100 protein-coding genes, 1 tRNA gene, 2 pseudogenes and 1 riboswitch (2 of these 104 only partly in view) are annotated in these 115343 nt (G+C 70.6%); of the genes and pseudogenes, 64 read left to right on the forward strand and 39 right to left on the reverse strand.

The features are described from left to right. Nucleotides 1-913, reverse strand: partial view of a serine/threonine-protein kinase gene (locus JOD54_RS08390; protein ID WP_204449978.1) — the 5' portion only. It extends 812 nt beyond the left edge of the window; only the first 913 of its 1725 coding nucleotides appear in the window; the start codon lies at nucleotides 911-913; its stop codon lies beyond the left edge, outside the window. Continuing rightward, nucleotides 910-1752 (reverse strand): hypothetical protein, encoded by an 843-nt coding sequence (locus JOD54_RS08395; protein WP_239573316.1) that lies wholly within the window; start codon nucleotides 1750-1752, stop codon nucleotides 910-912. Before JOD54_RS08395 ends, JOD54_RS08390 begins: the two co-directional genes overlap by 4 nt. A 159-nt stretch (nucleotides 1753-1911) precedes the next feature. Here JOD54_RS08395 and JOD54_RS34005 point away from each other — a divergent pair, with 159 nt between their 5' ends. Then, nucleotides 1912-2817 (forward strand): hypothetical protein, encoded by a 906-nt coding sequence (locus tag JOD54_RS34005; protein ID WP_239573317.1) that lies wholly within the window; start codon nucleotides 1912-1914, stop codon nucleotides 2815-2817. Here the strand turns inward: JOD54_RS34005 and JOD54_RS08405 are convergent. Next, the gene (locus JOD54_RS08405) at nucleotides 2800-3786 is read right to left on the reverse strand and encodes an LLM class F420-dependent oxidoreductase (RefSeq protein ID WP_204449979.1); all 987 of its coding nucleotides are present in this window, start codon (nucleotides 3784-3786) and stop codon (nucleotides 2800-2802) included. The genes JOD54_RS34005 and JOD54_RS08405 overlap by 18 nt on opposite strands. Before the next feature lie 24 nt (nucleotides 3787-3810). Between JOD54_RS08405 and JOD54_RS08410 the strand changes: the two genes are divergently transcribed. Beyond that, nucleotides 3811-4371, forward strand: a complete 561-nt coding sequence (locus JOD54_RS08410) for a gamma carbonic anhydrase family protein (protein WP_204449980.1) — start codon at nucleotides 3811-3813, stop codon at nucleotides 4369-4371. A gap of 174 nt (nucleotides 4372-4545) precedes the next feature. Beyond that, nucleotides 4546-5547 carry a LysR family transcriptional regulator gene (locus JOD54_RS08415; protein WP_204449981.1) on the forward strand — a complete coding sequence of 334 codons (1002 nt, stop codon included), beginning with the start codon at nucleotides 4546-4548 and terminating at the stop codon, nucleotides 5545-5547. Here the strand turns inward: JOD54_RS08415 and JOD54_RS08420 are convergent. Beyond that, nucleotides 5534-5995, reverse strand: a complete 462-nt coding sequence (locus JOD54_RS08420) for a DUF4442 domain-containing protein (RefSeq protein ID WP_204449982.1) — start codon at nucleotides 5993-5995, stop codon at nucleotides 5534-5536. The two genes, JOD54_RS08415 and JOD54_RS08420, sit on opposite strands and share 14 nt — an antisense overlap. Nucleotides 5996-6045: 50 nt before the next feature. Further along, a riboswitch (ZMP/ZTP riboswitch) is annotated at nucleotides 6046-6134 on the forward strand. A 32-nt stretch (nucleotides 6135-6166) separates the two neighbouring features. On the opposite strand from JOD54_RS08420, the gene glyA reads away from it, so the two are divergent. The 3 genes from glyA (at nucleotide 6167) to JOD54_RS08435 (ending at nucleotide 9765) form a co-directional block, all read left to right on the forward strand. Continuing rightward, nucleotides 6167-7420 (forward strand): serine hydroxymethyltransferase, encoded by a 1254-nt coding sequence (gene glyA, locus JOD54_RS08425; protein ID WP_204449983.1) that lies wholly within the window; start codon nucleotides 6167-6169, stop codon nucleotides 7418-7420. A gap of 162 nt (nucleotides 7421-7582) precedes the next feature. Further along, nucleotides 7583-8116, forward strand: coding sequence for a MarR family winged helix-turn-helix transcriptional regulator (locus tag JOD54_RS08430; protein WP_307859891.1), 534 nt, complete (start codon nucleotides 7583-7585; stop codon nucleotides 8114-8116). Next, nucleotides 8116-9765, forward strand: coding sequence for an MDR family MFS transporter (locus JOD54_RS08435; RefSeq protein WP_204449984.1), 1650 nt, complete (start codon nucleotides 8116-8118; stop codon nucleotides 9763-9765). The genes JOD54_RS08430 and JOD54_RS08435 overlap by 1 nt, the downstream gene beginning before the upstream one ends. Nucleotides 9766-9816: 51 nt before the next feature. Here JOD54_RS08435 and JOD54_RS08440 read toward each other — a convergent pair whose 3' ends face one another. Next, the gene (locus JOD54_RS08440) at nucleotides 9817-10668 is read right to left on the reverse strand and encodes an intradiol ring-cleavage dioxygenase (protein ID WP_239573318.1); all 852 of its coding nucleotides are present in this window, start codon (nucleotides 10666-10668) and stop codon (nucleotides 9817-9819) included. 84 nt (nucleotides 10669-10752) lie between these two features. Between JOD54_RS08440 and JOD54_RS08445 the strand changes: the two genes are divergently transcribed. Next, entirely contained in the window at nucleotides 10753-11421 is a 669-nt protein-coding gene (locus tag JOD54_RS08445) for an SMI1/KNR4 family protein (RefSeq protein ID WP_204449985.1), read from the forward strand. 133 nt (nucleotides 11422-11554) lie between these two features. Here JOD54_RS08445 and JOD54_RS08450 read toward each other — a convergent pair whose 3' ends face one another. Beyond that, a complete protein-coding gene (locus JOD54_RS08450; protein WP_204449986.1) occupies nucleotides 11555-12052 on the reverse strand; it encodes an inorganic diphosphatase in 498 nt (165 codons plus the stop codon). Nucleotides 12053-12460: 408 nt separating this feature from the next. Between JOD54_RS08450 and dacB the strand changes: the two genes are divergently transcribed. From dacB to JOD54_RS08535, 17 genes and pseudogenes are all read left to right on the forward strand, one after another. Beyond that, entirely contained in the window at nucleotides 12461-14323 is a 1863-nt protein-coding gene (gene dacB / locus JOD54_RS08455; protein WP_204449987.1) for a D-alanyl-D-alanine carboxypeptidase/D-alanyl-D-alanine endopeptidase, read from the forward strand. Between the two features lie 30 nt (nucleotides 14324-14353). Then, nucleotides 14354-15424, forward strand: coding sequence for an Rv3626c family coenzyme F420 biosynthesis-associated protein (locus JOD54_RS08460; protein ID WP_204449988.1), 1071 nt, complete (start codon nucleotides 14354-14356; stop codon nucleotides 15422-15424). Then, complete coding sequence (tilS, locus tag JOD54_RS08465; protein WP_204449989.1) at nucleotides 15421-16383, forward strand: tRNA lysidine(34) synthetase TilS; 963 nt, start codon at nucleotides 15421-15423, stop codon at nucleotides 16381-16383. The genes JOD54_RS08460 and tilS overlap by 4 nt, the downstream gene beginning before the upstream one ends. A gap of 10 nt (nucleotides 16384-16393) precedes the next feature. Beyond that, nucleotides 16394-16942 (forward strand): hypoxanthine phosphoribosyltransferase, encoded by a 549-nt coding sequence (hpt, locus tag JOD54_RS08470; RefSeq protein WP_204449990.1) that lies wholly within the window; start codon nucleotides 16394-16396, stop codon nucleotides 16940-16942. Between the two features lie 222 nt (nucleotides 16943-17164). Continuing rightward, a complete protein-coding gene (ftsH, locus tag JOD54_RS08475; RefSeq protein WP_204449991.1) occupies nucleotides 17165-19552 on the forward strand; it encodes an ATP-dependent zinc metalloprotease FtsH in 2388 nt (795 codons plus the stop codon). A gap of 43 nt (nucleotides 19553-19595) precedes the next feature. Further along, nucleotides 19596-19910: pseudogene (locus JOD54_RS08480) on the forward strand (GTP cyclohydrolase I); the annotation flags it as partial. A gap of 456 nt (nucleotides 19911-20366) precedes the next feature. After that, nucleotides 20367-20714, forward strand: a pseudogene (folE, locus tag JOD54_RS08485) (GTP cyclohydrolase I); the annotation flags it as partial. After that, a complete protein-coding gene (folP, locus tag JOD54_RS08490; RefSeq protein ID WP_307859893.1) occupies nucleotides 20711-21544 on the forward strand; it encodes a dihydropteroate synthase in 834 nt (277 codons plus the stop codon). The pseudogene folE and the gene folP, both read left to right, overlap by 4 nt. Continuing rightward, nucleotides 21541-21906 carry a dihydroneopterin aldolase gene (folB, locus tag JOD54_RS08495; RefSeq protein WP_204449992.1) on the forward strand — a complete coding sequence of 122 codons (366 nt, stop codon included), beginning with the start codon at nucleotides 21541-21543 and terminating at the stop codon, nucleotides 21904-21906. Before folP ends, folB begins: the two co-directional genes overlap by 4 nt. Continuing rightward, entirely contained in the window at nucleotides 21903-22388 is a 486-nt protein-coding gene (gene folK, locus JOD54_RS08500) for a 2-amino-4-hydroxy-6-hydroxymethyldihydropteridine diphosphokinase (RefSeq protein WP_204449993.1), read from the forward strand. Before folB ends, folK begins: the two co-directional genes overlap by 4 nt. Then, the gene (locus tag JOD54_RS08505; protein WP_204449994.1) at nucleotides 22385-22843 is read left to right on the forward strand and encodes a DUF3180 domain-containing protein; all 459 of its coding nucleotides are present in this window, start codon (nucleotides 22385-22387) and stop codon (nucleotides 22841-22843) included. Before folK ends, JOD54_RS08505 begins: the two co-directional genes overlap by 4 nt. 55 nt (nucleotides 22844-22898) lie before the next feature. Then, nucleotides 22899-25130, forward strand: coding sequence for a DUF6779 domain-containing protein (locus JOD54_RS08510; RefSeq protein WP_204449995.1), 2232 nt, complete (start codon nucleotides 22899-22901; stop codon nucleotides 25128-25130). A 43-nt stretch (nucleotides 25131-25173) separates the two neighbouring features. After that, a complete protein-coding gene (locus tag JOD54_RS08515) occupies nucleotides 25174-26328 on the forward strand; it encodes a PrsW family intramembrane metalloprotease (RefSeq protein WP_307859894.1) in 1155 nt (384 codons plus the stop codon). A 144-nt stretch (nucleotides 26329-26472) separates the two neighbouring features. Continuing rightward, nucleotides 26473-27363 carry a Rossmann-like and DUF2520 domain-containing protein gene (locus JOD54_RS08520; protein WP_204449996.1) on the forward strand — a complete coding sequence of 297 codons (891 nt, stop codon included), beginning with the start codon at nucleotides 26473-26475 and terminating at the stop codon, nucleotides 27361-27363. Further along, a complete protein-coding gene (gene panC / locus JOD54_RS08525; protein ID WP_204449997.1) occupies nucleotides 27360-28247 on the forward strand; it encodes a pantoate--beta-alanine ligase in 888 nt (295 codons plus the stop codon). Before JOD54_RS08520 ends, panC begins: the two co-directional genes overlap by 4 nt. A gap of 12 nt (nucleotides 28248-28259) precedes the next feature. After that, on the forward strand, nucleotides 28260-28730 hold the full coding sequence (panD, locus tag JOD54_RS08530; protein ID WP_204449998.1) for an aspartate 1-decarboxylase: 471 nt from the start codon (nucleotides 28260-28262) through the stop codon (nucleotides 28728-28730). A 4-nt stretch (nucleotides 28731-28734) separates the two neighbouring features. Next, the gene (locus tag JOD54_RS08535) at nucleotides 28735-29511 is read left to right on the forward strand and encodes a type III pantothenate kinase (RefSeq protein WP_204449999.1); all 777 of its coding nucleotides are present in this window, start codon (nucleotides 28735-28737) and stop codon (nucleotides 29509-29511) included. A 481-nt stretch (nucleotides 29512-29992) separates the two neighbouring features. Here JOD54_RS08535 and JOD54_RS08540 read toward each other — a convergent pair whose 3' ends face one another. Then, on the reverse strand, nucleotides 29993-30718 hold the full coding sequence (locus tag JOD54_RS08540; RefSeq protein WP_204450000.1) for a class I SAM-dependent methyltransferase: 726 nt from the start codon (nucleotides 30716-30718) through the stop codon (nucleotides 29993-29995). A gap of 127 nt (nucleotides 30719-30845) precedes the next feature. Here JOD54_RS08540 and lysS point away from each other — a divergent pair, with 127 nt between their 5' ends. Both lysS and JOD54_RS08550 read left to right on the forward strand, forming a co-directional pair. After that, complete coding sequence (gene lysS, locus JOD54_RS08545) at nucleotides 30846-32300, forward strand: lysine--tRNA ligase (RefSeq protein ID WP_239574153.1); 1455 nt, start codon at nucleotides 30846-30848, stop codon at nucleotides 32298-32300. Nucleotides 32301-32484: 184 nt separating this feature from the next. Continuing rightward, nucleotides 32485-32817, forward strand: coding sequence for a histone-like nucleoid-structuring protein Lsr2 (locus tag JOD54_RS08550; RefSeq protein ID WP_204450002.1), 333 nt, complete (start codon nucleotides 32485-32487; stop codon nucleotides 32815-32817). Nucleotides 32818-32984: 167 nt separating this feature from the next. Here JOD54_RS08550 and JOD54_RS08555 read toward each other — a convergent pair whose 3' ends face one another. Next, nucleotides 32985-33815 carry a (2Fe-2S)-binding protein gene (locus tag JOD54_RS08555; RefSeq protein WP_204450003.1) on the reverse strand — a complete coding sequence of 277 codons (831 nt, stop codon included), beginning with the start codon at nucleotides 33813-33815 and terminating at the stop codon, nucleotides 32985-32987. Between the two features lie 371 nt (nucleotides 33816-34186). Between JOD54_RS08555 and JOD54_RS08560 the strand changes: the two genes are divergently transcribed. The 3 genes from JOD54_RS08560 (at nucleotide 34187) to JOD54_RS08570 (ending at nucleotide 42271) form a co-directional block, all read left to right on the forward strand. Beyond that, entirely contained in the window at nucleotides 34187-36736 is a 2550-nt protein-coding gene (locus JOD54_RS08560) for an ATP-dependent Clp protease ATP-binding subunit (RefSeq protein WP_204450004.1), read from the forward strand. 323 nt (nucleotides 36737-37059) lie between these two features. Then, complete coding sequence (locus JOD54_RS08565; RefSeq protein WP_372440396.1) at nucleotides 37060-38268, forward strand: IS4 family transposase; 1209 nt, start codon at nucleotides 37060-37062, stop codon at nucleotides 38266-38268. Between the two features lie 919 nt (nucleotides 38269-39187). Beyond that, nucleotides 39188-42271, forward strand: a complete 3084-nt coding sequence (locus tag JOD54_RS08570; RefSeq protein ID WP_239574154.1) for an AfsR/SARP family transcriptional regulator — start codon at nucleotides 39188-39190, stop codon at nucleotides 42269-42271. Here JOD54_RS08570 and JOD54_RS08575 read toward each other — a convergent pair. Then, nucleotides 42260-43276 carry an endonuclease/exonuclease/phosphatase family protein gene (locus JOD54_RS08575; protein WP_204450007.1) on the reverse strand — a complete coding sequence of 339 codons (1017 nt, stop codon included), beginning with the start codon at nucleotides 43274-43276 and terminating at the stop codon, nucleotides 42260-42262. The two genes, JOD54_RS08570 and JOD54_RS08575, sit on opposite strands and share 12 nt — an antisense overlap. Before the next feature lie 115 nt (nucleotides 43277-43391). Between JOD54_RS08575 and JOD54_RS08580 the strand changes: the two genes are divergently transcribed. Both JOD54_RS08580 and JOD54_RS08585 read left to right on the forward strand, forming a co-directional pair. After that, a complete protein-coding gene (locus JOD54_RS08580) occupies nucleotides 43392-44360 on the forward strand; it encodes an ATP-binding cassette domain-containing protein (protein ID WP_204450008.1) in 969 nt (322 codons plus the stop codon). Further along, nucleotides 44357-45154 (forward strand): ABC transporter permease, encoded by a 798-nt coding sequence (locus JOD54_RS08585; RefSeq protein WP_204450009.1) that lies wholly within the window; start codon nucleotides 44357-44359, stop codon nucleotides 45152-45154. Before JOD54_RS08580 ends, JOD54_RS08585 begins: the two co-directional genes overlap by 4 nt. Nucleotides 45155-45193: 39 nt before the next feature. Here JOD54_RS08585 and JOD54_RS08590 read toward each other — a convergent pair whose 3' ends face one another. From JOD54_RS08590 to JOD54_RS08600, 3 genes are read right to left on the reverse strand one after another with little or no spacing between them, the layout of a single operon-like run. Next, nucleotides 45194-45991: an SIR2 family NAD-dependent protein deacylase gene (locus JOD54_RS08590; protein ID WP_307859895.1), complete on the reverse strand. Its 798-nt coding sequence runs from the start codon at nucleotides 45989-45991 to the stop codon at nucleotides 45194-45196. After that, nucleotides 45988-46293: an antibiotic biosynthesis monooxygenase family protein gene (locus JOD54_RS08595; RefSeq protein ID WP_204450010.1), complete on the reverse strand. Its 306-nt coding sequence runs from the start codon at nucleotides 46291-46293 to the stop codon at nucleotides 45988-45990. Before JOD54_RS08595 ends, JOD54_RS08590 begins: the two co-directional genes overlap by 4 nt. Nucleotides 46294-46302: 9 nt before the next feature. Next, a complete protein-coding gene (locus JOD54_RS08600) occupies nucleotides 46303-47727 on the reverse strand; it encodes a M1 family metallopeptidase (RefSeq protein WP_307859896.1) in 1425 nt (474 codons plus the stop codon). Between the two features lie 82 nt (nucleotides 47728-47809). On the opposite strand from JOD54_RS08600, the gene JOD54_RS08605 reads away from it, so the two are divergent. Further along, nucleotides 47810-48580 (forward strand): alpha/beta fold hydrolase, encoded by a 771-nt coding sequence (locus JOD54_RS08605; RefSeq protein ID WP_204450011.1) that lies wholly within the window; start codon nucleotides 47810-47812, stop codon nucleotides 48578-48580. Here JOD54_RS08605 and JOD54_RS08610 read toward each other — a convergent pair. The 3 genes from JOD54_RS08610 to JOD54_RS08620 all read right to left on the reverse strand — a co-directional run bounded on the left by JOD54_RS08610 (nucleotide 48563) and on the right by JOD54_RS08620 (nucleotide 50624). Beyond that, nucleotides 48563-49069 (reverse strand): 2'-5' RNA ligase family protein, encoded by a 507-nt coding sequence (locus JOD54_RS08610; RefSeq protein ID WP_204450012.1) that lies wholly within the window; start codon nucleotides 49067-49069, stop codon nucleotides 48563-48565. The two genes, JOD54_RS08605 and JOD54_RS08610, sit on opposite strands and share 18 nt — an antisense overlap. Nucleotides 49070-49090: 21 nt before the next feature. Next, on the reverse strand, nucleotides 49091-49960 hold the full coding sequence (locus JOD54_RS08615) for an HhH-GPD family protein (RefSeq protein WP_204450013.1): 870 nt from the start codon (nucleotides 49958-49960) through the stop codon (nucleotides 49091-49093). Between the two features lie 172 nt (nucleotides 49961-50132). After that, nucleotides 50133-50624, reverse strand: coding sequence for a beta-class carbonic anhydrase (locus JOD54_RS08620; RefSeq protein WP_204450014.1), 492 nt, complete (start codon nucleotides 50622-50624; stop codon nucleotides 50133-50135). A 173-nt stretch (nucleotides 50625-50797) separates the two neighbouring features. On the opposite strand from JOD54_RS08620, the gene JOD54_RS08625 reads away from it, so the two are divergent. Continuing rightward, nucleotides 50798-51463 (forward strand): hypothetical protein, encoded by a 666-nt coding sequence (locus JOD54_RS08625; protein ID WP_204450015.1) that lies wholly within the window; start codon nucleotides 50798-50800, stop codon nucleotides 51461-51463. A gap of 629 nt (nucleotides 51464-52092) precedes the next feature. Here the strand turns inward: JOD54_RS08625 and JOD54_RS08630 are convergent. Further along, nucleotides 52093-53193 (reverse strand): LacI family DNA-binding transcriptional regulator, encoded by a 1101-nt coding sequence (locus tag JOD54_RS08630; protein WP_204450016.1) that lies wholly within the window; start codon nucleotides 53191-53193, stop codon nucleotides 52093-52095. Between the two features lie 193 nt (nucleotides 53194-53386). Between JOD54_RS08630 and JOD54_RS08635 the strand changes: the two genes are divergently transcribed. From JOD54_RS08635 to JOD54_RS08645, 3 genes are read left to right on the forward strand one after another with little or no spacing between them, the layout of a single operon-like run. Next, complete coding sequence (locus JOD54_RS08635) at nucleotides 53387-54373, forward strand: metal ABC transporter solute-binding protein, Zn/Mn family (RefSeq protein WP_204450017.1); 987 nt, start codon at nucleotides 53387-53389, stop codon at nucleotides 54371-54373. Beyond that, nucleotides 54370-55203: a metal ABC transporter ATP-binding protein gene (locus JOD54_RS08640; RefSeq protein WP_204450018.1), complete on the forward strand. Its 834-nt coding sequence runs from the start codon at nucleotides 54370-54372 to the stop codon at nucleotides 55201-55203. The genes JOD54_RS08635 and JOD54_RS08640 overlap by 4 nt, the downstream gene beginning before the upstream one ends. Further along, nucleotides 55204-56049 carry a metal ABC transporter permease gene (locus JOD54_RS08645; protein ID WP_204450019.1) on the forward strand — a complete coding sequence of 282 codons (846 nt, stop codon included), beginning with the start codon at nucleotides 55204-55206 and terminating at the stop codon, nucleotides 56047-56049. A gap of 417 nt (nucleotides 56050-56466) precedes the next feature. Here the strand turns inward: JOD54_RS08645 and JOD54_RS08650 are convergent, their stop codons facing one another. From JOD54_RS08650 to JOD54_RS08690, 9 genes are all read right to left on the reverse strand, one after another. Next, a complete protein-coding gene (locus JOD54_RS08650) occupies nucleotides 56467-57696 on the reverse strand; it encodes a DUF445 domain-containing protein (RefSeq protein WP_204450020.1) in 1230 nt (409 codons plus the stop codon). A gap of 50 nt (nucleotides 57697-57746) precedes the next feature. Then, nucleotides 57747-58919: a DUF445 family protein gene (locus tag JOD54_RS08655; protein WP_239574163.1), complete on the reverse strand. Its 1173-nt coding sequence runs from the start codon at nucleotides 58917-58919 to the stop codon at nucleotides 57747-57749. A gap of 209 nt (nucleotides 58920-59128) precedes the next feature. Continuing rightward, entirely contained in the window at nucleotides 59129-60082 is a 954-nt protein-coding gene (gene rlmB / locus JOD54_RS08660) for a 23S rRNA (guanosine(2251)-2'-O)-methyltransferase RlmB (RefSeq protein ID WP_204450022.1), read from the reverse strand. Nucleotide 60083: 1 nt separating this feature from the next. After that, on the reverse strand, nucleotides 60084-61469 hold the full coding sequence (cysS, locus tag JOD54_RS08665) for a cysteine--tRNA ligase (RefSeq protein ID WP_204450023.1): 1386 nt from the start codon (nucleotides 61467-61469) through the stop codon (nucleotides 60084-60086). Between the two features lie 125 nt (nucleotides 61470-61594). Continuing rightward, nucleotides 61595-62287 carry an HAD family hydrolase gene (locus JOD54_RS08670; RefSeq protein ID WP_307859899.1) on the reverse strand — a complete coding sequence of 231 codons (693 nt, stop codon included), beginning with the start codon at nucleotides 62285-62287 and terminating at the stop codon, nucleotides 61595-61597. Between the two features lie 20 nt (nucleotides 62288-62307). Continuing rightward, nucleotides 62308-62700, reverse strand: a complete 393-nt coding sequence (locus tag JOD54_RS08675; RefSeq protein ID WP_204450025.1) for a PPOX class F420-dependent oxidoreductase — start codon at nucleotides 62698-62700, stop codon at nucleotides 62308-62310. Between the two features lie 412 nt (nucleotides 62701-63112). Beyond that, nucleotides 63113-63577 carry a 2-C-methyl-D-erythritol 2,4-cyclodiphosphate synthase gene (gene ispF, locus JOD54_RS08680; protein ID WP_204450026.1) on the reverse strand — a complete coding sequence of 155 codons (465 nt, stop codon included), beginning with the start codon at nucleotides 63575-63577 and terminating at the stop codon, nucleotides 63113-63115. Next, on the reverse strand, nucleotides 63574-64302 hold the full coding sequence (gene ispD / locus JOD54_RS08685) for a 2-C-methyl-D-erythritol 4-phosphate cytidylyltransferase (RefSeq protein ID WP_204450027.1): 729 nt from the start codon (nucleotides 64300-64302) through the stop codon (nucleotides 63574-63576). The genes ispF and ispD overlap by 4 nt, the downstream gene beginning before the upstream one ends. Before the next feature lie 62 nt (nucleotides 64303-64364). After that, a complete protein-coding gene (locus JOD54_RS08690) occupies nucleotides 64365-64856 on the reverse strand; it encodes a CarD family transcriptional regulator (protein ID WP_018682461.1) in 492 nt (163 codons plus the stop codon). Nucleotides 64857-65186: 330 nt separating this feature from the next. Between JOD54_RS08690 and JOD54_RS08695 the strand changes: the two genes are divergently transcribed. Both JOD54_RS08695 and radA read left to right on the forward strand, forming a co-directional pair. Continuing rightward, complete coding sequence (locus JOD54_RS08695; RefSeq protein ID WP_204450028.1) at nucleotides 65187-65903, forward strand: copper chaperone PCu(A)C domain-containing protein; 717 nt, start codon at nucleotides 65187-65189, stop codon at nucleotides 65901-65903. A 31-nt stretch (nucleotides 65904-65934) separates the two neighbouring features. Beyond that, nucleotides 65935-67293 (forward strand): DNA repair protein RadA, encoded by a 1359-nt coding sequence (gene radA, locus JOD54_RS08700; protein WP_204450029.1) that lies wholly within the window; start codon nucleotides 65935-65937, stop codon nucleotides 67291-67293. 1142 nt (nucleotides 67294-68435) lie between these two features. On the opposite strand, the gene JOD54_RS08710 is transcribed toward radA, so the two are convergent. The 6 genes from JOD54_RS08710 to JOD54_RS08735 form a co-directional block, all read right to left on the reverse strand. Beyond that, nucleotides 68436-69026, reverse strand: a complete 591-nt coding sequence (locus tag JOD54_RS08710) for a hypothetical protein (RefSeq protein ID WP_204450031.1) — start codon at nucleotides 69024-69026, stop codon at nucleotides 68436-68438. Further along, nucleotides 69013-70623: a VWA domain-containing protein gene (locus JOD54_RS08715; RefSeq protein WP_204450032.1), complete on the reverse strand. Its 1611-nt coding sequence runs from the start codon at nucleotides 70621-70623 to the stop codon at nucleotides 69013-69015. Before JOD54_RS08715 ends, JOD54_RS08710 begins: the two co-directional genes overlap by 14 nt. Continuing rightward, on the reverse strand, nucleotides 70620-71771 hold the full coding sequence (locus JOD54_RS08720; protein ID WP_204450033.1) for a toxic anion resistance protein: 1152 nt from the start codon (nucleotides 71769-71771) through the stop codon (nucleotides 70620-70622). The genes JOD54_RS08715 and JOD54_RS08720 overlap by 4 nt, the downstream gene beginning before the upstream one ends. Then, nucleotides 71768-72859: a hypothetical protein gene (locus tag JOD54_RS08725; protein WP_204450034.1), complete on the reverse strand. Its 1092-nt coding sequence runs from the start codon at nucleotides 72857-72859 to the stop codon at nucleotides 71768-71770. Before JOD54_RS08725 ends, JOD54_RS08720 begins: the two co-directional genes overlap by 4 nt. An 89-nt stretch (nucleotides 72860-72948) precedes the next feature. Beyond that, complete coding sequence (locus tag JOD54_RS08730; protein ID WP_204450035.1) at nucleotides 72949-73656, reverse strand: ESX secretion-associated protein EspG; 708 nt, start codon at nucleotides 73654-73656, stop codon at nucleotides 72949-72951. 30 nt (nucleotides 73657-73686) lie between these two features. Continuing rightward, nucleotides 73687-73875: a hypothetical protein gene (locus JOD54_RS08735; RefSeq protein WP_204450036.1), complete on the reverse strand. Its 189-nt coding sequence runs from the start codon at nucleotides 73873-73875 to the stop codon at nucleotides 73687-73689. A 543-nt stretch (nucleotides 73876-74418) separates the two neighbouring features. Between JOD54_RS08735 and JOD54_RS08740 the strand changes: the two genes are divergently transcribed. Beyond that, nucleotides 74419-74586: a hypothetical protein gene (locus JOD54_RS08740; protein WP_204450037.1), complete on the forward strand. Its 168-nt coding sequence runs from the start codon at nucleotides 74419-74421 to the stop codon at nucleotides 74584-74586. A gap of 84 nt (nucleotides 74587-74670) precedes the next feature. Next, entirely contained in the window at nucleotides 74671-74859 is a 189-nt protein-coding gene (locus JOD54_RS08745; protein ID WP_204450038.1) for a hypothetical protein, read from the forward strand. A 114-nt stretch (nucleotides 74860-74973) separates the two neighbouring features. Here the strand turns inward: JOD54_RS08745 and JOD54_RS08750 are convergent, their stop codons facing one another. From JOD54_RS08750 to JOD54_RS08770, 5 genes are all read right to left on the reverse strand, one after another. After that, nucleotides 74974-75552, reverse strand: coding sequence for a DUF3558 domain-containing protein (locus tag JOD54_RS08750; RefSeq protein ID WP_204450039.1), 579 nt, complete (start codon nucleotides 75550-75552; stop codon nucleotides 74974-74976). A gap of 1 nt (nucleotide 75553) precedes the next feature. After that, a complete protein-coding gene (locus tag JOD54_RS08755) occupies nucleotides 75554-75979 on the reverse strand; it encodes a PE domain-containing protein (protein ID WP_204450040.1) in 426 nt (141 codons plus the stop codon). A gap of 189 nt (nucleotides 75980-76168) precedes the next feature. Beyond that, nucleotides 76169-78697, reverse strand: coding sequence for a trehalose-phosphatase (gene otsB / locus JOD54_RS08760; protein WP_204450041.1), 2529 nt, complete (start codon nucleotides 78695-78697; stop codon nucleotides 76169-76171). 36 nt (nucleotides 78698-78733) lie between these two features. Further along, complete coding sequence (locus JOD54_RS08765; RefSeq protein WP_204450042.1) at nucleotides 78734-80164, reverse strand: alpha,alpha-trehalose-phosphate synthase (UDP-forming); 1431 nt, start codon at nucleotides 80162-80164, stop codon at nucleotides 78734-78736. 116 nt (nucleotides 80165-80280) lie between these two features. Next, complete coding sequence (locus JOD54_RS08770) at nucleotides 80281-81708, reverse strand: threonine/serine exporter family protein (protein ID WP_204450043.1); 1428 nt, start codon at nucleotides 81706-81708, stop codon at nucleotides 80281-80283. A gap of 113 nt (nucleotides 81709-81821) precedes the next feature. On the opposite strand from JOD54_RS08770, the gene JOD54_RS08775 reads away from it, so the two are divergent. The 20 genes from JOD54_RS08775 (at nucleotide 81822) to JOD54_RS08870 (ending at nucleotide 108892) form a co-directional block, all read left to right on the forward strand. Continuing rightward, nucleotides 81822-81897, forward strand: a tRNA-Thr gene (locus JOD54_RS08775). A gap of 87 nt (nucleotides 81898-81984) precedes the next feature. Further along, nucleotides 81985-83400 (forward strand): tetratricopeptide repeat protein, encoded by a 1416-nt coding sequence (locus JOD54_RS08780; protein WP_204450044.1) that lies wholly within the window; start codon nucleotides 81985-81987, stop codon nucleotides 83398-83400. Further along, nucleotides 83397-83927 carry a hypothetical protein gene (locus tag JOD54_RS08785; protein ID WP_204450045.1) on the forward strand — a complete coding sequence of 177 codons (531 nt, stop codon included), beginning with the start codon at nucleotides 83397-83399 and terminating at the stop codon, nucleotides 83925-83927. The genes JOD54_RS08780 and JOD54_RS08785 overlap by 4 nt, the downstream gene beginning before the upstream one ends. Before the next feature lie 135 nt (nucleotides 83928-84062). Further along, nucleotides 84063-84752 (forward strand): PP2C family protein-serine/threonine phosphatase, encoded by a 690-nt coding sequence (locus JOD54_RS08790; RefSeq protein WP_307859900.1) that lies wholly within the window; start codon nucleotides 84063-84065, stop codon nucleotides 84750-84752. A 262-nt stretch (nucleotides 84753-85014) separates the two neighbouring features. Then, nucleotides 85015-91212: an Ig-like domain-containing protein gene (locus tag JOD54_RS08795; protein WP_307859901.1), complete on the forward strand. Its 6198-nt coding sequence runs from the start codon at nucleotides 85015-85017 to the stop codon at nucleotides 91210-91212. A 37-nt stretch (nucleotides 91213-91249) separates the two neighbouring features. Then, on the forward strand, nucleotides 91250-92215 hold the full coding sequence (locus JOD54_RS08800) for an AAA family ATPase (RefSeq protein ID WP_204450047.1): 966 nt from the start codon (nucleotides 91250-91252) through the stop codon (nucleotides 92213-92215). 3 nt (nucleotides 92216-92218) lie between these two features. Next, nucleotides 92219-93403 carry a DUF58 domain-containing protein gene (locus tag JOD54_RS08805; RefSeq protein ID WP_204450048.1) on the forward strand — a complete coding sequence of 395 codons (1185 nt, stop codon included), beginning with the start codon at nucleotides 92219-92221 and terminating at the stop codon, nucleotides 93401-93403. After that, nucleotides 93400-95679, forward strand: a complete 2280-nt coding sequence (locus JOD54_RS08810) for a transglutaminase-like domain-containing protein (protein ID WP_204450049.1) — start codon at nucleotides 93400-93402, stop codon at nucleotides 95677-95679. Before JOD54_RS08805 ends, JOD54_RS08810 begins: the two co-directional genes overlap by 4 nt. A gap of 138 nt (nucleotides 95680-95817) precedes the next feature. Then, on the forward strand, nucleotides 95818-96366 hold the full coding sequence (locus JOD54_RS08815; RefSeq protein WP_204450050.1) for a hypothetical protein: 549 nt from the start codon (nucleotides 95818-95820) through the stop codon (nucleotides 96364-96366). Nucleotides 96367-96393: 27 nt separating this feature from the next. Then, the gene (locus JOD54_RS08820; protein ID WP_204450051.1) at nucleotides 96394-97341 is read left to right on the forward strand and encodes a methionyl-tRNA formyltransferase; all 948 of its coding nucleotides are present in this window, start codon (nucleotides 96394-96396) and stop codon (nucleotides 97339-97341) included. A 25-nt stretch (nucleotides 97342-97366) separates the two neighbouring features. Then, complete coding sequence (locus JOD54_RS08825) at nucleotides 97367-98179, forward strand: hypothetical protein (RefSeq protein ID WP_204450052.1); 813 nt, start codon at nucleotides 97367-97369, stop codon at nucleotides 98177-98179. A 48-nt stretch (nucleotides 98180-98227) separates the two neighbouring features. Then, complete coding sequence (locus JOD54_RS08830; protein ID WP_204450053.1) at nucleotides 98228-99565, forward strand: lysine N(6)-hydroxylase/L-ornithine N(5)-oxygenase family protein; 1338 nt, start codon at nucleotides 98228-98230, stop codon at nucleotides 99563-99565. Between the two features lie 37 nt (nucleotides 99566-99602). Beyond that, nucleotides 99603-100385 carry a PIG-L family deacetylase gene (locus JOD54_RS08835; protein WP_204450054.1) on the forward strand — a complete coding sequence of 261 codons (783 nt, stop codon included), beginning with the start codon at nucleotides 99603-99605 and terminating at the stop codon, nucleotides 100383-100385. A 368-nt stretch (nucleotides 100386-100753) separates the two neighbouring features. Beyond that, complete coding sequence (locus tag JOD54_RS08840; protein WP_204450055.1) at nucleotides 100754-101356, forward strand: hypothetical protein; 603 nt, start codon at nucleotides 100754-100756, stop codon at nucleotides 101354-101356. Nucleotides 101357-101396: 40 nt separating this feature from the next. Next, a complete protein-coding gene (gene mgrA / locus JOD54_RS08845; RefSeq protein ID WP_204450056.1) occupies nucleotides 101397-102440 on the forward strand; it encodes an L-glyceraldehyde 3-phosphate reductase in 1044 nt (347 codons plus the stop codon). Nucleotides 102441-102580: 140 nt separating this feature from the next. After that, entirely contained in the window at nucleotides 102581-103093 is a 513-nt protein-coding gene (ectA, locus tag JOD54_RS08850) for a diaminobutyrate acetyltransferase (RefSeq protein WP_204450057.1), read from the forward strand. A gap of 28 nt (nucleotides 103094-103121) precedes the next feature. Next, complete coding sequence (gene ectB, locus JOD54_RS08855) at nucleotides 103122-104384, forward strand: diaminobutyrate--2-oxoglutarate transaminase (RefSeq protein WP_204450058.1); 1263 nt, start codon at nucleotides 103122-103124, stop codon at nucleotides 104382-104384. Beyond that, nucleotides 104381-104776 carry an ectoine synthase gene (locus tag JOD54_RS08860; RefSeq protein WP_204450059.1) on the forward strand — a complete coding sequence of 132 codons (396 nt, stop codon included), beginning with the start codon at nucleotides 104381-104383 and terminating at the stop codon, nucleotides 104774-104776. The genes ectB and JOD54_RS08860 overlap by 4 nt, the downstream gene beginning before the upstream one ends. Next, the gene (gene thpD / locus JOD54_RS08865; RefSeq protein ID WP_204450060.1) at nucleotides 104776-105675 is read left to right on the forward strand and encodes an ectoine hydroxylase; all 900 of its coding nucleotides are present in this window, start codon (nucleotides 104776-104778) and stop codon (nucleotides 105673-105675) included. The genes JOD54_RS08860 and thpD overlap by 1 nt, the downstream gene beginning before the upstream one ends. A 418-nt stretch (nucleotides 105676-106093) precedes the next feature. Beyond that, the gene (locus tag JOD54_RS08870; RefSeq protein ID WP_204450061.1) at nucleotides 106094-108892 is read left to right on the forward strand and encodes an AfsR/SARP family transcriptional regulator; all 2799 of its coding nucleotides are present in this window, start codon (nucleotides 106094-106096) and stop codon (nucleotides 108890-108892) included. A gap of 974 nt (nucleotides 108893-109866) precedes the next feature. Here the strand turns inward: JOD54_RS08870 and JOD54_RS08875 are convergent. Continuing rightward, a complete protein-coding gene (locus tag JOD54_RS08875; RefSeq protein WP_204450062.1) occupies nucleotides 109867-110655 on the reverse strand; it encodes an SGNH/GDSL hydrolase family protein in 789 nt (262 codons plus the stop codon). Between the two features lie 183 nt (nucleotides 110656-110838). Here JOD54_RS08875 and JOD54_RS08880 point away from each other — a divergent pair, with 183 nt between their 5' ends. Next, nucleotides 110839-111477, forward strand: coding sequence for a DUF3159 domain-containing protein (locus tag JOD54_RS08880; RefSeq protein WP_204450063.1), 639 nt, complete (start codon nucleotides 110839-110841; stop codon nucleotides 111475-111477). Here JOD54_RS08880 and JOD54_RS08885 read toward each other — a convergent pair. Beyond that, nucleotides 111474-112370 (reverse strand): N-acetylglucosamine kinase, encoded by an 897-nt coding sequence (locus tag JOD54_RS08885; protein WP_204450064.1) that lies wholly within the window; start codon nucleotides 112368-112370, stop codon nucleotides 111474-111476. The genes JOD54_RS08880 and JOD54_RS08885 overlap by 4 nt on opposite strands. After that, entirely contained in the window at nucleotides 112367-112894 is a 528-nt protein-coding gene (locus JOD54_RS08890) for a winged helix-turn-helix transcriptional regulator (RefSeq protein WP_204450065.1), read from the reverse strand. Before JOD54_RS08890 ends, JOD54_RS08885 begins: the two co-directional genes overlap by 4 nt. A gap of 54 nt (nucleotides 112895-112948) precedes the next feature. On the opposite strand from JOD54_RS08890, the gene JOD54_RS08895 reads away from it, so the two are divergent. The 3 genes from JOD54_RS08895 to JOD54_RS08905 all read left to right on the forward strand — a co-directional run. Further along, nucleotides 112949-113239, forward strand: a complete 291-nt coding sequence (locus JOD54_RS08895) for a hypothetical protein (RefSeq protein ID WP_204450066.1) — start codon at nucleotides 112949-112951, stop codon at nucleotides 113237-113239. A gap of 337 nt (nucleotides 113240-113576) precedes the next feature. Next, entirely contained in the window at nucleotides 113577-114332 is a 756-nt protein-coding gene (locus tag JOD54_RS08900) for a GntR family transcriptional regulator (RefSeq protein WP_092779426.1), read from the forward strand. Between the two features lie 3 nt (nucleotides 114333-114335). Continuing rightward, nucleotides 114336-115343, forward strand: the 5' portion of a protein-coding gene (locus tag JOD54_RS08905; RefSeq protein WP_307859902.1) for an MFS transporter. It continues 447 nt past the right edge of the window; 1008 of the gene's 1455 nt are visible here — the first part of the coding sequence; it begins with the start codon at nucleotides 114336-114338; its stop codon lies off the right edge, out of view.

The raw sequence follows: 115343 nt of genomic DNA on the forward strand, positions 1-115343 counted from the left end.
GGCGGCTCAGTTGTTGGGAGATCGCGCCGGATATCCGCGGGGCCAGGTGGACGGGCACCGAGGAGCGCTCAAGCCATCCCGCGCCATAGACGGCGGTCGCCGCGGAGCTCAGGTCGGTCGCGAATGTTTCCGCGTCGCGGTAGCGGTGTTGCGGATCCCGCGCGAGGCTGCGCATGACCACTGTGGACAGCGGTGCCGGAACCCGCGGAATCGGCGCGGGGTCGCTGAAGATGCGTTGGCGCATCATGCTCACTGCGCCTCGGCTGCGGTCATAAGGCAGTTCGCCGCAGAGCAGTTCGTACAGCACTGTGCCCGCCGAGTAGATGTCCGCGGCTGGCGTAAGAGAGTTGCCCATCGCTTGCTCGGGCGCGATGTAGGCGGGGGTACCGAGCACCTCGCCCGCGTGCGTCACCAGCGTCGCGCCCTCGCTCACGACCTGCGCGATGCCGAAGTCGGCGACCTTCATCACCCCCGCCGTGGTGAACAGCAGGTTCTTCGGCTTCACGTCCAGGTGCAGCACCCCGGCCTTGTGCGCCGCGTGCAGCCCGCCCAGCATCGCCAGAGTGATCGCGCAGGACTGCTCGCCGGTGAGCCCCGGACCGCGGAACCGGTCGTACACGGTTCCGCCGTCCAGCCGCTCCATCACCAGCAGGTTGTCCGACCCGGTCTGCACGTAGTCGTAGACCGGCACGATGTGCGGGTGGTCCAGGCTGGCCAGCACCCGCGCCTCGCGGTCGAACCTGGCGTTGACCGACGGGTCGGTGACCAGGTCCGAGGGCAGCACCTTGATCGCCACCGCGCGACCGAGGGAGCGGTGCACGCCTGCGAACACCACGCCCATGCCACCGGAGCCGATCTTGCCGCCGACCTCGTACTGCGGGAGCGCCGTGGTCAGGCCCGCAGGTGTGCTCATCCAGGCCACCTCTTGGTGTTTTGCTGTGTGTAGTGCTCGGTGACGCTCTGGGTCACCGCACCGGGGTCGACGGGCGCGGGCAGCGCCACCGTCAGGTCCCCGGCCAGCGCGGGGGCCACCGGGTGCGGGGTCAGGAAACCGAGGACCATGGCGATGGCCGACGCGCCGAACACGATCGGGATCTCGATCAGCGGGTCCGGCGGCACCAGCCGCAGCACCGACAGCGAGACCACCGCGACGATCCCGGTTCCGATGCCCGCGGGCAGGAAGCGCAGCGCGCGCTTGATCCGGTTGGGCGAGAGCTTGTGCCGCGCCAAGGCGATCAGCACGGTCGCCCAGATGGCCGAGGTGAGCAGCAGCATCATCAGGCCGAACACGCCGTACACCGACCACACGGTGCCGCGCACGTCCGCCACGGTTTCGGCGCTGCCCAACACTTCGCGCTCTTCGGACAGGAGGTCGACCGTGGTGGGCAGCAGACCGATCGCCTGCCCGTCCAGGTCGCGCACGTCCAGCGGGAACGTGCGGGTGACGCGGCTGCCCGGTGGGACTTCGAAGGGCAGCGTGGTGTCGTAGGCGAAGAACGTCAGCGCCAGCGCGACCCCGGAGAGCCGCACCAGGCGGACCTTCTGCGTGGTCTTACCGCGGTTAACGGCCGTTACCGAAACCTCGGCGGCTTTGGCGGGATCCAGTCGCACCGTACGGTCGGTGATGTCCTGACCGTCCAGAGTGACCGTCACCGACAACGGGCTGCCGGAATCCTGTGCCGCGGCGGGTGTCGCACCCATCAGCAGCAGTACCGTCACGAGGGCAACCGCGGCGGCGATGAGACGTCCCATGGGAAGACTCCCGGTTGAGGCAGGGCTGATCGGGGCGGAATGCTACAGCGGTCCGGTATCGGACCGGGGCGTTCCACGGGATCAGGGACACGGACAGGGGTACGAGCTGTGCGCAGTGTTGGACGCTTAGCGAGCATCGCCGTTGCTACAGCGACGTTGTTGGTCGCTCTGGCACCGCTCTCACCGGCCTCGGCGCAGACCCCGTCACTGTCCCTGGGCATCAGCCCGACCTCCGGGCCCGCGGGGAGTTCTTTCACGATCACGTGGAAGCTGTCCTACGCCGGGATGTGCCGCAGCATCTCCTTCACCAGCAGCCTCACCACCATCCCCGCCGTGAGCACGGGTGGGAACATCTCTGGCTCGTTCTCGGTGACCGCGCCGAAGACGGCCAAGCCCGCGACCTACCCGATCAACGGTGTGTGCGCCGGTGACTACGGCGCGGTCACCCGCTTCACCGTGACGACGCCGTCCACGACGACGACCACGCCGCCCACCACGAAGCCGACGACCACGACGACCGTCCCGCCCGTGACCACCACGGTCCCGCCGGTCACCACCACGACCCGTCCGACGGTCACCACAACCACGACCAGGCCGACAACAACCACCACCACGCCTGGTGTGACGACAACCGACACGACCACGACCGACACCACGACGACCACTTCGGACACCACGACCACGCCGCCGACCACCACGACGACCACCCCGATCGTGGACGAGAAGCCGGTCGACGGCGGGCTCAAGCTCGACCGCAAGAGCGTCCGCCCCGGCGAGGACCTCTCGGCCAAGGGGACCGGCTGCGCGCCCAACCAGACCGTCATCCTGACCTCCGGTGGCGAGAAGGTCGGCACGGCGGTGTCCGACACCTCGGGTGAGTTCTCCGCGCGGGTCGAGTTCCCGAAGATCGTGCCCGGCAGGCACATCGTCACCGCGCATTGCGCAATTGAACTGACCGGCGCGGTGGACCAGGTGGTCACCAGCGGGAAGGGCGGCACCTCCGGAACGCTGGTGGTCCTGGTCTTCTTCGTCCTGGCCGGTGCCGCGCTAATCCGGGTCGCGTAGGGCTGCCGCGATCGGCGGCGTCACCGTCATCCTGGTGGCGACGTCGCCGTAGCGGCGCTTGATCTCCGCGGCTGCGGTGGCTGGGTCTCCGACGACAGCGAAGGTGTTAAGAACCTCGTCGGTGATAAGAGCGTCCATCTCGCTCCATTGGCCACGCTTGGACAAGGCGTTCAGGTCGTCCTGCAGTTCACCCCACCCGTGGAGCTCTAAGACCCCACGGTAGGCGGGAGTAGAGCCGTAGAAGGCAATCTGCTTGCGCACTTCGGCGATGGAACCTGCGAGCTCTTCGTCGGTGGAGCCGCTCGCCACGAACATGGGGCCGCTGATGTCGAAGCCCTCCAACGTCTTCCCGACCTTCGCCCGACCCCGCTCCAACGCCGGTAGCGTCACCTCGCGCAGGTAGCGCTCGGTGGAGAACCCGTGGCACAGCATGCCGTCGGCGACCTCCCCGGCGGCCTCGGTCATCCGTTCACCCACTGCGGCGAGGTAGACCTTGGGGTTGCCGTGCGGGTTGGGGCCGGGGTTGAAGAACGGCGTCATCAGCGTGTGCGTGTAGAACTCGCCCAGGAAGCGCAACCGCTCGCCGGTCTCGAACGCCGACCAGATCGCGCGGACCGCGAGCACGAACTCCCGCATCCGGGCGGCGGGCGCCGACCACGGCATGCCGAACCGCTTGGTGATGTGCGGCTTGATCTGCGACCCGAGCCCGAGCACGAACCGGCCGCCGGAGAGCAGCTGCAGGTCGTTGGCCTGCACCGCCACCGTCATCGGGTTGCGCGCGAAGGCCACCGCGATCCCGGTGACCAGCTCCACCCGCGAGGTCCGCCCGGCCGCGACGGCGTGCGCGAGGAACGGGTCGATCTGCGTCTCGGCGACCCAGGCGCCGTCGTACCCGGCCAGCTCGGCTGCGGCGACCGCGTCGGCGGCCTCGGTCACGGTCGCGGCGTAGCCGCCGGAGTCGAGCCTCATGCGGTCCGAGATTACTGTGGGGCGATGCCGCTGTACTCGTTCGAGGGCAAGCGCCCCAAGATCGACCCGTCGGCGTGGATCGCCCCGACGGCCACCCTGATCGGCGACGTGACCGTCGAGGCGGACGCCTCGGTCTGGTACGGGGTGGTCATCCGCGCGGACTTCGGGCCGGTCGTGATCCGGGCCGGGGCCAACGTGCAGGACAACTCGGTCATCCACGTCAACGCCGACGGGTGCGAGGTGGGCGCCAACGCCACCGTGGGGCACCTGTGCGTGGTGCACGACTGCGTCATCGGCGCACAGGCGCTCATCGGCAACGGGGCCACCATCCAGGACGGCGCCGTCATCGGCGAACGCGCCTTAGTCGCGGCGGGGGCCATGGTGGGGCCGGGGACGCGGATCCCGCCCGAGGTGGTCGCGATGGGGGTGCCCGCCAAGCGCCAGGTGCCGCTGGAGGGGACCCCGAAGGTCTGGGTCGACCACAACGCGACCGTCTACCAGCACCTCGCCCGCAGGCACGCGGCCGGGATCCGGGAGATCGACACCGGGCCGGGCGCGGGAGAACACCCGCTGAACAGCGGGTGAACACCGGTGCCCGGCACGCCATGGGTGGGCGGTACCGGGCACCGGGAGTCTGCGGGATCCGGGGGTTGTGCCCCCGGACCGGCGTGCCGTCAGTGGGCACGCGGCAAACCGGTACCAGAAATATGCCGCGTCGCTCTAGCTTGATCTCATCCGAACGGGGTATCAAACTCAGTTATGGCCGAACTCGAGCTCCGTCACCTCCGCGCGATCTGCGCCATCGCGGAGGAGGGCAGCGTGTCCAAAGCGGCCATCCGCCTCGGCGTGACCCAGCCCGCGCTCACCGCGCAGCTGCGCTCCATCGAGCGGTTGGTCGGCGGCGAGCTGTTCCGCCGCAGCTCCAACGGCAGCATCCCGACCGAGCTGGGCCGCAGCGTGGTCCGCTCGGCGCGGGTGGTGCTGGAGGACATGTCGGCGCTGCTGGCCACCGCGCGCACGCACACGCAGAACCCGGCCGAGGCGCCGCTGGTGGTCGCCTCCAGCCCGATGCTGTTCACCAGCGCGCTCATCGGTGAGCTGCGGGCCTGGATCAAGTGCTCGGAGCTGCGCACCGAGATCGACTCGTCCGGGCCAGCGCTGCTGGACCTGATCTCCTCCAAGCAGGCCGACATCGCCGTGTTCGAGCGGTTCGAGGGCATGGAGAACCGGACCCTGCGCGACGTCGAGGTCCGCACGATCGTCGAGGAACCGCAGTTCGTGGCGCTGAGCTCGGACAGCCCGCTGGCCGCGCAGGAGGAGGTCGACCTGATCGACCTCGCCGACCTGGACTGGGTGGTGCCCCCGCCCGACCAGGACACCATGCGGCTGGGCTTCCGCGAGGCCTGCGAGAAGGTCGGCTTCACCCCGCGGATCACCCACCACGTCACCGAGGGCCGTACCGCCATGGCCCTGGCCGCCGCGGGCGCGGTGTGCCTGGCGCAGCCCGCCTCGCTGAGCGGCCCCGGGTTCGTGATCCGGCCGCTGCGGGGGGCGGTCTTGCGGCTGCCCGTGGTGCTGGTGGTCCGGATGGACGGCCTGCTCGGCAACCGCCGCCACGAGGTCTTTGCCTGCGTCGCGCACGCCTATAGGTCGATCGTGGATCGGAACCCGACCTACGCGCAGTGGTGGGCCGACCACCCGGAGGCGCACATGGACGTGGACGCCGCGTTGGCCCTGCCGAGGCCGACTAGGCCGACCTGACCTTCGGCTTGAGCGTCCAGACCACCGTCATCTCGGCGGTGGTGGTGCCCTCGGCGTTGCGGATGGTGCACTCGACGGCGAACTCGGGTCGGGTGCCCGCGTCCAGTTCGGCGATCACCTCGGCGGCGGGCCTGCCCAGCACCGCCTCGGCGGTCAGCGGACCAAGCGCGAGCTTGCGGTAGTGGATCTCCGAGCGCACCACCAGCGGGGTCGCCCGGCCCATCTCGGCGGCGAACGCGGCGAGGCCGACCGCGCCGGAGGCCGTCTCGGCCAGGCCGAACATCACCGCGGCGTGCGGCCCGCCGACGTGGTTGCGCTGGTCGGCCACGTCCGGCAGCGAGCAGACGACGCGGTCGGCGGCGACCTCGACGAACTCCACACCAGCCGTGCTCACCCAGGGGACGGTCTGCTTCATCGCGTCGGCGACCCAGTCGAGGTCTGTGCTCATGGCAACGACATTACCCGTCAGTAACTTGATGCGGCAACGGGTAGGGTCGCACCCAGAGTCGTGACTGGCGTGTACGGGTGGAAGAGACCACTGGGGAGCGGCTGGAGCGGGTGCGACACCGAACGCCTGGGTGTCACCGGTCTAGTCGCCGCACGCTCTGGGAGGAACACGATGCACCAGCCAGGCATCCCGCACCTGACCGCCGCTGACGCCGAGGTCGCGGCTCTGGTCGAGGGCGAGGCCCGCCGCCAGTACGAGAAGATCCGGTTGATCGCCTCGGAGAACTACGTCTCCACCGCCGTCCTAGAGGCCACCGGCACCGTGCTCACCAACAAGTACTCCGAGGGGTACGCGGGCAAGCGCTACTACGAGGGCCAGCAGTTCGTCGACCCGATCGAGACCTTGGCCGTCGAGCGCGCCAAGGCCGTCTTCGGTGTCGACCACGCCAACGTGCAGCCCTACTCCGGCTCCCCGGCCAACCTCGCCATCTACCTGGCGCTGGTGGAGCCGGGCGACACGGTCATGGGCATGGCCCTGCCCGCGGGCGGCCACCTGACCCACGGCTGGGGTGTGTCGGCGACCGGCAAGTGGTTCCGCGCCGTCCAGTACGGGGTCCGCAAGGACACCGGTCGGGTCGACCTGGACGAGGTCCGCGAGCTGGCGCTGGCCGAGCGGCCGAAGGTCATCTTCTGCGGCGGCACCGCCATCCCGCGCACCATCGACTTCCCCGGGTTCGCCGAGATCGCCAAGGAGGTCGGCGCGGTGCTGGTCGCCGACATCGCGCACATCGCGGGCCTGGTGGCCGGGGGTGCGCACCCGTCGCCGGTCGGGCACGCGGAGATCATCTCGACGACCACGCACAAGACGCTGCGCGGCCCGCGCGGCGCCATGCTCATGTCCGACGCCCGGCACGCCAAGGCGCTGGACAAGGCCGTGTTCCCCGGGCTGCAGGGCGGTCCGCACAACCACACCACCGCCGCCATCGCGGTTGCCCTCGGCGAGGCCGCCAAGCCGGGGTTCCGCGACTACGCCGCCAACATCGTGGCCAACGCCAAGGCGCTCGCCGAGGCGCTGGTCGAGCGCGGGTTCGACCTGGTCTCCGGCGGCACCGACAACCACCTGATCTTGATCGACCTGACGAGCAAGGGCGTCGGCGGCAAGCCCGCCGCCAAGGTGCTCGACCGGGCGGGCATCGAGCTCAACTACAACTCGGTGCCCTTCGACACCCGCAAACCGTTTGACCCCTCGGGCGTGCGGCTGGGAACCTCGGCCATCACCACCCGTGGTCTCGGCGTCGAGCACATGCCCCAGTTGGCGCAGTGGATCGACCGGGCGATCGCGGCCGGTGACGACGCCGAGGTGGCCGCCGTGGCCGCCGAGGTGCGCGAACTGCTCACCGCGTTCCCGATGCCCGGGTGGGCCTGACCTGCGACAACGCCGCTAGAACGCCCCGGTGCCGCTGGTCGGACCGGGGCGTTCGGCGTGTGAGCGGGGTCGCAGGTAAAGGGGTTGCGATCGATCACCCGAAAAGCGCATGCTTGCATCGACCAACTACTTGGATGATGCAAGCAACTCGGGAGGTGTCGCGTGACCGAGACCGTCGCCGACGAGTCGGCCACCGGCACCGGGCTCACCGCGCAGGAGATCGAGCAGGGGCAACGGCTGGCCACCGTCCTGTTCGCGCTCGGCAAGCAGCAGGCCGCCATCGCGGCGCGGATGAGCAAGCTGGGGGTAGACCGCTCGGCTTTCGTCCTGCTGAAGAACCTCATCGCCCTCGGACCGAGCCGCTCGAGCGCGCTCGCCGAGGCGGTCCACTCCGACCCGTCCACGGTCAGCCGCCAGGTCGCGGCGCTGGTCAAGGACGGCCTCGTCGAGCGGCGCGCCGACCCGGAGGACGGACGGGCGAGCCTGCTCGCCGTCACCCCGGACGGCCTGGCGCTGCTCAAGCGCCAGCGGCAGCGGATGGCGCTGTCGCTGGCCAGCATGGTCAGCCACTGGGACCCACAAGACCTCGACACGTTCGTGCGGCTGTTCGAGCGATTCCTCGCCGACCACGCGAACTACCTGCCCACGTTCATCACCGAATGCGCCGACCACGCGCGTTCCGAAGGGGGAAAGTAATGTCAGCTCCGGTTTCGGATGCCGCACCTGGGCAGCTGAGCCACCGGCAGATCCTGACCGTGCTCTCCGGGCTCATGCTGGGCATGCTGCTCGCCGCGCTCGACCAGACGATCATGGCCTCGGCGATGAAGACCATCGCCGACCAGCTCAACGGCCAGACCATCCAGGCGTGGGCCACCACCGCCTACCTGATCACCGCCACCATCTCCACCCCGCTCTACGGCAAGCTCTCCGACATCTTCGGGCGCAAGCCGATGTACCTGACCGCCATCTCGTTCTTCCTGGTCGGTTCGGTGCTCTCCGGCATCGCCAACTCGATGTACGAGCTCGCCGCGTTCCGCGCGGTGCAGGGCCTCGGCGCCGGTGGTCTCATGTCGCTGGCGCTGGCGATCATCGCCGACATGGTGCCCCCGCGCGAGCGCAGCAAGTACCAGGGCTACTTCATGGGCGTCTGGGGTCTGTCCAGTGTGGCCGGTCCCGTGGTCGGCGGCGCCTTCGCCGGTCTGGACACCTTCGCGGGCATCGAGGGCTGGCGCTGGGTGTTCCTGCTCAACGTGCCGATCGGCATCGTCGCGCTGATCGTGGTCGCCCGCTTCCTCAACGTCCCGCACCGCAAGGTCGCCCAGCGGGTCGACTACTGGGGCGCGATCGCGCTCACCGTCGGCCTGGTGCCGCTGCTGATCGTGGCCGAGCAGGGCCGCGAGTGGGGCTGGGACTCCGGCCGCTCCGTGCTGATGTACGTGATCGGCGTCGTCGGCATCGCCGCGTTCGTCTACGTCGAGAAGCGCATGGGTGACGCGGCGCTGCTGCCGCTGCGGCTGTTCCGCCGCAGGACCTTCGCGCTGACCAACGTGGTCAACTTCGTCATGGGTGTCGGCATGTTCGGCACCATGATGTCGCTGCCGCTGTACCTGCAGATCGTCAAGGGCGCGTCGCCGACCGAGTCGGGTCTGATGACGCTGCCGATGACCTTCGGCATCCTGGTGGCGGCGATGGGCTCCGGCCAGATCATCGCCAAGACCGGCCGGTACCGGAAGTTCCCGATCATCGGCCTCGGCGCGACCGCGGTGTCGCTGTTCCTGTTCTCCCAGGTCGGCGTGGACACGCCGATGTGGCAGGTGATGCTGGTGATGGTGCTGACCGGCGCTGGCCTCGGCCTGTGCATGCAGACCCTGATCCTGGCCATCCAGAACGACGTGCCGGTCAAGGACATGGGCGTGGCGACCTCGTCGGCGACGTTCTTCCGCTCCATCGGCGGCACCGTCGGCACAGCGGTGTTCCTGTCCATCCTGTTCAGCGTGGTCGGCGACCGCATCGGCGACGCGTTCGGCGCGGTGCGCGGCGACGCGGCCTTCACCGCGGCGCTGGCGTCGAACCCGCAGTTCGCGCAGAGCCTGTCCGGCGGCGGCGGGATCGACCTGAACAACACGGCGTTCCTCAACACCCTGGACCCGGTGCTCGCCAGGCCGATCCTGTCCGGGTTCGCCAGCTCGCTCGACACTGTGTTCCTGGTCGGTGCCTTCGTGACCCTGGTCGCGTTCGGCCTGATCTGGTTCCTCAAGGAGACCCCGCTGCTCAACAAGTCGGGTATCCAGCGCGCTGCGGACGAAGAGGCCGCCGCGGCCGCTCCGGCCGCTGCCATGCACTAGTTCTAGTTCCGCTGAGCGGCCCCGTACTCGACGCGAGTGCGGGGCCGCTTGTCATACCCGGACGGTTAGTGTTGCGGCGTAACCATTGGAGACGTCGCCGGTCACTGCGGCGAGCTGGGTCTCGTAGCCGTCGCTGAAGACGTTGTCGCGCTCCAGTGACGTCTGTGCGAGGTTGCGGACGCTCTGCGTGTAGCCCTCGGTGCCATAGACCGTGGTGCAGATGTCCTTGGGTAGGGCCAACTGTGTTGTCTTAAGTGGATCGCCCGCCTTGGTCGCTTCGGCCAGGCTCGGGTAGATCTCGAAGTGGATGTGCGGCCACCTGCCGGAGTAGGCAGCCGGGAAGATGCTCGTGAACTTCACCTTCCCTTGTGCGTCAGCCTCTTGGACGCCACGGAGGTAGTTCTCGTTGGTGAGTTCCTTGGCGTACATCGAATAGCTGCCGTTGATGTCGCAGTGCCACAGGTAGACCGCAGCACCCGGCATGGCGGCGCAGGACTTCGCGAAGTCGACGATCGTCAGCTCTACCGTCAGCGGGACGCCCTTGGCGGTCGTGGTGGAGTTGCCGAAGCTCGATCGGATGTCACTGCGCACGATCCCGCTCTCGGTGAGCACGTTCGGCCCGTTGGTGCCATCGGCCGGGTAGGGGCCGCCGGTTTCCTGGGGGGTTTCCGCGCCGCAGTCCGCCGCTGCCGCTGCGGCCGCCTGCGACTTCGCGGTGGTTGTTGTGGTGGACGTTGTGCTGGAGGCGGCCGCGGTGTGCTGTGAGTGGTCGGTCCCGCAGCCCGCGAGCGCGGCCAACCCGACGCCGCCCATCAGCGCCAGCACCCGCCGCCTGCCCAGGGTGGCCAGGTCGAAGGCGAGTCCCCGGTCGTGGTCTTCGATGTGGTGGTCCATGTCGCCCATGGTTCGACTGTTACCCAGGAACGGGCTGTGCACCGGCTGTGTAGGTCTCTGTCATCCTGGCGGGGGACAACCAGGGGGTGATCGGTGCGAGTGGTGGTGGCGATCTTCGCCATTGGCGGGGTGCTCATCGGAGCCGCCCTGGTCCTCGGCATCGCGATCGAGCCGGACCAGGCTGGCGCGCCGACCTCGGCGAGCAGCCCGGCCGGGGTCAGGTGCAGGCCGCCGGAGGGCCCGCTCACGCTGGTCGAACCGACCCCGGAGGTGGTCGACCGGGTCAACGCCGCCTGGGAGCGGGTGGACGGCTGGCTGGCCGACAACGCCGTGGCCACCGCCGCGGCCTGGAACACCCCGGCGACCCGCAGCGAGCTGGTGGGGCTGCAGCGCGACCTCGGGTCCGAGCTCCCCGCCGAGCTGATCATCTCGCTCACCCGGCACGACGGCGTCGGCGCGGACGGCTTCACGTTCCCGCCCGCCTACCAGCCCTTATCCGTGCGGGAGATCCGCACCACAACGGCGGACTTGTGCGCGGACCCCGGTTGGCGCGAAGGTGACGTTCCGTTCGCCAAGGGCGAGTCCGGCGCTGTCCTCTACCTGCACGAAGGCAACGTCTATAGGTTCCCCGCGATGCAGCTGCACGCCACGGACCTGACCGAGCTCCTCAACCGCACCGCATCCCGCCTAGAAGGCGACAGCCCCGCCGACTACCGCCCGGACATCGACGCCCTTGGCCGCCTGCGCTGGGTCCGCGAATAGCGAACACCCCCGGCCACGAGAAGTGCGCGGGGGTGCTCTAGGTCATCAGTGCCGCTCCACCGCGGACCTCGCCGCCCAAAGCCGGGAACGATGCCGGGTGGGGAAGCGGGGGTGGGTGGTGGGAGGAATAGGCTCAGTGGAACGTGAGGCCGGACTCCTTTAGGCGCTCGTAGGAGCGCTTGATCTCGGCCTCGGCCTCGGTGCGGCCGACCCAGCTCGCGCCTTCGACGCTCTTGCCGGGCTCCAGGTCCTTGTAGACCTCGAAGAAGTGCTGGATCTCCAGCCGGTGGTACTCGGCCAGGTGGTGGATGTCGCGCAGGTGCTCGGTGCGCGGGTCGTGCGACGGGACGCACAGGACCTTGTCGTCGCCGCCCTTCTCGTCGGTCATGCGGAACATGCCGATGGCGCGGGCGCGGATCAGGCAGCCGGGGAAGGTGGGCTCCTGCACCAGCACGAGCGCGTCGAGCGGGTCACCGTCCTCGCCCAGGGTGTTGTCCACGAAGCCGTAGTCCGCCGGGTACTGGGTGGCGGTGAAGAGGGTGCGGTCGAGCCGGATGCGACCAGTCTCGTGGTCCATCTCGTACTTGTTGCGATTTCCCTTGGGGATCTCGATCGTGACGTCGAACTCCACTGACGTGTCCTCGCTCCTGCTCGCTTCCTCTGCTACCTCACTAGTGTGGACCACGGTGTCGCCCCGGCCCGAACCGATCCGGGTGTGACGTTCACCGTGAGCGCAGGGGGAGGACGCGGGGTGCCGCAGGCGGGACCAGAGCACGGCGGGGATCGGGATCCGGCCCGGCGGCAACCTGGTGATCAGGCAAAACGTCTACCTGACGTGGCAGACGACAACCCAGGGTGGCCGGGGGCCGATGACGCCGCGTGGCCGAGTGTGGACGACGACGGCCCCGCGGCGCGGCCGCCGGGGCCCGGCGCCGGACCCGTGTTACGTGACGAGACCCACGTCCCCGACACGCCCGGGACCGGCTCTCCACGTTCGGGTGAACCGACAGGGGCGGCGCCGGACGAGCTGTCCGGGGACGTGACGGTGCACGTCGGTGCGCGCGGCAAGCTCGCCGAGGGGCCGACGCAGGTGAACTTCCCGCCGCTGGCGGCCAAGGGCGGCGACACGACCCAGCCGACCCGCAAACCCGGTGGTGAGACCACCGCCGCGTTCCCGACCGGGCCCGTCCAGCCGCCGCGGCCCGGTGGTCAGCGCCAGCAGGCGGGCCGCCCACCCCAGGGTCGACCTGGGGGGCCGCCGCACGCCCAGCCGCCGGGTAGGCCGCTTCCCGACGGGCCGCCGCGCGGGCCTGGTGGTCAGCCGCCGTTCGCGAGGCAGCAGCCTCCGCCGGGCAGGCCTGGTCCTGGCGGGCGGCCTATAGGCCCGAACGGTCAACAGGGCCCGGTGCAGGTCGAGAGCACACAGGTCATCAAGGTCGCTGACGTCACCAGAGAGCCGACTCCCGTTCAGCTCCCTGAGCAGGCACCTGAGCCGGAGCAGCCGCGCAAGCGACCCCGCGTCGGCATGTTGGTGGCGATGGCGATCGTCGTGCTGCTCGTGCTGGGTGCGGCAGCGACCATCCAGTTCGTCCCCGGTGTGCGGGAGAAGCTGGGCATCAAGGCCGCGGAACCCGAGGTCGTCATCGCGCCTCCGCCCGCCGCTGTGCAGTTCGCGCCGACGCTCAAGGGGCCCGGGGCAGACATCCCGGCGCCCACCGCGGCGGGCGTCCGCGCTGCTCTTGCGGGCCCGGCGAGCGATCCCGTCCTCGGCACGCTCACCGGCACCGTCGTCGACCCCGCCAGCGGCGAGGTCCTCTTCGCGCAGAACGCCGAGACCACGCTGGTGCCCGCGTCCACCGCGAAGCTGCTCACCAGCGCCGCCGCACTGCTGGCCCTGCCGCACGCGGCCCAGCTGTCGACCAAGGTCGTCGCGGGTGACACCCCCGGCACGGTCGTGATCATCGGCGGCGGCGACCCCACCCTGTCGTCCTTCGCGGCGGGCAAGAACACCGTCTACCCCGGCGCGGCCCACCTCGACGACCTCGTCGCCCAGGTCAAGGCCAAGGGCCCGGTGACGACCGTGCTGCTCGACCTCGACCGCTACACCGGCGACAGCATCGCCAAGGGCTGGATCCCCGCCGACGTCGCGGGCGGCTACATCGCGCCGATGGTGCCCGCCATGCTCGACGGGGGCAGGGCCGACCCGACCAAGGCGGTCTCGGCCCGCTCGGCGAACCCGGCGCGCACGCTGGCCGAGGAGTTCGCCAAGCGCATCGGCGCGACCGTCCCGGCCAAGGCGACCACCCAGGCCAAGCCGGACGCCAAGGTGCTCGGCGAGGTCCGCTCCGCGCCGGTCGTCGAGCTGGTCGACAACACCCTGCAGCGCTCGGACAACGTGCTGGCCGAGGCGCTGGCCCGCGAGGTCGCCAAGGCCACCGGGCAGGAGGTCTCCTTCGCGGGCGGCTCGGCGGGCACCATCAAGACCTTGAAGGACAACGGCTTCGACACCAGCACGGTGACCCTCGACGACGGCAGTGGACTGTCCACAATGAACCAGGTGAGCGCCGCGCTGCTCGCCGACGTGCTCAAGGTGGCCGCGGGTCCCGACGGCGCCGACCCGCGCACGGCCAAGCTGCGGCCGCTGCTGGGCGCGCTGCCCGTCGCCGGTGGCAGCGGCACCCTCGCGGGCCGCTACCAGGGCCCGGCCGCCTCGCCCGGCAAGGGTTGGGTCCGCGCCAAGACCGGCACGCTGTCGAGTGTGAACTCCCTCGCCGGGGTCGTCCTCGACACCGACGGCCGGTTGCTGGTGTTCGCCCTGATGTCCAACGGTTCGGTGCCCGGCGCGGCCCAGCCCGCGCTCGACGCGGTGGCCGCGGCCCTGCGCCAATGCGGCTGTAGGTGAGATCACCCGGGCTCCGGTAGCGTCGGGAGGGTGAACACGACCGGCGCGGACGTGGTGGGGTCGACCGGCGGGGCGCCTCCGGTCGACTGGGACCTGGCGGTCTCGACCGCCCGGCGGCTCGTCCGCCCCGGCCCGGTCGTGACCAGGGAGGTCGCCGGGCACACGGTTGAGCGGCTGCGGGAGGTCACCGCGGACGCCGAGGCGCACGTGCGGCGGTTGACCGGGCTCGGCATGGGTCTGCCGCTGCTCCCCGGGGACGTCGTGGACCGGGAGCAGTGGGTCCAGGCGGCCGCGGACAGCATCGCCGCGCTCACCACCAACGCCCTGCCCAGCAGGCCCAGCCGCGTTGTTGGCGGCGTCTTGGCGGGGACGGCGGGTGTGCAGGCCGGGATGGTCTTGGCCTACCTGAGCAGTCGCGTCCTCGGTCAGTACGACCCGTTCGGCGGTGACGGGGGCAGGCTGCTCCTAGTGGCGCCGAACATCGTGGCCGCGCACCAGGCGTTGGACGTGCCGCCCGAGGACTTCCGCATGTGGGTGTGCCTCCACGAATGCACCCACCGGCTGCAGTTCACCGCAGTGCCGTGGCTGCGCTCCTACTTCCAGGAGCAGGTGGCCGACTTCCTGAGCGGCCTGGACGAGAACGCCAACAGCGCTGTGGCGAGGCTGCCAGAACTGTTGCGACGGGCCAGGACAAAGCCGGACCCCACAACCTCTGGTGGTCCTCTGGGGTTGATGGAGGCGTTGCAAGCTCCGGAGCAGCGCGCGGTTTTCGACCGTCTTATCGCCATCTCGACCCTCTTGGAGGGCCACGCCGATCACGTCATGGACGCTGTTGGTCCGATGGTCGTCCCCACGGTCGCCATGATCCGAGAGCGGTTCACCGTTCGCAGACGAGGCGGCGGGCTCCTCGATCGCGTGCTGCGCAACCTCTTGGGCGTAGACGCGAAGATGAAGCAGTACGCCGTGGGCGCCAAGTTCACCTCACACGTGATCGGTGAGGTGGGCATGGACAGGTTCAACACCATCTGGACTTCCCCGGACACGCTGCCGTTGAGGAGCGAACTGAGCGACCCGCCCGCCTGGATCCGCCGCGTCACGTGACCGAGAAGCCCCACCCCGCGGTGGCCGACGTCCGGCGCGCCGTGCGTGACCTGCTCCACGACGTACAGCCAGACGGCAGGATCGCCGTCGCTGTGTCGGGTGGCGCCGACTCCTTGGCACTCGCTGCGGCTGCCGCTCATGTAGGCCGCAAGTCCGGCCTTAAGGTGACCGGCTTGATCGTCGACCACCGTCTACAGCCAGGGTCGGCCGAAACCTCCGCCCGCGCCGCTGAGCAACTCGCCGCCCTAGGCCTCGACGACGTCCGCGTCCTGCCAGTCACCGTCGACGGCAAAGGCGGACTGGAAGCCGCTGCCCGCCGAGCCCGCTACGCGGCACTACGCGCAGCGGCCGACTCCTGGGTCCTGCTCGGCCACACCCGCGACGACCAGGCCGAGACCGTGCTGCTCGGCCTAGGCCGCGGTTCCGGCCCGCGCTCCATCGCGGGCATGCGGCCGCTGGACCACCCCTGGGGCCGCCCTCTCCTCACCATCCCCAGGGCTACTACGCAGGCGGCGTGCCAGGCCCTCGGCATCACCCCGTGGCAAGACCCGCACAACGCCGACCCCCGCTTCACCCGAGTCCGTCTAAGGCACGAGGTCTTGCCGCTGCTGGATGACGTCCTCCAAGGCGGGGTCGCCGCCGCGCTCGCCCGCACCGCCGCGCAGTTGCGTGACGACCTCGCCGCGCTCGACGACCTCGCCGTCGAAGCCCACGACCGCGCCAGCACCGGCGACGAGCTGCACGTGGCTGAACTCACCCCGCTACCCCCCGCCCTGCGCCGCCGAGTGCTGCGGACCTGGCTGACCCGGGTCGGGGTGCCCGAACTCACCGACGCCCACCTGCGCGCCACCGACGGCCTCCTGTCCGACTGGCACGGTCAGCGCGGGATCGCCCTGCCGGGCGGGTTGGTGGCACGACGTGCACATGGCAGGCTCACGTGCACAAGGCTGAACTCCTGAGAGGGGCACCGTGTACGACGGCGACATCTCCTCGGTGTTGATCACCGAGCAGCAGCTGGACGAGAAGATCGCCGAGCTGGCCAAGCAGGTCGGGCACGACTACCCGGAGAACGGCTCGGACCTGGTGCTGGTCGGGGTGCTCAAGGGCGCGGTCATGTTCATGACCGACCTGGCCAGGGCGCTGCCGGTCCCGGTGCAGCTGGAGTTCATGGCGGTCAGCTCCTACGGCTCGGCCACCTCGTCCTCCGGGGTCGTGCGCATCCTCAAGGACCTCGACCGCGACATCGCGGGCCGCGACGTGCTCATCGTCGAGGACATCATCGACTCGGGGCTCACCCTGTCCTGGCTGCTCAAGAACCTCGCCTCGCGCGGGCCCCGCTCGCTGGAGGTCTGCACGCTGCTGCGCAAGCCGGACGCGGTGAAGGTCGACGTGCCGGTGCGCTACGTCGGCTTCGAGATCCCCAACGAGTTCGTGGTCGGCTACGGCCTCGACTTCGCCGAGCGCTACCGCGACCTGCCCTACATCGGGACGCTCGACCCGCGCGTCTACACCTCCTGACCCACCGGTCCGCGCTGGACCGATCAGGTGGGTGTGGGAACCAAGCCCGTCGCGGGCACGTTGTCCCTGTTGCGCGCTCCGCCGGCACTTCGCCCGGTGAGGGTGCCAACGCGGACGGTACTCTGGTCGAACCGGAGAGTGCCCCGTCCGGCTGGGTAATGGGTCGTCATTGCCCTCAGTGCACGTCAGGGAGGGTGGAGGCCGCCTCGCGGCCGTAAGTGAATGGACCGCAAGCGCCTGCTTCGCAACCCGCTGCTGTGGATCCTGGCGGTGTTGCTGATCTACTTCGCCTTCAGCATGCTGTTCGACGACACGCGTGGCTACACCTCGGTGCCCACGTCGAAAGCCATCGCGCAGATCGAGGCGGGCAACGTCAAGACCGCCGAGCTCGGTGACAAGGAACAGCAGCTCAAGCTGACCCTCAACGCGCCGATCGACCAGGACGGCAAGCAGGTCACCCAGATCCTGGCGCAGTACCCCGACGGGGCGACCGCCGACATCTACAAGGCCCTGATCGCCAAGACCGGCACCGAGTTCAAGACGACCGTCACCCAGGACTCGTTCCTGACCCAGATCCTGATCTTCCTCATCCCGCTGGTGCTGCTGTTGCTGCTGCTGATGTGGATGATGAACAACGTCCAGGGCGGCGGGAACCGGGTGCTCAACTTCGGCAAGTCCAAGGCCAAGCAGTTGCCCAAGGACATGCCCAAGACCACCTTCGCCGACGTCGCCGGTGCCGACGAGGCCGTCGAGGAACTGCACGAGATCAAGGACTTCCTGCAGAACCCGGCCCGCTACCAGGCGCTCGGCGCGAAGATCCCCAAGGGCGTGCTGCTCTACGGCCCGCCAGGAACCGGCAAGACCCTGCTGGCCAGGGCAGTCGCCGGTGAGGCGGGGGTGCCGTTCTACTCGATCTCCGGGTCGGACTTCGTCGAGATGTTCGTCGGCGTCGGCGCCTCCCGGGTCCGCGACCTGTTCGAGCAGGCCAAGCAGAACGCCCCGTGCATCATCTTCGTCGACGAGATCGACGCGGTCGGCCGCCAGCGTGGCGCGGGCCTCGGCGGCGGCCACGACGAGCGCGAGCAGACCCTCAACCAGCTGCTGGTCGAGATGGACGGCTTCGACGCCCGCGGCGGCATCATCCTGATCGCGGCCACCAACCGGCCCGACATCCTGGACCCGGCGCTGCTGCGCCCCGGCCGGTTCGACCGGCAGATCCCGGTGTCGGCACCCGACCTGACCGGCCGCAAGAAGATCCTGCAGGTCCACTCCAAGGGCAAGCCGATGGCCCAGGACGCCGACCTCGACAGCCTGGCCAAGCGCACCGTCGGCATGTCCGGCGCCGACCTGGCCAACGTGCTCAACGAGGCGGCCCTGCTCACCGCGCGGCAGAACGGCGCGCTGATCACCGCCGCCGCGCTGGAGGAGTCGGTCGACCGGGTGATCGGCGGGCCCGCCCGCAAGAGCCGGATCATCTCCGACAAGGAGAAGAAGATCACGGCCTACCACGAGGGCGGCCACGCGCTCGCCGCGTGGGCGATGCCCGACCTGGAGCCGGTCTACAAGCTCACGATCCTGCCCCGCGGCCGCACCGGCGGGCACGCGCTGGTCGTCCCCGAGGACGACAAGCAGCTGATGACCCGCTCGGAGATGATCGCCAGGCTGGTGTTCGCCCTCGGCGGCCGCTCGGCCGAGGAGCTGGTCTTCCACGAGCCGACCACCGGCGCCTCCAGCGACATCGACCAGGCCACCAAGATCGCCAAGGCGATGGTCACCGAGTACGGCATGAGCGCCCGCCTCGGCGCGGTCCGCTACGGCCAGGACCAGGGCGACCCGTTCCTCGGCCGGTCGATGGGCCACGGCGCCGACTACTCGCTCGAGGTCGCGCACGAGATCGACGAGGAGGTGCGCAAGCTCATCGAGGCCGCGCACACCGAGGCGTGGGACGTGCTCAACACCTACCGCGACGTGCTCGACGACCTGGTCGTGGAGCTGCTGGAGAAGGAAACGCTCACCCGCAAGGACCTGGAGCGGATCTTCTCCAAGGTGGAGAAGCGGCCGAGGATCACCGCGTTCAACGACTTCGGCGAGCGCACCCCCTCGGACAAGCCGCCGATCAAGACCCGCCGCGAGCAGGCCATCGAGCGCGGTGAGACCTGGCCGGAGGAGGCCCCGCGCGAGCCGGTACCGACCCCGGTCGGCGCCATCCCCGGCGCGGGCGACCTGCCGGGCGGCCCGCCCAGGACCAACCCCGAGCTGCCCCCGGGCAACGGCGTCGGTCCTAACGGGACACCGCCGCCGTACGGGTCGCCGCCGCCCTACGGCAGCACGCCCTACGGCACCCCCCAGCAGCCGCCGCCCTACGGCCAGCAGACCGGCAGGCACGCGGGCCCGCCGCACTACGGCGCCCCGCCCGGGTGGACCCCGGCCACCGGCCCCACCCGGCCGTCCGGTCCGCACCAGTCGTGGCAGCCGTCGTGGGGTGAGCGCCGCAACGACGCCCAGCAGCACGGTGACCGCCAGCAGTACGGTGAGCACCAGCACGGTGACCGCCAGGCTGATCCCACTGACCGGGATCAGGACTCCGGTGGGCGCTCCAACGGTTCCTGATGCGATGGTGGCGGCGTTGTGCCGCGACGATCCGGAGGTACCGATGACCACGAGCCGTGACCGGGTCGGGACGTTCAGCACCCGCGACGTCCCGACCCCGGCGTTCGACCAGGATCGGGCCGAGAAGGCCATCCGCGAGCTGCTGCTCGCCTGCGGCGAGGACCCCGACCGGGAGGGCCTGCTGGAGACCCCGGCCAGGGTCGCCCGCGCCTACTCGGAGCTGTTCGCCGGTCTCTACACCGAGCCGGACGCGGTGCTGGACAAGACTTTCGACGAGAGCCACGACGAACTCGTGCTGGTCACCGACATCCCGATGTACTCGACCTGCGTGCCGCACGGGCAGCCGGTCGACGCCGTCGGCGGACCGGTGGCCGCGCAGGACGTCCGGGTCGGGGATCCACTGTGGACCCTGGTGGGCAGCCGCCGGGTGGAGACGAACGTGATCGGTGTCACCGCCAAGCGCTCGGCGGACCTGGTGGAGGTCAGCACGACCGCCGGTGTGTTCACCGTCACCGCCGACCACCCGCTGGCCACCCCGCGCGGCTGGGCCGAGGCCAAGGACGTCGCCGGGTCCCATGTGGAGTGGACCGGGATCGCCGCCCCCGCCCGCGAGCTCGTCACCGCCGGTGCCCCGGCCGCGGACGCGCAGTGGTTGCTGCGCCACGGCTTCGCCCGCGACCACGCGACCGCGCTCGGCCAGTCCGAGTGGGTCGGGGTGCGGTCGGTGCGCGCGGTGGCCGCCGAGGCGACCGTCTACAGCTTCACCTGCGACCCGCACCCGACGTTCCTCATCGGCGGGCACCTCACGCACAACTGCGAGCACCACCTGGTGCCCTTCCACGGCCACGCGCACGTCGGCTACATCCCCAACGAGCGGGGCAGCGTCACCGGGCTGTCCAAACTGGCCAGGCTGGTCGACCTGTACGCCAAGCGCCCGCAGGTGCAGGAGCGGCTCACCTCGCAGGTCGCCGACGCGCTGGTGCGCAAGCTGCAGCCGCGCGGGGCGATCGTGGTCATCGAGGCCGAGCACCTGTGCATGGCCATGCGCGGCATCCGCAAGCCGGGCGCGCGGACCACCACCTCGGCGCTGCGCGGCCTGCTCAAGACCTCGCCGTCGACCAGGGCGGAGGCCATCCAGTTGATCAACGGGCGGAGCCGGTGACCCTGCTGCCCGCTCCCGGCCGGTGCGCGGTCATGGGCGTGCTCAACGTGACCCCCGACTCGTTCTCCGACGGCGGTCGCTACCTGCACGTCGACGACGCCATCGGGCACGGGGTGCGGATCTGGCGCAGCGGCGCCGACCTGGTCGACGTGGGCGGTGAGTCGACGCGGCCGGGGGCGCTTCGGGTCGACGCGGACACCGAGATCGACCGGGTGGTGCCGGTGATCAGGGAGCTCGCCGCGGCCGGGGTGCGGGTCAGCGTGGACACCACCAGGGCGAAGGTGGCCGAGGCCGCCGTCGCCGCCGGGGCCGTGGTGATCAACGACGTCTCCGGCGGCCTCGCCGACCCGGACATGGCCAGGGTCGCCGCCGACACCGGGGTGCCGTGGATCCTCATGCACTGGCGCGGGCACAGCCGCGACATGGACGCGCTCGCCGAGTACACCGACGTGGTCGCCGAGGTCCGGGCCGAGCTGCTGGCCAGGGTGGACGCCGCGCTGACCGCGGGCGTCGCCGAGGCGGCCATCGCGATCGATCCCGGCATCGGGTTCGCCAAGAGCAGCGACCACAACTGGGCGCTGCTGCGCGATCTCGGCGCCCTGCTCGACCTGGGGTTCCCCGTGCTGCTGGGGGTCTCGCGCAAGCGGTTCCTCGGCAAGCTGCTCGCCGACCAGGACGGCACCCCGCGGCCGCCGCGCGGTCGGGAGGACGCCACCGCCGCGGTCACCGCCATCGCCGCGACCGCGGGCGTCTGGGGTGTCCGGGTGCACGACGTGCGGCGCTCGTTGGACGCGGTGGCCGTGGCCGCGGCGATGACAGGAGCCAGATGACCGACCGGATCACCCTCACCGGCCTGCGCGTGCGCGGCCACCACGGCGTGTTCGACCACGAGAAGCGCGACGGGCAGGACTTCGTCGTCGACATCACCCTGTGGCTGGACCTGCGCGAGGCCGCCGCCACCGACGACCTGCGGCACACCGTGCACTACGGCGAGCTGGCCGAGCGGGCCGCCGCCGTGGTCGCCGGGCCGCCGCGGGACCTCATCGAGACCGTCGCCGCGGAGATCGCCGACGGGGAGATGACCGACGACCGCGTGCTCGCCGTCGAGGTCACGGTGCACAAGCCCGCCGCGCCGATCCCGCTGAGCTTCGCCGACGTCGCGGTCACCGTGCGCCGGTCCCGCCGCCGGTGAGCCGGGCCGTTCTCTCGCTCGGGTCCAACCTGGGGGACCGGCTGGCCAACCTGCGGATCGCGGTGGACGGGCTCGCCGGGGTTCTCGTGGCCGTCTCGCCGGTCTACGAGACCGCCGCGTGGGGGGTGACCGACCAGCCCGACTTCCTCAACGCCGTGTGCGTGGTGGACGACCCGGGCACGGATGCGTGGGGATGGCTGCGTCGTGGTCAGGCGCTGGAGAACGTCGCTGGGCGGGTCCGTGAGCTGCGGTGGGGTCCTCGGACGCTGGACGTCGATGTAGTGGTGGTCGATGGCGTAGTGAGCTCAGACCCGGAGCTGCTCTTGCCGCACCCGGGCACCCACGAACGCGCAACGGTGTTGATCCCCTGGCTCGACATAGACCCGAACGCGGTCGTACCCGGTCGAGGTAGAGCGGACGCACTGCTGGCCGCCTTGGACACTGACGGTGTGCGTAGGCGCGACGACCTGGAGCTGCGATGAGGTTCACCAAGGCCCGCGATCTCGTGCCTGCTGGCCTATTAGGCGCGGTTGTCGTCTACCTCGCGTTGCGCCTCCTCTATGGCGAGCTGCCACCGCTGCCCCGATTGGCCGGTATCACCCTGTTGGTGCTGGCTGTCGTAGAAGCCCTGTTCGGGTTCGGTTTGCGCGGTCGGATCAAGACCGGGAAGCCCATCCAGGCGCTGACCGCCGCCCGCGCGGTCGCCCTGGCGAAGGCGTCCTCCCTGCTCGGGGCGATCATGCTCGGCGCCTGGCTGGGCGTGCTGGCCTACGTCGTGCCCGAAAGCGCCCAGGTCGACGCGGCCCGCCACGACGTGGCCAGCGCGGCCGTCGGGCTGGTCTGCGCGGCGGCCCTGATCGGCGGCGCGCTCTGGCTGGAGTTCTGCTGCCGGACACCGGACGATCCCGATGACCAGCGTCGCCGCCCGATCGGGTGAATCTCGACCCGGCCATTTGATCTCGCTGAGGTAACGGACAGGTACGGTAGGCACCATGACGGGCCGGACCGACCCCCCAACGCAGGGTTCCAGCGCAGCGCGCGCCCTGCTGTTCGCCGCTTTAGGCCTGGCCCTGGCCTCGACCGCGGTGCTGGTCCTCAGCGACTCGCTGCGGTGGATGCGGCTGGGCGTGGTCGCCGCGCTCTGGGCCGCCCTAGCCGGGGCCTTCCTCGCCGCCCGCTACCGCAGGCAGGTCGCCGACCGCGCCGAAGAGGCTGCGCAGCTGCAGCACGTGTATGAGCTCGAGCTCGAACGCGAGGTCGCCGCCCGCCGTGAGCACGAACTCGAGGTCGAGGCCACCACCCGGCGCAAGGTCGAAGAAGAGACCTCCAACGACCTCGACGCGCTGCGCGAGGAGCTCAAGAACCTCCGCCAGAGCCTCGAAGTGTTGCTCAGCGGCGGCGAGGTCTTCGTCGAGCGCTTCGCCCTGCACGCCGAAGCGACCCGCATGCGCGGCCTCGAAGGCGGCGCCATCGCCGCCCGGCCTGCCAACCAGGTCCGCCACATCACCGCCGCGGGCGAGCCGGACACCCAGCTGATCGGCCGCGTCCCCCGCGCGAACTGGACCGGGGAAGAAGAACCGGACCGCATAGACCCCGACTGGACCCCCTCCTGGGAGTCGTCCCGCCAAGCCCCCATCCCCGCCCAAAACCGCGTCCGCCCCGCCCAAGCCCGCAGCATCGCCCCAGGACGCCAAGAGGCCGAAGCCGCACAGCCCCGCCGCGCGGACGTGAGCCAAGAAGTCGCACGCCCCGCCGCCCGTCCACAGCAGCGCCCCGAGCCCACCCGCCGTACCGCCGCCAATGGCACCCGGCCCGGCCCAGAGGCCAGCCAAGAGTTCAGCCCGGTGCGCCGCGACGCCAACGGCACGCAGCGGGGCCCGGAAGCCAGCCAGGAACTCGCCCCTATCCGACGAGACGCCAATGGTGCCGCGAGGGGTGCTGAGGCGAATCAGGGCCGCCGCGACGCGAGCTCTGCGCCGCGCGGCCAAGAGACTGCCCGCCGGGACGCCAATGGCGTCGGGCGGGGACCGGAAGCCAGCCAGGAGTTCAGCGCTGCCCGGCGGGATGCCAGTGGAGTCGCGTGGGATGCGGAGGCGAGTCAGGAGTTCGCTCCTGTTCGGCGGGATGCCGCCTCGCGTGGTCCGCAGGTCGGCCAGGAGTTCGGCCCGGCTCGGCGGGATGCCAACGGGGCCCCGTGGGATGCGGAGGCCAGCCAGGAGTTCGGGCCCGATCGGCGGGACGCCACTTCGCGTGCCCCACAGGGTGGCCAGGGCGCGCGTGGGCCTGAGGCCAGCCAGGAGTTCAGTCCTGTTCGGCGGGATGCCGCTTCGCGTGGTCCGCAGGCCAGTCAGGTCGTGCGCGGGCCTGAGGCGAGTCAGGAGTTCGGCCCCGTCCGGCGGGACTCGCGCGGCCCCCAGGTGAGCCAAGAGTTCCCCGCGGTTCGCCGCGACTCCCATGGTGTTGGCCCGCAGGTGAGCCAAGAGCTCCCCGCTGTCCGCCGGGACGCCAATGGCGCTGCCGCCCAGGTGAGCCAGGAGTTCCGCCGTGACCCCGCTGGTGCCGCGCCCGGCTCGCAGGTGAGCCAAGAACTCGCCGTGGCTCGGCGGGCACCGGCCGCCGCCCCCGACTTCTCCGCTGTGCGCCCGAGCCCACCGGACTTCCGCGCCCCGGTCGCCGGGCCGCAGGCGAGTCAGGAGTTCGCGCCGGTGCGCCGACAGGCCGAGCAGTACCCCCCGGCCCGGCTATCGGCCCCCGGGCCCATGTCGCAGCCCCCGGCGCCAGGTGCACAGCCCCCGGCGTCGGTGTCGCAGCGCCCAGCGCCAGTCGCCCAGTCCCAGGCGTCGGTGTCGCAGTCCGCGGCACGGCCACCAGCCGCCAACCACCCGGCGCCGGTTGCGCCCGCCGCCCAGCCCGCTGCCGCGCGGGACCTCCCGCCCACCCACCGGCCGCGGTCGGCCGAGCGCACCGAGGTGGCCATGCAGCCCGCCCCCGAGCCCGGTGGTCGCAGGCGCGCGGTGACCGGCACGTTCCCCCCGGTCACCGCAGAGAGCCAGCCGGACAGCGGTGGCAGGCGGCGTCGGGCTGAGGGTGCGCCGACCTGGCAGGAGACCATCGAGCCGGAGGACACCGGGTCGCACTCGTCCGGCAAGTCCGTCAGCGAGTTGCTCGCCGCGCACGGCGCCGGGAACGCGCCTCGCAGGCACCGTCGTCGCGGCGAGGAGTGAGCCGCCGGACGGGGTGTCCGGTTTGGCCCTAAGATCGCTTGTCGTGTCTGACGGGGTTCCGCGGCGGCACCTCCCGCGGCGGTTGACGGTTCTCTTGCCGGTCGCCGGGTTGGTGGTGCTGGCCGGTTGTGGGTTGACGTTGCTCGCGTTGAGCACCGCGCGGGTCGGCTGGGTGGCCGAACTGGTCGGTGTGGCTGGCGCGCTGCTGCCGGTCGGGCCGGTGGTCGCGGCGTTCCTGTGGGTGGACCGGTGGGAGCCGGAACCGGCCAGGCTGCTGTGGCTGGCCTTCGGCTGGGGTGCCTGCGTCGCGACGGTCACCGCGCTGCTGATCAACAACACCGCCGAGGCCGTCGGTGATCTGCTGCTCGGCAAGGGCAGCGGCGACAAGATCAGCGCCATGGTGTCCGCCCCGCTGGTCGAGGAGGGCGTCAAGGGCCTGTTCGTGCTGGGGATCCTGCTGTTCCTGCGCGAGGAGTTCGACGGCGTCGTCGACGGCATCGTCTACGCGGGACTGGTGGCGGCCGGGTTCGCCTTCACCGAGAACATCTACTACTTCGGCCGCGCCTTCGCCGAGTACGGCTTCGGGGACAGCACCTCGCCTGGGGTGGTGGCCGCGTTCATCCTGCGCGGGGTGCTCTCGCCGTTCACCCACCCGCTGTTCACCGTGATGATCGGCATCGGCTTCGGTGTGGCGGCCAGGTCGGCGGCCAGGCGCACCCGGGTCTTGGCGCCGCTGCTGGGCTACCTCGCTGCCGTCGTGTTGCACGCGTTGTGGAACACGACCGCCACGATCGGGACCGCGAACACCTTCCTCACCGTGTACTTCCTGGTCATGGTCCCGCTGTTCGGCGCGGTGGTGTACTTCGTGCACTGGCACCGCAAGCGCGAGCAGCGGGTCGTGGCGGCGCAGTTGCCCGCCATGGTCGACACCGGGGTCATCGTTGTGTCCGAAGTGGACCTGTTGGCCAGCATGAAGGGCCGCAAGAAGTGGCGCTCGCAGGTGCGCGCCCAGTCCGGACCGGACGCGGCGAAGGCCGTGGCCGACTACCAGGCCGCGGTCAGCGAGCTCGCCTTCCTGCGCCACGCGGTGGCCGCGGGCAGCGCGGGCGTCGACGCCGACGGCCGGGAGGCGCGGCTGCTCGACGTGGTCCGGCAGGCCCGCCGCAAGGCGGTCGATGTGGCGCGGGCGACCCGGTGAAGCGCGTCACCCGGCGGCCACCGGCGCCGCGCGCGACGGCTACTCTCGCGTCGTCGTCCGGTACCCGCGCCGATGCGGGACTGGAACGAGGCTAGGGAGCTTGTTCGCCATGTCTTCGGTGCCGCGCGTGAAGTCCGGCCGCTCATGAGCAGGCCTGCTCGGTTGTCGGTCGGCGTCGTGTCCGCCGGTCGGGTCGGTGCCGTGCTCGGGGCCGCCCTCGCCCGCGCCGGGCACACCGTGACCGCTGCCTCCGCCGTGTCCCGGGAGTCCCTGCGCCGCGCCGAGCAGTTGCTGCCCGACGCCGCTGTCCTCCCGCCGGACCAGGTCGCCGCTACGGCCGATCTCGTGCTCCTGGCCATCCCCGACGACGCCCTGCCCGGCATGGTCCGCGGCCTCGCCGCCGCAGGCGCGCTGCGCCCGGGCCAGATCGTGGTGCACACCTGCGGCGCGCACGGCGTCGAGGTCCTAGAGCCCGCCGTCGAGCACGGTGCCCTCGGTCTCGCGCTGCACCCGGTGATGACCTTCACCGGCCGCGAGGAGGACCTGCAGCGCATCGCCGCGTGCAGCTTCGGGATCACCGCCGCCGACGGCGACGACGTGGCCTGGAACGTGGCCGAGGCGCTGGTCGTGGAGATGGGTGCGGAGCCCGTCCGGGTCCCCGCCGCCGCTCGGCCGCTCTACCACACCGCCCTCGCGCACGGCGCGAATCACCTGGTCACCCTGGTCGGCGAGTGCGTGGACCTGCTGCGCGACGCCGGGGTCGCCACCCCCGAGCGCCTGCTGGGCCCGCTGCTGTCGGCCGCGCTGGACAACGCGCTGCGCCACGGCGACCGCGCCCTCACCGGCCCGGTCGCCCGGGGTGACGCGGGCACCGTCGCCAGGCACGTCGAGGTCCTCGCCGAGCGGGCGCCGCACATGCTGCCCGCTTACCGCGCCCTGGCCTCGCGCACCGTCGCCCGCGCGACCGACGCGGGACTGCTGCGCCCGGACCTGGCGCCCGACGTCACCGCCGCGATCGAGGAAGAGACCCCATGAGGCCCAGCTTCACCCCAGGCAAGCTGCACGTGCACTCCTCCCCGGTGGAGCTGGGCAAGACCACCAGGGCCCTGCGCGCGACCGGCCGCAAGATCGCGTTCGTGCCCACCATGGGCGCGCTGCACGAGGGCCACCGGGAGCTGATGAGCCGCGCCCGCCGGATCCCGAACACCGTCCTGGTGGTGTCGATCTTCGTGAACCCGCTGCAGTTCGGCGCGGGCGAGGACTTCGAGCGCTACCCGCGGCCGCTGGCCGAGGACCTGGCGGTCTGCGAGGCCGAGCGCGCCGAGCTGGTGTTCACCCCCGACCGCGAGGCGCTGTACCCGGAGGGCGCGCAGGTCACCGTCCACCCAGGACCGCTGGGCGACGAGCTGGAGGGCTCGGTCCGACCGGGGCACTTCGCGGGTGTGCTGACCGTGGTGGCGAAGCTGTTCAACATCGTGCGCCCCGACTACGCGCTCTTCGGCGAGAAAGACTTCCAGCAGCTCGTGCTGATCAAGAAGATGGTCCGCGACCTGGACATGGACCCGCACGTCGTCGGCATCCCCACGGTCCGCGAGCGCGACGGCCTGGCCAAGTCCTCCCGCAACGCCTACCTCGACGCCGACCAGCGCACCGCGGCCACCGCGCTGTCGGCCGCGCTCACCGCGGGCGCCTACGCGGGAGCCCAGGGCGCTCAGGCCGTGCTCGCCGCTGCCGATGCGGTCTTGGCGGGTACCCCGGAACTCAAGGTCGACTACCTCGCGCTGCGCGGACCCGATCTCGGGCCCGCCCCGGAGCGCGGGGAGGCCAGGCTGCTGGTGGCCGCCCGGCTCGGCGGCACCCGGCTCATCGACAACGTCGGCCTGCTGCTGGGCGGCGCCGATCTCGGAACGCACGGATAGGAGAGGTCCGCGATGTTGCGCACGATGCTCAAGTCCAAGATCCACCGGGCCACCGTCACCCAGGCCGACCTGCACTACGTCGGCTCGGTGACCATCGACCCGGTCCTGCTGGAGGCCGCCGACCTGCTGCCGGGGGAGAAGGTCGCCATCGTCGACGTCACCAACGGCGCCCGCCTGGAGACCTACGTCATCGAGGGCGAGCGCGACAGCGGCGTGATCGGCATCAACGGCGCCGCCGCGCACCTGGTGCACCCCGGTGACCTGGTCATCCTCATCGCCTACGGCGTGATGGACACCGCGGAGGCGGCCACCTACGAACCCAAGGTCGTCTTCGTCGACGCCGACAACCGCATCGCCCACCTCGGTGCCGACGCCGCCCACGCCCCGGCCGGTTCCGGCCTGCTCAGCGGCGCCGCCACCGAACCGCCCGCCGAGACCGCCGACGCCGCCCGACTCGACGCCCTCCTCGCCCCGGAGAGCTGACCCGGTGCTGCTCACCGTCGACGTCGGCAACACCAACATCGCCCTCGGCATCCACGACGCCGACCGGCTCGTCGGCGACTGGCGGATGCGCACCGACGCCAGGATCACCGCCGATGAGCTGGCCATGACGATGCGCGGCCTCCTCGGCACCCACGCCGACGCCGTCACCGGGGTCTCCGCCCTGTCCACGGTCCCCGCTGTCCTGCGCGAGCTACGCGCGATGCTCACCCGCTACTACCGCACCGCCCACCGAGTCATCGTCGAACCCGGCGTCCGCACCGGCGTCCCCCTCCTGGTCGACAACCCGAAGGAGGTGGGCGCCGACCGGATCATCAACACCCTCGCCGCCCACCACCTCTACAACACCGCCTGCGTGGTGGTCGACTTCGGCACCTCCACCAACATCGACGTCATCTCCGCCAAAGGCGAGTTCCTCGGCGGCGTCTTCATGCCGGGAATAGAGATCTCCGTCGACGCCCTGGCCGCCCGGGCGGCCGCGCTGCGCAAGGTGGAAATGGTCCGCCCCCGATCCGTCATCGGGAAAAATACGGTGGAATGCCTCCAGTCCGGCATCATGTTCGGCTTCGCAGGCCAGGTCGACGGCCTGGTCCGCCGAATAACCGCCGAACTCTCCCGAACCGGCCACCAAGGCCCCACCACCGTAATAGCCACCGGCGGCCTAGCCCCCCTAGTGGTCGACGAGGCCGAGACCATCGAGCACCACCACCCCGAACTAACCCTCCTGGGCCTCCGCCTCGTCTACGACCGCAACCGCCGCTAACCACAGTCCACTCAGGCCAGCCCCGGCTCCGCCAGCATCACCAGCCACTGGACACTCGGAACAGCCGGTGCCAAACCAACCCACCGAGCCAGCCCACTCAAAGCAACCACTGGACACTCGGAAGCCGCCCACCCAATGCTCGATGGGGCGGACTTGGTTTGTGTGGGGGAGCGGTGCCCGTAGCCTTGCTTCGCTGCAGGGCCATGCTTTTCGGCCCCGGCTTTTGCGGTCCTGCCACGGGTAGCGCAGGGGCCCCGCGCAAAACAAGTTCGCCCCATCGAGCACCCCCAACCCACCACGGATCGCGTCGCAATGCCGCAGGCGAGCCGACCGGCCCCGTCAAGCACTCCGCTCCACGGCGGGTCCGGGGCGCGAGCCGACCGGCCCCATCAAGCACTCCGCTCCACCACGTGTCCGGGTCGCAATGCCGAAGGCGAGCCGCCCCCTGAAGCCGCTGGTGCCAACCCAAGGCGAGGCGGCTCTAAATCCGCACCGCCCGCACCGCCGTAGTCAACATCGGCCGCTCAAACTCCCCCTGCGAAGTCTCCGGCCTCGACCACAAATACGTCCGCAACTTGTCGAACGTGGCCACCCGCTCCGCCTCCTCCACCACCAGCATCCGTGACAACGTCCCCAAACTCGCCAGCATCGACTCCACCGTCCGCCGCTGCGAGTGCCGCCACGTCCGCCGCTCCGCCTCCGCCAACCGCTCGTGACGCGGCGTGTGCTCCTCGTGCTGCGCGTTCCCGACCAGCTCCGCGAGCCCCGCCACCCACGGCACGCTGAGGTCGTCGTAGTTCCACAGCGCCCCGAACACCCCGCCCGGCCGCAGCACGCGCGTGATCTCCGCCAGCGCCTCGGGCGTGTCGAACCAGTGGAACGCCTGGCCGGTGACGACCGCGTCGAAGGAGGCGTCCGGGAACGGGATCTGCTCGGCGGTGCCCTTGAGCGCGGGCACGTCCGGCAGCAGCCGGGTCAGTTCGGCGCGCATCTGGTCGTCCGGCTCGACGGCGGTGACCTCCAGGGCGAACTCGAGCAGCGTCTCGGTGAGCTTGCCGGTGCCCGCCGCCAGGTCCAGGACGCGGGTGTGGTCGCCGACGACCCACTCGACGGCCTCGTCGGCGTAGCGCGGCCGGTGCTTGGCGTAGGCGGTGGCGTTGCTGCCGAACGACGCGGCGCGCTTGGCGAACATGTCGGGATCGTGCATGCGGCAACCGTATCCACAGCGGGTGTGGATACCCGTTTGGGTCGACGGCGGCGGTCTCCGTACCCTTTCCCGCGTGACCGAAGAGCAGCCCGTAGACCCCGCGACCGGCGAAGACCTGCCCGAGCAGATGCGCATCCGCCGCGAGAAGCGCGCGCGGTTGCTGGCCGAGGGCGTCGACCCGTACCCGGTGGAGCTGCCCCGCACGCACAGCCTCGCCGAGGTCCGCGCCGCGTACCCGGACCTGGCCGCGGACACCGCGACCGGGGACAAGGTGGCCGTCACCGGTCGGGTGATGTTCATCCGCAACACCGGCAAGCTGTGCTTCGCGACGCTGCGCGAGGGCGACGGCACCGAGCTGCAGGCCATGCTCAGCCTCAACAACGTCGGCGAGGACCAGCTCACGGCCTGGAAGTCCGACGTCGACCTCGGTGACCACGTGTTCATCGCCGGTGAGGTCATCACCTCCCGGCGCGGCGAGCTGTCCGTGCTCGCCGACGAGTGGCGCCTGGCGGCCAAGTCGCTGCGCCCGCTGCCGGTCGCGCACAAGGACCTGGCGGAGGAGACCCGGATCCGGCAGCGCTACGTCGACCTGATCCTGCGCCCGCGCGCCCGCGACACCGTGCGCAACCGGGCCGGGGTGGTGCGGTCGCTGCGGGAGAGCTTCCACCACCGCGGCTTCATCGAGGTCGAGACCCCGATGCTGCAGACCATGCACGGCGGTGCGACGGCCAGGCCGTTCGTGACCAGGTCCAACGCGATGGACATGGACCTGTTCCTGCGCATCGCCCCCGAGCTCTACCTCAAGCGCTGCGTGGTCGGCGGCCTGGAGAAGGTCTTCGAGATCAACCGCAACTTCCGCAACGAGGGCAGCGACTCGTCGCACTCGCCGGAGTTCGCGATGCTGGAGTACTACGAGGCCTACGCGACCTACGACAGCAACGCGGTGATGACCAGGCAGCTGGTCCAGGAGGCCGCCGACGCGGTGTTCGGCACCCAGGTGGTCACCCTGGCCGACGGCACCGAGTACGACCTGTCCGGCGAGTGGACCACGCTGACCATGTACGAGTCGCTCTCGTCGGCGCTGGGCGAGGAGATCACCCCGGACACCCCGGCCGACCTGCTGCGCAAGCACGCCGCGGGCCGCGAGCTGGAGGTCGACCCGAAGTACGGGCACGGCAAGCTCGTCGAGGAGCTCTGGGAGCACCTGGTCGGCGACCACCTGCACGCGCCGACGTTCGTGCGGGATTTCCCGGTGGAGACCTCGCCGCTGACCCGCCAGCACCGCAGCAGGCCGGGGGTCGCCGAGAAGTGGGATCTCTACGTGCGCGGTTTCGAGCTGGCCACCGGCTACTCCGAACTGGTGGACCCGGTGGTGGAACGGGAACGGCTGGAGGATCAGTCGCGACTGGGCGCGGCCGGTGATGACGAGGCCATGCGCCTCGATGAGGACTTTCTGCGAGCACTGGAGTACGGAATGCCACCGTCGGGTGGGGTGGGAATGGGTGTTGATCGCCTGTTGATGGCGCTCACCGGTCTCGGCATCCGGGAGACGATCCTGTTCCCCCTGGTCCGACCGGAATGACCCGTTCGGGTATCAGGCACTAACGCAATCCGCTGGATTTGCGCTAGCCTGCCCCCGGCAAGTATTTCTCCCAGTAGCCGCCGCTCACCGACGAGCCAGTTCACATGGCGACGGGTGGTGCACCACGCGTTATGCGCGGGTGCCCCCGGCGGGGAGCGGGCAGTTCCACGCCGGAGGAGGCGCGATGGCGCAGAGGGTCACGGTTTCACTGGTTGACGACCTCGATGGTTCGGAGGCCGAGGAGACCGTAGAGTTCGGGCTGGATGGCGCCGCTTACCAGATCGATCTCTCCACCGACAACGCCGAGAAGTTGCGCGACATACTCGGCGACTTCGTCGAGCGGGCGCGCCGTTCCGGTGGTCGCAAGCGTCCGCCCGGTCGTGCGCCGCGCACGGCGAGTGCCGATCGCGAGCAGAACCAGGCGATTCGGGAGTGGGCGCGCAAGCAGGGGATGAAGGTCTCCGACCGCGGTCGGATCCCGACCGAGGTGCTGGACGCTTACAACGAGCAGGCGTAACACCCGCGCATAAGGGGCTGCCGCCCGATTCGGGACGGCAGCCTCTTGCGCTATCGGTGGTCTTTTGTTAAAGCCGCATTTGCGCTCGCTGTTCTGGTGATTCCCAGTCTGGCCCGGTCCATTCCGCCTCGGAACTCCGCCGAATTCGCGGTATCACCTTTTGCCAGTCAGGCGGGTTCGGTTTTGCGGCCGAGGCGGGGGCAGGAGGCGCAGGTGCCCTGGCCCTCGGCCAGCAGGTAGTGGAAGCAGCAGCTCTCCCGCCGCCGCGCCCACTCGCCGGTCGGCTGCGGGCGCAGCGTGGAGCCGGAGGTGAACGGCGCGGGCCCGTCGCCGAGCACCAGGGCGGCGTCGAGCACGCCCTCGGTCTCGGTGCCGCCGTAGCGGCCCGCGAGCCACAGGGAGCTGTCCAGCACGTCGGTGGCCGCGGCCCACAGCATCCGCTTGCCCAGCCGCACCTGGGGGCCGTAGACCTCCACGAACCGGGCCGCGTGCGCGGCGAAGCGACCCCGCAGCAGCGCGGCCAGCGCGTGCTCGTCCGGCACCACTGTGGCCTCGGGCACACCGGCGGCCGGGTCGTCGGGCAGGCAGACGAACCGGGGGGACAGCACGGCGATCGCGTCCGGGTGCGGCCGCGGCTGGGCCATCCGGAACGCCAGGTCGGCGGGCCGCAGCGACGGGATGCGGCGCTCGTGGTGGAACAGCAGGCTCGCGAGGTACCCGGGGACCCACAGGTACCAGGTCATCACGTAGCCGGCTGTGGTCCGATCGGGGGAATCCGAGTACTTGTCGCGCAGCCACCCGGCCAGGCCGTCGCGCCACTGGTCGAAGGCCCCGGGGGTGCGCAGGAACTCATCGCACCCGACCCAGCGTTCGGTCCGCTCGGGCAGGCCGAAGCGGAACTCGGCGCGGGACTGCCTCGGATTGACCCGAGCGAGTGACTCCGCCAGGTGGGCGTGGTGGCCGCGGGCGGCCACAGCGGTCCGGTAGCCAGCGGTCATCGCGCACGTCCCGGGCCGGATTCCGCCCAACGGAGGCTCAGGTTGCTCCGCACGGTCCCCTCCTTCCTGGGCCTTCCGCTAGGTGAGGCATGCCTTACCTTACCTGGTCGGGCGCAGGCTTGGTCAGCTACTGACAAGAAGCTGCCCGGCCTGGGCGGAGACGCCTGTTCGCGCTGAGCGGACACGCCACGTCTTGCGGAATCTCCCCGGTTACCCGCACGTTGGGTAGGACGAAGGGATCGGCAGAGGTCGGCACCGGCCGCGAGTGGCACTGAAGGACGGGGTCGGGCCTACTACAGTGGTCTCACGGTGCTGACTCCACGTGCAGGACGTGGACAAGGGCCGCCGGCGCAGCTGTCAGGGAGTGGCGAATGTTCGAGAGGTTCACCGACCGCGCGAGGCGGGTGGTCGTTCTGGCTCAGGAAGAGGCCAGGATGCTCAACCACAACTACATCGGCACTGAGCACATTTTGCTTGGGTTGATTCATGAGGGTGAGGGTGTCGCGGCGAAGGCTCTGGAGTCGTTGGGTATTGCTCTGGAGGGTGTGCGGCAGCAGGTTGAGGAGATCATCGGGCAGGGGCAGCACGCGCCGTCGGGGCATATTCCTTTTACGCCTCGGGCGAAGAAGGTGTTGGAGCTGTCGTTGCGTGAGGCTCTGCAGTTGGGGCATAACTACATCGGTACGGAGCACATCCTTTTGGGGTTGATCCGTGAGGGTGAGGGTGTCGCGGCGCAGGTGTTGGTGAAGCTTGGTGCTGATTTGAATCGTGTGCGTCAGCAGGTCCTGCAGCTGCTGTCGGGGTATTCGCAGGGTGGTAAGGAGTCGACGGAGACGGGTGGGCGTGGTGAGGGGACGCCGTCGTCGTCGCTGGTGTTGGATCAGTTTGGTCGGAATCTGACGGCGTCTGCTCGTGAGGGCAAGTTGGATCCGGTGATCGGGCGCACGAAGGAGATCGAGCGGGTGATGCAGGTGCTGTCGCGGCGCACCAAGAACAACCCGGTGTTGATCGGTGAGCCCGGTGTGGGTAAGACGGCGGTGGTTGAGGGTTTGGCGCAGATGGTGGTGAAGGGCGAGGTGCCGGAGACGCTGAAGGACAAGCAGCTCTACACCCTCGACCTCGGGTCGCTGGTCGCCGGTTCCCGCTACAGGGGTGATTTCGAGGAGCGCCTGAAGAAGGTGCTGAAGGAGATCAAGACCCGCGGGGACATCATCCTGTTCATCGACGAGATCCACACCCTGGTCGGCGCCGGGGCGGCGGAGGGCGCGATCGACGCCGCCTCCATCCTCAAGCCGATGCTGGCCCGCGGTGAGCTGCAGACGATCGGCGCGACCACGCTCGACGAGTACCGCAAGTACGTGGAGAAGGACCCCGCTCTGGAGCGCCGGTTCCAGCCGATCCAGGTCGGTGAGCCGTCCCTGGAGCACACCATCGAGATCCTCAAGGGCCTGCGCGACCGGTACGAGGCGCACCACCGCGTCACGATCACCGACGCCGCCCTCGTCGCCGCCGCCACCCTCGCCGACCGGTACATCAATGACCGGTTCCTCCCGGACAAGGCCATCGACCTCATCGACGAGGCCGGGGCGCGGATGCGGATCCGTCGGATGACCGCGCCGCCGGACCTGCGGGAGTTCGACGAGAAGATCGCCGACGTCCGCCGGGAGAAGGAGTCCGCGATCGACGCGCAGGACTTCGAGCGGGCGGCGAAGCTGCGCGACAACGAGAAGCAACTCCTGTCGCAGAAGGCGGAGCGGGAGAAGCAGTGGAAGGACGGCGACCTCGACGTCGTCGCCGAGGTCGATGACGAGCAGATCGCCGAGGTGTTGGCGAACTGGACCGGGATCCCGGTGTTCAAGCTGACCGAGGAGGAGACCTCGCGGCTGCTGCGGATGGAGGACGAGCTCCACAAGCGGATCATCGGCCAGGAAGACGCCGTCAAGGCCGTCTCGCAGGCGATCCGCCGCACCCGCGCCGGCCTCAAAGACCCCAAGCGCCCCTCCGGGTCCTTCATTTTCGCCGGCCCGTCGGGTGTGGGTAAGACCGAGCTGTCGAAGGCGCTCGCGAACTTCTTGTTCGGCGAGGACGACGCCCTGATCCAGATCGACATGGGCGAGTTCCACGACCGCTACACCGCCTCCCGCCTCTTCGGCGCGCCCCCCGGGTATGTGGGGTATGAGGAAGGCGGCCAGCTGACGGAGAAGGTCCGCCGCAAGCCGTTCAGTGTGGTGTTGTTCGATGAGATCGAGAAGGCCCACCAAGAGGTCTACAACACCCTCCTCCAGGTGTTGGAAGACGGCCGCCTGACCGATGGGCAGGGCAGGACGGTGGACTTCAAGAACACCGTCATCATCTTCACCTCCAACCTCGGCACCCAGGACATCTCCAAAGCCGTCGGCCTCGGGTTCACCTCCGGCACCGACACCGGGTCGAACTATGAGCGGATGAAGAACAAGGTCAACGACGAGCTGAAGAAACACTTCCGCCCCGAGTTCCTCAACCGCATCGACGACATCATCGTCTTCCACCAGCTCAACGAGCAGCAGATCATCACCATGGTCGACCTCATGATCAGCCGCGTCGAAACACAGCTGCGGAACAAGGACATGGCGCTCGAACTCACCGACCGCGCCAAGAAACTCCTCGCCAAACGAGGCTTCGACCCCGTCCTCGGCGCCCGCCCGCTGCGCCGCACCATCCAACGCGAAATCGAAGACCAACTCTCCGAAAAGATCCTCTTCGGCGAGATCGAACCCGGCCACATCATCATCACCGACGTAGAAGGCTGGGACGGCGAAGAAGCCAACGCCGACAAGGCCAAGTTCGTCTTCCGGGGCGAGCCCAAGCCCACCCGAGTCCCCGACTCGCTCCCAGTAGAACTCTCCACCTCCGGCGACAACGACGCCGCAGCAGGCGAGTGACCTAGGCTAGACCCAAGAGGGCGGCTCCTTCGGGAGCCGCCCTCTTGCTTTGCCCCGCCTTTATCCACAACGGCTCTACTTGTCCACAGGCTCCCTTCTCGCTCCCGCTCTGTCGGCGCGCCTCGGTAAGCTGTATATCGGGGGCTTTCGGATTAGATGATCTTCGGCTCGCCTTCGGCATTGCATCGGATCCTCGCCTCGGCTGCGCCATCGGGCCCGGTCGCGAGTTAACTGCCAGCTCGATGTGGTGGACCTGTTTTGCGTCAATACCGTTGACTTAGCCCGGCGTGGAGTTTTGGGCATGTTGTGTGGGTGTCGGTATGATGCGGGTCATGGTTGATCGTGGTCGCTTTGTTGATGGGATCTCGTTGGGTGTTCTTACGCGGGTGTTTCCGCGGGATCTTGTGGATGAGGTTGTCGCGGAGACTGGTTGCGGGGAGCGTCGTATTCGTCTGTTGCCTGCTCGGGTTGTGGTGTACTACGTGTTGGGGTTGTCGTTGTTCTTTGGTGATTCGTATGAGGAGGTGATGCGGAAGCTGGTTAATGGGTTGAGTTTTCTCGGCACATGGAAAGAGGGGTGGCAGGTTCCCACGCCGGGTGCGATATCGAGGGCTCGGCAACGTTTGGGTGCGGCGCCGTTGCGGGCGTTGTTCGAGCGGGTGGCGGTTCCGCTGGGAGGCCCGGGGACGCGGGGGTCGTGGTTTCACGGGTTTCGGGTGATGGCTGTCGACGGGGTTGTTCTTGATATTCAGGACACGCCGGAAAATGTCGCCGTGTTCGGAGCGAGGCGCTCCGGTGGATATCCTCAGGTCCGGGTCGTGGGTATCGGCGAGTGCGGGACGCACGCGGTGGTCGGCGCGGCGTTGGATGGGATGTCGGTCGGTGAACGGGAGTTGTTGCTCCGGTGTTCCGACGTGCTGGAGCCGGGCATTTTGTTGCTGGCGGACAGGGGATTCTACGGCTACGACGTGGTGTCCCACGTGGTCGACACGGGCGCTGACCTGCTCTGGCGTGTGAAGGACGACCTGATCTTGCCCGTGCTCGAATGGCTCCCGGACGGTTCTTATGTCGCGGAGTTGCTGCCGTCGAGAATCCGGGAAAGAATGACCGCGTCCTCGCGTCCGGCCCGCGCCGACGAGATGTCCATTCCGGTTCGTGTCGTGGAGTACATGGTCACAAATCGCGGCGAGTCCGAGACGATCCGACTGGTGACGTCCATCGCTGACCACACCCTCGCTCCGGCGATCGAACTCGCCGAACTCTACCAGCAGCGGTGGGAGTTCGAGATCACCTTGGATGAGATCGAGACCCATCAGATCGCGGGATCGCGCGTACTCAGATCACGACTTCCCGAACTTGTCGAACAAGAGATATGGGCGACACTGCTCACCCACTACGCCATTCGACATTTCATGGTCGACGCCGCCGACGATCTCGGCGAGGACCCCGACCGACTCTCCTTCATCCGCACCATCCGCACCATCCGCGTGGTCCGCCGACAAGTGACGAACCAAGCGGGTTTTTCCCCCTGAACGCCTGAAGGCCGCGATCACCGACACACTCGCCGAGATCGTACGACACCTCAACCCACGGCGAAGAAACCGCCACAATCCGCGCGTCATCAAACGCTACACCATCGGCCAGAAACGAATCAGAAGACCGCACCACCGACAAACGAAATACCTCGAACCGCCGACGATCCACGTCTTCGGAGCAGTCTAAGTCAACGGCATTGTGTTTTGCGTGGGGCCCCTACGCCAGCCGTGGCAGGACCGCAAAAGCCGGGGCCGAAGAGCATGGCCCTGCAGCGAGGCAAGGCTACGACTGCCGCTCCCCCACACAAAACAGGTCCACCCCATCGAGCAGTTGGCACCAGCGACTTCCGGGAGCGGTGGTCTAGTTGGCGGGGCTGGCTCGGTGGGCTGGGTTTGGGTGGGCTGGCTCGGGGTGCTGGTTTGGCACCAGCGGCTTCTGAGTGTCCAGTGGCCGGGTTGGGTGGGCGGGCTCGGTGGGTTGATTTGGCACGCCTGCTTCTGGGGCGGTGGGTGGGCGGCGGGGCTGCGTTGGGTGGTTGTTTCTGGCACCAGCGGCTTCCGGGGGGCGGTGGCCGGGCTGGCACCGGTTGACACCGCTGGCGCCTCCAACCCAGTCCCGAGAAGTCGCTGGCGCCAGCTCGGTCACCGCCCCCGGAAGCCGCTGGTGCCCAACCGCCGCGCCCGACAGAGGGCGATGTGCGCTCCGGCAAGGGACCACAATTCGGCCACCGCTGGACTGATCCGGGCGCGTGCGTGGCCAACCCAGCCGCCGGGGAGGCGCGGTTGCAGGGCGGGGTGGGGTGGGGGTGGGCGCTGTTCTGGAAAGCTGTCGGGTGTGCAGGTGTCGATGCTCGGCCCGCTGCGCCTCGTTCAGGGGGACGGGGCGGTGGTTGGGCTGGGTGGGGCCCGGCTGCGGATGCTCTTCGCCCGCCTCGCGCTCGATGCGGGGAAGGTGGTGTCGGTCGCGGAGTTGGTGGACGGGCTGTGGGGGGAGGATCCGCCTGCTGATGCCACCAATGCCTTGCAATCTCTGGTGTCGCGGTTGCGACGGGGGCTGCGTGGGGGCGCTGATGGGCTGATTGAGTCGCATCCGGCGGGGTATCGGTTGGTTGTTGCGGCTGAGCAGGTCGATGTGCACCGGTTTGAGCGGTTGGTCGCACAGGGGCGGGCCGCGTTGGGGGATGGGCGGTATGCCGAGGCTGGTGCCGTCTTGCTCGAGGCTGAGGGCTTGTGGACGGGGGCGGCGCTCGCTGGGCTTGAGGACGCTCCCTTCGCCGCCGCTGTTGTGGCGCGGTTGGGGGAGTTGCGATTCTCGGCTGTTGAGGACCGGGCTGAGGCCGGGATCCGGGCTGGGCGGCATGCCGATGTCGTCGCGGAGTTGACGACTTTGGTGGCTGAGCAGCCGTTGCGGGAGCGGGCTGTGGCGTTGCTGATGGAGGCGTTGTTCCTCTGCGGCAGGCAGGCGGACGCGTTGGCCGTGTACGACCAGGCCAGGCGGGTGCTGGGGGAGGAGTTGGGGGTCGAGCCCGGCGCGCCGCTGCGGGAGTTGCAGGTGGCGGTGCTGCGGGGCGATCTCGCACCCGCCAGGGTGAAGCCGGTGGTTGCGGCGTTGACCAGCTTCGTCGGGCGGCAGGCGGAGTTGGCCGAGGTGACGCGGCTGTTGGACGGCCCCCGGTTGGTGACGTTGCTCGGGCCGGGTGGCGCGGGCAAGACCCGGCTGTCCAGGGAGGTCGTCGCCGGTCAGGACGGGGTCACCTGGTTCGTGGAGCTCGCGGGTGTGCGGGTCGACGAGGACGTGCCCGCCGCGGTGCTGGCGACGTTGGGGATGCGGGAGACGCGGCTGCTCGACGGGCACACCGGGCCGCGGACCGCGACCGCGCTGGAGCGGCTGGTGGACGCGTTGAGCGGGCAGCGGTGCCTGCTGGTGCTCGACAACTGCGAGCACCTGATCGTCGCGGCGGCCACGCTCGCCGACCAGTTGCTCGCGCGCTGCCCCAGGTTGCGCGTGCTGGCCACCAGTCGCGAGCCGCTGGCCATCACCGGTGAGGTCGCCTACCCGCTCGGTCCGCTCGGGCTGCCCACAGTGGACACTTCGCCCGAGCGGGTGATAACCGCCGATGCGGTGCGGTTGTTCGCGGACCGGGCGGGATCGGCCGCGCCGGGGTTCCAGGTGGACGGTGCCAACGCCGCGGTGGTGGCCGAGATCTGCAGGCGGCTCGACGGGTTGCCGCTGGCGCTGGAGTTGGCGGCGGCGCGGTTGCGGTCGATGACCGTCGGGCAGATCGCCGAGCGGCTCGACGACCGGTTCCGGCTGCTCACCGGCGGCAGCCGCACGTCGCTGCCCCGGCACCGGACGCTGCGGGCGGTGGTGGAGTGGAGCTGGGACCTGCTGGAGAAGCCGGAGCGGCTGCTGGCCGCGCGGCTGTCGGTGTTCCCGGTCGCCGCGCTGGCCGAGTCGGTCGCGGCGGTGGCGGCGGATGCCGACGACGCCGACGACGTGGTGTACCTGCTCGCCTCGCTGGTGGAGAAGTCCATCGTGGTCGCGGCCGAGGGCAGGGACGGCCAGGTGCGGTACCGGATGCTGGAGACCGTGCGTGCCTATGCCGCCGAGCGGCTCACCGAGCTGGGTGAAACCGAACGGGTGCGCCAGGCGTACTGCCGCTACTTCCTGGCGTACCTGCTGGAGGTCGAGCCCCGGCTGCGCGGCCCGGACCAGGTGCGCTGGCTGGCCAGGGTCACCGCCGACCACGAGAACCTGCTCGCCGCGCTGCGGCACGCCGTTGACCTGGGTGACGCCGACGTCGCGCACCGGCTTGCCGTCGCGGCGGGCTGGTTCTGGATGATCAGCGGTCACCACCGCGAGGCGTTGAACACCATCGCCGAGGTCGCCGCCATCCCGGGGGACGCGCCCGCGCACGCCAGGGCCGCGGTGCGGTCGATGGCGGCGTTCGTCAAGGCGGGCGGCATGCCGGACCCGGACCTGATCCGGGAGGTGCGGGCCGAGCTGGTCGCCACCGACGCGATGGCGCACTACCCGATCATGGCGATGATGGAGCCGATGTTGGCCGCCTTCTCCGGCGACCTCGACGAGGCCATCGCGGGTCTGGAGCGCGGCCGGAATCACCCGGACGAGTGGGCCCGCGCGTTGACCCTGCTGGCCAGTGCCTTCCTGCACGACAACCAGGGCCTGATGGCCGAAGCCGAGGTCGACGGTGAGCAGGCGCTCGCCGCTTTCCGCGAGCTGGGTGACCGCTGGGGGCAGGCGATCGCCATCGGGCAGGTGTCGGAGCGGCGGTCGCTGCGCGGGGACCACGAAGGGGCGGTCGCGGCCAACGAGGAGTCGGTGCGCCTGGTCGCTGAGCTGGGGGCTGTCGACGAGATGCCCGGGGTGCTCGGCAGGCTCGGTCTGCAGCGCGGGCGCGCCGGTGACCTCGTGGGGGCCGAGGCCGACCTGCGGCACGCCATGGACCTGGCGTCGTCGAGCACGCAGGAGAGCCAGGCCCTCCTGCTCGGCTGGTTGGCTTCGCTCGTGCGCCTGCGGGGTGACCTGGACGAGGCCAGGGAGCTGCTGCGGCGCGGCAAGGTCCTGCTGGAGTCCAACGAAGGCCGGACCCCGCACTGGTTCGCGATGTTCAGCAGCGTGGCCGCGCAGATCGCGATCGCCGAGGGCGACCCGGAGACGGCGCTGGCCCACCTCGCCGAGTCGCTGAAGATCATCGTCCCGGTCGGGGACATGCCGCACATCGGCAGCGTCGCCGAGTTGGTCGCGTGCACCCTGCTGGCCCGCGCCGACCCGATCGGTTCCGCGCGCGTGCTCGCCATGGCCGAGGTCATCCGCGGCGCCCCCGACCTGGGCAACCCGGAACTCGTGGAGCTGCGCGCTAACCTCGACGCCGCTCTAGGCGTAGACGGGGCCGCGAGTGCCTACGCGTCCGGCATGGCCATGGACCGCGAGGCGGCGCTTAAAGAGCTCCACCGGGTCTTGGGTCTAGCGAGGTAGCGCTAGCTCCGCGAAGACGGCGTTGTGGTCGCTACCGGGCAGGTCGTAGACGGCCACGGAGGCGACGCCGACCCGCCGGTCGAGCACGATGTGGTCGATGGTGACCGGGGGACTCGGCGGTGACGAGGACGACCAGGTCGGCCGCATCGCCTCACCCGCCAGTTCGGCGCCGTCGTGGTAGCCGCGGTCCAGGAACGCGGTGAAGGCCCGGTGGTCGAGGGTGGCGTTGAAGTCACCCGCCAGCACCCGCGGACGGCCGTAAGAGTCGGGCCCCGGTAGGGCTGCCAGTTCTCGCTGCCAACGCTTGCGGGCGTTGTCACTAGGCGTGGGTGGCTCGATGTGGATGGCCACGACCTCTATGTCCACTGGGCCGGACAGGTCCACCACCGCCGCGACGTTCTCGAACGCCATGTTCTCCGCGAACGAGATCTGTCGCAGTGGGACTTTGGCGAGGATGCCCCCTCCAGCACCACCGGGGACAGGTTGCACGGCGCGGTAAGGCAGCAACCGTTCGACCCCGGCGTCATCCAGGGCACTTAGTGCGGCTGGCGTGAGCTCTTGCAGGGACAACACGTCGACCCTGGCATCGCGAATCAGTGACATAAGGACGTCTGTGTTCGCACGGCCGAGTTTGAGGTTCGCGGTAAGAACCCGGACGCGCTGACCTTGCGGCAGCGCGTCGCCGTCCGGCAGAACGCGAGGGACGAGCAAGACCCCCAGTGACAGCGACAGCACCAAGGCCACCGTGGTGAGCATCTTGCGCCGCAGGATCAAGGACAGCAGCGTGACCACGATGCCGTACCCGGCCACGTAAGGCGTCAACGCCAGCGTGACGACAGTAGGCCGGTTGCCGTCGATTCCACCGAGTCGCAGGACGCACACCGCGAGCAACGGCAGCACGAGCAGCGTCAGGAAGACGGTGACCCCGCGACGGCGCCGCCGCCGGGGCGGTGGTGGGTCCTCGTCGTAGGGGACGTCCACGTCCTCGGCCTGGCGCGCTGTCATGACACCAGGATGCCTGAGAAGCGCGGTCGGGGTTGTCAACCGCTGACAGTGTCCTGTGCGTGGTTTGACAGCGGCGGGGTCGACTCTGGGAGGCGAACAGAAGGAGGGGGCACAGATGTCCTACGCGATCGAAGCCGAAGGGCTGGTGAAGCGCTTCGGTAGCACGGTTGCCCTTGACGGGGTCAACCTCGCTGTACCGACCGGCAAGGTCCTGGGGGTTCTTGGGCCCAACGGTGCCGGTAAGACCACCGCGGTCCGGGTGCTGGCCACCCTGCTGCGCGCTGACGAGGGGTGGGCGCGCGTCGGCGGGTACGACGTCGCCACCCAGTCGACCGCCGTCCGCGGCATCATCGGCCTGACCGGTCAGTACGCCTCGGTGGACGAAGACCTGTCCGGCACCGAGAACCTGGTGCTGATCGGCAAGCTGCTGGGGCTGTCCAAGGCGGACGCCAAGGCCAGGGCCGCCGAGCTGCTGGCCAAGTTCGAGCTGACCGAGGCCGCGGGCCGGTCGGTCAAGACCTACTCCGGCGGTATGCGCAGGCGCGCCGACCTGGCCGCGAGCCTGGTCGGCCGCCCGCAGGTGCTGTACCTGGACGAGCCGACCACCGGTCTGGACCCGCACAGCCGCAACGAGGTGTGGGCGACCGTGCGCGGCCTGGTCGACGACGGCGTGACCGTGCTGCTGACCACGCAGTACCTGGAGGAGGCCGACCAGTTGGCCGATCTGATCACCGTGATCGACCACGGCAAGGTCATCGCCGCGGGCACCCCGCACGAGCTCAAGCGCCGCACCGGTGGCCAGAGCATGCAGGTCCGCCCGACCGTGGCCGCCGACATCCCCGCCGTCGCCGTGATCCTGCGCGAGCTGACCGGCGAGGACCCGGTCGTCGACACCGACAACGGCCTGCTCACCGTCCCGGTGGACAACCCGCTGCTGCTCTCGTCCGTGGTCCGGCGGCTCGACGACGCGGGCATCACCGCCGACGAGCTCGGTCTGCGCCTGCCCAGCCTCGACGAGGTGTTCCTGACCCTGACCGGTCGTACCGGTACCGCCGCCCCGGCCACCGAAGGGAGCCTGGCATGACGACCACCACCGCCCCCACCACCCACATCGGACCGGGGGCCGCCCTGCGCCACGGCCTCGCGCTGGCCGGTCGCGCGGTCACCAAGGTCCGCAAGAACCCCGAGTCGCTGCTGGACGTCACCCTGCAGCCGATCATCTTCCTGCTGCTGTTCGTCTACCTGTTCGGCGGCGCCATCCAGGGCAGCACCGACGCCTACCTGCAGGTGCTGCTGCCGGGCTTGATGGTGCAGAACATCGCGTTCGCCAGCCTGGGCACCGGCATGGCGCTCAACACCGACATCAGCAAGGGCGTGTTCGACCGGTTCCGCAGCATGCCCATCGCCAGGTCCGCACCCCTGGTCGGGGCCGTGCTCGGCGACGTGGTCCGGTTCGTGGTGACGTTGACCGTGCTGTTCACCGTGGCGACCATCATGGGCTTCCGCGTGCAGACCGACCCGGGTCGTTTCCTCATCGCGGTGCTGCTGCTGATCGCGTTCGGGCTGTGCCTGTGCTGGGTGTCGGTCTGGGTCGGCATGCTGGTCAAGAGCCCGCAGGCGGTGCCGGGGACGCTGGTCGCGTTCATCTTCCCGCTGACCTTCGGCAGCAACGTGTTCGTGCCGTCGCAGTCGATGCCGGGCTGGTTGCAGGCCTGGGTCGACATCAACCCGGTCACGCACCTCACCAACGCGGCCCGCGGGCTGCTGCTCGGCGGCGACTGGGTCGGCGACGCGGGGTGGGCGTTCCTCTGGGCCCTCGTCATCGCGGGGATCTTCTTCCCGCTGGCCCTGCGCGCGTACCGCAAGCGGGTCAGCTGACACCGGGGGTGTGGGGCGGCGCGGGATTCCCGCGCCGCCCTATCCCGCGATCTTGGCTTGGATCTCCCGCAACGCCTCGGCGGCGGGCATCGGCAAGGAGATGCCCCGGCCGTGGCGGATCTCGGGTTCCCGGGTGTTGATCCGGATCAGCCGCCCGGACGCCGCACTGGCCAGTTCCGCGTACCGCCGGACGGTGGGAACCGCTTGTCCGGCACCGATCTCGACTACGGCGAGGTCCCGCACCGATCGGCGCCAAGTGGACAGCGAGTCCAAAGCGGACTGACTCCGGTCGGGCACCCACCAGGAATCCCCGAACATCAGGATGTTCGGCCGGGCCAACGCCCCGCAGGTCGGGCACTGCGGCAGTTCGCCGACGGCCCGCATGGTCTCCGGGTCGACCGCCACGTCCGCTTTCGCCTCCCACACCTCGCCGCGGCAGGGGAGCGTGCACTGCAGGTGGTGGATGGAGCCGTGCACCTCGGCCACCCCGTCGAACCCGGCGAGCTGGAACTGTCCGTCCACATTGGACGTGAACACCCTGGCGCCCCAGTCGCGCAGCACGGCGAACCCGGCGTGCGGCACCGTCGCGCGGTAGAGCGCCAGCCGGTGCCCGTAGAAGCCCCAGGCCAGCTCCGGGTCCTCGGTGAAGTGCACCGGGTCGGCCAGCTCCTCGAACCGCAGCCCGAGCCGCTGGTACGGCGGGTACGCGCGCCAGAAGCCCTCGGTGCCGCGGAAGTCCGGCAGCCCCGAGTCGACCCCCATGCCCGCGCCCGCGCACACCAGCACCGCGCCTGCCGTGGCGATCGCCTCGGCGGCGCGGTCGAGCTCAACGCTCACTTGGGGTCCGCGGCCTGCACGATCTCGAACTCCAGCAGGCTCGACCCGGTGCCGACCGGCTTGGCCCGCTCGCCGCTGTGCGCCTCCTTGGCCGAACCGGCCATCCACGCCTGGAAGTCGGCCTCCGAGGCCCACCGGGTGTACACGAAGTACCTGGTCTCGCCGCTGACCGGCCGCAGCAGCTCGAAGCCGAGGAAGCCGGGCTGCCCGTCCACGGCGCCCAGCCGCGCGGCGAACCGCTTCTCCAGTTCGGGGCCTGCGCCCTCGGGGACCTCGATCGCGTTGATCTTCACGACTGCCATGGGCCCAGCCTACTTGCGCAGGCCCGCCGGGTAGAGGTACTCGTCGCCCGGTTTGCCCGCTTGGTGGAACCAGGCGTCGAGGAACGGGCCGATGTCGGTCCCCGCGACCTCGGTGACCAGGGCGGTGAAGTCCGCCCAGGAGGCGTTGCCGTCGCGGTGTTCGGAGGTCCAGCGCTTGAGCAGCGTGAAGAACTTCTCGTCGCCCAACTGCTTGCGCAGTGCGTGCACGGCGAGTTGGCCCTTGTCGTAGACCGCGGTGAACTCGTTGCCCGCGCCCATGTCGACGAGCTTGCGGTTCCAGTAAGAGTCCGTCTTGCGGGCTACCGTCGTGCGGTAGAGCTTGTCGAGGTCCACGCGGTTCTTGTCCTCGTCCCACAGCCACTGCGCGTAAGAGGCGAAGCACTCGTTGAGGCACACATCGGCCCAGCGCTCCAACGAGACGCTGTTGCCGAACCACTGGTGGGCCTGCTCGTGCACGATCACCTCCAGCCCCGCCCACTTCGCGTAGATCGGTCGGGTCTGGGTCTCCAGGGAGAACGAGATGCTCTCGTTGAGGAAGATCCCGCCTGCCGCGCTCTGCGGGTACGGGCCGAACTTGCCCGCCAGGAACTCCAGCACCTCCGGCAGCCGGGACTCGACCTGCCGCTTGTCCTCGGTGCCCGGCGCGTAGGCGTCGACGACCGGGGTGCCGTCGGCCAGGGTCGACCGGACCAGGGTCCACTTGTCGATGCCGACGGTGGTCAGGTATGGGGCGATGCGGTTGGGCTCCACCCAGGTCGACGTCGTCCAGCCGCCCTCGCTGGTGGTCGACTCCTCTCGGCCGTTGGCGATGACCCGCCAGCCGTCGGGGACCTTGGCCGTCAGCCGGAAGGTGGCCTTGTCCAGCGGGTGGTCGTTGACCGGGTACCAACTGCTCGCCGAATGGGGCTCGCCTGCCACGAACGCGCCGCCGGACTTGGCGATCTGCCAGCCGCTGACCCCCAGCGCGGCGTCCTCGCTGATCTTGGGCACGCCCGCGTAGGTGACCCTGGTGCGGAACACCGCGCCCGCGGCGACCGGGGTGGCTGGGGTGATCACCAGCTCGTGGTCGCCTTCCCTGGTGAACCGGGCTGGTGATCCGTCGACCTCCACGGCGGCGACGTCGTACCCGGTGAGGTCGAGGTGGTACCCGCCCAACGCCGCGTCAGCGGTGGCCACGACCGTGGTGTCACCTTCGAGTCGTTTCGACGTGGGGTCGTAGCTCACGGCGACGTCGTAGCTCGTGACGTCGTACCCGCCGTTGCCGTCTTCGGGGTAGTACGGGTCGCCGATGCCCGCCGAACCGGGGATCTTCGCCTGCTCGGACGGGTCGGGCGCCGGCAGTTGGACCGGTGCGCTGCACGCCGCGAACGCGGTCGTGGCCAGCACAGCGCAGACCACTCGGACACGAACCACGCAGAACTCCAAGCACTCGGGGATGGGTCCATCATGGCCGCCCGGCTGTGTTGCGGTGGTTGACTCGGGCAGACTCACCCGCATGAGCAGGCCGGACGTGGTCACCTTCGGCGGCGAGGGCCAACCGGTCCTGCTGCTGCACGCACTCATGGGGCGTGCGTCCACGTGGTGGCCCGTCGCGCCGTGGCTCACCCGCTATGGCCGTGTTGTCGGCCTTGACGCGCGCGGGCACGGCAAGAGTCCTTACCGGGGCGGCCAATGGCGCACGCCGGACTTCGTGGGGGATGCCGCCGCACTGGTTCGGGAACTCGGCGCACCGGCCGTCGTGATCGGACACTCGATGGGCGGCTTGCACGGCATCGCCCTCGCCGCCGAACACCCCGATCTCGTGCGCGCGCTCGTGGTCGAGGACGTCGGCGTGGACCTGCGCGGCCGCACGGTCGACGACTGGAGGGCGCTGTTCGACGCCTGGCCCGTCCCCTTCCCCTCGCTGCGGCACGTGCGCGAGTTCTTCGGCCCGGCGGGTGACTACTTCAGCGAGTGCGTTGAGGAGCGCGCGGACGGGTACCACCTGGTCGCCGGGCCGCACGAGCTGTTCGACATCGCCGCTGAGTGGGGCGAGCGGGCCTACTGGGACCTGGTTGACAGGGTCCGTTGCCCGGTTTTGGTCATAGAGGCGGAGCACACGATCATGCCTGCCGGACAGCAGGCCGAGATCGCCGCGCGGGTGCAGGGTGGTGGGACGCACCTCTTAGTCGAAGGTGCTGGCCACCTGGTGCACGAGTCCGCGCCTAGGGTCTTCCAAGGGGCTGTGGAGGCGTTCTTGTCGTGGGCGCTACACGAGGATGTCTAGGTCTCCGCTAGCCGTATCAAGGATCGCGACCCGGGTTACCCGCGCCTCTATGGGTTCCACGGGGAACAGCGCGTGGAACCCGGTTCCCGTCTGGTCGTCGGTCATGCCATTGGCGAGCGTGCAGTGCGGGACCCAAGAACCGGGCAGGTAGTAGCTGCTGGGGTTCTTAACCTTGCCCGCCAACACGTCGTGCACAGCCGAGTGCACCGCTAGCAACTCGGTGTCGACAACCGCGCCGAGCATGAGCACGTTCTCTGCACTGGAGAACGCCGACAGCGTGTAGAGCCATAGATTCGGGATCGACAGCACCCGCAGGTCCGCCTTAAGAGCCACCCTGGTCTTCGCGGGGATGTCCGACGCCATAGCGAACGTGACGTGAGGAGGGAACCGCCGCGCGGCAGGCACAGCGGCCGCATCGAGCCCATCGAGCAGTTTCGCTACCGCCGCGTTGGCCCGATCGTCGAACAGCACCACAACACCCTGCGCCATGCGATCAGCTTCCCACTCGCCCTAGCGGTGCTCGCCGGGCAGGGCGAACCTGCCGTCAGAGGTCTGCTCCACCAACCCATCGACCAGCAGCGAGTGCAGACACCTGTCCCTCTGTCCCGCATCGCTCCACACGACGTCCAGCCGGGCCTTAGGCGCGGGCTCGACACTGCCTCTTAAGACGTCCAGCAACAGTCCGCGCACCTGGCGATCCGTACCCGCGAACCGCTGCACGGCCTTTGTGGGACCGTCGTAGGCAGGCCTACCAGCGAGGACCCAGGCGCAGTCTGTCGTGATCGGGCAATCGGCGCATTTGGGGGCGCGAGCTGTGCAGATCACCGCGCCCAACTCCATCAACGCCGCCGACGCCTTCGCCGCGCGGTCGGGCTCCGGCGGCAGCAGCACCTCGGTCTCCGCCATGTCCCGCGTGGTCGACGGCGGACCCGCGTCACCGGCGCCGTTGACCGCCCTGGCCACCACCCGGCGGACGTTCGTGTCGACCACCGGGCAGCGCTGCCCGTAAGCGAACGCCGCCACCGCACGGGCGGTGTAGGCGCCGATGCCGGGCAGCGCCAGCAGTGTGTCCACATCGGACGGGACCACGTCGCCGTGCTCCTCGGCGATCACCCCGGCCGCCGCGTGCAACCGCAGCGCCCGGCGCGGGTACCCCAGCTTGCCCCACGCCCGCACGACCTCGCCCTGCGTCTGCGCGGCCAGCGCCGAGGGCACCGGCCACCGCGCCATCCACGACAACCAGATCGGCTCGACCCGCGCGACCGGGGTCTGCTGCAGCATGATCTCGCTGACCAGCACACCCCACCCGGTGGTGCCCGAACGGCGCCACGGCAGGTCGCGCGCGTTCTCGTCGAACCAGTCCAGCAGGGTGTCGATCACGCGGAGAAGGCTAGTGGCTCGACCCAGGAGGTTGGTGGGGTATCGGCCTGTCCACGGCGTTCCTGGCAAGGCGCCGGAACGGCCTCGTACTGGGCGTACTCGGTCGTTTCGGCAACGCAGCCAGGGACGTCGTGGGCAGGTCGAGATCCCGTCAACCTGCTGGGTCGGGCCACTAATAGACCTCGGTGAGGGCGGCGGTCTTCACGTCGTAGACGAAGCCGCGCACCTTGTCGGTGTGCGGGATGAACGGGCTGCGCCGCACCCGCTCCACCGACTGCCGGACGCTGTCCTTGACCTCCCGGAACGCCTCGACCGCCCAGGTCGGGCGCAGGCCGGTGTCCTGCTCGAGCTCCTGCCGGAACTCGTCGTCGGTGAAGGTCGACAGGCCGCACGAGGTGTGCTGCATGACGATCACCTCGCGGGTGTGCAGCTTGCGCTGGCTGATCGACAGCGACCGCACCACGTCGTCGGTGACGATGCCGCCCGCGTTGCGCATGATGTGCGCCTCGCCGTGGCGCAGGCCGAACACGTCGAACACCTTGATCCGGGCGTCCATGCAGGTCACGATCGCCAGGTGCAACCCGGGGACCGGGGTGGGCACCTCGGGGGCCCCGTGATCGGGCCCGTCGATGTGGCGTTGGAGCAGGTCGTCGATGGCGCTCACGGCAACCTCCGGATTCGGACATTCCAGGCCACCCATTGGAACCGCTTTCCCAGTTGCCAGACAAGCGTTCTTGATAAAGCTCACTGATCGTGTTGTCCGATCCGGGGTACATCCCTCTTTGGTGGCGTGTTGTCCCGGCCGGTTCACTACCGCCCGGGGTTACCGTCCTGCGGATGATCGAAACCGACGAACCGCTCCCCCGAGCCGTCTACCTGCGCCGACGCGCGGTCGCCATCGCCGGTGCCATCGCGGGCGTCGTAGTCCTCACCTGGATCATCAGCGCCTTCATCGGCGAGGAAGAAGGCCTGGGCCTGGCCGCCACCCCGTCCAGCGCCCCGCCCCCCACCCCCACCACAGCACCCTCCTCATCGACCGCTCCCCCCGCCACCCCCGCCCCGGCAGCCCCCGCCGCCCCGGTCGCGCCCCCACCCCCGCCGCCGGACCCGAATGTGCCGTGCCCGGACGCGGCGATCGCTGTCGCCGCCGAGATCGACCCACCCACCTTCCGCTCCGGCAGCAGGCCAGAACTGCGCGTGGTCATCACCAACACCGGAGCCGTCCCCTGCACCCGAGACATCGGCCGAGCCCAACGCGAACTACTGATCACCTCAGGCCCCACCCGCCTCTGGTCCAGCAACGACTGCACCCCCGCCAACGGCGCCGAACCGACGATCCTGGCCCCAGCCCAACGCACCACCTTCGACGTGAAGTGGGCAGGCCGAACCTCAGCCCCCGGCTGCCCCACCCGCCGGGCCACAGTGGAACCCGGGACCTACGCAGTCACCGCCCGCCTAGGCACCCTGACCAGCCCGCCGGTGCCCTTCACCATCCAGCCATAGACGAGCCGCGCAGACCTGGCCCCGAAACCCAGCCCGCCGAGCCAACCCCGCCAGCCCGACGACTGGACACTCGGAACAGCCGGTGCCACCCCGACCACCCGACTCCGACAGCGGTGCCGACCACTGGACACTCGGACCCCGAGGTGCCAACTGCTCGATGGGGCGGACTTGTTTTGCGTGGGGGAGCGGTGCTCGTAGCCTTGCCTCGCTGCAGGGCCATGCTTTTCGGCCCCGGCTTTTGCGGTCCTGCCACGGGTAGCGCAGGGGCCCCGCGCAAAACAAGTTCGCCCCATCGAGCCCACCGCACCAACACGGACCGGGTCGCAATGCCGAAGGCGAGCCGGCCGGCCCCGTCAAGCACTCCGCTCCACGGCGGGTCCGGGGCGCGAGCCGGCCGGCCCCGTCAAGCACTCTGCTCCACGGCGGGTCCGGGGCGCGAGCCGGCCGGCCCCATCGAGCACTCTGCTCCACGACGGGTCTGGAGCGCGAGCCGACCGGCCCCCTCAAGCACTCTGCTCCACCACGTGTCCGGTGCGCGAGCCGACCGGCCCCCTCAAGCACTCCGCTCCACCACGGACCGGGCCGCAATGCCGAAGCCGAGCCGAAGACCCGATCCCGAAGCCGACCAACTACGGCCCGAACCACCGCTCCTCAGCCGTCCGCGGCGCCCCCGCCGTAGCCCCCGGCACCAGCTCCGTGTTCAGCGTGATCTCCCGCGGCCGCGTCGGATCAACCGATGCCAGTAACAGCTTCCCCGCCGCCCGCCCCTTCTCCAGCACAGGCTGCCGAACCGTCGTCAACCCCACCCGATCGGCATCCGCGATGCCGTCAAACCCGGTCACCGTCAGGTCCTGCGGCACCCGCAACCCCCGCCGCCGCGCCTCCGCGAGCGCACCAAGCGCCAATATGTCCGACGTGCAGATCAACGCCGTAACGTGCGGATCAGCATCAAGCAGCTGAGCCGCAGCAGACGCGCCACTCGCGACGCTGTGGTCGAAGCGCTCCACGACCGGCACCCGTCCCCAGTCGACACCCACCGCCCCGAAGGCGTCGGTGAGCCCAGCCAGGCGCGCGCGCTGGACGTGGAACGTGGCGTGCTCGGCGCGTTCGGTCGAGACGAAGCCGTCGTTGCGGTCGCGGGCCAGGCGCATGCACAGCACGCCGACCCGGCGGTGGCCGAGGGTGATGAGCCGTTGGGCGAGGGCGGTGATGGCGCCGCGGTCGTCGATGCCGACCCGGTCGACGCCTTCCACGTGCGGCTGGTCGGCGACGACGGTGGGCACCGGTCGCGACAGCACGGCGGCCAGGTGCGGGTCGTCGTCGGGTACTGAGTAGACGACGAAGCCGTCGACCCCCGCGCGGTGCACGGCCGCGACGTCCTCGCGTTCCGGGTTCACCGGCACCAGGTGCAGGCCCTGGCCCGCGCCCTCGCACGCCAGCGCCAGCCCCTCGAGGAAGCCGAGCGCGGCGGGGTCGCGGAACGCGTAGGAGAGGTTCTCGGTGAGCAACAGCCCGACCGCCCCCGCCTTGCGGGTGCGCAGTGATCGGGCGACCGGGTCGGGACCGGGGTAGCCCAGCCGTCGAGCGGTCTCCAGGACCCGCCTGCGCAGCTCGGGTGAGAGCTGGTCAGGCCGGTTGTAGGCGTTGGAGACCGTGGTCCGGGAGACCCCCAGTTCCGCTGCCAGCGACGCGAGGGTTGCCGGGCGTCGCACATGTGTAGACCGCGCCATGGATTGACCGTAACGGTTCAGAACCAATTGCAGAAGCCCGACTACGGGGGTACCCGCCAGGACCGGTCTCACCCGGTCGGGTTACGCGGGACGCCGGAGGTGGCGTAGGCTGAAACCGACAACGGTTTCCATTCTCGTGTCACCGCCGGCACGCGGCCGGATGAAGGCACACCCGACAGGCCAGGAGCGTTCTATGACCCACCGCCTGACCCCCGTGCCGACGGGGTCCGGACGCCGCCCGCTCCGCTCCGCGGCCGCCATCGCCGGGCTGGTCGCGCTGGCCGCGACCACCGCGGCGTGTGGCGGCTCACAGGCGCAGGCGCCCGACGACGGCAAGGTCAAGGTGGTCGCCTCCACGAACGTGTGGGCCAGCGTGGCCACCGCGGTCGGCGGCGACGCGGTCTCGGTCACCGCGCTGCTGAGCGACCCGGGCGCCGACCCGCACGGCTACGAGGCCAAGCCCTCGGACGCCACCGCCTTCGCGGGCGCGGACGTGGTCGTGTTCAACGGCGGCGGCTACGACGACTTCTTCACCACCCTGGTCGACTCCTCCGGCGGTGACGTCCGCCGCGTGGTTGCCGTCGACCTCGCCGACCCGGACTCCAGCGGCCCGTCCGCCGAGCCCGCACCGGCCGACGCGCACGAGCACGCCGAGAACGAGCACGTCTGGTACGACCTGGAGACCGTGCGCAAGGTCGCCAACAAGGTCGCCGAGGAGCTCGCCGCTGTCGCACCGGACAAGGCCGCCACCTTCCGCGCCAACGCCGCCAACTTCGACAAGGCGGTGCAGGAGCTGACGGTCAGGGTCGCCGAGATCGGGCAGCGCAGGGCGGGCGCGAAGGTCCTGTCGACCGAACCGGTCGCGACGTACCTGCTGCGCACCGCGGGCCTCACCGACGTCACCCCGGCCGAGTTCGCCGAGGCCGTTGAGGAGGAGTCGGACCCGTCGGCCGCCGCGGTCGCCGAGACCGAGGGCCTGATCACCGGAAAGCAGGTCGTGGCGCTGGTCTACAACAGCCAGACCGAGACCCCGGTGACCGAGCGGCTCAAGGAGCGGGCCACCGCCGCGGGCATCCCGATCGTGGGTGTGACCGAGACGCTGCCACAGGGCGTGACCGGCTACCTTGACTGGATGACCAAGCAGGTCGACGCGCTCGCCGGGGCAGTGGCCGCGGCATGACCCCAGCGGTGAACGGCACCCCGGCGGTGTCGCTGTCCGGTGCCCGGCTGTCCTATGGCGACCGGGTGCTGTGGGACGGCCTCGACCTCGACGTCCACCCCGGCGAGTTCATCGCGGTCCTGGGGCCCAACGGTTCTGGCAAGACCAGTTTGATGCGCGTCCTGCTGGGGCAGCAGAAGCTCAGCGCGGGCACGGTGCGGGTCGGGGGAGTCGCGCCGGGCAGCGGCAACCGGCGCATCGGCTACATCCCGCAGCAGCGCGCGCTGGACCCGACGGTCGCCGTCCGTGGCCGTGACCTCGTTGGCCTCGGCTATGACGGTCACCGCTGGGGCCTGGGGATCGGCGGCATGCGCGAACGCCGCCAGCGGGTCGCCGCCGCCCTGGAGGCCGTGGGTGCCACGCACTACGCGGACCGCCCGGTCGGCCTCCTCTCCGGCGGCGAGCAGCAGCGCCTGCGCGTCGCCCAGGCGCTCGTCGGCGATCCGAGCGTGCTGCTGTGCGACGAGCCGCTGCTCTCGCTCGACCTGGCCCACCAGCGGGCGGTCAGCGGCCTCATCGACGCGCACCGCCGCGAGTCCGGCAGCGCCGTCCTGTTCGTCACGCACGAGATCAACCCGGTGCTGCCGCTGGTCGACCGGGTCCTGTACCTGGTGGACGGTCGATTCCGGATCGGCCCGCCGGAGCGGGTGATGACCTCGGAGACCCTCTCGGAGCTCTACGGCACCGACATCGCCGTCGTCCGGGTGCGCGGCCAGATCCACATCGTCGGCACCCACAGCGACCTGTGCGAGGACGGCGCGCACCACACCGAAGAGCTGGTGGAGCGCTAGATGGACAAGCTGTTCGACTTCCAGCTCACCGGCGAGCTGCTCGGCCTCCCGTTCGTCCTCACCGCTCTGGTCGTCGCCGCGGTGCTCGGGCTGCTGGCGGGCGTGCTCGGCCCGCTGATCGTCAGCCGCAACATGGCCTTCTCGGTGCACGGCACCGCCGAACTCGCGCTGACCGGCGGCGCGGCCGCCCTGCTGCTCGGCTGGGACATCGGCAACGGCGCCCTGGCCGGGGCGATCGTCGCCGCACTGGTGCTGGGCCTGCTGTCGCGGCGCAGCTCGGACTACGACTCGGTGATCGGCGTGGTCCTCGCCTTCGGCCTCGGCCTCGGCGTGCTGATGCTGTGGCTCTACAAAGGCCGCTCCTCCAACAAGTTCGGCCTGCTCACCGGCCAAATCGTCGGCCAAGACTTCGCCAGCGTCGCCCTCCTCAGCGGCTGCGCGATCGTGGTGATCGGCCTGCTCGCCGCCCTCTACCGCCCACTGCTGTTCGCCAGCGTCGACCCCGAGGTGGCGAAAGCCAGGGGCATCCCGGTAACCGCCCTAGCCATCACCTTCGCCGTAATGGTCGGCACCGCCACCGCCCTCGGCGTCCGCACGGTCGGATCACTGCTGGTCCTGTCCCTCATGGTCACCCCAGCCGCCGCCGCCTGCCGCCTCACCGCCAGCCCCCTCAAAGCGACGGTCCTGGCAGTCCTCTTCGCCGAATTCTCCGCAGTCGGCGGCATCATCCTCTCCCTGGCCCCCGGCACCCCCGTAAGCGCCTTCGTCACCGCCATCTCTTTCCTGATCTACCTAATCTGCTGGCTTGTGAGCCGCCTACGCCGCACCCGAGTAAGCCCAGCCTGACTCCGACAGCATCACCAGCCACTGGACACTCGGAACGGCCGGTGCCATCCCAACCACCCGACTCCGACCGCATTGCCGACCACTGGACACTCGGACCTTCCGGTGCCAGATGCTCGATGGGGCGGACTTGTTTTGCGTGGGGTGGCGGCAGTCGTAGCCTTGCCTCGCTGCAGGGCCATGCTTTTCGGCCCCGGCTTTTGCGGTCCTGCCACGGCTGGTGCAGGGGCCCCGCGCAAAACAAGTTCGCCCCATCGAGCACCCCGGACCACCCCGGGTTCAGCGCAATGCCGAAGGCGAGCCGACCGCGCCCCATCAAGCACTCTGCTCCACGACGGGTCCGGTGCGCGAGCCGACCGGCCCCATCAAGCGCTCCGCTCCACCACGGGTCCGGTGCGCGAGCCCCGCCTCAGCCACACCTCACCCCAACATCAGCAACGCCTGCAGATGCCCCACCAACGCCCCAATAACCGCCCCCACCGCAATCAACTTCCACTCATCCTGCCGAAACGCAGGCCGCAACAACCCCTCATACTCCACCCGCGTCAACTGGTTCATCTTCGCCGCGATCGTGTTCCCGATGTCCAGCGCCCTGGTCGCATAAGGCTCAGCCTGCAGCGCGGTCGTGTCCAAGTAGGCCATCGCCTTGTCCGCCGCCGCGTGCTTTATCTCCTGGAATCGGCGCGTGCCGACGGCGACCGCGACGAAGGGTTTGGCGATGCTGGCCTGCTCGTCGACCGACTTGCGCACGAGCTGCTGGATCTGCGCCAGCAGCCGGTCGGAGCGCGGCCCGCGCAGGACGCCCTCGACGATGTTGGGCACGGTCATCACCTCGCGCGCGATCAGTTCCCCGTACTGCTTGGCCACCTCGGCGCGGCGGCGCTGGAAGACGCCCTGGAACGGGATCAGGCCGAGGAGCTTGGTGCGTTCGCGGGGGAAGAACACCAGCTTGATCGCCAGCCAGTCGGTGAACCAGCCGATCGCCGCGCCGAAGATCGGCAGTACCAGCGGTTCCCTGGTCAGCGCCCACACGGCGGTCTGCACGACGCCGAGCGCGAAGCCGAAGTAGATGCCGCAGCGGGCGATGAAGGCCATCTCCGGGCGGGAGATGTCGCGCACCAGCCGCACCAGCAGTTCCTTGTCCCGCTCCAGCGCGGTCACCGCCACCTGCCCGACGTCGAGCACGTCGCCGATGTTGGCCCTGACCTCGGCCATCACCTTGCGGACCAGCGCTGGCGAGCCCGCCTGCACCTGCTTGACGATCAGGTCTTGGGCCAGCACCGGCAGCACCTCCCACAGCCGGGGGTGGTGGGTCTCCAGCACTTCGCGGGCGATCCGGTCGACGGTGACCAGCAGCGGTCCCTGGATCTGCCTGGCCACCTCGTCGGGGTCGAGCCGCTCGACCACCTCGCGCGGGTCGACCAGCCTGCTGGTGATCAGCTCGGCCGACACCCGGACCATCCGCGCCGAGTTGCGCGGCACCACGCCCTGCCAGCCGAGCCAGGGCGGGGCGATGCCGACGAAGTGCAGTGGCCGGAACATCATCTCGATGGCGACCCGCTTGGTCACGTAGCCGATCACCGCGGCGACGAACGGCATCGACAGGTACACCGGCCAGTGCCGGGAGAGGTCGTCGAGAACAGCGTCCAAACCCGACCCTCCCGTTAGTTGACCCGCTGGTAGATTAACCCGCCCGGCGTTCAGTGCAGGAGCAGCAGGACCTGCAGCTCGCCGACCAGGAACCCGATGAGCGCGCCGACGGTGATCAGCTTCCACTCGTCCTGGCGGAACGCGGGCCGCAGCAGCCCCTCGTACTGCACCGGGGTCAGTCCCTGGATCTGCCGGACGATGGTGGCCCGGATGTCGAGCGCGTCGGTGGCGTAGCCCTCGATGTGCCGCACGGTGTCCGGCACGTGCTCGATCGCCCGCCGCGCCGCCGCGGCCTTCATCTCCTGGTAGCGCCGCGGCCCGACCGCGGCGACCACCAGCGGCTTGGCCAGGCTCGCCTGCTCGTCGACGGCCCGGCGCACCTCGCGCTCGACCATCCGGTGCAGCCGGTCGGCGCCCGGCCCGGTGAGCACCGCCTCGAGCACGTTGGCCACGGTCAGGATCTCGCCCGCGATCAGCTCGCCGTAGTCGCGGGCCACCGCCATCCGCCTGCGCTGGAACATGCCCTGCCAGGTCACCAGCCCGAGGAACCGCTTCGGCCGCCGGGGGAAGAAGATCATCTTCAGTGCCAGCCAGTCGGTCAGCCACCCGGTCAGCCCGCCGAACAGCGGCAGCACCCACGGGTTCTTCGTCAGCGCCCAGGTGATCAGCTGCACGACCCCGATGACCAGCCCGAACCAGATCCCCGACCGCGCGATGAACCGCATCTCCGGCGCCGCGGTCCCCCGGATCAACCGGTTGAGCACCGCCTTGTCGCGCACCAGCGCCCGCACCGCCATCGCCTTGACGTCCAGCAACGCCTCGATGTCGTCGGCGACCTCCCGCATCAACCGCTCCACCACCGACGGCGCGTCCCGGCGGATCCGCCCCAGCACCCGCTCCTGCGCCTGCCGCGGCAACAACTCCCACAGGTTCGGCTGGTACTCGGCCAGCACCTCCCGCGCGATCTCGTCCACCGCCCGCTCGATCGGCTCCCGCAGCTCCTGCGCCACCCGCTTGGGGTCCAGCCGCCCGAACACCTCCCGCGGCGAGATCAGGTTGGTGGTCATCAACTCCATCGCCACCGAAGCCATCCGCTCCGAGTTGCGCGGGATCACCCCCTGCCACCCCAGCGGCCCGACCCCCACGAACTCCAGCGGCCGGAACATCATCTCGATCGCCGCCCGCTTGGTCACGTACCCGATCACCGCGGCCACCAGCGGCATGGACAGGTAGACGTGCCAGTGCGCTCGGAAGTCGGCCAAGACCCCAGCCCAGTCCACCCGGATCACCCTCCAAACAGGACCACCGCAGTCTCGCACGCCAACGGGCGGCATCCCCGGTTCCGCGCGAGATCCACCCGACTTCTCCAGGGAATCGACAAACGGGACCCCCGCCCGGCCGGGCAGGGGTCCCGTTTCTCGGTGCGAGCGGGTCAGACGCGACCGGCGGCGCGGCGGCGGCGGGCGACCTCGGCGAGGACGACGCCCGCGGCCACTGAGGCGTTGAGGGATTCGACGCCCGCGGACATGGGGATGGAGACGGTGGCGTCGCAGGCTTCGCGGACCAGGCGGGTGAGGCCGCGGCCTTCGGAGCCGACCACGATGACCAGGGGGGAGGTGGCCAGGTCGAGGTCGTCGAAGTCCATGGTGCCGTCGGCGTCGAGGCCGACGATCATCAGGCCCTGCTCGGCGAACGCGCGCAGCTGGCGGGTCAGGTTGACCGCGACCGCGACCGGGAGCTTGGCCGCGGTACCGGCCGAGGTGCGCCAGGCGACGGCGGTCATGCCCGCGCTGCGCCGCTGCGGCAGCAGCACGCCGTTGGCGCCGAACGCGGCGGCGGAGCGGACCACGGCGCCGAGGTTGCGCGGGTCGGTCACGCCGTCGAGGGCCACGATCAGCGGGGGTTCGCCGGTGCTGGCGGCGGCGTCGAGCAGTTCGTCCGGGTGCGCGTACTCGAACGGCGGCACCTGCAGCGCCAGGCCCTGGTGCATCGCGCCAGCGGTCAGCCGGTCCAGTTCCGGGCGGGAGACCTCCAGCACCGAGATGCCCCGGTCGGCGGCCAGGCGCACCGACTCGGCGACCCGGTCGTCGGGCTCGATGCCCAGCGCCACGTAGAGCCCGGTCGCCGGGGCGTTCGCGCGCAGCAGTTCGACGACCGGGTTGCGACCCGCGACCAGTTCGTTGCTGCCCTTGTCCTGGGTCTTGGCCGAGCGCTTGGCCGTGGAGTTGGCGCGCCGGTTGGCGGCGTGGCCGGGGCGGTTCTCCGCCTTGGGGGTCGGCCCCTTGCCCTCGAGCGCCCTGCGCCGCTGGCCGCCGGAGCCGACGACGGCGCCCTTCTTCGAGCCCGGCTTGCGCATCGCGCCCCGGCGCTGGGAATTGCCTGCCACGTCAGCTGTCCTTCACTGTCCACTGTGGACCGCCGGGGGTGTCCTCGACGGCGACGCCCGCCTGCAGCAGGCGGTCGCGGATCGCGTCGCTGAGCGCGAAGTCGCGATCGGCGCGGGCTTGGGCCCGCTGCTCGAGCAGGCCGTCGACCAGCGCGGTCAACGCCTGCAGCACCCCGCCCTCGCCTGGGGTGTCCTCGGCCCACAGCAGCGGGTCGAGCCCGAGCACCCCGGTCATCGCGCGCACCGACGACGCCGCGGCGCGCGCGGTGGTGTCATCGCCGGAGTCCAGCGCGGAGTTACCCAGCCGGACCTGGTTGTGCACCGCGGCGAGCGCGGAGGGGGTCGACAGGTCGTCGTCCATCGCGGCGGTGAACTCCGCGGTCACCTCGCCGGGAGCCACCACCCCGGTGCGCTGGACGACCTTGCGCACGAACGCCTCGATCCGGCCGAACGCGCGCACCGACTCCTCGAGCGCCGCCTCCGAGTACTCGACGGTCGACCGGTAGTGCGGCCCGACCAGGTAGTACCGCAGCTCCTGGGCCCGCACCCGGTTGAGCATCTCCGGGATCGACACCACGTTGCCCAGCGACTTCGACATCTTCTCGCCGCTCATGGTGACCCAGGCGTTGTGCATCCAGTAGTTGGCGAACCCGTCACCGGCGGCGCGCGACTGGGCCTGCTCGTTCTCGTGGTGCGGGAAGACCAGGTCGATGCCGCCGCCGTGGATGTCGAACGCGCTGCCGAGGTACGTGCGCGCCATCGCCGAGCACTCCAGGTGCCAACCGGGCCGCCCGGCGCCCCACGGGGTCGGCCAGGACGGCTCACCCGGTTTCGCGGACTTCCACAGGGTGAAGTCGCGCGGGTCGGCCTTGCACTGCGCGGCGGACTCGCCCTGCTGCACCTCGTCCAGCTTCGCGCCGGACAGCTCGCCGTAGGCGGGGTAAGAGGAGACCGAGAAGTAGACGTCGCCACCGGCGGCGTAGGCGTGCCCGTCGTCGATGAGCCGCTGCATCAGCTCGACCATCTGCGTGACGTGGCCGGTCGCGCGCGGCGACACCGACGGCGGGAGGCAGCCCAGGGCGTCGTAGGCGTCCTCGAAGGCGCGCTCGTGCGTCGCCGCCCACTCCCACCACGGCCTGCCCGCGTCCGCGGCCTTCACGAGGATCTTGTCGTCGATGTCGGTGACGTTGCGCACTAGGCGCACGTCGAGGCCGCCATGGGCCAGCCAGCGGCGCACTACGTCGAAGTTCAGGCCGCTGCGCACGTGCCCGATGTGCGGGACGCCCTGCACCGTCGCACCGCAGACGTAGATCGAGGCGATCCCGGGGGTCAGTGGCGCGAACGGGCGCGAGGTGCGACTCGCGCTGTCGTAGATGTGCAGGGACACGACTATCTCCTGGTGGGAGCACAGCGTTGGTTGGGGGAAATGGTACGGGTCACGCCTCGCTCACCCGTGCCCGGTTTGGCTGGTGGCCGGTTGCCGCCGGTCACCAGCCCCGCTCGCGTGGCGTTCTAGTCCGCGATCCCGTGCGTGCGCAACGCGCCGAGCAGCGCGTCCGGGCGATTCGCGGTCGCCTGCGGCTCCACCCGCTCGAATCGACAGCCGAGCAGCGCTGCCGCCCCGTCGGCCTTGGCGCTGTCACCGATCATCAGCGCGTCGGCGGGGGAGACGGCGATCCGCTCGCAGGCGATCTCGAAGATCTTGGCGTCCGGCTTCATCACGCCGACCGCGTAGGACAGCACGTACTCGTCGACCAGCTCAGCCAGGCCCCAGTGCGCGAACGTGTCGCGGACGTCCCAGGCGATGTTGCTGACTACGGCCACCGGCACGCCCTTGGCGCGCAGCAGCCTAAGAGCCGCCTCGGTGTCCGGGTACGGCCGCCACGACGACGGCGCCAGCATCAGGTCGTACACCTGCGTGGCCACGCCCTCGGCCAAGCCGAACTCGGAGTGCGAGAGGGAGGCCTGGTAGGCGGCGCGGTGCACCTCGGGGTCGAGGTCACGGCGGTGCCAGGCGTCGTGCAGGTCCGCGGGCAGGTGCGCCGGGACACCGGTCGGCACCGTCATCAGCGCCAGCAGCTCGGCGTAGCGGTCCGCGGTGAGCGCGCTGCCGTCCTGGTTGTGCAGGCCGTCGACAGCGCCGGTCCCCGGTTCCAGGCGGAACACGGTCCCGGAGAAGTCCAGCAGGACGCCGCGGATGCCCACGGCGTCCACGCTAGAGGTCGCTACGCGTGCCCGGTGATCCGCTCCGGTGTGATGCGCACCACGACCCGCACGGTGTCCGGGGTGTCCCCGGTGTAGGGCTGGCCGCTGTACTTCAGCGACAGCTCGTTGATCAGCTCGTGGCCGCCCTCGGTGGTCAGCTCGGCGACGCCGCGGAACTCCAGGTAGCTGTACGGGTTGTCCTTGTTGATCACCGTGACGCTGACCCGGGGGTCGCGCCGCAGGTTCTTCTCCTTCTGCCTGCCCGCCACCGTCGACAGCAGCACGTCGTCGCCGTCGCGGCGCACCCACAGCACCGAGGTCTGCGGGCTGCCGTCCGGGTTGAGCGTGGCCAGGGTGGCGAAGTTGGGTCCGTCGAGGAGAGCTCGGGCGCCCTCGGACAGTTCTGGTGCCATGCCCAGAACGTACGGGCTTCGGGGTCGGCTCGCCTTCGGCATTGCGCTGGATCCGTGGTGGTCCGGTGTGCTTGATGGGGCCGGTCGGCTCGCGGCTCGGACCCGTCGTGGAGCGGAGTGCTCGATGGGGCCGGTCGGCTCGCCTGCGGCATTGCGCTGGATCGCGGGGTGTGGGGGTGCTCGATGGGGCGAACTTGTTTTGCGCGGGGCCCCTGCACCAGCCGTGGCAGGACCGCAAAAGCCGGGGCCGAAAAGCATGGCCCTGCAGCGAAGCAAGGCTACGACTGCCGCCACCCCACACAAAACAAGTTCGCCCCATCGAGCAGTTTGGTGGGCGGCTTCCTAGGAGCGGTGGTCGGCACTGCTGTCGGGGGCGGGCGGGGCGGGGGCGGGGGCAGTTCAGGCTGTTCCGCTAGTCGATCAGGAGCAGTGCGGTGGCTACGGCTGCGATGCCCTCGCCGCGGCCGGTGAGGCCGAGGCCGTCGGTGGTGGTGCCTGATACCGATACCGGGCCGCCCACGGCTGCCGAGAGCGCCTCCTGGGCCTCCGTGCGGCGCTTGCCGATCTTGGGGTGGGTGCCGATGACCTGCACCGCGGCGTTGCCCACCCGGAAACCGGCCGCTTCGACCCTGGTTCGCACCTCGCCGAGCAGCACTACCCCGTGTGCACCGGCCCAGCGCGGGTCGCCGGTGCCGAACACCGCGCCCAGGTCGCCGAGGCCCGCGGCCGACAGCAGGGCGTCGCACAGGGCGTGCGCGGCGACGTCGCCGTCGGAGTCGCCGGTGCAGCCGGGGACTCCGGGCCACAGGAGACCGGCGATCCAGCACTCTCGGTCTACGTCGATCGGGTGAACATCGGTACCGATCCCGACTCTCACGAGGTCGCTCCCGCCGACAGGATGAATTCGGCAATCGCCAGGTCAAAGGGGGTTGTGATTTTCATCGCACAGTGGTGGCCGGGCACCGTGGCCACCGGCACACCGATCTTCTCGACCAGGCCCGCGTCGTCGGTGGCCGAATCGCCAGCCTCGGCGTACGCCCTGGTCAGGGTGGCCGTGTCGAAGCCCTGCGGGGTCTGCACCACGCGCAGCGCGGCGCGGTCGGGGGTGGCGAGCACCGTACCGGCCGGATCAACCTCTTTTACCGTGTCGGCCATCGGGAGCACGGGCACCACGGCCGGTGCACCAGCGGCGACGGCGGCCACGACGGACCGGATGACCTCGGGTGGGGTGAACGCGCGCGCCGCGTCGTGCACCAGCACCACGCGGGCGTCCGGCACGGTTTCGACCACGTGGCGCAGCGCGCGCCGGACCGAATCGGTGCGATCCGCGCCACCGGGCACCACGTCCGCGGCCAGGCCCGCGGCCCGCAGCAGGTCAGCGGTGCCCTCGACCTCGGTGGGCGGGGCCGCGACGACAACATGCCGTACGCAGCCCGCGTCGAGCAGGCCGCGTACGGCATGGGTGAGCAGAGCGGTCCCGCGCACGGGAACCAGCGCCTTGGGCACCCCGAAGCCGAGGCGTTCACCTCGTCCCGCCGCGGGCACGATCGCCACGGCGGGTGCTTGCTCAGGGGTGGTCGTGCGCTCCGGTTGGGGTGTCATGCACGTCTCAGTCGGGCCGATCCGCCGTGGCCCGGTCGGGACGTGCGGGTGTACCTGGGAGGTTAGACGGTCGCGGTGGCCAGGACCTCGTCGAGCAGGACCTCGGCCTTGTCCTCGTCGGTGCCCTCGGCCAGCGCCAGCTCGCTGACCAGTATCTGCCTCGCCTTGGCCAGCATCCGCTTCTCACCAGCGGACAGGCCGCGGTCCTTCTCCCGCCGCCAGAGGTCTCGCACCACTTCGGCCACCTTGTTCACATCGCCGGAGGCGAGCTTCTCCAGGTTGGCCTTGTACCGACGCGACCAGTTGGTCGGCTCCTCGGTGTGCGGAGCGCGCAACACGTCGAACACGCGGTTGAGGCCCTCTTGACCCACGACGTCCCGCACACCGACGATCTCGGCGTTGTCTGCGGGGACGCGGACGGTGAGGTCACCCTGCGCGACCTTGAGGACGAGGTACTTCTTCTCCTCGCCCTTGATCACGCGGGTCTCGATCGCTTCGATGAGTGCGGCACCGTGGTGCGGGTAGACGACGGTCTCTCCGACCTTGAAAACCATGTGTCCTCTGCCCCTTTCGCTGCGCCAAGCTTAACACGAGTCGCACCGCCCAGGAGATGAGCGTGTGAACGTCTGTGCAGGTCAAGGGCCACATCAGGGAACAGGCGGGGGTTGACAAGTGCTCCGCGCGCGTACTCAGCCGTCCTGGGGCCGCGGGTCAGCGGGGAAGTCGATCTCGCGATCGGCCCGCCCGCGGGCCCGCCGCGGGCGGGCACGTGATCGTGGTGACATCCGAAGGGTGATTGTGCGCCCGCGCGCGGGCCGCACCGCGCGCCCCGGCTAGGCTCCTGAGCCGGTAGGTGAAAGTCCGCTAGCGACGCAGGAGCCCCCGTGAGCCGTGCACAGCAGAACTCGACCGGCAGGCTGCGCCTCGCCCCGGCCGGGTTGGGCCTCGGCCTCGCCGCTGCCCTGTTGACCGCGGCGTGCAGTTCCGGCCAGATCACCCAGACCGACTCGCAGCTGCCCGCGGTCAACGGCGCGCTCGCCCAGACCGGCCAGGTCGCGCTGCGCGACGCCGTCCTCGCATACCCGGAGGCCGGTCACTACGCCAAGGGCGCCGACGCCCCGCTGTCGCTCTCGATCGTCAACGTCGGCGGCACCGCGGACAAGCTCGTCGAGGTCACCAGCCCGCTGGCCGCCGAGGTCGAGCTCGTCGGCGACACCGCCCTGCCCGGCGGGGTGGCGCTCGTGGTCGGCGAGGCTGGCGAGGAGACCGACGGCAAGTCCAGCGCCCCCACCACCCCGACGCCTACCACCACGACCACGGTCGCGCCGACCTCGGCCACCTCCGCGGGCAAGCCCACCTCCGGTGCGCCGAGCACGACCTCCAGCTCGGTCGCCCCCACCTCGGTGACGCCGACCACGACCACCGCCAAGGTGCAGCTGGGCAAGCTCGAGATCGTCCTCAAGGGACTGGCCGACAAGCTCTACCCCGGCAAGACCGTGCCGGTCACCTTCGTGTTCGAGAAGGCGGGCCCCGTGACGGTCAACCTGCCGATCGCCGCCCCGAACGGGCCGCGCGAGGAGCACGCGGCAGGCGAGCACTGACCTGTCGGTGCTGCTCGCTAGCGTGCTCTGAGTGGTGACCAAGTCCAGCTACCGCTGTGCCGAGTGCGGGCACGCCGTGGCCAAGTGGTTCGGCCGGTGCCCCGAGTGCCAGGCGTGGGGCAGCTTGGAGGAGGTCGGCGCGCCCCGCGGCAAGGTCGCCGCCGGTGCGCCGAGCTCACCGGCCCGCCCGATCGCCGAAGTCGACATCGAGGCCGCCCGCGCCCGCCAGACCGGCGTCTCGGAGCTCGACCGCGTGTTGGGTGGCGGATTGGTGCCCGGCGCGGTCGTCCTGCTCGCGGGCGAACCCGGTGTCGGAAAGTCCACCCTGCTGCTTGAGGTCGCCTACCGCTGGGCGGCCCGCGACGGCGAGTACGGGCCGACCCTGTACGTGACGGGCGAGGAATCCGCGGGCCAGGTGCGGCTGCGCGCCGAGCGCACCGGCAACGTGCACAAGTCGATGTTCCTGGCCGCCGAGAGCGACATCGCGGCCGTCCTCGGACACGTCGACACGGTCCAGCCGGGGCTGCTGGTGGTCGACTCGGTGCAGACCATGTCGTCGCCCGCGGTGGACAGCGCGCCCGGCGGCGTCACCCAGGTCCGCGCGGTGACGGCGGCGCTGGTGGCGCTGGCGAAGGAACGCGGGCTGCCGGTGCTGCTGGTGGGGCACGTGACCAAGGAGGGCTCGATCGCCGGGCCCAGGGTCCTCGAGCACCTGGTCGACGTCGTGCTGCACTTCGAGGGGGACAGGCATTCGGCGCTGCGGCTGCTGCGCGGGGTGAAGAACCGGTTCGGCCCCGCGGACGAGGTCGGCTGCTTCGAACTCGTCGAAGGCGGCATCGTCGGCGTCCCCGACCCGTCCGGCCTGTTCCTCAACCGGCGCGACACCGGCGTGGCCGGAACCGCGGTGACGGTGGCGGTCGAGGGCAAGCGCCCCCTGCTCGGGGAAGTGCAGTCCCTGGTCGCCAAGTCCCACCTGGGAACCCCGCGCCGCGCGGTGTCCGGTTTGGACTCCGCCCGCGTCGCCATGATCCTCGCCGTCCTGGAACGCCGAGGCGGGATCCGCCTGGGCGACGCGGACGTGTTCACGGCGACGGTGGGCGGCATGAAGATCGCCGAACCCGCCGCCGACCTGGCGATAGCCCTGTCGGTGGCCACCGCGGCCCGGGACGTGGCCCTGCCGCACGACCTGGTGGTACTGGGCGAGGTCGGCCTCGCAGGAGAAGTCCGGCGAGTCGCCGGAGTACGAGCCCGGCTCACCGAAGCCGCCCGCCTGGGTTTCACCAAAGCCCTGGTCCCCCCCGACTCCGGCGACCTGCCCGACGGCATCGAAGCCCGAGTGGTACCCGACCTGGCCTCGGCGATGAACAACCTGCAGGTCCTGCGCGGCTAGCGGGCGGCTGGCCGATGCAAGATCAACGGCGCTGAGCACCCCCCGAATCCAGCCTAGCGGCGGACGCCGGAGGAATGGCCGACAAATCTGGTTCTGTGGATAGTTGAGGTGGTTGTGGGCAAGTCTGTTGTTGTCCAGGCGGGTTGTCCACAACCACTGATTCCATCCACAGTGGCAATGATGAGCCCCCGAATTCATATTGGCGTTGGCTGTCGAATAAGTGGCCTGGCGAACTCAGGCTTGTGGGTGCATGGCGCCGTTGTGGATGGAATCCCCCGTCGCCAAGCCGGTTTATCCACAACCGCCGTTCCTGTCCACAGCGGCAATATGTATCCGGCCGTTGCGGCGGCAGCCCTTGCTGGGCGAGCTTTCCGCATCCGGCGCATCCGGCGCATCCGGCGCATCCGGCGCATCCGGCGCATCCGGCGCATCCGGCGCATCCGGCGCATCCGGCGCATCCGGCGCATCCGGCGCATCCGGCTCTAGCCGAAGTGAGTCGCCCCCGAATCCAGACTAACGGTGGCTGCCGGGAAGTGGGATGGTCATGTTAAGCCTGTGGATGGTTGGCCTGGTTGTGGATAAAGGCCGGTCATTGGTTGTACACAACCTCGGTTTCCACCCACATCAGTAGTGAGATTCCCCCGAATCCAGCCTACGGACTAGTGCCGGGGAAGTGGCTGGCGATCTTGGACTTGTGGACTGGCGAGGTCGTTGTGGGCCAAGTGCGGGGATTGCCGGGGCGGGTTGTGCGCAACCGCCGTATTCATCCACACCGGTGGTGAGAAGCCCCCGAATCCAGTCTAGGGGCCGGTGTGGGGAAAGCGGTCGGCGATCTTGGGCCTGTGGACTAGTGGGGTGGTTGTGGGCAAAGTGCAGACATTGCCGGGGCAGGTTGTGCACAACCGCCGCTTCCATCCACAGTCGCAATAAGAAGCCCCCGAATCCAGCCTACTGGTGGGCGTTGGGGAAGCGGGCGATGAAGTTTGGGGTTGTGGATAGTCGAGGTGGTTGTGGACAGAGTTGGCCGGGGTTGTCCACAACCAGGCCACCTGTCCACAGCGCAGAAGTCAGCTGCCCACTAGACCCGCTGCGAGCACTAGGCTGGATTCGGGGGCTGCTCAATCCGGCCAGGCTGCAGCGTCCTACTCCTCCGCTCGGTCGCGTAGGTAGCGGGTGTGGTCGGATTGGCGGCGGAGGTCTTCGGCGAAGAAGTGGGTGGCCACCTTTTCGGCGTCTGCTTCGAGGAGTTCCAGCTGCGCCAACAGCTCTCCCGCCGCGGAGCGCCTGGTCACCGTGATCCACCAGGGCAGGTTCAGGTAGGTCTCGACGGCCAGGGGGATGTCGACGCGGACCAGGCGGGTGGTGGCGTGGGTGGTTTCGGGGTCGGCGGACAGGGGTTTCGGGCGGGCGAGGACGGCGTCCAGGGATCGTTCGATGCGGGTGAGGCGGGGGAGGGCGTCGTCGGGGAGGCGTTTGGCTTCGGCTTGGACCCTGGCCATCAGGGTGGCCAGGTCGTCGCGGAGTTGGGTGGCGTTCTGGGCGGGGTCGACCGCGAGGTGGATGCGGTCGGGTGGGGCGGCGAGGGCTCCCGCCAGGTAGAGACCGGCGACCACGAGCAGCCAGAGGTCGCCCGCGACGCCGGTCAGGTGTAGGCCGACGCCGCCGAGTCCGGCTGTGCAGCCGACCAGGTTCTTGGTCGACCCGAGGTAGCGGACGACGCTATTGGTAGCCACGGATCTCCCGGAACACCTGCCGCAGGTCGGCCTCCCGCGCGTCGAACACCTTCCCGCCGGTGCGGCGCGCGACGTTGTCCATCTCGTCCTTGTTGCCCTCGCCGAACAGCACCGTGAACACCGGCACGCCCTTGAGCCGCGCGTCCCGGTTCGCCTGCGCCCGTTCGAAGTCCGCGTAGTCCTGGCCGCTGTTGTTCTCCCCGTCGGTCATCAGCACGATCGAGGTGACCCTGCCGTCGTCCGGTTGGGCCGCCAGCAGTTGGTAGGCGCGGTCGAGGCTGGAGTAGATCGCCGTGCCGCCGCCCGCGTCCAGGTCCTCGGCGGCGCCCTTGATCCGGTCGAGCTCGCCCTGGGGGTCGGATTCCGGGACCGAGAACGAGATCGGCTGCTGCGGCTGCTCGCTGAACGGGATGAACGTGACCTCTTCCCGCCCGTGGAACCGCCGGTACCGGCCGACCAGGTCGTTGTTGGCCCCCGTGAGCCCGACGAGCGCGCCGCGCAGGTCCTGGATGCGCTTGCCCTCCATGGAGCCGGACACGTCGAGCACGTACACGGTCCGCGACGGGCGGCGGATCTCGTCGAAGTAGGCCATCAGCAGCGCGTCGAACGCCTGCTCGGTGGCCGGGAACGGCAGTTCGACGAGGGTCTGCGCGGTGAAGTCCTTGGTCAGCTCCACGTTCGGCACCGCTGGCCTGCGGTGCGTGCGGGACATGATGTCCCGCTGCACATCGGGCGACCGGAGGTGGTCGGTGAGCTTGCGGTGGTCGGACCTGGCGTGCTCGGGCGCGTCCTTGAGCGCCGTCAGCGGGTAGTCCGCCGTCACGACGCCGTCGCTGGGGTAGATCAGGGTGAGCGGTTCGGGGAGTTTTCCGCCCGCGTTGAGCGACAGCAGGACCGACTCGTAGTTGATCAGACCGTCGACCTTCGCGCCGGGGTCCTCGCCGGTCGCGCGGCGCTGGTAGGCCTCGGAGAGCCAGCCGGAGGAACCCGCGCGCATGGCTTGGGCGGCGAAGAAACCCTTCAGCTGCGGGGTGACCGCGCTGATCTCGGTGGCGCTGATCGCCGATCCGGTGCCCGCCAACGCCGAGGCGACGCCGACCAAGGCGGAGAAGCCGGAGTTCGACGCGGACGGGTCGGTCATGCCGTAGCTGAACCTCTTGTCCGCGGCGGCTTTCGCGATGTCGGACCAGGTGACCGGCTTGTTGACCCAGCCGAGTTCGGTGGCCTTCGACCGGGACAGGCCGAGCACGACCGGCGACGTCATGATCTTCGTCTGGGTGCCGAGCCTGCGCGCCGCCTCGGGAAGCGCCTGCGGGTACCGGTTCGACGAGAACCAGACCGCGTCGTAGCGCCCGTCCGCGTTGCCGCTCGCGAGGGTTTCCGCGCCTTCGATGGTGCCGGTGAAGGTGAACTCGACGTGCACACCGGTCGCCTGCGCGGCCTGCTCCAGCACCGGCTTCAGGTCCGCCAGCTCGCTGCCCGCCAGCACCCGCAGCTTCCCCGGTTCCGCTGGGCTGGCGGGCTTTTCGCCCTCGTCCGACGAACACCCCGCCACCAGGGCGGCGACGGCGAGGACGGTCGCTAAGGCGCGCTTCATGGTTGTCCCCCGGTCTCGCTGTCGTGTGAGCGGCGCAGGTGCTCGGTGGTGCGGCGCACTTCCCCGGTCAGCGAGGCGACCGTGGTGGCCATGTTCGCCGTCGCGCCCGCCCGGAACTGGTCAACGGCGTCGATGGCGCGCAGGATCTGGTCGAACGATTCGCGGATCGTCGCGACGCCGACAACCGGATCCCCTGCCGCCTGCTGGATCCGGGTGGTGTGTTGCTCCAACAGCGCACTGTTGACCCGCATCAGCTCGTCGGTGGTGCCGCGCAACGCATCCATCTCGTCGAGCACCGCGCGCTGGTTGGCCAGGCCGCTGCTGACGACCAGCGCGACGCGCAGCGCGGCGACCGTCGTCGAGCAGGCGCGCTCCACGCCCCGGATCAGCTCATCGTTGTTGCGCCGCAACAGATCCAGCGCCAGATAGCCTTGCGCGCTGACCGCGAGCTGGGTGAGGATGTCTTGGTGCCGTTGCCGAACCGGCAGCAGGACGTCGGCGCGCAGCGAGGTCGCGGCGGTCGGGTCGGCGAGGTCGAAGATCCCCGCCTGCCGGTCAACCGCGGCGTCGAGCGCCTCGGCGAAAGCGGCGGCTTCGGCCAGCTGGGCCATGTTCTCCCACAGCCGCGCCCGTTCGCCCTTGATCGCGGCGTTGTCCCGGCGCAGCTGGTCCTGGCGGGTGCGCAGCTCGACGATGAGCTGGTTGATCGGGGTGTGCGCGGCCTGGTACCGCTCCAGCAGCAGCTTCCCGTTGCCGCCCAACGGGATCACGCCGAACAGCTTGCGCTGGACCGGTGCGCCACCCGGGTCGAGGTCGCTGACGGTGCGGCGCAGCTCGACCAGGCTCGTGGTGATCCGCTGCTGCGAACCGCCCTGCGCGGTGGCCAGCGCGCCGACCGACCGGTCCAGCAGCGCCGTGGCGATACCGGCGGCGACCCGCATGTCCGCTTCGCCGACCGCGAGCAGCTCGTCGACCTTGTCGGTGAAGCCGGGGGAGCGCGGGTCGAGCGCGGCCAGCTCGCCGGTGAACCGCTCGGCCTTGGCCGCGGCCGCCGCCCTGGCCGCGTCGTCGATCGGGATCAGCCCGGCCGCCCGGTCGAGCGGGACCGGGCTCACCGGGTCGGGCGGGGTCAACGCCAGGTCGGTCACCGGTAGTGTCTCGCGATCTCGTCGAGCAGCCGCTCCAGCGTCTCGTAGCTGGGCACGTCGGCCTGGGCCAGCAGATCCGCTGGCGCGGTGAGCCCGCGGTCGGCGACCAGGTCGAGGAACGCCTTGGGGTCGTCGGTGCGGAAGCCGAACTCGGCGGCCAGCCGCTTGAGCTCCGGGTCGGTGCTCAGCAGCTCGCCGACCCGGTCGCCGTTGCCCTTGAGCGGCACCAGGGTGTGCTCGGACAGCAGCGTGGGCTGCGGGTAGAGCAGCCGCATGTCCGGCCGGATCGAACCGTCGCCGCGCAGCTGCCGGTCCAGGAACTGCGACTCGTAGATGAACACCAGCGGCGCCTTGCCCATGCCCGAGGCCAGGTAGTCCTCGAACGGTCCCTCGCTGCTGCTCTGGGTGTAGCCCTGGTCGATGAACAGCTTCGTCGTCGCGGGCAACACCTTCGCCTCGGCCTCCGGGGTGCTGACGACGCTGTTGTCGTTGAGCACGTACGAGGTCAGCGCCAGGTACATCGCCGCGGAGTTGGAGTTGCGCGGGTCGGTGGTGGTGATCAGCACGTTCTTGCGCACCGGGTAGGCGGTGTTGCCGGGCAGTTGGTCCCAGCGCGCACCGGTCGCGGTCAGCTCGAGGTATTTGGCCACGTCCAGCACCTGGTACTCGCCGATCCCCTTGTGCACCACGCCTTGCGCGGTCAGCAGGTCGGCGATCGGCGCGAAGGTGGCCACGGCCATCGGCGAGCGGAACGGCGTGTAGGACTTGGTGACCTTCTTGTCGACCGCGATCCGCCTGGCCGCCGGGCGCGAGGACGGGAACGCGAAGTCGTACGGGCCAAGGTCCACTGTGGTCGCGATCTGCCGCGACCCGGCCGAGTCGAACTCGACCCGCAGCCCGTGCTTGCCGAACGCCTCGACCACCCGCCGGTCGGCGAAGAACGCCGCCTTCTCCGACCCGCCAACGCCCCGCACCACCTGCGCCTGGTCGCTGTGCGTGCCCTCGTCGTCACCCGACCCGAAGACGATCGCCGCCACAACCGCCGCGAGCAACACCACGGCCAAACCGATGCTGACCCGACGTTTCATGCGCCCCCTCCTCGCCAGCCCGATCATCCCCGGCCCGCACCCCCTACGACGGGGGATTGCGCGGACTGGACATGAACCGGACGTGAACGTCAGGCGACGGGTAGGGCCTGGTGTAGATCGCGCAACCGCTTGGCCAGCGCGGCTTTGGTCGCCGGTGCGATCAGCACCCGGCTGTCGGGCAGCGTCAGGTTGAGCCAGCGACCCCCGCTGGTGTCGGCGTAGCGCACCGGCTGCGGCACCGCGGTCCGCCGGTTGTGGTTGTCGCGCACGGCCACGTACAACTGCCCGCCGCCGGTCGTCGGCAACTGCGCGATCCGCTGGGCGAGAGCGAGTTCCGGCGCCGACCGCGACGACGTCGTGTACTGCCGGGTCGACGGCTCTGCCGGGGTGACGGTGATCGCCTGCCCGCGCCCCGGCGCGACGTCCGGCGCCTGGTCCACGAGCGTGTCCGGCAGGCGGTCCGGGGCAATCTGTCGCAAGTGGAGGGTGTCGTCCACCCGCACGGCCAGCACGGCGTCCCGCCCGGCCGCGGCGGCCAGGACACCGATCGTGCGGTCGTTGCTGGTGATCCACCCGTAGAACTCGGTGCGCGGACGGCACAGCAGCGCCAGCGTCGCCCGCAGATCAGGGTCGATTCGCCCCCGACTGTCCACTTCGCCCAGTTCAGCCAACACCCGCAGAGCAGCGGCGTCCTGCGCCCGCTCCTCATCCCTGGGCAACCACACCGGCGTCGGCGCCAGGGTTACGTGCAGCTCGCCGAGCTCCTCGACCCGGGCGATGCGCTGCACCGCGTGCACGGACAACTCCAACGGCCTGTCCAGCAACGGTCACTCACCGATGACCGGGGGAGCCGTGATCGCGTCGGTCCCGAACAGGTCCTCGGGATCCGGCACGACGAGGTACGCGGGCGCCGACCGCTCCAGGTCGTCTTCCCCTTGCCCGGCCGCACCACCCCCGCCCATGGGCAGCCCGCCGCCCGCACGCCCCTGGCCCGCTCCCCGGGTCCCTTCGGACACCCCGGACCCCCGAACGCCCTCTCGGTCGGCCCCACGCCTGTCCGGGCGCCTTCTGGCCCGAACCCGCGTCCCGCCTCGGCCCCGAGCCCGCGGGCCGACAAACCGCGCCCCTGCTCGGCCGCGGTCGGCACCCGCTGTCCGCTCCCGCCGCCCTGCTGCCCCGGCTGGCTGCCGCCACCCCCGAACTGCCCCGTACGCCCACCCGTGGCGCCCACCGACCCAGTCGTGGACCCACCACCCGGCATCCGCACCGGCGGCAGCGCAACGACCGGCGGCCGCACACCTGGCGGCGGATACCCGGGCAGTTGGCCCGGATTTGGGCCTGGCTGCGGAGTGGGACCCGGCTGCGGAGCCACCACCGGCGGCCGAGGCGCGACCTGACTCGGATCCGTCTGCTGCTGGTAGTGCACCTGGACTTCGCCGGTACCGACCCGCTGCTGCTCGGTCCCCGACCGGGCGGGCGCCCTGGCCACGACGGGTTCGTGGGTGCCCGTCACCCGGCTCCGCACCGGCACCGGCGGTTGGACCCGAGTTGGTGTCTCGGTGCCAGCAGGTGGTGGGTCGATCACGATCGCGGTCGGGTCGACCACCATGCTCCCGAACGAGGTCGGCAGGGCGGACGCGTTGTTGGTCGCCTGCTCCTCGTATAGCCGCATGGCGTTGACGTTGTGCTCGGTCACGGCCTGGTACTGGCGCAGCGAGGCTTCATAGTTCGCCGACGCGCCGCCGACAGTGATCATGTCGTCCCACCAGCCCGGCTGGGCGGCTATCAGGGGGATCGGCTGGACGAGGCTCTTGACCTCGTTGAACAGCACTACCTGGTCCACGGTCACGTTCTGCGCCTTGGTCAACAGCGACTCGGCGATCTGGTGGTGGAACACCAGCGGCCCAGCACCCCGCATCGCCGCCCCGCTCGCCGCTCCTGACCACGCCTGCTCCATGGCTCGGGTGATCTCCATGATGTCGCGGGCGACCTCGCCGTAGTGTTCGGCGGCCTGCGCCAGAGTCTCCGCCGTGCGCTCCAGCGGGCCAGTCCCCACGCCGTCGTGGAAGTTTGCGTAGATCGCATCGGCGGGTGTTCCGGTCATCATGCCCATCCTACCCCGCTTTGATATTGGTGATCGCCAGAGTTGCCATTTCGCGCAGCGTCTTGCACGCGTCGGTTTCCGTCGCGCCAAACGAGTTCACGTGGAAGGTAAGATTGTCGCGAATTCCCACAACCAAGTTGCAATGGCCGTATTTCCGGTTGTCGGTACCGTCGTGAAAAACAGCTGGATACCCATTGATAGTGGTCGGCTCGAAGTATGCCGAATTGTCCTTGAACACCCGGTATGTATCGGCAATGCTCTGATTGTACTCGTCGAGCCAGCCGAAGGAGTAGTTCGCCAGGTTTTTGGCGTCCCAGTCGCAGGACGCGTTCTTTTGCCCCGCCTTGTGGGGGGTTCCTTCGCCCTCCCAGCCCAGGCCGGTGGATTGAGACCTGGTGAGGACCGCGCACGGCTCGGCAAGGAATCGCCCGGGTTCAATGGGGTCTTTCACCTTCAGCGATGCCCCGTCGGTGTCGCTCGTCGTTGAGCTCGGTGCGCCGGATGAGCCTGCTATGGGGGTGCCCGGCACGGAACAGGCGGCGAGTAGCGCGGCCATCCCCATGCCGGCAACGATCACGTGGCGGCGCACGTCAGCCTCCTTTCGAGGCGCGGACGGTCACGGTGTTCCGTGCCTCGGTCGCCGCGTACTCATTGCGTGCGACGATGAGCTTCTCCAGGTATGACCTGGTGTACTCCTGCATCTGGATATTGTGGTCGAGGGCCGACTGCACGCTGCGCTTCGTTGCGGTGACCTCATTGGTGCTGATCTCATCGCCCGCCGGTGGGCGGATCGTTTCGCGGCTCTCTTCCAGAGTCCTGGCGTTCGCGGAGATCTTGGCTAGGACGACGTGCCACCGGGCGATGAGCGCGTCGAGCGCAGCGAGGCTTTCGAAGTGGAAGTAGCCACTCGCGCCCTCGCTGGTCGCGACGTTGTCGGGGTAGCGCCGTACCGCGCCCGAGCCCACCTGCACGCTGATCTGCCGGTCGACAGACGCCGTTATGTCGTCCTCTGGCACGGGAATCCCCCTCGGCGGTGCGGTGCCTGGAGAGGGTAGCAACGCTGTGTGGTCGAAAGCTCGCTGTTGGCGACTTTTCGTCCGGATGACACTGTTGGGGCATCAGTGGTCAGGGGAACTTTGACCGAGGGTAAACAAAGCGAGGGGTGGACCGGGTAACGGTCCACCCCTCGGGCGTAGTAACGCGATTTATGCGGAAAGCAGCTGCGCGCAGCGGATCAGACCCAAATGTGAATACGCCTGCGGGTGGTTGCCCAGCGAGCGCTCCGCCACCGGGTCGTACTCCTCGGGCAGCAGGCCGGTCGGGCCCGCCGCGTTGACGATTTGGGCGAAGAGGTCTTCGGCTTCTGGGCGGCGGCCGGTGAGCAGGTAGGCCTCGATCATCCAGGCCGCGCAGATGTGGAAGCCGCCCTCGTCGCCGGGGAGGCCGTCGTCGCGGTGGTAGCGGTAGACGGTGGAGCCGGAGCGCAGTTCGGCCTCGGTGGCGGTCACGGTGGCCTGGAACCGCTCGTCGGTCGGGTCGATGAGGCCGACCATGCCGATCATCAGGGTGGCCGCGTCGAGGTCGGTGCCGTCGTAGGCGGTGGTGAACGAGCGGACCTCGTCGTTCCAGCCGTTGGTCAGCACGTCCTCGGCGATGGTGTCGCGCAGGCCCGGCCAGTCGGCGTGCACCGCCCTGCCGTGCGCCTCGGCCAGCGTGATCGCGCGGTCGATGGTCAGCCAGCACATGACCTTGGAGTACACGTGGTGGCGCGGCCGGTGCCGCTCCTCCCAGATGCCGTGGTCTGGCTCGCGCCAGCGCCTGGTGACCGCCTCGGCCATCGCCTCGACCATCGCCCAGTCGCTGTCCGATAGCGACCCCTTGGCCTCGGCCAGCGCCGCCACCAGGTCAACCACCGGGCCGAACACGTCCAGCTGCACCTGCTGGTTGGCCAGGTTGCCGACCCGCACCGGGCGCGAACCGGCGTACCCGGGCAGCGTGTCGATCACCGCTTCCGGGCCGAGCGTGGTGCCCGCGATGGTGTACAGCGGGTGCAGCCGCTCCGGGCCGGGGATGGTGGCCAGCACCCCGTGCACCCAGCCCAGGAACGCCTCAGCCTCCACAGTGGACCCCAGTGACACCAGCGCCTTGGCCGTCATCGAGGCGTCGCGCAGCCAGCAGTAGCGGTAGTCCCAGTTGCGGATGCCGCCGATCTCCTCCGGCAGCGACGTGGTGGCCGCGGCCATGATCGCGCCGGTTTCGCTGTGGCACAGGCCGCGCAGGGTCAGCGCGGAGCGGGCGACCAGGTCCTTCTCCACCGGCGGCAGCACGAGCGTGTCCAGCCAGTCGGTCCAGTACGACGCCGCGCGCGCCGTGCGCGCCGCCCGCTCGACCGGGTGCGCGGACAAGTCCCTGGTGCCGCAGCGCAGTTCGAACACCACCGGCTCGTCGGGGGTCGGCCGCACCACCGCGCGCGCCGAGTCCACCTGGCCGTCGCTGGTGATCTCCCACTCGACGCCGGGGGCGCGCAGCGCGATCGGGTCCGAGGTGCCCAGCACCAGCAACCCGTCCGGCGTCGCCTCCAGCCGCACCTGCACCTGGCCGAACTCCGGCCGGGGCGCGAACTCCACGACCGCGGCCGACGACCCGGACAGCACTCTGGTCAGGTCCGTGCGGTGCGCGGGCACGTCGTGCTCGAGGTAGTCGGTGACCAGCAGGCCCGACCACCGCGTCTCCACGGTCATCGTGCCGGGCAGGTACCGCTGTCCCAGCGGCAATCCGCCGCGCTCCGGCGACACCGAGAAGTGGCCTGCTGTCGGACCGCCGAGCAGGTCGGCGAACACCGCGGCCGAGTCCGGTTCCGGGTGGCACAGCCAGGTCAGCCGCGCGTCCGGGGTGACCAGCGCGACCGAGCGCTCGTTGGCCACCATGGACAGCCGCTCGATCGGCGGCGCCTGCCCGCCGTAGAGCCAGTTGCGGCGCTCCTCCAGCAGCAGCGCCAGCATGGTGGCCACCGACACCGGGTCGTCGATCCGGTACCCGGCGAGGGTCTCGCCCTCGCCCACCTTCACCCCGAGGTCGGGGCCCTGCAGCCGGGAGAACGCCTTCTCGTCGGTCACGTCGTCGCCGACGAACACCGCCGCCGTCGCGCCCGCCTGGTGGCGCAGCACGTCGAGCGCGTGGCCCTTGTCGGTCTGGACCACCGCGAGCTCGATGACCGCCTTGCCCTCGGTCACCTGGACCCCGGTCCAGGTGCACGGTCCCGACCGGACCTTGCCGAGCACGTCCTCGGCGACCTCGGCAGGCGCGCGCCGCACGTGCACCGCGATGCTGGCGGGCTTGACCTCCAGGTGCACGCCGTCCGCGCCCTCGGTCAGCTTCTCCAACTCCGCCTCGATGCGGCGGTGCAGGTCCCTGGCCTCGGCGTCGAGCGCGTGCACGAACCCCACGTCGAACTCGGAACCGTGGCTGCCGACCAGGTGCACCTCGGCCGGTAGGCGCGACAGCGTGGCCAGGTCGCGCAGCGCCCGACCGGAGATGACCGCTGCGGTGGTCTCGTGCAGACCGGCCAGCGAGCGCAGCGCGCCGACCGACTCGGTGTGCGGGCGGGCGTTCTCGGGGTTCTCGACGATCGGGGCCAGCGTCCCGTCGTAGTCGCAGGCGACCAGCAGACGGGGCGTGCGGGCTATCTGCACGATGGCGCGGCGCAGCTCGGCGGGGAGGGCCTCGGCGGTCAACGCCTTCTCCTTGGCTCGTTCTCGGGGCGGGTCTGCTCAGTGGGCGTGCTCGGGGTCCAACGCGTCGAGGAACGAGCGCGCCCACCGGTCGACGTCGTGGGTCAGCACTTGTCGCCGCAGCGCGCGCATCCTACGGCGACCCTCTGCTGGATCGATCGTGAGGGCGTCGTGCATGGCGTTCTTCACGCCGTCGAGATCGTGCGGGTTGACCAGGAAAGCGCTTGTCAGCTCGGCCGCGGCGCCCGCGAACTCCGAGAGCACCAGCGCGCCGCCGAGGTCGTGGCGGCAGGCCACGTACTCCTTGCACACCAGGTTCATCCCGTCCCGCAACGGGGTCACCAGCATGACGTCGGCCGCGGAGAAGAACGCCGACAGCTCGGCCCGCCCGATCGACTGGTGCAGGTAGTGCACGATCGGGCGACCGATGCGGCCGAACTCGCCGTTGATCCGGCTCACCACCTGCTCGATGTCGCTGCGCATCCGCTGGTAGTGCTCGACCCGCTCGCGGCTGGGCGTGGCCAGTTGCACCATCGCCACCTCGGCCGGGTCGACCCGGCCCTCGCTGAGCAGCTCCTGCAGCGCGTAGAGCCGCACGTCGATGCCCTTGGTGTAGTCGAGCCGGTCCACACCGAGGATGACCTTCTTGGGGTTGCCCAGGTCCGCGCGGATCTGCTGGGTGCGCGCGACCGTTTCCCGCTTGCGCGACAACGCGTCCAGGCCCGCGGAGTCGATGGAGATGGGGAACGCGCCCACCCGCACCGCGCGGTCCCCGAGCTGGATGACACCGGGCCGGGTGCGCACCCCGACCGCGCCCCTGGTCGGTTCCAGGCCGAGCAGCCGCCGCGCCAGCCACAGGAAGTTCTGCGCGCCACCGGGTCGGTGGAACCCGACCAGGTCGGCGCCGAGCAGTCCGCGCACGATCTCCGCGCGCCAGGGCAGCTGCATGAACAGTTCCGTTGGCGGGAACGGGATGTGCAGGAAGAACCCGATCCTCAGGTCCGGCCGCAGGTCGCGCAGGATCGCCGGTGCCAACTGCAGTTGGTAGTCCTGGATCCACACCGTCGCGCCCTGGGCCGCCACTTTCGCGCAGGCCTCGGCGAACCGGTGGTTGACCTTCACGTAGCTGTCCCACCAACCGCGGTCGAACACCGGCGGCGCCACCACGTCGTGGTAGAGCGGCCACAGCGTCGCGTTGGAGAAACCCTCGTAGTAGTCGCGCACCTCGTCGGCGGTCAGCGACACCGGGTGCAGCCGCAGACCGTCCTCGGTGAACTCGTCGACCTCGACGTCGGCCACCCCCGGCCACCCGACCCACGCGCCGCTGTGGCTGCGCAGGAACGGCTCCAGCGCGCTGACCAGACCACCGGGGCTGTGCTTCCACCGCTGGGTGCCGTCCGGCAGGCGCTCGAGGTCGACCGGCAGCCGGTTGGCGGCCACGATGAAGTCCGCACCGTTTTCGCTGCTCACGCCTGACGCGCCTCCTCAGACCGGGGGATGCCGGTTTGAGGCTAGCCACTGCGGGCACTCCCCGCGTCCTGCGAGCGGGGTGAGCGCGCGTGGCGACTCTCACGCCTTCGGGGGGTTTACTCCAGCCGCCGTTCGGTCGGCCGCAGCGGGCCGGACAACCGGGGCCCCGACAGCCGCCGCTCCAACCTGCTCAGACCGGTTCTGACCGGCTGCGCGAGGTATTCGCCCAGGACAACGCCCGCGGCGAGTGCCAGTGCGATCGCCGCCGCCAACATCAACGTCGGCAGCCCGCTCGTGCTGCGCTCCGCCGCCAGTTCGTAGAGCCCGCGGTAGGTCGTCAGACCGGGCAGCAGCGGCACCAGACCGGACACGGCGACCACCAGCGGCGGCATCCGCAGCCGCCGGGAGATCACCCCGCCCGCGAAGCCGATCACGACCGCGGCGACGCCGGACGCGGTGATGGGACTGCTGCCCGCGAGGGTGAGCGCGCCGAAGACAGCGGTACCCGCACCGCCCGCGACCGCGGCGACCAGCAGCGCACGCGGCTTGGCGTAACTGGCCAGGGCGAACAGCGCGGCGCCCGCCGCACCGGCGAGCGCCTGCACCGGGAGCCGGAACGCGCTGGGGGGCAACGGATCGGCCAGCGGCGTGTACGCCATGCCGAGCCTGGTGGCGACGTTGAGCGCCAGCACGACACCTGCGATCAGCCCCGCCGTCATCAGCGAGATCTCCATCGTGCGGCCCGCAGCGGTCACGTTGTAGCCGGTGATCGCGTCCTGCACTGTGGACACCACCGACAACCCGGACAGCAGCACGGTGATCGCCGCCGCCACCAGCACCGTCGGTCTGGCCGCGATGACCCCGCTGGCCAGCAGGGCGAGGGCCGTGCCGGTCGCCAACGCGCCGCCGACGACCTGCTGGAAGAAGAACGGCAGCGCCCTGCGGTTGAGCACCCGGCCGACCCGGTCCACCACCGCCGTGATCACCCCGGCGAACAGCGCCATGTCCGCCGCACCGCCGATGAGGACGGTCACCGCCGCCGCCATCCCCGCGAACGCCAGCGTCGCCACCCAGCGCGGGTACGGGTGCGGCGCGGTCGTGATCCGCTCCAACTCCGCCCGCGCCTCCAGCACCCCGAGCCCGTCCCGGGTGATCCGGCCGACGAGCGTCTCCACGTCGGCGAGCCGGGTGTAGTCCAGCCCCCGCGAGCGCACCACCCGCAACGAGGTGATCGGCGGCTCGTCGGTGCCCCGCTGGCAGGCCACCGTGATGGAGGTGAAGATGACGTCCACCTCGCAGTGCGGCAACCCGTAGGCCGCCGACACCGCGATGATCGTGGCGGTCACGTCCGAGGCACCGGCCCCCGAGGCCATCTGCACCTCGCCGATCCGCAACGCCAGGTCCAGCACGAAGTGGACGGTCCGCTCCTCGGGCAACCGCGGCCCGTGCACCGCCTGCCCCGCACCCCCGCTGACCTGCCCGTTGCCCCCACCCCCCAGCCGCAACCACGCCAACCACCCGGCCCGTCCCGAGACCCGCGCCACCCCGACCTCCTCGCCACCACAACCCCACCGACCGTCTCGGATCATGAGCCGCCCCGCAACCGCGCCCCCCACCGCCCGTACCATTGACCCGGCACCACCCGTCGTGGCGCCACGCCGGCATAGCTCAATTGGCAGAGCACTCGCCTTGTAAGCGAAAGGTTGCGGGTTCAAGTCCCGCTGCCGGCTCCACCCCGCTCGTGCCGCGTACGGCCACGTCGTAACGGCGGTCACCTCTCGGCGATCTTCCTGGGGAAGGTCGACACCGGGGAGAGTCAAGTGCCTACGGACCGTTCCGATGCCAGCGAGTTGGTGCACAACTCGATTTCCGGCAGCGTGGCCGCGACGGTCATTCAGGCCCACGATGTGTACATCGCGGGCGGCCTCGACCTACCGGGGCGGATCGCTCGGGATGCGGCCGATCTCGCCAGGGGGTTGTTCGAGTACGGCGCCACCGAGGCTGCGGTCGAGGTCATGGCGACGGCGCACCGGGTGCTGCGGGACGAGCGCGGCGAGCGAGATCGGGTGGCTCTGACCGCCCTTGAGGCGTTAGGTGACCTGCTGAGCCAGAGCGGACGCGCCGGTGAGGCCGTCGAGGCGCAGCGCGACCTGCTGGAAGCCCGCAGGGTGCTGCTCGGTCGGCACCACGAGGAGACCCTGCGCACCGCTGGCAACCTGGCTGTGGCCCTGTGGCAGCTCGGCGAGTACGAGAGTTCCCGCGCTCTTGAGGAGGAGGTCCTCGAGGGGCGGGAGCGGGTACTGGGGCCCGACCACCAGAACACCATCGCGGCTCGGGACAACCTGGCGTCCACCTACGCCGCGCTGGGCCGCTGGGCGGACGCGATCGAGGAGCAGCGCCGGGTGGTCGCCGGGTACGAGCGGGTCTTCAGCGCCGAGCACCCCAAGACGACAGCGGCCACAGCGAACCTGGCCAACCACCTCAGCAGAGCGGGTGTCTACGGCGAGGCGGCCGAGTTGTTCCGGCGCGTCTGGCAGGTCCGCAGGCGCACCCTGGGCGAGGACCACTCGGACACCCTGCGGGCGGCGGGCAACTTCGCGGCGTCGCTGTGGCAGACCGGGGAGTACACGAGGGCGCGCTCGATCGAGCAGGAGGTGCTGGACCGGCGCCGTGCGAAGTTCGGTCCGGATCACCCGGACACCATCAAGGCGGCGATGAACCTGGCGGGCTCGCTGGCCGAAGCGGGTGAGTTGACCGACGCGCTGGCACTGCTGGAGGTCAGCTACCGCGACTCGTCCCGGGTGTTGGGTCCTCTTGATCAGGTCACCGCGACTGCGCAGGCGAACCTGGGAACCGCGCTGTGGCAGTTGGAGCGGTTCGGCGAAGCCGCATCGCTGCAGACCGACTTGCTTGAGAAGCTCAGGCGAACTCTGGGTGACGACGACCTGGACACGCTCGCTGCGATGGCCAGTCTGATCACCACGTTGAAGTCCATGGGTCGCTACGACGAGGCACGTGGGTTCGCCGACGAGCTGTGGCAGCGGCTGCGCGACCAGTTCAGCCCGGACAACACCTCCGTGGTCTTGGCTGGTCTCGAGCTCGCCCGGGTGGCTGCGGGGCAGTCCGATGTGGCCACGGCGCGCGACGTGCTGGCGCAGGTGCGCGCGCACCTGCCGGACGATCCCGAGGTGCGTGCGCGGTTCGACGCCGTCGAGCGGGTGGTCGAGCGGTCATGAGCGCGCCGGAGCCGAGCGAGATGAGTGTTCTGCTCAAGGTCGTGGAGGCGGTGGAGTTGAAGATCCGCAGTTCCGCGGCCGTGCGGTTGCCGGAGCCGGAGCGTACGCACATCACCCAGATCGTCGCCAAGTTCGAGCCGGGTTCGGCCATTGGCGCGTTCATCCAGGACAACGGGGAAGGACCGATGATGGGCGACACCTACAACGTCGACAAGGCGGGCGCGGTGGGCAAGGGCGCGATGGCCTTCGGCGTGAGCTTCGGGGACGGTGCCGAGCAGAAGGTCGACCTCACCGCGTTGGCTGCTGAGCTGGGCTCGCTGCGCGAGGCGATGCGCAAGGAGAGCACCACGGTCGACCACGACATCGCGGTGGCCGAGGTCGCGCAGGCGGAGCGGTCGGCGACAGCCGGTGATGGGGCCGAGGTGGTGAGCAGGCTCGCCAAGGCCGGTGAGTGGGCTCTGAAGTGCGCTACCGCGATCGGTGCGCCGTTGGCTGTGGTGGTGTTGAAGTCGGCGCTGGGGTTGTAGTCGGGGGCGAACCGGGTGTGCAACGGCGGCTTGGGCTGGGACGATGTCGGCGTTGACTGTGTCGGATGCAGTGGGGGGTGCCCGGTGACCGGGGAACCGACTATTCGGGCTGGGGCCGCTACGGACGTGGGTTTGGTGCGGGCGGCCAATGAGGACAACTACGTGGTGACCGCTTCGGTGTTCGCGGTGGCCGACGGGATGGGTGGGCACGCGGCTGGGGATGTGGCCAGCGGGCTGGCTGTGGCCGGGTTGGCGCAGTTGGGGACCGAGGGCACCGTGCGGCCGGATGACGTGCGCAGGCACATCGTGCGGCTCAACGGGGACATCTTGGCGGCGGCGGCGCGCAATCCGGAGCAGTGGGGGATGGGGACCACGGTCACCGGGTTGTGCCTGGTCGACTTCGCCGGGTCGCCGCACTGGGTGGTGTTCAACGTGGGGGATTCGCGGGTGTACCGGTACGCGGAGCGTGAGCTGGTGCAGCTGACCGTGGACCACTCCGAGGTGACGGAGCTGGTCGCGGCGGGTGAGTTGAGCCCGGCCGAGGCCGCGACCGACCCCAGGCGCAACGTGGTGACCAGGGCGCTCGGGTCGCCGATGGCGCCGGAGCCGGACCTGCTGGTGTTCCCGCCGACGGAGGGGGACCGGTTCCTGGTCTGCTCCGACGGGCTCACCGGGGAGCTGGACGACGCGGCCATCGCCGCGGTGCTCGGGGCGGAGGGCGACCCGAGGGACGCCGCCGCCTCGCTGGTGCGCGACGCGGTGGCCGCCGGTGGTCGGGACAACGTGACCGCCGTGGTGGTCGACCACGTCGGTGGCGCGGCCTGACCACAGCCGTGGTCCAGACCGCCGTTCACACTGTGGTCTCGGACACAGTGAACGACCAGCGCCGCCGGTGGACCGCGCGGGTGTTCCCGCTGCCCTCCGGGGAAGTCGCCCCTGCCCCCGACGCGGTACGGTCGGTCCGCGCTAGCGCATCGGCGGGGTTTTCGCCACCCGGGTGTGGAAGGTGAACGGACAAACCTGCAACATAGTCGCCGCGCGACACGATATGGCCGGGTGACGGCTCGGGGACTCTGGCAGGGGACACGTGGGTTTTCTCAGGCGACACCGCACCGCCATCGCGTCGTCGGTCGTGCTCGCGGTCGGGGCGACGGCACTGGTCACGTACGCGTTGTCATCCACCGGTTACCCGGTGCGCCAGGTCGACCTCGACGACGGCGGCATCTGGGTGACCAGCGACCGCGACGGCTTGTTCGGCAGGCTCAACAAGCCCGCTGGCGCCCTGGACGCGGCCTTCTACCCGCCGGGCGGCACGCAGCAGACCTACCAGCTCGACGTCTTCCAGGACGGCTCCGCGGTCGCGGCCAGGGACGCGGCGACCGGTCGCCTCTTCCCGGTGGACGTCGCCCGCGCGGTCGCCTTACCCGAGCAGGGCTTATCCATCGCCGGGGACACGGAACTGGCCATGGCGGGCGGTACCCTCGCCGCCCTGGAGCCGCGGACCGGCCGCGTGTGGGCGACCAGGGTCGACACCCACGACGGCATGACCAACCTCGGCACCCTCGACCCGGCCAACGCCCCGATCGCCACCGTCGACCCCGGCGCCGCGCTCGCCGTGGCCCCGGACGGCACGGTCCGCGTGGTCTCCAAGACCGGCAAGGTCGCCACGATCCGGGTCAACCAGAACACCTTCGAGGAAGCCGACTACGGCACCCTCCCGCACGCCCTCTCCAGCGTCCAGGCCACCTCGGTCGGCGGTGACCTCCTCGTCCTCGACACCGACACGGGCACGCTGGTGCTGCCGGACGGCAAGGACGTCACCATCGACGCCGACGAGTCCACCCGGTTGCAGCAGCCCGGCCCCGGCTCCGACGTCGTCGTCGTCGCCACCGAGAAGTCCCTCGTCGCGGTCTCCATCGCCGACGGCCGCACCACGCTGCTCTCCGACGCGGGCAAGGGCGCCCCCGCTGCCCCGGTGCGGCTCGCAGGCTGCGTGCACGCCGCGTGGGCGGGCACCCCGTCCGGCTACGTGCGCTCCTGCGACGGCGGCAAGGCCACCCCCGGCAACCTGCGCGACGAGTCGGTGCTGGCCAAGCCGGTGTTCCGGGTCAACCGCGGTTCGATCGTGCTCAACGACATCGCCACCGGCGCGGTGTGGGACCTGAGCACGCAGAAGAAGGTGGACAACTGGTCGGCGGTGAAGCCGCCGCCGGTGCAGAACCCGAGCGACAAGACCAAGAACGACAAGAACACCGACGCGGTCAAGGACAAGCCGCCGAAGGCCGTCGACGACAACCTCGGCGCCCGGCCCGGCCGCACCACGGTGCTGCACGTGCTGGACAACGACTCCGACCCGGCCGGCAACATCCTGTCCATCTCGGCGGTCACCGCCCCGGACAACCCGGCCGTGCGGCTGGCGGTCGCGCCGGACGGGCAGACCGTGCAGATCACCCTGCCGGAGTCCGCTGTGGACACCCGGTTCAAGTACACCATCGACGACGGCCAGGGCTTGACGGCGACGGCCTCGGTCAACGTCGACGGCCGCACCGCCGACGAGAACAAGCCGCCGGAGCTGCGCCCGGGGTTCAAGGCCACCGACTGGAGCGTGCCCTCCGGCGGCCTGGTGTCGATCCCGGCGGTCGCCGACTGGCGCGACTTCGACGGTGACCCGATCGTGCTGGCCGGTGCGAAGGTCGCCGAGGGGTCGGTGACGACCACCCCGGCCGGTTTCGCCGACTTCACCGCCCCGCGCAAGGCCGGGCCGCAGAAGGTCGAGTACCAGCTGACCGACGGTCGCGGCGAGGCGGTGGTCGGCTCCGAGAACGTCACCGTGCAGGACCCGGCCGCGACGACCGCCGTGGCCGCGATCGCCCAGCCGGACGTCGTGCGCGGGCAGGTCGGGCAACCGATCACCGTGCGCCCGCTGGAGAACGACCGCCCCGGTTCCGACCCGACCGACCCCACCGCCCGGCTGCGGCTGGCTGGCGACCTCGCCGCCCCGCCCGGTGCCGCGGTGGTCACCGACATCAAGACCGGGCTGGTGACCGTCACCGTCGCCAGGCCGGGCACCGTGTTCCTGGAGTACTCGGCCGCTTTCGGCAACGCGCCGTTCGCCACCGGCAGCATCCGGGTGGACGCCACCCCGGCCCCGCAGACCCCGCTGCCGCCGGTCGCGGTCCCCGACAGCGCCGTGGTCCGCGCGCAGCTGCCGACGCTGGTCGACGTGCTGGCCAACGACGTCGACCCGTCCGGGTCGCTGCTGGTCGTGCAGACCGCCGAACCGGTGATCGAGGACCAGATCAAGGTCGCCATCGTCAAGGGCCGCTGGCTGCGGATCACCTCGCTCACCCCGACGCTGAGCCCGAACCCGCAGGTCGTGCGCTACACCGTGACCAACGGGCTCACCGGCGCGGTCACCGGTGAGGTCACCGTCACCCAGCTCGGCCCGCCCGCGGACGACACCCCGGTGCCCAAGGACGACTACGCCGTGGTCCGCGCGGGCGATTCCGTCGCGATCCCGGTGCTGGACAACGACACCACCCCCGGTGGTTCACCGATCTCGTTGCAGGCCAACGTCGAGGGCGCGCCCGCGCGCGGTCAGCTCTCGGTCACCGGCATCACCGACCCGCAGACCCAGGTCGGCCGCGCGTACGTGACCGGCAACGTGGTCCGCTACGTCCCACCGGCCACTGTGGACGCCCCGGTGAAGGTGCTGGTCTCCTACGTCGCGGTGAACCCCAATGGTGACCAGGCCGTCGGCCAGGCGCACGTGACGATCAACCCGGCGCCGACGCCGCAGGTGCCCAACCAGCCACCGGCCCCGCAGCCGGTCGAGGCGCGGGCCATCGCTGGCGACACCATCAAGATCGTCATCCCGACCAGCGGGCTGGACCCCGACGGCGACTCCGTGTCGGTCACCGGCATCGGCTCCGCGGCGGGCCTCGGTCGGATCATCGCGATGGGCGCCACCTCGATCACCTACCAGGCGTACCCGTCGAGCGCGGGCACCGACACCTTCAAGTACCTGGTGACCGACCCGTTCGGCAAGACGAGCGAGTCCGACATCCGGGTGGCCATCGTGCCGCCGGGCGACCCGCAGCCCGCCATCGCCGTCGACGACGTGGTCACCGCGGCACCCGGTGTGCGGCTGGCCATCGACGTGATGGGCAACGACCTGCGCGCCCCCGGTGACACCACCCAGGTGGAGCCGCTCAAGGAGCGCAACCCGAACCTGCCAGCCGACGTCACGCTCAACGCCGAGACCGGCCTGATCGAGCTGACCGCGCCCGACCTGAGCGGCAAGCCGCTGATCATCGTCTACAGCGTCATCGGCGGCTTCGGCGAGCCGTCGATCGCGACGCTGACGGTGCGCAGCCAGAAGGACTACAACATGCCGCCCATCGCGGGCGACACCTACGCCGAGCCCCGCCCTGGCGCTGGCACCGTCGAGGTGGACGTGCTCGCCGCCGCGGGCGACATCGACGGCACCGCGGGGGACCTGAGCATCACCAAGGTCTTCGACGAGAAGGCGAGCGAGTCCGGCGGCAAGATCACCATGCCGGTGCTCGACCAGCCGCGCACCGTGGCCTACGAGCTCAAGGACGGCGGCGGCGCCACCGCGCTCGGGTTCATCCACGTGCCCGCCAGCGGCGGCGGCGCCCCGTACGGCAAGCCGGGGCAGAGCATCGAGGTGCCGATCGACGGCGCCAAGACCGTGTCCATCACCGACTTCGTCGTCGACCCGGCCAACAAGCCGGTGAAGCTGACCATCGCCGACCGGATCTTCGCCTCGCCCGCGATCGGCCTGCAGGTGCGCAACGAGGGCGAGCAGTCCTTGGTGCTGACCGCGGTGCCCGGCTACAACGGCCCGGCGGCGATCACCTTCGAGGTCACCAACGGCGCCAGCCTCGCCGAGGGGCAGACCGCCTACATCACGGTGCCGGTGCAGATCGGCCCGGACGTGCCGATCCTGCGCTGCCCGAGCGGCACGATCACCCTCATCGCGGGCGGCACCACCATCGGCATGGACATCACGTCGGTCTGCCACGTGTGGACGGCCAAGCCGGGTGCCGCGGTGGACCTGAAGTACACGGCCAAGTGGAAGACCGACGCCAACGGCGTCGACGTGGAGGGGTCCGGTTCGCGCACGATCCGGTTGACCGCCTCCGGTGCGGCCAGGCCGGGCGACAACGGTGTGCTGGAGGTGTCGGTCGAGGGTTCGCCCGCGCCGCCGACGCCGTTCGCGGTCCGGGTCATCGCCGCGCCCGCGCCGTCGGTCTCGCCGGTGGCCATCGACGGCATCAAGGCTGGCGAGACCGCCGAGGTCAACCTCGCCCAGTACGTCCGCTCCCGGCTGCGCGACCCGGTGATCTCGGTGGTCTCGGTGCGCCAGATCGACGGCATGTCCGCGAACTCCAGCTCCACCGGTGCCTCGGTGCGGATCACCCCCGGCGCCGACACGCACGGCACGATGTCCTTCGAGGTCACCGTGTCCGATGTGGCCGACACCAGCCGCAACGACCGCAAGGTCCCCGGCCGGATCACCCTGCGCGTGCTGGGTGTGCCGGACGCGCCGAGCATCCCGATCCCCGGCCGCACCACGCTGAGCAAGGTCGTGGAGCTGTCGTGGGGCACCCCGGCCAACAACGGCGCGCCGATCGAGGGCTACGAGGTCGCCTGGGACGGCGGTTCGCAGAACTGCGCCGCGTCGCCGTGTTCGATCTCCGGGCTCGCCAACGGCCGCGCGTACTCGTTCACCGTCCGGGCCCGCAACCTGGTCGGCTGGAGCAAGCCGAGCCCGTCGTCTTCATCGTCCACACCGGACGAGGTGCCCGGCGCGGTCGGCGGTCTGACCGCGGCCCAGCCGCGCGACGGTGGCGTGACGCTCACCTGGACCCCGGCCCGCAACGAGGGCAGCGAGGTCCAGCGGCACGAGATCAGCTGGACCGGTGGCGGCCGGATGACGGTGCCGGGTGGCGCCACCACCGCCACACCGTCCAATTTGGACAACGACACGGTATACACGTTCACCGTGATCGCGGTGAACGCGCACGGCCCCGGCCCGGCGGCGACCACGACGGCGCAGTCGGCTGGCACGCCCAACCGCCCGCCCGCGCCGAACCTCACGGTGGTCCAGTCCACCGATTCGAAGCGCAGCGCGGTGCGGGTGTCGTGGGCCCCGGTCAGCGCCAACGGCCCCGGTCCGGTCACCTACGCGGTCACCCGCACCGGCGGCGGTGGCGACAAGGTGGTCTGCGAGAACGTCCGCAACCTCAGCTGCGCCGACGACGGCATCGTCAACGACGGCACCGTCTACACGTACTTCCTCACCGCGACCAACTCCAGCCCCGGTGACGGCCACACCTCGCCGCCGAGCCCGGGGGCGGAGATGGAGGCCAGCGCGAAGCCGGACGCGTTCGGCAACTCGTACAAGGCGGAGGCCACCGGGGTCGACGGCCAGGCGAAGATCAGCTTCGACGCGCCAGCCTCGCACGGCCGGTCCAACACGGTGACCTGCACCTGGGGCGGCGGCACCAGTTGCGGCACCTGGGACTACCCGGTCGAGGGCAAGGACAACCTCGAGTACACGATCAACGGGCTGCCCAACGGCCAGCAGGTCGCCATCACGCTGCGCACCTGCAACGGCAGCGGCGGCAACGACGCGTGCAACGCGCCCGCCACCGAGCAGGTGACCGCGTTCGGCCCGATGAAGGACCTGGTGATCTCCACGACCGCGGTCGAGGACAAGGTCAACTACAAGGTCACCGTCAACCCCAACGGCAAGCCGGCGCAGGTCCGCATCCAGGCCGACAAGGGCGGCGGCACCGAGAACTTCACCACCCAGGTCGGCGTGTGGACCCACGAGGACACCCTCGACGTCGGCTACGCCACCACCGTCAAGATCACGGTCACCGTCACCAGCCAGGGCAGGCCGACGCTGACCGAGGAGGCCACCCAGACGACCGGGCCGGAGCCGCCCGCGCCGGTGGTCACCGTGACCAAGGGCGCCGCCTGCGGCACCGCGAACCCGTGCAACAGCGCCAAACCCGACGCGTGCACCGACGCGAGCTGCGCGTTCATCAAGGTGAAGGTGGAGAACTTCCGCGGCAACACGGTCACCTGCTCGTTCACCGCGCAGACCGCGGGCTACACGTTCGTCAACGAGACCTTCACGCCGGGCGAGGAGCGCCAGACGCGCAACTTCTACGGCTCACCGGGGACCAAGGTGACCGTCACCTGCCGGTCGTCCGGGTCACCGAACACCACCGGAGCGATCACGTGGTGACCACGCTCAGGCAGCACACACAGGACGGGAACGGGCAATGACAGCCACACCGGAGCAGGCGCAGCTGTTCGCGCAGACCTTCGACCGGTTGGTCGCCAACGTGAGCGTGGCGATCGTCGGCAAGGAGCACACGGTGCGCCTCGCGCTCACCTGCCTGCTCTCCGAGGGCCACCTCCTGCTGGAGGACTACCCGGGGACCGGCAAGACGATGCTGGCCAAGGCGCTGTCGCGGTCGGTGCAGGGCACCAACTCGCGCATCCAGTTCACCCCGGACCTGCTGCCCTCCGACGTCACCGGCGTGACCATCTACGACCAGCGCAAGCAGGAGTTCGAGTTCCACCGCGGCCCGGTGTTCCACTCGATCGTGCTCGCCGACGAGATCAACCGCGCGTCGCCGAAGACCCAGTCGGCGCTGCTGGAGGTCATGGAGGAGGGCCGGGTCACCGTCGACGGCGTCGGCCACGAGGTCGGCAAGCCGTTCATGGTGATCGCCACGCAGAACCCGATCGAGCAGGCGGGCACCTACCGGCTGCCCGAGGCGCAGCTGGACCGGTTCCTGATGAAGACCAGCATCGGCTACCCCGACCACACCGCGACCGTGGCGCTGCTGTCGGCGGCCTCGGTGCGCGACCGGTCGGTGTCGGTGCAGCCGGTGATCTCCTCGCAGGTGGTCTCCCAGCTCGCCGCGACCGCCGACCGGGTGCACGTCGACGCCGCCGTGCTGTCCTACGTCACCCGCATCGCCGAGGCTTCGCGCGAGCACGAGCACGTGCGCCTGGGTGTCTCCGTCCGCGGCTGCCTCGCCTACGTGCGCTGCGCCAAGACGTGGGCGATGACCAAGGGCCGCAACTTCGTCACCCCGGAGGACGTCAAGGAGCTGGCGCTGCCGGTGCTCGGGCACCGCATCCTGCTCAACGCCCAGGCCCAGTTCGACGGGGTCTCCGTGACCGACGTGATCGAGAAGCTGCTCGCCGACGTCGCCCCGCCCGTCGCCAGGGGCTAGGCCGTGGGCGGGTTGGCGGAGGCGCTCCGCGCGGTAACGCCGATGGGCTGGGTCGTGGCCGCCTGCTCGGTCCTGTCCTTGATCGCGGGCGGTGTGCTCGGTTGGACCGAGCTCGTGGTGGCCGGGGTGGCCGGGTTGCTGGTCTTCCTGGCCTGCTTGAGCTGGGCGATCGGGCGCAACCTGCTCGCCGTGCGGTTCACCCTCGACAGGGAGCGGGTGGTCAGGGGCAGGCCCGCCACCTGCGTGGTCGAGGTCGCCGGCCAGCGCGCCGGTGCCCGGTTGCTGGCGATGGAGCTGGAGCTCTCGGTCGACGACGAGGTGCACGTGGTGGAGGTGCCCGGCTTGGTGTCCGGGCAGGTGCACAGCGAGTTCTTCCCGATCCCGACCGAGCAGCGCGGTGTCGTCACGGTCGGCCCCGCGGTGACCGTGCGCGGCGACCCGCTCGGCGTCCTGCGCCGCACGGTGGAGTGGGGTGGCACCCGCGAGCTGTTCGTGCACCCGGTGACCGTCGCGCTCGGCCCGCTCGGCGCGGGCATGCTGCGCGACCTGGAGGGCTACACCACCACCGACCTGTCCACCAGCGATCTGGCGTTCCACACGCTGCGCGAGTTCGCCCCCGGTGACGACCGCAGGCACATCCACTGGCGCTCCTCGGCCAAGCTCGCCTCGGCCGGGTCCGACGGCAAGTTCCTGGTCCGGCAGTACCTCGACACCCGCCGGGCGCGGCTGGTGATCGCCGTCGACGGCGACCGCGCCGCCTACGCCAGCGACGACGACTTCGAGAACGCCATCTCGGTGGCGGGTTCGCTGGCGCTGCGCGCGGTGGAGGACGAGATCGACCTGACCCTGTTCGCGGGCGGCCAGGTCGTGCACGACGCCGTCGCGCAGACCGCGCTGGACGGCTTGGCCAGGGTCAAGCCGGTCACCATGGGCCTCGACGACCTGACCACCCGCGCCGCCCAGCTCGCCCCGGACGCGACCGTGGTCGTGGTGGTCGCAGGCGGCGCGCGCACCTTCCCGGAACTGCTGCGCGCCTGCGGGCAGTTCCCCTCCGACATCCGCCGCGCCGCGATCACCGTCGCGGCCACCGGCAACGCCGGGATCACCGAGAACGTGGGACTCACCGTGGCCGCCGTGCGCGACCTGGACGACCTGCGCGCCGTGCTCGCTGGAGGGCCGCTGGCATGACGAGTCCGACCGCTCCCCGGCGTTCGCTGGTGCCGACCCGCGCCGACCTCGCCGACGCCGCCTACCTGGCGGTGCTGTTCACCACCGCGCTGGTCGGGTTCACCACCAGCTACACCGGCTGGCCGTTCCTGTGGACCGGGCTCGCGGGCTTGGGTCTGGGCCTGCTGGTCGGCCACATCGCCAACGCGCTCAAGCAGCCGCTGGTCACCGTGGTCGCGCTGACCGTGGCGGTGTTCTTCCTCTTCGGCGGCGCGGTGGTCATGCGGGACCGTGCCGTCGCGGGCCTGCTGCCAGGGCCCGACGTGCTCGGCGGCCTCGCACAGTCCAGTGTGGACAGTTGGAAGCAGCTGCTCACCACGTTGCCGCCGGTCGACAGCGGGCCGCTGTTGGTCATCCCGTACATCCTGGGCCTGGTTTGCGGCGCGGGTGGGTTCACCCTGGCCAGGCGGGTCCGGGTGAGCGCGGCTCCGGTCGCGGCGCCCGCGCTGGTGATGATCGTGGTCGTCCTGCTCGGCACCTCGTCGCCCACCCTGCCGACCGTGCTCGGCGGTGCTTTCGCCGCGGTGAGCCTCGGCTGGATCTCGGTGCGGGCCAGGCGCAGGCGCCGCCAGTTGCGCGACGGCGCGCGGCGGGCCACCCGGGTCATGTCGGCCGCCGCGCTGGTCGGCGCGCTGGCGGGTCTCGCGGTGCTGGCCGGACCGGTCCTGCCCGGTGCGGGCGGTCACCGGACGGTGCTTCGGGACTACATCACCCCGCCGTTCGACCTCAACGCCTACGCCAGCCCGCTGGTCGGTTTCCGCAAGTACACCAAGAACGCCAACCAGCTCCACGACCAGACGCTGTTCACCGTCACCGGCCTGCCCGAGGGCGGCCTGGTGCGCATCGCCACCCTCGACGACTACACCGGCACGGTGTGGGGCGCGGGCGGCGGCAGCGCGGAAGCCGTTCCCGGGCAACCGAAGTACGGCTTCCAGCGGGTCGGCACCCGCATCCCGCCCACCGCGCAGGGGCAGCGGGCCACCGTCGAGGTGGAGATCGGCGCCGCGTACGCCTCGGCGGACGACGTGAACGCCTGGCTGCCCACCCCGGGCGCCCCCACCGCGATCCGGTTCGCCGGTCCCAGCGCGCGCGGGCACTCCGACAGCTTCCGCTACAACCTGGCCACCACCTCGGGCATCGTCGCCGACCGGCTGCGCGCGGGCGACAAGTACACAGTGGACACCGTGGTGGACACCGTCGAGGTGCCCGACGACCCGCAGCCGTTCAGCAGGCCGACGGTCGAGCAGGCGTCGTACCAGTTCGTCGCGGCCAAGACCGGGACCTGGACGGCCAAGACCTCCGACCTGGGCGGCAAGCTCAAGGCGGTCGCGGCCTACCTGCGCGACAACGGCGCCTACAGCGACGGCGGCCCGGGGGAGACCGAGTACCTGCCCGGGCACAGCGTCGGCAGGCTCAGCAGCTTCCTCAACGCCCAGCGCCCGGTCGGCGACGACGAGCAGTACGCGGCGGTCTTCGCGCTGGTCGCCAACCAGCTCGGTATGCCAGCCCGGGTCGTCCTCGGCGCCAAGCCCGGTCCCGGCGGGGTCGTGCGCGGCGAGCACATCCAGGCCTGGGTGGAGATCCACCTGACCGACGGCCGCTGGGCGCAGGTCATGAGCAGCGAGTTCATGCCCGACCGGTCGAAGAAGCCGGACAAGATCCCGCCGCAGCAGTTCGAGAACACCGAGGCGTCGATCGTCCCGCCGCCCAACACGGTGCACCCGCCCAGCTCGCTCACCGACGCCAGCCGGGTCGACCCCAACGTGGGCCGCTCCGCCTCGGCGAAGGGCGACGAGGGCTGGGAGATCCCCGGCTACCTGCTCACCATCATCACCTGGGCCGGTCCGCCGATCGGTCTGGTCGCGCTGGTCTGCACGGTGATCATCGGTGGCAAGGCGCTGCGCAGGCGGCGGCGCAGGCTGCAGGGCGAACCGGCCGCCAGGGTCGCCTCGGGGTGGCAGGAGGTGATGGACCGCGCCCGCGACCTGGGCACCGCGGTCCCCGCCGGGCTCACCCGCCCCGAGCAGGCCACCACCCTCGGCGACGAGACCGTGCTGCGGCTGGCCCGCGCGGCCGACGCGACGGTGTTCGGCCCGATCGACCCGAACGACGCGGCGGCCACCCGGTTCTGGGCCTCGGTCGACGAGGTGCGCAAGCAGCTCGGTGCCGGGGTGGGCCGGTTCCGCAGGCTGAAGGCGGCGCTGAGCCTGAGCACGGTGCGGTTGCGCCGGAGCTGAGTTTTCCCCAGGGTGGGGATGGGCCTGTGCATAGATCGACTTCGGATGGCGGCTTGACAGGACCGTCCCCACCCGCAATAAACCCCGTCCCCCTCGGTGGCCTTACACTTAGGTAAGCCTTACCTATCGGGGGATCATGTGCGTACCCGCTCGAGCACCCCGGCGGAGTTGATCGCCGCCGCGCCGGGTGACTTCTTCTACCTGGACACCTCGACCCACCGCTGGTTCGCCACCGGGATCGCGGCCCAGGTCGTCGTCGATCGCGACGCCGTGCACGTCTGGACGGCCGACGCGGCCGACGTCGAACCCTGGGTCGACCCGCTGCGGCAGGTCGTCGACCTGCTGCACGGTGCGGCCGGGGTGGGTCAGGACTGGCGCGCGTTCGGCTGGGCGGAGCCGGAACTGGGTTACGCGCTCGCCGGTCGGCCGGACCTGGTCGGCGGTGACCACCCCCTGCTCCACCTGGTGGTGCCCGCCGAGATGGCCGACGTCACACCATCACTTTCCGTTGTGGGCGCTGGGCCGATCGCGGCCTTCCGACTGGGCGCCACCACGCGCGAGGTGTCGGACGGTCACCGCGTGGCGACCGGGTTCCGCAGTTTCCCCAGCCTCGTCGGCGAGGGCGCTGGTGCGATCTTCACCCTGGACTCTCGAACCGGGCTGGCCGACGTGATAAGGATAGGCTAAGCAAAGTTCCGAGTTGGAGGTCCCCGCATGCGGGTCGTGATGTTCGGTTTCCAGACCTGGGGGCACCGCACCCTCGAGGCGCTGCTCGCCTCCAGCCACGAGGTGGTCGCCGTCGTGACCCACCCGCCTGGCGAGGGCGTCTACGAGAAGGTCTGGAGCGACTCGGTGGCGGAGTTGGCCGAGGCCAACGGCGTCGAGGTCATCGTGCGCGAGCGACCGGACGACGACGAGCTGTTCGACCGGCTCACCGAGCTCGCGCCGGAGGTGATCGTGGCCACCAACTGGCGCACCTGGATCCCGCCGCGCATCTTCACCCTGCCCGAGCGGGGCACCCTCAACGTGCACGACTCGCTGCTGCCGACCTACGCGGGCTTCTCCCCGCTGATCTGGGCGCTGATCAACGACGAGCCCGAGGTCGGCGTGACCGCGCACATGATGGACGACACCCTCGACGCCGGGCCGATCGTGCTGCAGCGCGCGGTACCGGTCGGTCCGCGCGACACCTCGGCCGACCTGTTCGCCAAGACCCTGGCGCTGTTCGGCCCGATCACCGTCGACGGCCTCACCGAGATCGAGTCCGGCCGCACCGACTTCACCCAGCAGGACCGCTCCAAGGCCAGCTTCTTCCACAAGCGCGCCGAGGAGGACCTGCGCATCGACTGGACCTGGTCGGCCGAGGAGCTCGACCGCCTGGTGCGCGCCCAGTCCGCGCCCTACCCGAGCGCCTTCTGCTTCCACCGGGGCAAGCGGCTGGAGATCGTCGCCGCCGAGGTGTCGGCGGCCAACTACGGCGGCACCAACGGCCGAATCTTCTACCGCGAGGGCGACGGCGTGGCGATCGTCTCCGGCCCCGAGGCGCGCCGCGGCCGCAACCGCGCGCTGCTGGTCACCCGGGTGCGCACCGCGGACGGCACCGAGCTCGCCGCGCACGAGTACTTCAAGCACATGGGCGGATACCTCACCTCGCGCCCCTGATCCCACGAGGAAAGGTCCGTCCACCATGGACACCCTGGAATCCGCCAGACCCGCCCTCGTCGCCAGGCCGCAGGTGCGCCGGGTCCTGTCGGAGGACCTGAGCGCGGCCCTGCTCGACGGCGTCACCGCCTACTACGCCACCGACATCGCCGACGTTCTGCGCGCGGCGCTCGTCGTGGCCGTCGGCGACACCGCGACCGTCGTCGCCAGTGGTGGGCTCGCGCGCACCATCCGCAGGCTGACCGCGCCGACCGACCGCTCGGTCATCGCCCTGAACTGGGTCGACTCCCCGCCGGAGGTGGCCGGGTCGATCGACGTGGCCGCCGATGTCGTCGCCGGGCGCATCACCACCACGTGGTCCTGGTGCGCCCGGACGCGGACCGAGCGCGCGGTCGTCGAGCTCTCCCACGCCTGGTCGGACGCGTTGGTCGCCCTGGCGGCGCAGGCGAGCGTCGTCAGTCCACTCCCGACGGTGCTCGACGAGTCGGCCAGCGTCGCGGTGGACCTGCCCGGTGCCATCAGCCCGGACTCCGTGCGCCGGGCGATCGACGCGGTCACCTGCCGGTACCCGTATCTCGCGACCGGGCGGCGGGTGGTCGGCGGCACCGCGTTCGCCGTGCGCGGCGCGGGGACCTCGTTGCGCTGCACCCGGTCCGACGCGCTGCACCCGGACTGGACGCCCATGGTCCAGTTCGAGCTCACCAGGGCGGGCGCGGCGCGGACCCGGCTGGCCATCACGGCCAACCCGCGGCTGGTCGGCGACCTGCCCGGGTTGGTGCGGGAGCTGCGGGCGGAGCTGCTGGGAGATCCAGAACACTCCCCGGTCGCCGGTTATTAGGTTAGCCTTACCTCCGCTTGTCGATTTCCTGCCGACGAAGGGACCGCCGTGACCAGCGACGCTCTGCCGCACGAGGTGCGCGACGTGGTGGGGATCGGCTTCGGCCCGTCCAACCTCGCCCTGGCCATCGCGGTCCACGAGCACAACCGGCGGCACCCCGAGCAGGCGGTCGACGCCCTGTTCCTGGAGCGGCAGGCCGGGTTCGGCTGGCACCGCGGCATGCTGATCGACGACGCGACCATGCAGGTGTCCTTCCTCAAGGACCTGGTCACCATGCGCGACCCGGCCAGCGACTTCAGCTTCCTGTGCTACCTGCGCGACCGGGGCAGGCTGGCCGAGTTCATCAACCACAAGACGATGTTCCCGCTGCGCACCGAGTTCCACGACTACTTCGAGTGGGCAGCGGCCAGGGTCGCCGACCAGGTCCGCTACGGCGCCGAGGTCGTCTCGGTCCGCCCGGTCGAGGTCGACGGCGGGGTCGCGCACTTCGACGTCGCCGCCAAGGACGCGCAGGGCCGGATCAGCGTGGTCCGGGCCCGCAACGTGGTGATCGCGACCGGGCTCAAGCCGAAGCTGCCCGCCGACGCGGTGCCCTCGGAGCGGGTCTGGCACAACATCGAGCTGATGCACCGGGTCGAGCGGCTGGCCGGGACCGACCCGCACCGGGTGCTGGTGGTCGGGTCGGGGCAGAGCGGCGCGGAGACCGTCGCCGAGCTGCACAGCGCCCTGCCCAGGACCCAGGTGTGCGCGGTGTTCGCCCGCTACGGCTACGCCCCGGCCGACGACAGCCCGTTCGCCAACCGGATCTTCGACCCGCAGGCGGTCGACCACTTCCACGGCGCCTCCCCCGAGGTCAAGCGGATGCTGCTGGACTACCACCGGAACACGAACTACTCGGTGGTCGACATGGACCTCATCGAGGAGCTCTACCGCCGCGAGTACCGGGAGAAGGTGACCGGCCGCAAGCGGTTGGACATCCGCAACGCCTCCCGGGTCACCTACACCCGCGAGACCGACGAGGCCGTGTACGTGACGGTCGAGTTCCTGCCCACCGGCGAGACCGAGGTCCTCGAGTGCGACGCGGTGGTCTACGCCACCGGGTTCCAGGCGCCGGACCTGTTCGACCTGCTCGGCCGGGCGGCGTCGGTGTGCGAGCGCGACGCGGCGGGCAACCCGGTCGTCGGCCGCGACTACCGGGTCCGCACCGGCGCGGGGGTCACCGCGGGCGTGTACCTGCAGGGGTCCGAGCACAGCCACGGTCTCACCGCGACACTGCTGTCGACCACGGCCGTGCGGGTCGGCGAGATCCTCGACTCGATCCTGCGCGGCCCGGTCGAGCAGGCCACCGAGGTCGTGGCCGACGTCCAGCGGGTCGCCATCGGCTAGCTGCCGGGTTGTCGGCCGGGTTCAGTACTTTGGTGCCATGGCAACATTGGTGACCTTCCACGCCCACCCCGACGACGAGTGCATCAACTGCGGCGGCGTCATGCGCAAAGCCGCCGACGAGGGCCACCGGGTGGTCCTGGTGGTGGCGACCAGGGGTGAACTCGGCGAGGTCGAGGACGGTTTCCTGGCCCCCGGCGAGGACCTGACCACGCGCCGGGTCGCCGAGACGCACGCCGCGGCCGAGATCCTCGGTGTGTCGCGTGTGGAGTTCCTCGGCTACACCGACTCCGGGATGATGGGCGAGCCGACCAACGACACCCCAGGCACCTTCTGGACCGCCTCCGTCGAAGAGGCCGCCGCCCGCCTGGCCAAGATCCTCGTCGACGAGTCGGCCGACGTCCTGACCATCTACGACGACAACGGCGGCTACGGCCACCCCGACCACATCCAGGTCCACCGCGTGGGCAAGCGAGCCGCCGAACTGGCAGGCACCCCCCGCGTCTACCAGGCAACAGCCAACCGCGACGACGTCCGCAAGCACATGAGCGAAGCTGCAGCCGACGGCGACGACTCCTTCGGTCCCCCGGAGGAGTGGGAGATCGGCAAGCCCCTGGAGGAGCTGACCGCCCGCGTGGACGTCAGCGCCTATGTGGTCGCCAAGCGGGCCGCCATGCGGGCGCACGCCAGCCAGATCTCCGAGGAGAGCTTCTTCCTCTCCATGCCGGACCCAGCCTTCGCCCAAGCCTTCGGCGTCGAGTGGTTCATCCGCGAAGGCGCCGGACCGGGCATCACCGAAACCGACATCATGGCCGGTCTCTAGCCGCCGCGAGACTGAACACGACTGGCTGGACGGCCTGCTTCTGGCGCCGCCTCGGCAGCCCGATACCGCCAGAGCTCGCCTGCCCGCAACGCCGAACTCGGACGCGGGCGAGTTCAATGACCGCGCGCTTCGACTGCGACTTGGCAGCGATAGCGCTGGCGGTGTGGCGGGTCGCCCGGGGGTTGAGTGCCGCCATCGGTCGGCCGTGGTCTGGCTGCGGTGTTGCTGGACTGTGGCCGCCTTGCTCGGGTGCAGGTTCGGCGGCTTCGTGGTTGGGGGTGCGGCGGGGTGGCCTCGGGGGCCGAGTGCCGCCACCATCGGGTGAAGAGGCTGGTCAGGGGCTGTCAGGCGGCCTACCTTCTGGGGCCATGTCCGCCTTTGACGACATGGTTCGCCGGGTCGCGGCTGGCAAGCCGGGGTCTGTGGCGGCTCTGCGCGCGCGGCTGCTGACCCAGCCCCGGGAGTGGTTGGTGGACCAGTTGCTGGTCACCCTCGGGCCGCTCGACGGGTATCGGCCGCGGCCGGTGGAGCTCGATGAGCGGCTGCTGGTCGAGCACACCGCCCGGTTCGGGGCCTGGGACACCAGTGCCTGCCTGCTCGGTGCCCCGCCGCCCGCCGGGCTCATGATCGGGTTGGCCGCGCGCACCCCCTTCGGCGATGAACTCCTGGCCGAGGCGAAGGACCTGCTGCACGCGCTGGTGTCCGGGGTGGCCGGGCTGACCCCGGTCCGCCGTGCCCGGCTCGCGCTGACGCTGCCCGAGCGCAAGGCCGACGTCTTCAGCTTCCTCGACGCGACCGCCACCGCGCTCGGCCACGGCGAGACCGCGCTGCTGTTGGACTACCCGGAGGTCGCCGATGGCCTGGTCGGGGACGCCGTGGTGGCGGCGCTGCGGGTGGTCAACGGGCTGGAGCTCAACGAGGAGGTCCTCTACGCCCGCCGTGCGGACCTGGACGCAGCCACCCTGATCTGAGCGAGAATCACCGGGCAGCAACCGCGACCCGAGGAGTCCCATGCCGTTCCCAGCCGCGCCCTACCGCGCCGACGAGAGCCGCTACGACAGCACCGCCTACCGCAGGTCCGGGCGCAGCGGTCTGAAGCTGCCACCGGTCTCGCTGGGCCTGTGGCACAACTTCGGTGACGACCGTCCGTTCGAGACCGGTCGCGCCATCCTGCACCGCGCCTTCGACCTCGGGGTGACCCACTTCGACCTGGCCAACAACTACGGCCCGCCCTACGGCAGCGCGGAGGCCAACTTCGGCCGCGTGCTGGCGGGCGACTTCAAGGCCTACCGCGACGAGATGGTCATCTCCACCAAGGCGGGCTACGACATGTGGCCGGGCCCGTACGGGGAGTGGGGGTCGCGCAAGTACGTGCTGTCCTCTTTGGACCAGTCGTTGACCAGGCTCGGCCTCGACTACGTGGACATCTTCTACTCGCACCGCTTCGACCCGGACACCCCGCTGGAGGAGACCGTCGGCGCGCTGGTCACCGCGGTCGAGTCGGGCAAGGCGCTCTACGCCGGTGTGTCGTCGTACTCGCCGATCGCGACCAAGCGCGCGGCGGAGATCCTGCGCGGCGCCAACATCCCGCTGCTGATCCACCAGCCGTCGTACTCGCTGCTCAACCGCTGGATCGAGGCCGAGCTGCTCGACACCCTCGACGAGCTCGGCGCGGGGTGCATCGCGTTCTCCCCGCTGGGCCAGGGGTTGCTCACCGACCGGTACCTCGACGGCATCCCCGAGGGCTCGCGGGCCAGCCGGGACTCGTCGTTGTCGCCGTCGCTGATCTCCGAGGAGAACCTGGCCAGGGTGCGCGGGCTCAACGAGGTCGCCCGCCAGCGGGGCCAGTCGCTAGCGCAGCTCGCGATCGCGTGGGTGTTGCGGGATTCCCGGGTGACCTCCGCGCTCATCGGCGCCAGTTCGGTCGCGCAGTTGGAGGCCAACCTCGCCGCAGTGGACGCGCCGCCGTTCACCGACGACGAACTGGCCGAGATCGACCGGTACGCGGTGGAGTCCGGCATCAACCTGTGGGCCAGTTCCAGCGCAGCGGGCTGAGCCCTAACACGCCGCCGGTGCGGGGGGCAACCGCGCTGTTGCCCTCCTCACCGGTGATCCTCCGAAACCCCAGGTAGTCGCGGGGGTGCGGGTTCGGCTCGTCCACAGCTGTCGAATCTTCGCTGTTACGTTCCCTGGGTATGTCCGGGGAAACGCACGACGCCGTGATCACCGAGCCGTCCACAGAGGACGGCTCCGAGCTGTGGCGGATCGCCCGCGATTCGCGTTCGCTCGACCTGAACTCCTCCTACGCATACCTGCTCTGGTGCCGCGACTTCGCCGACACCTCCGCGGTCGCCCTCGTCGAGGGCCGCCCGGTCGGCTTCGTGATCGGGTTCGTCCGGCCCGCCGCGCCGGACACCGTTGTGGTGTGGCAGATCGCCGTCGACGGCGGCCAGCGCGGCAAGGGCTTGGCTGGCAGGCTGCTCGACCACCTGCTCGACCGGCTCGCCCCGCGCGGCGTGCGGCACCTGGAAACCACCATCACCGCCGACAACACCGCCTCCATCGCGCTGTTCAGCGCGCTGGGCAGGCGCAGGGGCGCGCCGGTCCGCCGCGCCGACCTGTTCGCCGCCGACCACTTCCCGGACGAGCACGCCGCCGAGGACCTCTACCGCATCGGTCCGTTCGCGCCAGTGCCTGCTCTGGTCTGACTTTCCCCCTGGGGAGGGAGATTTCGCGATGAGTGTGTTCGAGACCCTCGAGTCCGAGGTCCGCAGCTACAGCCGGGGTTGGCCGGTCGTGTTCGACCGCGCGGTGGGCAGCCACCTCTACGACGAGTCGGGGAAGTCCTATTTGGACTTCTTCGCGGGCGCGGGAGCGCTGAACTACGGCCACAACAACCCGGTCCTCAAGCGGGCCGTCGTCGACTACATCATGCGCGACGGCGTCACCCACGCCCTGGACATGAACACCGCCGCCAAACGGGACTTCCTGGAGTCCTTCCGCGACATCGTGCTCGCGCCGCGCGAGCTGGACTACAAGGTCATGTTCCCCGGCCCGGCCGGTGCCAACGCCGTCGAGGCCGCGCTGAAGCTGGCCCGCAAGGTTACTGGCCGCGAGTCGGTGGTCAACTTCACCAACGCCTTCCACGGCATGACGCTCGGCGCGCTGTCGGTCACCGGCAACTCGATGAAGCGCGGCGGCGCGGGCATCCCGCTGGTGCACGCCACCCCGATGCCCTTCGACAACTACCTCGACGGGCAGGTGCCGGACTTCCTGTGGTTCGAGCGGTTGCTCGCCGACAGCGGCAGCGGCCTCAACGAGCCCGCCGCGGTGATCGTGGAGACCGTGCAGGGCGAGGGCGGGATCAACGCCGCCCGCGTGCAGTGGCTGCGCGGTTTGGCCGACCTGTGCCAGCGGCACGGCATGCTGCTGATCGTGGACGACGTGCAGATGGGCTGCGGCCGTACCGGCCCGTTCTTCAGCTTCGAGTTGGCTGGCATCAAGCCGGACATCGTCTGCCTGTCCAAGTCGATCGGCGCGTTCGGCTTCCCGATGGCGCTCACCCTGATGCGCCCCGACCTCGACATCTGGGAGCCCGGCGAGCACAACGGCACCTTCCGCGGCATCAACCCGGCCTTCGTCGCCGCCACCGAGGCCTTGCGCACCTACTGGACCGACGACACCCTGGAGAAGGGCACGCTGGCCAAGGGCGAGCAGGTGGAGCGGGTCATGCACGGTATCGCCGAGGCGCACCCGGCCGCCGAGCTCAAGGTCAAGGGCCGTGGCCTGGCCCGCGGCCTGCGCTTCACCGACGGCGCGACCGCGGCCGCGGTCTGCCGTGCCGCTTTCGAGCGCGGCCTGCTCATGGAGACCTCCGGCCCCGACGGCGAGGTCGCCAAGGTCATGCCGCCGCTGACCATCACCGACGACGAGCTCGACGCGGGCCTGCGGGTCCTCGTCGACTCCGTCGCCGCGACCGTGGGGAAGGGGACCGCATGATCGTCCGCAGCACCGCAGAGATCACCGACACCGACCGCGACGTCAAGACCGAGAACTGGCGCAGCAAGCGGATCGTCCTGGCTGGCGACCGGGTCGGTTTCTCGGTGCACGAGACCACGCTGTACCCGGGTGCGGTCAACGACTTCTGGTACGCCAACCACGTCGAGGCCGTCTTCGTCGTCGAGGGCGAGGGGGAGTTGCTGGACAAGGAAACCGGCCAGACCCACGCGCTCGGCCCTGGCTCGCTCTACCTGCTCGACGGCAACGAGCGCCACCAACTGCGGCCCCGCACCGAGATGCGCACCGTCTGCGTGTTCAACCCCCCGGTCACCGGCCGGGAGGTGCACGACGAGAACGGCGTCTACCCGCTGATCACCGAGGAGGAGGCGTGATGACCCTGACCGACACCCGCGTCCACGACCGCTACCCCACCCGGACCCGCGAACCCCTGGCCCCCTTCGGCCGCGTCGAACCGACCGTCTGGGGCGGGGTCAGCGGCCCGCTCGACCCGGCGACCCTGGCCGCGCACGACACCCACGGCTACTCCCGCCACGACGCCCTGCTCGGTCCCGGTGAGGTGGCCGCCTTCCGCGCCGAACTCGACCGCTTGGCAGGCGATGACGCCGTGCGCGCCGACGAGCGCACCATCGTCGAGCGGGCCACCGACGAGGTCCGGTCGATCTTCGAGGTGCACCGGATCAGCGGGCTGATCGCCGAGCTCGTCCGCGACCCGCGGGTGCTCGGCCGGGCGCGGCAGATCCTGGGGTCCGAGGTGTACGTGCACCAGAGCCGGGTCAACTACATGCCCGGCTTCGAGGGCAAGGGTTTCTACTGGCACTCCGACTTCGAGACCTGGCACGCCGAGGACGGCATGCCGGTGCCGCGCGCGGTGAGCATGTCCATCGCGCTCACCGACAACTACCCGTTCAACGGCGGCCTCATGGTGATGCCCGGTTCGCACCGCACCTTCGTCCCGTGCGTCGGCGAGACCCCGGCCGAGCACTACAAGGCCTCGCTGACCGAGCAGGAGATCGGCGTGCCGAGCCGGTCGGCGATCACCAGGCTCGCCGCCGAGCACGGCATCGACCAGTTCACCGGCCCCGCAGGCTCCGCGCTGATGTTCGACTCGAACCTCATGCACGGCTCGGGGAACAACATCACCCCGTTCCCCAGGTCGAACATCTTCCTGTGCTTCAACTCGGTGGACAACGCCCTGGTGCGGCCGTACGCGGCGGCCGCGCCCCGGCCCGGTTTCATCGCCGCGCGAACCTTCGCGCCGCTAAGCAGGTGACCCGTACGTGATCATGCGTAATCCATCTGTTACCATCAGCGGGCGCTCCGCCCCTCGTTGATCAAGAGCTGGTCGTGGTTCCCACTCGGGGTGAACCCGACGTGCTGTCGACCAACCCAGGCGGAGTACGGCCCCGCGCCCACCGAGTCGGGATCGGTCGGGTGGCGGGGCCGACCCCTGTCCGGACACCTCTGGCAATTCCCAGTTCCACCACCGCGCAATCGCCCGCCCGCCCGCGAATGGCCCATCTCCCAGCACTTTCCGGCCGGGGCCGCTCATACCGCCGCCCCATAACGGTTAGGCCATCCGGTTGACTAGTGCCACAACCACGCCCACGGGTTCGCGCACGCCCTAGGTTTGTCGCGGGAGCGCTGGGAACCGGCTTAGGGGAGTCGGTCCGATCGGGGGGTGGTACCGAGTGGCGCATGTCGTGCTCGCGCGTCCGGAGCAGGACGGGCCGCGGTTCTGCGTGTTGGGGCCGGTGTGCGCGCTGGTGGGGGCGAACACGCTGGTACCGGGTGGGCCCGGGTTGCGCGGGCTGCTGGCGATGCTGCTGTTGGAGCCTAACCAGGTCGTCTCGGTCGAGCACGTGATGGACGTGCTGTGGGACCACGAACCGCCCGCGACCGCGCGGACGATCGTGCAGGGCTACGTGTCCAGGCTGCGCCGCTGGCTGTCCACAGTGGACCCCACGCGGGAGGTCAGGATCCAGACCTCCGGTCCCGGCTACCGGCTGGTCGTCGACGAGGCCCGCATCGATGTGGCGCTGGCCCGCGAACTGCTCGCCGCGTCGCGGGACCGGCCCGCTGGCGAGCGGGCCGAACTGCTGGCCAGGGCGCAGAGCCTCTGGCGCGGACCGGAGCTGTCCGGGATCGGCGGCCGGGTCCGCGCCCCGGAACTGGCCGAGCTGCGGCTGACCGTGCTGGAAGCGCGCGTCGACGCCGACCTCGAACTCGGCCGCCACGACGAGGTCATCGGCGAACTGGCCGCCCTGGTCGACACCCACCCGTTCCGCGAACACCTGGTCGGCCAACTCGTGCTCGCCCTCTACCGCTCCGGCAGGCGCGCCGCGGCACTGGAGATCTACCAGCGCTTCGCCCACCGCGCCGCCAGGGAACTCGGTCTCGACCCGGGTCCTGGCCTGCGCGAGCTGCACAGCCGGATCCTGCGCGACGACACCGCTCTGCTCGAACCGCGCCCGTCGCCGGTGATCGCGCCGCGGGTCGGCGTGCTCACCCCGGCGCAACTACCCGCCGCACCACCGGGGTTCACCGGCCGTGAGACCGAACTCGAGTGGCTGGACGGCATCCGCGACAACGCCGACGGCACCGCGCCCGCGATCGCGGTCCTGGCCGGTTCCGCGGGCGTCGGCAAGAGCGCGCTCGCCGTGGTGTGGGGGACCCGCACGGCCAAAGCCTTCCCGGACGGCAGGCTCTACGCGTCGTTGCGGGGTTTCGACCCCCGGCACGAACCGGTCGAACCGGCCGAGGTCCTGGCGCGGTTTCTGCTCGCCCTCGGTGTCGCCGCCGAGCACATCCCGGAAGACCTGGCCCAGCGCACGGCGTTCTACCGGTCGCTGCTGGCCGATCGGCGGCTGCTGGTCGTGCTCGACGACGCCAGGGACTCCGACCAGGTGCGGCCGTTGCTGCCCAGCGGCCCCGGGTCGATGGTCCTGGTCACCAGCAGGCGCAAGCTCGACGGCTTGGTGACCCACGGTGCGGCGCTGCGGGTGCTCGGCACGCTCTCGGCCGAGGAGGCGGAGGCGGTCATCGAGCACGCGGCCGGGCCGCCCGCCGCGCACGAACGCGCGCTGCGCACCAGGTTGGCCCGCTTGTGCGACTACCTGCCGCTCGCGCTGCGGATCTCGGGCGCACGGTTGGCCGTCAGTCCACAGTGGTCACTGGGCGAACTCGTCGCCGAACTCGCCGACGAGCGCACCCGCCTCGGCGCCCTGCGCGTGCACGACGTCGACACCGGGGTCCGGGCCGCGCTCGACCTGACCGTCGGTGGCCTGGACCCCGCGCTGGCCGAGACCCTGCGGTTGCTCGGCGCCGTGCCCGGCCCGACGTTCGGCCCGCACCTGGTGGGCGCCTTGGCCGGGACGTCCCCGGACGCGGCGCGGGAGCGGCTGCGCGGGTTGGCCGCGCTGTTCCTGGTCACCGAGTCGGAGCCGGACGTGTTCGGCATGCACGACCTGGTCCGGCTCTACGCCAGGGAACTGGGCACCGACGACCTGCTGCCCTCGGTACTGCGCTACTACCTGGTCGCCGCCGACCTGAGCCGCCGCCACCTGCGCGCGGCCGCCGACGACCTCGACCACGCCGACACCGAACCGCACGTCCCGCGCCCGGCGGTCCGCGGCCGCGAGGACGCCCTCGCCTGGTTTGAACGCGAGTGGCCCAACCTGGTCGCCGCCGCCGAGGCGGGTGCAAAGGCGGGCCTGCACACCCAGGTTTGGCAACTGGCCCGTATGGCCAGCGAGTTCCGCCGGGTCCGCCCACGCCGCGACGACTGGGAGCACGTCCTGCGCCTGGGTCTGACCGCCGCCAGGGCCTCCGGCGACCGCAGGGGCGAGGTCCTCATGCGCCTGAGCCGCTGCGTCCTGCTGACCCGCTTCGACCAGGAGCACGAGACCGTCGCCGACGCAGAACGCGCCGTGGCCATCGCGACCGAGCTGCGCGACTCCAAGCTGATGGCGATGGGCTTCAACACGGTGGCCAGCGCGCTCTACGGCCAGAAGCGCTACCCCGAGGCCCTCGCCGGTTACCGCAAAGCCCTGGAGCTCTCCGGCCGCGCGGGCTACCGCCTCGGCGAGGCGAACCTGCTCAACAACATCGCCCAGGTCCACCGCAACCTGGGCGCCCCAGCCGAAGCGGTCGGACCGCAAGCCCAGGCCGTGTCCATCTTCCGCGAGGTCGGCGACCTGGGGTTCGTCGGGCTGGCGCTGGCCAACCTGGCCGAACTCGAACACGAGCTCAACCTCCCCGAGGCGGCGGAGACGCACTCCAGGGAAGCGATCGCCATGGCCGAGGCCAACGGTCTTGACCTCACCGAAGCGTTCGCCCGCGAGGTCCTGGCCCGAGTCCACCGGGACCGGGGCGAGATCGCCGAGGCCAGGGTGGAGCTGACCCTGTCCCTCGAGCTCTACCGACTAGTCCAATCCCCAGCCGCCGACGCCGTCCAAGCCGGACTCGCCGCCCTGCCAACCGACGTTTAGCGAACGCTTAGCCACACCAGCCCCGCGGCCGGCACCCTCTCCGCGCAGGGTGACCAGGTGTCACCCAGGGCCGCTGGCGGGAGACAATTGGGGGTGCGGCCCGACGCACCGGCCGGCGCTCTCGGGGGAGGGAGAGCCGGCCGGTCGTCGTTGCGCAGCTTCTGAGTGGACCCTGCGCCCGACACGAGGAACGGCGAGCGCAGGCCGATCTCGTTCTGGCGTCTGCCGCGGACTGGCCCCGCCGCCCACCCCTCGTGCTGGCTCCTAGCCCGGCCGCTCCACTGAGGATGCCTCGCGCACCGGTGTCGGCTCGGGCCGCTTCGGCGGCCGGGTGGGCAGGCCAACTCGGGGTTCGCGGCCGGTGCGCCTGGGCGACCGTGTCGGTGGCTTGGGGGTGCGGGCCATGCGGATGCCCGCCGCGCACAGCCAGCACAAGCCGATCCCGTTCTGGCGCCAGCCTCCACCGCTTGCCCCGCGCCGACCACTCCACTGGGGAGGCCTCGCGTCCCGGTGTCAGCTCCGGCCGCTTCAACGGCCGCGTTCGGCAGCCCGAGACGGGGGTCGCGGCCGGTGCGCCAGGGGCGACCGCGTCGGTGGCTTGGCGGTGCGGGCCATGCGGATGCCCGCCGCGCACAGCCAGCACAAGCCGATCCCGTTCTGGCGCCAGCCTCCACCGCTTGCACCGCGCCGACCACTCGACTGGGGAGGCCTTGCGTCCCGGTGTCAGCTCCGGACCGCTTCGACGCCGGGGTGTGCAGACCGGCAAGGGTTCGCGGCCGGTGCGTCAGGGCGACCGTGTCGCTGGCTTGGCGGGTCGGGCCATGCGGATGCCCGTTGCACACGGCGAGGCTAGGTCGCCGCCACTGGCCGTGCCGGGCTCCCAGGCGGCCTGGTGGTGCGAGCCACGCGGTGTGCGCCGCGCACAGCCAGGGCAGGCCGTGCCGTTCTGGGCGTATGTTTCCCGCGCCGGGTTCCTAGCTCGACTGCTCCACTGAGGAGGCGCCGCGTACCGGTGTCAGCTCCGGCCGCTTCGGGTGCAGACCGTCCCCCAGCGACTCCCCGGTGATCTGCCGCCGTACCCACGGGATCAGGTGCGTGGTGGTCCAGGCCAGGTCGTCCTGGCGTAGGCGCAACCACGGCCTCCTGGCCTCGGCGGGCAGTGGCTCTCGCCAGTCTTGCGCCACCGGCACGTCGAGCACCTCCGCGGCGCGCAGGGCGATCCGGCGGTGGCCTTCGGTGGAGAAGTGCAGGCGGTCGTCGCACCAGGAGCGGCGGTCGTGCAGGACGCCCATGGACCAGAGGTCGACCAGGCGGGCGCCGTGCCGGTCGGCGATGGCGTGCAGGTGTCCGTTGTAGATGGCGACCTTGCCGCGGAAGCGGCGGATCAGCGGCTGCACCTTCGGGTCGGGGCCGGTGAAGATCAGGACTTCGCTGCCCGCCTCGCGCAGCCGCACGACCGCGGTCTCGAACAGGGCGGCCACGTCGTCGACGTCGGTGCCCGGGGTGATGATGTCGTTGCCGCCGCCGCACAGGGTGACCAGGTCGGGGCGGGCCGCGACCGCGATGTGCAGCTGCTCGTCGATGATCTCCTGCAGCATCTTGCCGCGCAGCGCCAGGTTCGCGTACTGGAACCCGGGCCGTTGCCCGTCGAGCAGTTCGGCGAGCCGGTCCGCCCAGCCGACGTACTTGCCGTCGGCGCCGACATCGCTCATGCCCTCGGTGAAGCTGTCCCCGACCGCGATCCAGCTGTTCCACCCATGCACAGCCCGACCTCCCCTTCGACCAAGACGGTCCGCCGACCCTGGCGGGCCACAGTTGCCCCAGACAACCAACGCGAGCAGTATGCCCGGGTATTCCCGGCGGGTCGTCAGCGCAGAGTATGACCTCGGGCCGACACCCGGCGAAGCCGATAGCGGCCCGCGAGAGCGTAATGGCAGGCTGGGGGCGTGACCGACTCCCTGTCCGACCTGCTCGGCGGCAGGCGCGGCGCCCTCGACGCGACCGTGCCGCCACTGGCCTTCGCCGTCGTGTGGCTGCTCACCGACACGATCGGCTGGGCGACCGTGGCCGCGCTGGCGGCCGCCGGTGTCGTGGCGGGGGTGCGGTTGGCGCGCGGCGGTCGGGTCACCGCGGTGGTGGGCAGCATGGCGGCAGTGGTCGTCGGCGCGCTCGTCGTGCTCTACACCGGGCGGGCGGAGGACTTCTTCCTCATCCAGCTGCTGTCCAACATCGCCAGTGCGCTCGCCTGGGCCGTGAGCATCCTCATCCGCTGGCCGCTGCTCGGTGTCGTCGTCGGCGTGCTGCTGGGGCAGCGCTTCCGCTGGCGCCGCGATCCCGCGCTCGTGCGCGCCTACGGCAGGGCGAGCTGGGTGTGGGTCCTGCTCCAGTACACCTTGCGCACGGCCGTGTTCGGTGCGCTGTGGTGGCTGGGCGACGTGGCCGCGCTCGCGGTGGCCAGGGTCGCGCTGTCCTGGCCGCTGGTCGCCCTGGTGATCGCCGTCAGCGCCGCCGTGCTGCGCAAGTCGCTCCCGGACGACCACCCGGGCCTGCGCCACCCGCGCGTGCCAGAGCCAGCGGGCAACTAGAGCTCGGGTCGGTGCGCCTCGGGGCCGAACGCGTCCAGTGACGCCAGCCAGGCGGCGCCCACCGTCCCGTCCTTGGCGTCCACCACCTCGTGGTCGCCGAGCAGTTCCCGGACCCGGGCGCCGACCGCCGTCTGCATGACCGCGCCTGCCAGGACCACCGGTCCGGTGTCGTGCACCGCGAGCGCCTGCGCGGCCAGCGACTGGGCCGCCCGCTCCACGATCTCGTGCGCGGCCGGGTCGTCCACCGACGAGGCCAGCGGGGCGAACCGCGCCAACCGGATCGGCTCCTCCCGGTTCACCTGCCGGATCAACCGGCCGAACGGGATCCGCGGGTCGCCTTCGATCGGCAGCCCCGCCGAGGTCAGCACGGCCCGCGGCAGCGGCCCGAGCGGTTTCCCGCTCTGCAGCGCGTACAGCGTGACCCGCACCGCTTCCCGGCCGATCCAGAACGCCGATCCCTCGTCGCCGAGCAGCCAGCCGAACCCGCCGTAGGTGGCGACCCGCTCGCGCCCGGTGATCCGGCTCGCGATCGACCCGGTGCCGGAGATCAGCACCGTCCCGAACGCCGACGAGGTCCCCGAGGCGAAGGCCACCTCCGCGTCGGACACCACCCTCGGCCGCAGCAGTTCGAACACCACGTCGAACTCGGCGGCCACCGCCGGGTCCAGCAGCGCCGACGACCCGGCCATCCCGATCACGCACGTCTCGGCCTGCGAGCCCGACAGCGCCGTGTTCGCCGCCGCCAGCAGCTGCGCCGCGGCCGCGGCCGGGCCGTTGGTGTTCGGGTTCCCGCCACCGGCGACACCCCGGCCGATCACCGCTCCCGAGGAGTCGACGGCCAGCGCGCGGGTGGTGCTCCCGCCGATGTCGACGCCCAACGCGACCCCGGTCATCGGACCGCTACTCCGTTCGGCGTAACATGACCTTGCCCGCTCCGCTCCACCCCCTCGGCGGAGCGGGCTCCCAACATCACCGACCTCGCGCTGTGCTGCTCGGCCTCGACCTCGCGCACCCGCAGCGGGTCGCCGCAGGAGGCGCAGGTGACCACCGCGTGCGTCTCGTGCCCGCAGGTGCGGTGCCGCAGCCGGACCGGTCGGTCCTCGGTCAGCCACCGCTCACCCCAGTGCATGATCGCCGCGAGCGCGGGCCAGAAGTCGCGGCCCATGTCGGTGAGCACGTACTCGTAGCGCACCGGCCGCTCTTGATATGGCTCCCGGCGCAGCAGACCGGCGCCGACCAGCCGGTCGAGCCGCTCCGTGAGGGTGTTGCGGGCGATGCCCAGCTCTGCCTGGATCCGGTCGAACCGCCGGACTCCCAGGTAGGCCTCCCGCAGCACGAGCAGGGTCCACTGGTCACCGAGCAGGTCCATCGCGCGGGCGATCGAGCACGGCCACTGCGCGAACGAGGTCCTCCGCATCTGCCCAGTCTAGGAAGCCGGGCGCCCGGGTGGAACGTCCATCACCTCGGCCGGGTGACTTCGCCGCCCCCGTCCCCGGCCGGAGATCCCGGGGCCCAGCGGCCCGCGGGGGTCGCCCGCGGCCGCCGCGGTGTCACCCGATGGGTCGCCGACGCCTCGCCGCGGGCCGCTCCGGCGGCCAAGATGTCCGCGCGCGGCGCGCTGGTGATCGCCGCCACACCTGTGTCGGCGCTCACTGCTCCGGATGCCGAGCCGTCCACTTCGGTCACCCCGGCCGGGTCGACCAGCGGGTTGACCGCGCGCGTCGCGCTCGGGTCCGCGAACGAGAACCACCCGACCGGATGACACCGCTGTGGGGTCAACCGGACAAACCGGGTGGCGTGCGCCGCGGAGCCGCTGACGGGTTGACCACGGCCCCGACGTGGTACTTCTCATACCGGGGTGGGTCACCGCGGTGTTCCGGCCTTCGCCGCCCGCGGGCCCGGCGCCGCCGGTTGCCCGCCATCCGGACGCGCCAGGGCGGTAAGGTCTAGACCAATCATGAGCCGGGTGGGGCGCCGCGCCCGCTCGCGCGGGGCGCCGCGCCGGTCACGGTAGGGCCAAACAGGCGGGGTGTGATCGCGTGAGGCACCCCCGACAAGGCATTCTGTACGGGTCGGGCGCAATACTCAGGAGGGACGCCATGCTGGAGATGTCCACGGCCGACGGGTCGGACACGGTGGCGCGCGTGCAACGGGAACCCAAGTACTGGGGGCTCAAGCGCCACTTGCTCGACCTGCTCGGGTCGCTGCCTCCCGGCTCGCCCATCCCGACCGAACGTTCACTGGCCACCGAGTTCGACGTCTCCCGCACCACGGTCCGCCAGGCGCTGGCCGAGCTGACCGTCGAGGGCAGGCTGCTGCGGGTGCAGGGCAAGGGCACCTTCGCCGCCGAACCCAAGGTCGCCCAGCGGTTGCAGCTCTCGTCCTACACCGAGGACATGCGCGCCCAGGGCCGCGAGCCCTCCAGCAAGCTGCTGGAGGTCTCCGAGATCCCCGCCGAGGCCGATCTGGCCAGGCTGCTGGGGATCCGCGCTGGCGCGAAGGTGTTGCGGCTGCACCGGCTGCGGTTGGCCGACGGCGAACCCATGGCCATGGAGACCACGCACCTGCCGCTGGGCCGCTTCCGCGGTCTGCGCCGCTACGTCAGCGGCGGCGGCTCGCTCTACCAGGTGCTGCGTGAGCGGTTCGACGTCGAGATGGGCCACGCCGAGGAGACGATCGAGACCGCGTTGGCCGGTCCGCACGAGGCCGAGTTGCTCGGCGCGGACGTGGGCATGCCGATGCTGCTGCTGTCGCGGCACTCGTTCGACACCGACGAGCGACCGGTCGAGTGGGTGCGGTCGGTCTACCGGGGCGATCGCTACAAGTTCGTCGCCACGCTCAACCGGCCGTCCTGACCGGTGACCACCCAGGTCCGCTGGGGCACCGCGGGTGCGCGCGGGGTGCTGGCGACCACGATCCTCGGGTCGGGCATGGCGATGCTGGACAGCAGCGTCGTCAACATCGCCCTCCCCAGGCTCGGCCACGAGCTCGGCGCCTCGGTGTCGGGTCTGCAGTGGGTGCTCGACGGGTACCTGCTGGCGCTGGCCGCGCTGATCCTGGTGGCCGGGTCGCTGGGTGACCGGTACGGCCGCCGCCGGGTGTTCGTGGTCGGCGTCGTGTGGTTCGGGGTGGCGTCGGTGCTGTGCGGGCTCGCGGTGTCCACACCGATGCTCGTGGCTTCCAGGATTTTGCAGGGAATTGGCGGCGCGCTGCTGACGCCGGGATCGTTGGCGATCCTGCAGGCGGTGTTCCACCGGGAGGACCGCGCCCGTGCGATCGGCACGTGGTCGGGTCTGGGTGGGATCGCCGCCGCGGTGGGGCCGTTGGTCGGCGGGCTGCTCGTGCAGCTGTGGTCGTGGCGGTTGGCGTTCCTGGTGAACATCCCGCTCGTGGTGGTCTGCGTGCTGCTGGCCATGCGGTACGTGCCGGAGACGCGCGACGAGGAGTTCACCGGGCACCCGAACGTCCTCGATTCCGTGCTGGGCGCCGTCGGTCTCGCCGGGATCACCGCGGCGCTGGTGGAGCTACCGGTGCGCGGGCCGGACTGGCTGGTCGTCGGCTCCGGTGTCGTCGGGGTCGTGTCGTTCACCGCTTTCGTGCTGCTGCAACGCCGCCAGGCGAACCCGCTCGTGCCGCCCGCCCTGTTCGCCAACCACACGTTCGTCGTGGCCAACTCGCTCACCCTGGTCGTCTACGCGGCACTGACCGGCGTGATGATGCTGATGGGCCTGCAATTGCAGACGTCCCTGGGCTACTCGCCGACGGCCGCGGGCGTGGCCGGGCTGCCGATCACGCTGATCATGCTGGCCCTGTCGGCGCGGTCTGGGCAGTTGGCCGCCCGCTGGGGCCCGCGCTGGTTCCTGGTG

It is taken from the genome of Actinokineospora baliensis (assembly GCF_016907695.1).
GTDB classification, from domain to species: Bacteria; Actinomycetota; Actinomycetes; order Mycobacteriales; family Pseudonocardiaceae; genus Actinokineospora; species Actinokineospora baliensis.

Bases quoted from the DNA above. Each gene is read 5' to 3' on its own strand.
- JOD54_RS08840 (WP_204450055.1), top strand. From the start codon at position 100,754: ATGTCCGCCTTTGACGACATGGTTCGCCGGGTCGCGGCTGGCAAGCCG.
- thpD (WP_204450060.1), top strand. From the start codon at position 104,776: ATGACCCTGACCGACACCCGCGTCCACGACCGCTACCCCACCCGGACC.
- JOD54_RS08725 (WP_204450034.1), bottom strand. From the start codon at position 72,859: ATGAAACGTCGGGTCAGCATCGGTTTGGCCGTGGTGTTGCTCGCGGCG.
- JOD54_RS08610 (WP_204450012.1), bottom strand. From the start codon at position 49,069: ATGGCGCAGGGTGTTGTGGTGCTGTTCGACGATCGGGCCAACGCGGCG.
- JOD54_RS08900 (WP_092779426.1), top strand. From the start codon at position 113,577: ATGCTGGAGATGTCCACGGCCGACGGGTCGGACACGGTGGCGCGCGTG.
- JOD54_RS08520 (WP_204449996.1), top strand. From the start codon at position 26,473: ATGAGCAGGCCTGCTCGGTTGTCGGTCGGCGTCGTGTCCGCCGGTCGG.
- JOD54_RS08405 (WP_204449979.1), bottom strand. From the start codon at position 3,786: ATGAGGCTCGACTCCGGCGGCTACGCCGCGACCGTGACCGAGGCCGCC.
- JOD54_RS08550 (WP_204450002.1), top strand. From the start codon at position 32,485: ATGGCGCAGAGGGTCACGGTTTCACTGGTTGACGACCTCGATGGTTCG.
- JOD54_RS08565 (WP_372440396.1), top strand. From the start codon at position 37,060: ATGCGGGTCATGGTTGATCGTGGTCGCTTTGTTGATGGGATCTCGTTG.
- JOD54_RS08625 (WP_204450015.1), top strand. From the start codon at position 50,798: ATGATCGAAACCGACGAACCGCTCCCCCGAGCCGTCTACCTGCGCCGA.
- mgrA (WP_204450056.1), top strand. From the start codon at position 101,397: ATGCCGTTCCCAGCCGCGCCCTACCGCGCCGACGAGAGCCGCTACGAC.
- panC (WP_204449997.1), top strand. From the start codon at position 27,360: ATGAGGCCCAGCTTCACCCCAGGCAAGCTGCACGTGCACTCCTCCCCG.
- ectA (WP_204450057.1), top strand. From the start codon at position 102,581: ATGTCCGGGGAAACGCACGACGCCGTGATCACCGAGCCGTCCACAGAG.
- glyA (WP_204449983.1), top strand. From the start codon at position 6,167: ATGCACCAGCCAGGCATCCCGCACCTGACCGCCGCTGACGCCGAGGTC.
- folB (WP_204449992.1), top strand. From the start codon at position 21,541: ATGACCGACCGGATCACCCTCACCGGCCTGCGCGTGCGCGGCCACCAC.
- JOD54_RS08560 (WP_204450004.1), top strand. From the start codon at position 34,187: ATGTTCGAGAGGTTCACCGACCGCGCGAGGCGGGTGGTCGTTCTGGCT.
- JOD54_RS08655 (WP_239574163.1), bottom strand. From the start codon at position 58,919: ATGCCGCTGGTGGCCGCGGTGATCGGGTACGTGACCAAGCGGGCGGCG.
- JOD54_RS08555 (WP_204450003.1), bottom strand. From the start codon at position 33,815: ATGACCGCTGGCTACCGGACCGCTGTGGCCGCCCGCGGCCACCACGCC.
- JOD54_RS08825 (WP_204450052.1), top strand. From the start codon at position 97,367: ATGGACACCCTGGAATCCGCCAGACCCGCCCTCGTCGCCAGGCCGCAG.
- JOD54_RS08675 (WP_204450025.1), bottom strand. From the start codon at position 62,700: ATGGCACCAGAACTGTCCGAGGGCGCCCGAGCTCTCCTCGACGGACCC.
- panD (WP_204449998.1), top strand. From the start codon at position 28,260: ATGTTGCGCACGATGCTCAAGTCCAAGATCCACCGGGCCACCGTCACC.
- JOD54_RS08435 (WP_204449984.1), top strand. From the start codon at position 8,116: ATGTCAGCTCCGGTTTCGGATGCCGCACCTGGGCAGCTGAGCCACCGG.
- JOD54_RS08595 (WP_204450010.1), bottom strand. From the start codon at position 46,293: ATGGCAGTCGTGAAGATCAACGCGATCGAGGTCCCCGAGGGCGCAGGC.
- JOD54_RS08800 (WP_204450047.1), top strand. From the start codon at position 91,250: ATGACAGCCACACCGGAGCAGGCGCAGCTGTTCGCGCAGACCTTCGAC.
- JOD54_RS08635 (WP_204450017.1), top strand. From the start codon at position 53,387: ATGACCCACCGCCTGACCCCCGTGCCGACGGGGTCCGGACGCCGCCCG.
- JOD54_RS08640 (WP_204450018.1), top strand. From the start codon at position 54,370: ATGACCCCAGCGGTGAACGGCACCCCGGCGGTGTCGCTGTCCGGTGCC.
- JOD54_RS08690 (WP_018682461.1), bottom strand. From the start codon at position 64,856: ATGGTTTTCAAGGTCGGAGAGACCGTCGTCTACCCGCACCACGGTGCC.
- JOD54_RS08510 (WP_204449995.1), top strand. From the start codon at position 22,899: ATGACGGGCCGGACCGACCCCCCAACGCAGGGTTCCAGCGCAGCGCGC.
- ftsH (WP_204449991.1), top strand. From the start codon at position 17,165: ATGGACCGCAAGCGCCTGCTTCGCAACCCGCTGCTGTGGATCCTGGCG.
- JOD54_RS08415 (WP_204449981.1), top strand. From the start codon at position 4,546: ATGGCCGAACTCGAGCTCCGTCACCTCCGCGCGATCTGCGCCATCGCG.
- JOD54_RS08645 (WP_204450019.1), top strand. From the start codon at position 55,204: ATGGACAAGCTGTTCGACTTCCAGCTCACCGGCGAGCTGCTCGGCCTC.
- JOD54_RS08540 (WP_204450000.1), bottom strand. From the start codon at position 30,718: ATGCACGATCCCGACATGTTCGCCAAGCGCGCCGCGTCGTTCGGCAGC.
- JOD54_RS08890 (WP_204450065.1), bottom strand. From the start codon at position 112,894: ATGCGGAGGACCTCGTTCGCGCAGTGGCCGTGCTCGATCGCCCGCGCG.
- JOD54_RS08860 (WP_204450059.1), top strand. From the start codon at position 104,381: ATGATCGTCCGCAGCACCGCAGAGATCACCGACACCGACCGCGACGTC.
- JOD54_RS08410 (WP_204449980.1), top strand. From the start codon at position 3,811: ATGCCGCTGTACTCGTTCGAGGGCAAGCGCCCCAAGATCGACCCGTCG.
- JOD54_RS08580 (WP_204450008.1), top strand. From the start codon at position 43,392: ATGTCCTACGCGATCGAAGCCGAAGGGCTGGTGAAGCGCTTCGGTAGC.
- JOD54_RS08420 (WP_204449982.1), bottom strand. From the start codon at position 5,995: ATGAGCACAGACCTCGACTGGGTCGCCGACGCGATGAAGCAGACCGTC.
- JOD54_RS08885 (WP_204450064.1), bottom strand. From the start codon at position 112,370: ATGACCGGGGTCGCGTTGGGCGTCGACATCGGCGGGAGCACCACCCGC.
- JOD54_RS08395 (WP_239573316.1), bottom strand. From the start codon at position 1,752: ATGGGACGTCTCATCGCCGCCGCGGTTGCCCTCGTGACGGTACTGCTG.
- JOD54_RS08785 (WP_204450045.1), top strand. From the start codon at position 83,397: ATGAGCGCGCCGGAGCCGAGCGAGATGAGTGTTCTGCTCAAGGTCGTG.
- ispD (WP_204450027.1), bottom strand. From the start codon at position 64,302: ATGACACCCCAACCGGAGCGCACGACCACCCCTGAGCAAGCACCCGCC.
- JOD54_RS08630 (WP_204450016.1), bottom strand. From the start codon at position 53,193: ATGGCGCGGTCTACACATGTGCGACGCCCGGCAACCCTCGCGTCGCTG.
- JOD54_RS08820 (WP_204450051.1), top strand. From the start codon at position 96,394: ATGCGGGTCGTGATGTTCGGTTTCCAGACCTGGGGGCACCGCACCCTC.
- JOD54_RS08810 (WP_204450049.1), top strand. From the start codon at position 93,400: ATGACGAGTCCGACCGCTCCCCGGCGTTCGCTGGTGCCGACCCGCGCC.
- ectB (WP_204450058.1), top strand. From the start codon at position 103,122: ATGAGTGTGTTCGAGACCCTCGAGTCCGAGGTCCGCAGCTACAGCCGG.
- JOD54_RS08605 (WP_204450011.1), top strand. From the start codon at position 47,810: ATGAGCAGGCCGGACGTGGTCACCTTCGGCGGCGAGGGCCAACCGGTC.
- JOD54_RS08715 (WP_204450032.1), bottom strand. From the start codon at position 70,623: ATGAAGCGCGCCTTAGCGACCGTCCTCGCCGTCGCCGCCCTGGTGGCG.
- JOD54_RS08440 (WP_239573318.1), bottom strand. From the start codon at position 10,668: ATGGGCGACATGGACCACCACATCGAAGACCACGACCGGGGACTCGCC.
- lysS (WP_239574153.1), top strand. From the start codon at position 30,846: ATGCGCATCCGCCGCGAGAAGCGCGCGCGGTTGCTGGCCGAGGGCGTC.
- JOD54_RS08585 (WP_204450009.1), top strand. From the start codon at position 44,357: ATGACGACCACCACCGCCCCCACCACCCACATCGGACCGGGGGCCGCC.
- JOD54_RS08835 (WP_204450054.1), top strand. From the start codon at position 99,603: ATGGCAACATTGGTGACCTTCCACGCCCACCCCGACGACGAGTGCATC.
- JOD54_RS08570 (WP_239574154.1), top strand. From the start codon at position 39,188: ATGCTCTTCGCCCGCCTCGCGCTCGATGCGGGGAAGGTGGTGTCGGTC.
- JOD54_RS08505 (WP_204449994.1), top strand. From the start codon at position 22,385: ATGAGGTTCACCAAGGCCCGCGATCTCGTGCCTGCTGGCCTATTAGGC.
- JOD54_RS08575 (WP_204450007.1), bottom strand. From the start codon at position 43,276: ATGACAGCGCGCCAGGCCGAGGACGTGGACGTCCCCTACGACGAGGAC.